The organism is Nonomuraea gerenzanensis (assembly GCF_020215645.1).
Taxonomy (GTDB): domain Bacteria; phylum Actinomycetota; class Actinomycetes; order Streptosporangiales; family Streptosporangiaceae; genus Nonomuraea; species Nonomuraea gerenzanensis.
Window position 1 is genome coordinate 9340735 of record NZ_CP084058.1, and the last position, 113503, is coordinate 9454237.

The following is a 113503-nucleotide window of genomic DNA, read 5'->3' on the forward strand; positions in this document are numbered from 1 at the left end:
GGGCGACGGAGGTGCGCTCCCGCATCCGGCGCTGTGGATCGGCGTGGCACTGATCGCCTGCTTCGTGCTGCGGTCGCTGCGCGGCACCTCGCTGGTGGACCTGCGGCTGTTCCGCGACCGCGCGTTCACCGCGGCGGTGCTCGCGCTCGCGTGCTACTCGGCCGCGATGTCCGGCTTCACCGTGCTGGTGCCGCTCTACAGCCAGCTCGCCGAGGGCGGCACCGTGCTGGACGCGGGGCTGCTGCTGGCGCCGCTGGGGGTCGGCGCCGCCCTGACGATGCCGCTGGCCGGCAAGCTCGCCGACAGCAGGGGGCCGCGCGGCGTCGCGGCGGCGGGGGTGGTGCTGGTGGTGGCGGGCATCGCGGCGTTCCCGCTGTTCGGCGGGGGGTTCGTGGCGATGTTCGGGCTCGGGCTCGGCCACGGGCTGGTGGCTACGCCGGTGATGGCGGCCGCGTACCGGACGCTGGAGCGGGCCGCGATCCCGGCGGCGACGACGCTGAGCACGATCGCGCTGCGGCTGGCCGCGCCGTTCGGGGTGGCGCTGCTGACCGTGCTGCTGCAGGTGTTCGCCGGGGCGGGCGCGGCGCGGCCGTTCGAGCCCGCGTTCTGGGTGGCCGCCGGGCTGGCGGCCGTCTCGCTGCTGCCGATCGTAGGATCGAAGGTGTGGAGAGGATCCTCGTCAGCGCCTGCCTGATGGGCCGCAAGGTGCGCTACGACGGCGGCGCGAAGACCAGCTCCGACGCCTGGCTCGCCGGGTGGCGCGAGGAGGGGCGGCTGGTGCCGTTCTGCCCCGAGGTGTCGGGCGGGCTGCCGGTGCCGAGGCCCGCCGCCGAGATCGAGGGCGGCGCGGGCGGGGCGGCCGTCCTGGCCGGAGCCGCCCGGGTGCTGGCGACCGACGGGTCCGACGTGACCGCCGAGTTCCTGGCGGGGGCGCGCGGGGCGCTGGCCGTGGCACGCGCCCACGGCATCCGGATGGCGGTGCTGAAGGAGGGCAGCCCCTCGTGCGGGGCCCTGGCCGTCTACGACGGCACCTTCCAGGGGCGCAAGCTGCCGGGGCAGGGCGTCACGACGGCCCTGCTGGAGCAGCACGGGATCCGCGTGTTCAGCGAGGAGCAGGTGCCCGAGGCCGCCGGCTACCTGCGCACCCTGGAGACGTAGAAGGCGCCGCTCAGCCCGGCGGCCAGCGCGGTCGCCATGACGCTGTGGTACCAGGTGAGCAGCGCGTTCCCGCCGTCCGCCCCCTCCTCCGGCCCGAAGGCCAGCGCCAGGATCCCGAGCAGCACGCCGCCGAGCGCCGCCGCGTGCGTGTAGATGAGGCCGTCCCAGGCCCACGCCCGGCGGGCCAGCGCGCCGCAGCCGCCGCCGATCAGCACCACGCAGCACAACGTCTCCACGATCGCGGCCGGCACGATCACCGGCTGCCCCACGGGCCCGAGCTCGACTCCGGTGTGCAGCACCGCGAACGCGGCGAAGACCAGCGCGTAGAGCAGCGACAGCCCGCCCAGCAACCTCCGGAGTGCGTCCATGCCTCCACGCTGCCACGGCGCGAGGCGAGCGGAATCGTCTTCAGGGAGTCGGCCGCGCTACGCCTTCGGATGTAGGCAGCAGCCGCCTCACCAGCCGGATGGTCTCGTCGATCGTCACCTTGGCGTCGTGGTCGGACTCGCACGCGGCCACCTCGCGGCCCGCCTCGCCCATCATGGTGGTCAGCAGCACCACCAGCACCTGGCTCTCCCGCGAGTCGTCCAGGCCGAGCAGGCGCTTGTTGCCGCCGATCCAGTCCCAGCCGCGCTGCCTGCGCAGCGTGGTGAACTCCGCCGGCCCGTCGTTCTCCAGGAACAACCGGGCGACCTCGCGCTGCTCCCACGAGCCCTCCAGGTACGCTCGCGCTCCTGCCAGGAACTTCTCGGCCCCCGCAGCCCCCTTGACCGATTTGGCCGCCCGGGAGGTGCGCTCCTCCTGCCCGCGCATGAACTGCTCCCACAGCGCCAGGAACAGGCCGGGCTTGCCGCCGAAGTGGTGGTACAGGCTGCCGACGCTGATCCCCGAGGTCTCCACGAGGTCGGCCACCGTGGCGTCGGCGTACCCCTTGGCCAGGAAGACGTCACGGGCCGCGCTCAGCAGCGTGTCGCGGGTGCCGCTCGACCGGGTCCAGCGTCGGCTCCTCATCAGTACTCCCAGGTGTCGGTGCGCTGCTCGTGCCCGATGCAGAACACGCCGGTGCCGTGCTCGCCCTTCACCAGGTCCACCCGGATCCAGCCGTCGGCCCGGGCGATCTTGGCGGTGTAGCCGCTGACCGGGGTGGCCGAGACCAGGCGGCAGCCCGCGGGGCCGAGCGTGAACGCCACCTCGCCGCCCTTCACCTTCACCACCTTCAGCGCCGGGGTGGGCGAGGGGGTCACCGGCCGCTTCGTGGCGGGGGCCGGGGTGCGGCCGCGTTCGGGCACGCGGCTCCTCTTCGGGGTGGGGGTCGGTGCCGGGCTGGTGGCGGGCCGCTCGTCCGCCGCGATCGTCTGCGCGAGGAACGGCTCCACGTCCACGTCGTCCACGAACTCGGAGCGCAGCACACCGCGTACGCCGAACCACGAGACCGACACCGCGATCACGGTGGCGCCGCACCAGATCGCCGCATATCTCAGGGCTCGCCGCATGAGACGCATTATGTACGGTGGGGCCCCATGGCGACGGTTCTCGTAGTCGAAGACGACGAATTCGTCAGATCGGCGATCATCCACGAGCTGGGCCGGCGCGAGCACGCCGTCCGCAGTGCCGGCTGCGCCCTGGACGCGCTCAGGGAGATCTCGCAGTCCCCTCCCGACGCCGTCATCCTCGATCTCGGCCTGCCCGACCTCGACGGCTCCGAGGCGCTGCGCATGGTGCGCGGCATCTCCGACGTGCCGGTCATCGTGGCCACCGCCCGCGACGACGAGGCCGAGATCGTCAGGCTGCTGCGCGCGGGCGCCGACGACTACCTGGTCAAGCCGTTCTCCGGCGACCATCTCAGCGCCCGCCTGGACGCGGTGCTGCGCCGCGCCAGGTCGGCCCCCGCGCCGCGGACGATCACGGTCGGCGGCCTGGTCGTGGAGGTGGACCGGCGCGAGGCCGCGCTCGACGGCGGGCCGCTCGCGCTGACCAGGCGCGAGTTCGACCTGCTCGCCTATCTCGCCGCCCGCGCCGACCGGGTGGTGACGCGCAAGGAGCTGCTGGCCGAGGTCTGGCGGCTGGCCTACGGCGACGACCAGACGATCGACGTGCACCTGTCGTGGCTGCGCCGCAAGCTCGGCGAGAGCGCCTCCCGGCCCCGCTACCTGCACACCGTGCGCGGCGTCGGGTTCATGTTGTCAGCGCCCCGATGAGGAGGACCCTCGCGGTGCTGATGGCCGCCGTCACCTCGATGGTCGCGCTGGCCTTCCTGGTGCCGCTGGCGCTGATCGTCAGGGAGACCGCGCAGAGCAGGGCCGTCGCGGGCGCCGAGCGGCAGGCGGCGGCGCTGGTCCCGGTGCTGGCGCTGACGACCAGGAGCGACGACCTCGGGCACGCGATGGCGCGTACCGAGGCGGGGCGGCGCGGCCTGCTGGCCGTGCACGTCAAGGACGGCGCGACGGTCGGCACCACGCGCGCGCCCGCCGCGCAGGTGGCGGGCGCCGCCGCGCAGACCAGGGCGAGCACGGTCGAGCTGGACGGCGGGTACGTGCTGCTGCGCCCCGTGGCGCTGGACGGCGACAGGGGCGCGGTGATCGAGGTGTTCGTGCCCGCCGACGACCTCAACAGGGGCGTGCCCACGTCGTGGGCGGTGCTCACGGGCGTGGCCGTGGTGCTGGTGCTCGGCTCGGTGCTGGTCGGCGACCGGCTCGGCGCCCGGGTCGTACGGGCGGCGCGCCGCCTCGGCACGGCCGCCACGGCGCTCGGCTCCGGCGACCTGAGCGAGCGCATCCACCCCGACGGGCCGCCCGAGCTGAAGGCGGCGGCCAACGCCTTCAACACGATGGCCAACCGCGTCACCCACCTCCTCGCGGCCGAGCGGGAGCTGGCAGCCGACCTCTCCCACCGGCTGCGCACGCCGCTGACCGCGCTCAGGCTGAGCCTCGACCAGCTCGGCCCGCAGGCGGAGCCCAGCAGGCAGGCGCTGGCCCGGCTGGAGGGCGAGGTGACCACGATCATCTCGGCGGCCCGGCGGCCGGCGCGCGCGGCCCGCACGTGCGACGCGGCCGAGGTGCTGCGCGAGCGGCTGACGTTCTGGTCGGCGCTGGCCGAGGACCAGGGGCGGCCGTGGCAGCTCGTCGGGGCCACGCTGCCGGTGCGGGCGCCCGTACCGGCAGGGGAGCTGACGGCGGTGGTGGACGCGCTGCTCGGCAACGTCTTCCGGCACACGCCGGAGGGGACGGCGTTCAACGTCACGCTGCACGAGGGCCGGGACGTGGTCGGCATCCTGGTCGCCGACGCGGGGCCCGGCATCCCCGACCCGGAGGCGGCGCTGGAGCGGGGTGCCAGCGGGAGCGGGTCCACCGGGCTCGGGCTGGACATCGCGCGGCGGCTGGCGGAGTCGACCGGTGGATCGGTGCGGCTGGATCGTTCGTCGCTGGGCGGGGCTCAGGTGCAGGTGTGGTTGCGGCTTGAAAAGCTGTCTAAGCCAGCCTTAAAGGAGACTTAAGCGCCATATTTCGGCATTTGCGGTGCTCCAAGGTGGTGCGCATGCAGATCAACCGCAAGGCGTTCATCGCCACCACCCTGGCCGCCCCCACGCTGCTGGTGCTCGCCGTCGCCCCCGGCACCGCCTCCGCCCACGGCACCATGAGCAACCCGCCCAGCCGCACGATGGTCTGCTACAGCGAGGGCCCGGAGAGCCCGAAGTCGGCCGCGTGCAAGCAGGCCGTGACGACCGGCGGCACCCAGCCCCTGTACGACTGGAACGAGGTCAACCTCGCCGACGCCGCCGGGCGGCACCGCGAGATCATCCCCGACGGGAAGCTGTGCAGCGCGGGCCGCGACAAGTACCGCGGCTTCGACCAGGCCCGCGCCGACTGGCCGGCGACGACCATGACGAGCGGCGCCACGCACACCTTCAAGTACCGGGCGACCGCCCCGCACAAGGGCGCCTTCGAGCTGTACCTCACCAAGGAGAGCTACGACCCGGCCAAGCCGCTGAAGTGGGCGGACCTGGAGTCCACGCCCTTCCACACCGTGACGAACCCGACGGTGGCCGACGGCTACTACACGATGACCGCCAAGCTGCCGTCCCGCCAGGGCCGCCACCTGATCTACGCGATCTGGCAGCGCAGCGACAGCCCCGAGGCGTTCTACTCCTGCTCGGACGTGGTCTTCGGGCAGAGCAACCCGTCCCCGGCGCCGACCCCGACCGGCACCCCGACGGCGACCCCGAAGCCCACCCCGACGACGAGCACCCCCAGGCCCACCACCACCGCGACGGGCACCCCCAGGCCCACGTCCACGGCGACGCAGCCGCCCACCGGCGGGAACGCGCTGGCGGCGATCAACGCGGGCGTCGGCGTCTCCCCCGCCACCGCCGCCACGGGCGCGCAGGTGAAGGTGACGGCCGTCTGCAGCGGCTCCCAGGTGCGCGACGTCACCTCCGCCGCCTTCAGCCCGGCCCGCAGCCGGCCCGCCGCCCCCACCGTCGCCTGGTCACCGACCATGAAGGCGGCCAAGGCCGGCACCTACGCCGTGACCGTGCGCTGCGCGAACGGCAACCTGGCGCGGACCGCGCTCACCATCGACTGATCGGGAAATACCGCCTGTCCCTTTCCCGGAAACTTTCCCGGGCGCTCGCGAGTCCTACCGATGGGGCGCGTTGAAAGACGGGGGATCGCTGGGAAGCGATTCTGCGAGGGCGCGTCCAGGGGGCCCGATTTCATCGGAAACGGGGAAGGGACACGGCAATGCCTGTCGACCTGAACAACGCACTACCCCTGGCCTGGGACTCGGCCACGCTCGACGCGGACACCAAGGCGATGCTCGACAACCTGCAGCCGAACATCCTGCGGGCGCACGTACGCGAGCATCTGTCCCTGCTGTTCGTCCGGTTCAACGACGTGGCCGAGGGCAGGGCGTTCCTGCGCTGGGTCGCGACCACGAAGATGAAGTCCGCGCGCAAGCACTTGCAGGAGCTACGGGACTTCGCCGCCGGCCGCCGCCGCGGGACCCCGTACGTGGGCCTCGGCATCAGCAAGGCCGGCTACCGCGACCTCGGCCACTCGGTGGAGGACGTGCGCAAGTTCGGCGACCCGGTCTTCCGCGACGGCATGAAGCGGCGGATCGCCGAGGTGAACGACCCCGCGGTGGAGGAGTGGGAGCGCGTCTACCAGCGCGAGATCCACGCCGTCATCCTCATCGGCGACGCCGACCCGGAGCCGGTGGAGCGCCTGCGCGAGGAGATCCTCGGCGAGCTGCCGGAGAGCGCCCGGCTGCTCGGCGAGGAGCGGGGGCAGGGCATGCGCAACCCGGCCGGCGACGGCATCGAGCACTTCGGCTACGTGGACGGCCGCAGCCAGCCGCTGTTCCTGAAGGACGAGGTCGACAGGGAGCCGAGGGAGCGCTGGGACCCGGCGTTCCCGCTGGCCAACGTGCTGGTGCCCGACCCGTTCGCGCCGAACCCCGTCCGCCACCACGGCAGCTACCTGGTGTTCAGGAAGCTGGAGCAGAACGTGCGGGCCTTCAAGGAGATCGAGCGGGACCTGGCCGACAGCCTGGGCCTGAGCGGGGTGGACCGCGAGCGGGCGGGCGCCATGCTCGTGGGCCGGTTCAAGGACGGCACGCCGCTGACGATCAAGGCCAAGGCGGGCGGCGGGCCGGTGGACAACGACTTCACCTTCGACGGCGACGACGGCTCCAAGTGCCCGTTCGCCGGGCACGTCAGGAAGACCAACCCGCGCTCGTTCGGCCGCAACGTGCTCATGGCCAGGCGCGGCCAGACCTACGGCGAGCGCACCGACGAGCCGTGGGACGACTCGCCGCCGGAGAACCGGCCGAGCGGGGAGGTCGGGCTGCTGTTCATGGCGTTCAACAGCAGCCTGCTGGACCAGTTCGAGTTCACCCAGCAGAGCTGGGCGAACAACGCGGACTTCGAGGTGGCGGCGACCGGGCACGACCCGGTCATCGGGCAGGGCGATCGCGACATCAAGGTGACGTTCCCCAAGGTGTGGGGCCAGCCGGAGATGTCCGTCCCGCAGGCCCAGGTGGCCCAGACGGTCACCATGAAGGGCGGCGAGTACTTCTTCGCGCCGTCCCTGGCGTATCTGCGTAACCTGTAGCGCGTCCTGACGCCCGTGAGGCCCGGAGTCCCCGGGCCTCACGGGCGGCCGGGTGAGCAGAAGGATGTACATCCGGTTCGATCCGCCGCAGGAGGTGGCCGCCCGCCCGGCCCACCAGGATGGGCTCATGACCATCGCGCTGCTGCTCACCCTCGCGGGGCTGGCGGTGCTCGACAGCACGAGCTTCGGCACCCTCGGCATCCCCGTCTACCTGATGCTCAGCCTGGACCGGTCCCGGACCGCCAGGCTGTTCGTCTACCTCGCCACCGTGACGGTCTTCTACTTCCTGGTCGGCGTGGCGCTCATGCTCGGGCTGTCCACGGCGATGGACGCCTTCGGCGACGTGCTCAACAGCCGCGCCGCCTTCGTCGTGCAGCTCGTCCTCGGCGTGGGGCTGTTCGCGCTGAGCTGGCGCTTCGACCCCAAGTGGCGCGCCAAGCGGGGCCTGCCGGAGCGCACCTTCGAGCCCCGGGTGGGCGGGCCGCGCACGATGGTGCTGGTGGGGCTGACCGCCGGGGTGCTGGAGGTGGCCACCATGGTGCCGTACCTGGCCGCGGTCGGCATGATGACGACCTCGGCGCTGCCGGTGGGCCAGTGGGCGCCGCTGCTGGCGGCGTACGTGCTGATCATGATCCTGCCCGCGCTGCTGCTCATGGCCCTGCGCGCGGCGACCGGCAGGCGGCTGGAGCCGCGCCTGGAGCGGCTGCGCGCCTGGCTGGTCAAGCACTCCTCCTCGATGCTCAGCTGGGGGCTGGCGATCGTCGGCTTCCTGCTGGCCAGGGACGCGGCCGCGCGGCTGTTCCTCTCCTGACCGGGTGCGGCCGACGCGCATCAGGGCGGCGCATCTAGGATCAGATCTCCGGGGGGAGATCTACGATGTTGCGCGCGTTCCTGCGGACCGAGGCGGGCGGCACCAGCGTGCTGCTCGCCGCCACCGCGCTGGCCCTGCTCTGGGCGAACTCGCCGTGGGGCGAGACCTACGAGGCGTTCTGGCACACCTCGATGGGCATCTCCTTCGGCGACGCGCAGTTCTCGCTCGACCTGCGCCACTGGGTCAACGACGGGCTGATGACCGTCTTCTTCTTCCTCATCGGCCTGGAGGTCTCCTACGAGGTGCGGCTCGGGCAGCTCAGAGACCGCCGCCTGATCGCCGTGCCCGCCGTGGCCGCGTTCGGCGGCATGCTCGTGCCGGCCGGCGTCTACCTGCTGCTCAACTACGGCGGGCCCGGCGCCGGCGGCTGGGGCGTGCCGATCGCCACCGACACCGCCTTCGTGCTGGGCCTGCTCGCCGTGGTGGGCGCGCGCTGCCCTGACCCGCTGCGCGCGTTCCTGCTGACGCTGGCGATCGTGGACGACGTGCTCGCGATCATCATCATCGCGCTCTTCTACACCGCCGAGCTGTCCGTGGTCGCCCTCGTCACCGCCGCGCTGCTGCTGGCGGCCATCATGACGCTGCGGTGGCTGAAGATCTGGCGGGCGCCGGCGTACATCGTGCTGGGGTTCGCGCTGTGGGTGGCCACGCTGGAGAGCGGCATCCACCCGACGCTGGTCGGCATCGCGCTGGGGATCCTCGTCTTCGTGTACGCGCCCACCGACCACAAGCTGCTCCTGGCCGGGGAGGCCGTGCAGGAGTTCACCAGCGAGCCCAGCGCCCGCGCCGCCCGGCAGGCCGCGCTGCGCGTCCAGCGGGCCGTCTCGGTGAACGAGCGCCTACAGCTCCGGCTGCACCCGTGGAGCAGCTACGTCATCGTGCCGGTCTTCGCCCTGGCCAACGCCGGGGTCCGGCTCGACGGCGAGACGCTGCGCGCAGCCGCCACCTCGCCGGTCGCCATCGGCGTGGCGCTGGGGCTGGTGCTGGGCAAGTTCGTCGGGATCTCGCTGGGCACGTGGCTGCCGCTGCGCCTCGGCTGGGGTGTCCTGCCGGGGAACCTGGTGTGGGGGCAGTTGCTGGGCGGGGCCGCCGTGTCGGGGATCGGCTTCACCGTGGCGCTGTTCATCGTGGACCTGGCCTTCCCCGATCCCGCCCTGCACGACCAGGCCAAGATCGGCATCCTGGCGGGCTCGCTGCTCTCGGCCGCGCTGGGCTGGCTGATCTTCCGCCTGGCGTGGGACCGGGGCGGGGTGTGCGCGCCGCCCGAGGCCGAGCCCGCCGAGGACCTGCCCACCACGCTGGCCGTCCCCGTCGGGCCTGACGACCACGTGCGCGGACCCGCCGACGCCCGCGTCACGATCGTCGAGTACGGCGACTTCGAGTGCCCCTACTGCGGGCGGCTGCACCCGATCCTGGAGGAGATCCTCAGGAAGAACCCCGACGTGCGGCTGGTCTTCCGCCACTTCCCGCTGCGCACCCTGCACCCACGCGCCGCCTCGGCCGCGATCGTCTCCGAGGCCGCCGCCGACCGGGGCAGGTTCTGGGAGATGCACGACATCCTCTACGACAACCAGCGCTTCCTCACCGATGCCGACCTGGAGCACTACGCCGCCGAGCTGGACGTCGACCCCTGGTCCGACGTGGCCCGCCACGTCTCCAGGATCGGCGTGGACGAGGCGTCCGGCCGTGACAGCGGCGTGCGCGGCACGCCGAGCCTGTTCCTGAACGGGGTGCGGTACGAGGGGGGCCACGATCTCGATTCGATCACGCGCGCGGTGGAAGAAATCCGTGAGTCCGCGTAGCGTCGTCGGATCGCCCGCCGATCACTCTGGAGCCGCTTGATGTTGGCCTACATCCTCAACATCCTCAATCTGATCGTGATGTTCATCCTGCTCGTCGGTGGTGCCGCGCTGATGGCCTCACGCAGGAAGGATCACGGCCGGGCCGCCGTGGTGGGGATCGCGGGGTGCGTCGTCCTCCTGGTGGCGGTGATCATCGGCTCCGTCTGGGTGTTCCTGGCCGACACCTTGATCGAGTCGTTGGGCATCGGCGGGTACGAGCCGGTCTTCCTGCTGTTCAACGCGGTGTCCATGCTGCTGACGGCGGTGGGGACCGGGTTGCTGGTCTGGGCGGTGGTCGCGCGCAGGAACCCGGCGCAGCCGGCCCCGCAGGGGGCGTGGCAGCCGCAGCCGGAGTGGCAGCCCAGCCAGCCCGACTGGCAGGGCGGATCCCAGCCGGGCCAGCCGGGCTGGCAGCCGGGCCCGCAGCCGGGACAGCCTGCGCAGCCCGGATGGCAGCCCGGTCAGCCGGGGCAGCCGGGGCAGCCGGGGTGGCAGCCTGGGCCGCAGCAGCCGCCCTTCGGTCAGGGTCAGGGCTGAGCCCGGCGCAGGTACGCCTCCCAGGTGATCTCACCGGCGGGCCGCGCCTTCGTGGTGAGCTGCCCGGCGCGGGCGGCGCGCCCGAACCGACCGGGCAGCCGCAGCCGCAGCACCGGCCTGCGCAGCCCTCGGGCCCGCAGCCAGCTCAGCGCGGCCTGCGCCATCGTCAGCGACTCAGGCCCGCCGTACTCCTCCACCTCGCCGCCGGGCCCCCGCCCGACCACCGTCACCAGGTGCCCGGCCAGGTCCCGCACGTCCACCGGCTGCACCAGGACGCGCGGATCGACGACCATCAGGCCGAGTCTCGCCATGCCGCGGAACGCCTGCTCCACGAACTCGTGGAACTGCGTGGCCCGGACGATCGTCCACGGCACCCCGCCGTCCCGGACGAGACGCTCACCTTGCACCTTCGTCCGGAAATATCCCCACGGCACCCGGTCCACGCCCACGATCGAGACGTAGAGGAGATGCCGCACCCCGGCCTTCCTGGCGGCGGCGAGCAGCGCCGACGTGCCGTCGAGCTCCACCCGGCGCGTGTAGCGGCCCCGGTAGGGCGCCGAGGCCAGGTGCACGACCACCGCCACGTCCGCCACGGCCTCCGCCACGCCCTGCCCGGTGGTCAGGTCCGCGACCGCCCAGCGCACGCCCCCGCTCGCGGGCCGTGCCCTGCGGCTGGTGGCGCGCACGTCGTGCCCCGCCTCGATCAGGCTCTTCAGGACGGCACGGCCGAGGCGCCCGCTGCCGCCTGTCACGAGTACAGCTGTCATGAGAGCTGGACGGGGCAGCCCCGGTAAGTGTGACAATGTTGGCGTAATCACTACCCCGCAGCGTTGCCCGAGGGGACCATGACGCGAGAGCAGCCCGGCCCGCAGGATCCCGACCCCGACCAGACCATCCGGCACCGTTACCCCGACCCCGCCATGCCCGGCGACCAGGGGCCTCCGGACGCGCCGAGCACGCGGCGGCTGCCGTACACGCCCGACATGCTGCCCGACGTGCAGCTCTACGAGGCCAAGCCGCAGCGGTCGGGCTGGTGGTGGGTGATCGTGGCCGGTGGCCTGGTGCTGCTCATCGCGGCCGTCGCCGTGGCGGCGATCCTGTGGGTACGCTCCAGCGCGGACGGCGGCACGGCCCCGGCGACCACCCGGGCACTGCCTGTCGCGGCGGTCACACCCGGCTGGAGTTCATGAAGCCGGTCGCCGCAGGGGTCACGCCCGGCTGAAGTCCATCGTCCAGTTCGTCTCCCAGGTGCGCCCGTCGTCGTCCGAGAAAGCCTGCTCCCAGCGCGCGGTGTCGGCGCCGGCCGTCCAGACGAACCGGCAGCGCACCGGCCGCCCCTCGTGGCTCTCCTCGCCGTAGAACACACCCCTGTCCCCGTCGAAGCCGCCCACCATGGGCCGGGTGTCCAGCACTCCCCTGGTGCTGCTGGCCCAGTAGATCGACCACTGCCGGCTCGCCGGGTCGTACACGCGCAGCGTCAGCCCGTGGAACCCCTTGGTGGGGAACTCGATCTCGTCGAAGCTGGCCGCGCCCTGGAAGTGCCGGGTGGCGACGGTCCGGCCGGGGAACTCGTCCCACTCGTCGCTGCCGGACAGGGGCTTGACGAGGCGGCGGTTGACCACGTTCCAGTGGCCGGCGAAGAAGTCGAAGTCGTTCATGCGGAGAACGTACGGCAGGGTCACTGACAGGTAGTGTCAGTGATATGCGCGCCTCCCGCCTGGTCTCCATCCTCCTGCTGCTGCAGACGCGCGGCCGGATGACCGCGCAGGAGCTCGCCGAGCGGCTGGAGGTCTCGGTCCGCACGATCTACCGCGACGTCGAGTCCCTGCACGCCGCCGGCATCCCGCTCTACGGCGACGCCGGCCCCAGGGGCGGCTACCAGCTCCTCGACGGCTACCGCACCCGGCTCACCGGGCTGACGGCGGACGAGGCGGAGTCGCTGTTCCTGGCGGGCCTGCCCGGCCCGGCGGCCGAGCTGGGGCTGGGCACGGTGGTGGCGGCGGCGCAGCTCAAGCTGATGGCGGCGCTCCCGGTCGAGCTGCGCGACCGCGCGGGCCGCATCCAGGAACGGTTCCTGCTCGACGCCCCCACCTGGTACCGCGACGCCGAGCCCACGACCTACCTGCCGGCCGTGGCCGACGCCGTGTGGAACCAGCGGCGCATCCAGATCCGCTACCGGCGGTGGAAGGAGCCGCAGGAGGTGGAGCGGCGGCTGGAGCCGTACGGGCTGGTCGTCAAGGCGGGGCGGTGGTACCTGGTGGCCGGGGCCGAGCGGGACGTGCGGACGTACCGCGTCTCGCAGATCCTCGACCTGCAGCCGCTGGCGGAGAGCTTCGACCGGCCGGAGGGGTTCGAGCTGGCGGCCTACTGGGCGGGGCATCTGGCGGAGTTCGAGGCCAGGCTGCGGTGGGGGGAGGCCGTGGTGCGGCTGTCGCCGCGCGGCGTGGAGCGCCTGCCCGATCTCATGACGCCCGGGGTGGTGGCGGCGGCCAGGCAGAGCGCGCTGCCGCCTGACGAGGAGGGCTGGACGCGGGTCACGGTGCCGATCGAGTCGATCGAGCACGCGGTGGGAGAGTTCCTCAGGCTGGGCACGGACGTGGAGGTGCTGGCGCCCGCCGCGTTGCGCGAACGGGTGGCGGCGACGGTGGACGAGCTGGCCCAGCGCTACCGGCAGGCGGGAATCCCACCGATTTATGGGGATATTTCAGGTTAAGACACCCCTCGGTCCCAGGAAGCGCGCGCCATGGACCTCCACGAGCGCCTGCTGGTCCAGGTCAGCGTCAGGGACGTCTACGACGCGGCGACGCTGGCCGGCCACCCCGGCTCCGGCCTGGTCTTCACCGGACAGGCCGGCCACGACGCGGTGCGCATGGTGCGGCGGGCCGGCTACGACGGGCCGCTGCTCGCCGACCGGCGCCGGTACGCCGGCTCAGCCCGGGTACGCGGCACTGCGCGGCTCTCGGCCGACTGGATCGCGGACCAGGTGGAGGCGGGCGCCACAACCCCACTCACCGATTCCGGATATATCGGTGAAGGGGACCACGAATCCCTGCACGCCATCCTCGAACAGGCCCTCCAGTGGGACGATGCCGTCGCCGTGCTGCCCGTGCACGCGCGCTGGGTGACCGGCGATCGCGGCACGCTGCTGCACACGGTCGCCGACTACGGGTCCCCGGTGGCGCTGGTGGTCGAGGACGGGCCACCGTACCGGCCGATCCCGCTGCCGCTGCTCTCGGCGGGGGTCGCGGCGCTCGGGGCGCTGGCGCACGGGGCGCGCTGGGCGGCGATCGGCGTCCGCGAGGTGCTGCGGCACCTCTACCCTGAGCCGCACGAGGCGCGGGGCGGCTGGCGGCGGGGCGGGGCACGCAGCGCGTTCGTGGTGGAGGGGCTGGAGTTCGTGCCCGTGGAACGGCTCGGGGAGGGCACGTGCGGCTGCGCCGCCTGCCGGGGGCGACCGCTGCGCCACCTGGTGGAGGCGGAGGAACTGCACGTGAACACGCACAACGCCCGGGTCCTGCACGGTTTGCACAACCGGCTGCTGCGCGCGACGCACCGGGAACGGTGGTGGCAGGCCCTGACGGAGGCGGCGGCCGGGGCCGGGAGCCCTACCAAGCGGTGAGCCGCCGGCAACCTCACAGAGCGGCGAGCCAGCAGCAGCCTCCCAGGGAGGCGGGCCGACAGCAGCAGCTGGCCGTCGGCAGCCGCACGGCAGGCGGGCCGTCAGAAGCCGCACGGCAGGCGGGCCGTCAGAAGCCGCGCAGAGAGATGAGCCGCACACGCATCGCGATGGGGTAGTCCTGCTCGAACTTCTCCACCCCCCACCCCGCGATCTGATCCCGATATTTCCCGATATATCCAGGCACTCCCCCAGCCAGCAGATGCCCTTCCAGAATCCGGGCCTCCCCCTTGAAGACCACCACGTCACCCCCCGCCCCATCGGTGTCGAAGTGCAACGACACCTGAGGCCCCCGACGCAGATGAGCAAGCCGTCGAGCGTTCGCCCGGTTGTAGATCAGCAAGCTGTCCCCGCCCTCCCACAGGAACCACACGGGATTGGGCTGCGGAGTGCCGTCGGCGCCGACCGTGGTCAGCCAGATCACCCGCTCCCGCGCCAGCCGCCCGCGCACCCGCGCGCCGAACGCACTGTCGGGAATCACTGCGGTCATCACCCCTCCGATCGCCGATCCCACCCCCCGTACCCGCTTCCCCGGGCGCCGGAGGTCAACCCGGCTCCGGCGATTAGCTTGATCACGTCCCGGATATAAGCCCTCTCGGAACAATTGGGAGCGCTCCCGAAACGAGCGGCTCTCCTGACCGAAAGGGTCTCTGGTGTCCCCATTACCTTCGCGGCTGGCCACGGCCTTATCCGGCGTCACGCTCGTGCTCGCGGCCACCGCCGTGACCTCGCCACCGACCCAAGCAGCCACCTCACCACCCACCCTGGCGGCACCCACCACCACGTCACCGCCGATCCAGGCAGCGAACACCGGCCCGGCGAAGCCCCCGCCGGCCACCACCCTCACCCTCATCACCGGTGACGTCATCGACTACCGCCCCGGCGAGGACGGCGGCATCCCCTCCATCGCCGTCAAGCCGGCCCCCAGGCCGGACGGGGCCGACATCACGTTCGCCACGCTGCCCAGCAAGGACGGCGGCTACCTGGTCATGCCGTCCGACGCCGCCGCCCTGGTCGCGGCGGGCACGCTCGACGAGGAGCTGTTCGACGTCGAGACGCTGGCCCGTGACGGGCGCACCACCGCGATCCCCCTCCTGGTCATCGGCACGGGCACGGCCAGGTCCGCCACCGCCCTGCCCGCCGCCGAGAATGTGCGCCCACTCGCCAGCGTCAACGGCGCCGCGATGACCGTACGGGCCGGGCAGGCCGGGACGTTCTGGGCGGAGCTGCGTACCGGGAAGAGCCCTGACGGCCGGTCGGCGAGCAGCTTCGGCAAGATCTGGCTGGACCGCAAGACGCGCGTGTCCCTCGACCGGAGCGTGCCGCTCATCGGCGCGCCGACGGGCTGGGAGCGCGGCTACGACGGCAAGGGCGTCAAGGTCGCCGTCCTCGACACCGGCATCGACGTGAACCACCCCGACTTCACCGGCCGCATCCTGGACACCCGGAACTTCACCACCGCAGCCGGCATCGCCGACAAGAAGGGGCACGGCACGCACGTCGCCTCCACGATCGCGGGCGCGGGCGCCACCTACAAGGGCGTGGCCCCGGCGGCGTCGCTGCTGGTCGGCAAGGTTCTGGACGACAGCGGCAACGGCGACTGGTCGTGGGCCATCGCGGGCATGGAGTGGGCCGCCGAGCAGGGCGCCGACGTGGTGAACATGAGCCTCGGCAGCTGCTGCGGCAACGGCACCGACCCGATGAGCCAGGCACTGAACGAGCTGACCAGGAAACACGGCACCCTGTTCGTGACCGCGGCGGGCAACGAGTACGACCCGCTCACCGTGAGCGTCCCGGCGGCGGCGGACGAGGCGCTGGCTGTGGGCGCCGTGGACAAGCTCACGGGCACCGAGCTGGCCGGGTTCTCCAGCCGGGGGCCGCGCCTGGACGACGCCGCCGTCAAGCCGAACCTGGTCGCCCCCGGCGTGGACATCGTGGCCGCCCGCTCGGCCGACTCCACGCTGCCCGGCATCCCCGGCGACGACCGGTACACGACGTTCAGCGGCACCTCGATGGCCACCCCGCACGTCGCGGGGGCCGCCGCGATCCTGGCGCAGCAACATCCGCGGTGGCGGGCGGGCGAGCTGCGCGACGCGCTCACCTCGACGGCCGCGCGCAACGACGAGCACACCTGGTTCGAGCAGGGCAGCGGCCGGGTGGACGTGGCCCGCGCCGTCACCCAGACGCTCTTCGCCACGTCCTGCCTGGACTTCCGCCTGCTGGCAGGGGAACCGGCGACCCGCCAGGTCACCTACCGTAACACCGGCTCCGCCCCGGTGACCCTCGACGTCTCCCTCACCACCCGTGGCTGGAGCGGCCGCCCGGCCCCCGACGGCGCGATCGCGCTCGGCGCGCGCAGCGTCACCGTCCCGGCGAACGGCACCGCGACCGTGGACCTCACGGTGGACCCGAGGGTGGGCTCGGTGGGCGCGTACGGCGGCTGGGTGACGGCCGCCGCGGGCGAGGCGCGCGTGGTGACGCCGTTCAGCTACTACACCGGGCCTGCCACGCACAGCCTCAAGGTGCAGCTCGTCAACTCGTACGGGACCAAGGAGTTCTTCCCCGGCTACCAGGCCGAGCCCCTCGTGTACGCGATCCCGCTCAAGCGCGGCAACAGCCCCGAGGACCCGTTCAACCCCTACGGCTACTACTACCTGCGGACCGACTGGGCGGGCACCGGCGAGTTCCTCCTGCCCGCCGGCGACTACGAGCTGATCGGCATCCTCCCGGAGAACCGGCTGACGAACCGCAGCAACTGGGTCATCGAGACCGTCACCCTGGACGGCGACGAGACGGCCACCCTCGACGCCCGCGCCACGGTCAAGCTCCGGCCCGCCCTCCCGGTGCCGGCGGACGGCAGCGGCAACGCCTACTACGTGCGCACGTTCACCGATCGCACCCAGCCGGTCTCGATCTACGGGGGCGCGGTGGGCGGCGGGCACGAGGTGTACGTCACGCCGGTCTCGTCCGTGACGGCGGGCACGGTCCGCCTGTCCCAGCAGTGGAACCTGGAGCCCCCCGTCCTGTCCGCTGTCACGGCCGGCGAGCTGCGGCTGCGTCCTGCGTACGACATGGAGTCCATGCGCAGGCTCACCGCGCCCGCGACGCTCCCCCTCGTCCCTGCGGGCCGCGGCCGCCCTGAGGACTTCCAGGGACTGGACGTGCGCGGCAAGCTCGTCCTGGTCGGGGTGCCGGTCGAGGGCACCGACCGGCCGTACGTGACGGCGGCCGACGCCATGGACGACGCGGCCCTGCGCGCGGCCCAGGCCGGGGCGGCCGGCGTCGTCGCCTATCTCGACGTGGACGGCGGCCAGGCGCGAGTGCCCCCCGGCGGCTCGCTGCACCGCCTGGGCCTGACCGCCGCCGAGGGCCGCGCCGTGCGCGCCGCGCTCTCCCGGGGGCCGCTCTCCGTCCGCCTGGAGCCGTACGCGGGGCCCGAGGTGGTCTACCACCTGCGCTTCGACTCGCGCGGACGGGTCCCGTCCCGCCCCGCCAACGTGGACATGAAGGATCTCGTCCGGGTGGACGCCGCCTACCACGCGGACACGCCGGACCTCGGCGGCTGGGAGTTCGGCGAGTCCACCACCGGGGAGGAGCCGGGCCGCCTGACGTACGGCGGGCCGGTGACGATGCCGGTGGCCCGCACCGAGTACTACGGCCCCGCCTCCGACGACGTGCTGTGGTCCCGGACGATCTCGAACAACGGCCTGGACCTGCGCTCCGCCGACCGCTTCACGCGCCGCGACAAGCGGATGTCGGAGCAGTGGTTCAAGGCGCCGCTGGTGCCGGGGGCCGCCGACGTGCCGCCGGGGTATCCGGTGACGCTGCCGTGCACGATGTGCCGGGACGGCGATCGGTTCGTACCGGCCGAAAGGTGGCGCGACTCGGATCCGCGCCACTACAGCGACCTGGGTGTGGGCACCTCGGCGCCCCGGCTGTTCGTGGGGGAGCGGGAGGTGGCCGCGCAGGGCCGGTATCCCCGGTCGTTCGTGGTGCCGGAGGGGGCGGGGGCGTACCGGCTGGAGGCGGTCGACACCCCGGGCCGCCCCCTGGCGGGCAAGGTCACCACCAGCACCTCCTTCACCTCCTCACCTCCGTCGCGGGCACCGCGCGGATACACCTGCACGTTCGGCACGACGTGCGCGTTCCAGCCGGCCGTCCAGATCACCTACGACCTACCGCTCGACCTCCTGAACCGGGCCCCGGCCGGCCGCCCGTTCACCTTCGACCTCCTGGCGGCGCCGCACTCGGGCGTGCGACGGGGGGCTGACGTGAAGCGGGTGCAGGTCGAGTACTCGGTGGACGACGGGGTCACCTGGCACCCGTCCCGCCGGGTCACCAAGCGCGGCGACGGCCGCTTCCGAGCCGAGGTCGATCACCCGCCGCTGGCCCAGACCAGCGGCTACGTCACACTCCGCGTCACCGCTGGGAACGGCGCCGGCAACTCCACCACCCAAACCATCCACCGGGCCTACGCCCTGCGCTGACCACCCATCCAAGGGGGCCGAGGGACACCCACTCCCTCGGCCCCCACCTCTTCTGCCCTCACCTCTCCCGCACCACCGGTTTCCCACGCAGCCCGTCACCCCGACCCACCCCACCCCACCCCACCCGTCCACAGGACAACCCAGACAGCCCACGCCTCCTCCACAGAACCGCATTCGGCGCCCCACCACCCCACCCCCGCAGAGCATCCTCAGAGCCACCTCGAACAGCCACCCAACCAAGGAGCCAGAGGATGCCTGGAGGCCCGCCCACACTCGGTTTCAGCCTGATCGTCTACGCCACGGTCGGCCTGGTCACCCTGATCGCACTCAAGCTGAGGAGGCGACGCAGGTGACCCCGCTGCCCACCCCCACCCCGATCCCCACCCCCGCCTCAACAGCCACCACCGCCCTCACCTCAGCCCTCACCACCGCCATCACCCCACCTCCCACCACCGCCATCACGCCAGCCGTCACCACGGCCATCACCCCGGCCCTCACCGCCGCCATCACGCCCGCCGTCACCACGGCCATCACGCCAGCCGTCACCACCGCCACGACCCCAGCCCTCACCACCGACATGGCTCCGGCCCTCACCACCGCCGCCGTTACCCCAACTCCCATCCATGACGCCGCCCGAAACCCCGCCCGCGCATCCCCCTCCCCCTCCTCCTCCCTCTCCTCCTCTCGCTCTCCCTCGCCCCTCACCGTCACGGTCATCATCCCCGCCCACAACGAGGAGCTCGGCCTCCCCGCCACCCTCCGCTCGATCAAGTCCCAGACCATCCCCCCAGACAAGATCATCGTCATCGACGACGCCTCGACCGACCACACCGGCGCCATCGCCGCCTCCTACGGCGTCACAGTCCTCCGCCCGCCCCACAACCTGGGCAGCAAGGCCAAAGCCCAGAACCACGCCCTCCCCCACTGCGACACCGACCTGATCCTCGCGGTGGACGCCGACACAGTCCTCTCCCCCGACTACATCGAGCACCTCAAACCGGCCTTCCACGACCCGGCCGTCCAGATAGCCGCCGGCAACGTACAGACGCGCTTCACCCGCACCCCATGGGAACGCGGCAGATCCACCGAATACCTCTTCGGCTTCCACTGGCACCGCCCGATCCAGCAACTGGCGAACAGCCCCATGGTCTGCTCCGGCTGCTGCTCGATGTTCAGACGCACGGCCCTCACCGAGTCCGGCGGCTTCCCCGAACGCACCATCGTCGAGGACATGGACTTCACCTGGAGCCAGCAACTGGCGGGCCGCCGAGCGGTCTACGTCTCCGACGCCGTGGCCTGGGCAGCCGACCCGGAATCGCTCACCTACCTCCGCAAGCAGGTGTGGCGCTGGATGGCCGGCTTCATGCAGAACGTCCGCCTCCACCTCCCCCGCCTGCTCACCCGCAAGCCCATGCTCGCCACCTGGATCATCGTGGCCCTGCTGGAGATCCTGATCGCCCCACTCTGGTGGGCAACCCCGCTGCTCCTCACCACGGCCTTCCACGAGCCGATCACCCACACACTGGCCTGGTGGACGGGCGGAGAGCTCATCCTGACCGTCCCCGCCCTCCTCTACGCAGCCAGACGCCGCCATCTCCCCATCACCCAGGTCCTCCTGAACCTCCCCTTCGTCTACCTGAACAAGGCAGTCAACCTCTACTACGCCTGGAAGGCCCTCCTGGTAGAGCTGATCCTGGTCCCCCTCCACCTGTCACAGGGCCTGGTCATCTACGAAAAAGGTCGCTGACGACTCTCTGCATCTATTCAGTTACTCTCAGTAGTCATAGAATCTGATGCTGATTGAAAAGTTCACCCCAACCCCGCCCCGAAGGGACGTGCACCACCATGACCGCTCGCCGAACCGCAACCACCACCATCTCCTCCCTCGCCCTCGCACTCGCCCTCGCCACCACCCCGTCCACCCCAGCCCACGCAGCCACCGGAACCTTCGCCTACACCTACCCGACCCCCAACGGCACGGGCATCGCCGACCTGACCGACCCCAGCAGCGGAACCTGCATCAACCTCCCCGAGGTCTACGCCACCGAAGACAGCGCCCACACCCCCATCAACCACACCGACTCCACCGTCACCATGTTCACCGGCCTCGACTGCACCGGCGACTACTACTCCCTGCGCCCCGGCGGCCGCGCCAGCAACCGCCTCCTCCTCAAGTCAGTAGTCTTCTCCTAACCCCACCACCCTCCCCAGAGCGGGACACCCGCCCGGCCGACCAAGCCTCGCGCTGTCCCACCTCACCCCCAACACCCTCCCCAAGAACGGGACACCAGCCCGGCTGACCAAGCCCCGCGCTCTCCCGCCTCACCCCCAACCCCTCCACCCCAACGGCCCATAGCATCAATTCGCCAGACCAACCCCGATCGAGCAGCACAACGCTCGACCACGCTGCAGATGGGCGAAAGCAATGGCCGCCACCCCCGAACTGACAAGCACCCGACTCCTCCTCGTCCCCCTCGCGGTAACCGACGCCGACGACATGGTCCACGTCCTCAACGCCCCGACCCTCTACACCTACACCGGCGGCTCCGCCCCGACCCTGGACGAGCTACGCGCCCGCTACACCCGCCAGACCATCGGCCACTCCCCCGACGGCACCCAGGAATGGCACAACTGGATCCTCCGCAAGAAACCCGACAACCAAGCCATCGGCTTCGTCCAAGCAACAATCATGAACAACGGCCACCAAGCGGAGGTCGCCTGGGTCATCGGCGAGCCCTGGCAAGGTCACGGCTACGCCTCCGAAGCCGCCCAAACCCTGATCAACCACCTCCGCACCACCGGCGTCACCACCATCCAGGCCCACATCCACCCCTCCCACACCGCCTCCGCCACCGTCGCCCGCAACGCCGGCCTCCTCCCTACTGACACATTCGAAGACGGCGAACAACTCTGGCAACACCCCCTCGACAACACCCCCCAACCTCCCACCCGCCCGCACTGACCTCCCCACCCAGGCCCCGCCAGCCAGACCCCAACCCACCGAGCCGACAGCCAACCGCCCAGCACAACCTCAGTGAGCCCGTCCAGCCCGACCCCACACTGATCCCGGCCCCTCCACTCGCTGCACATGCCTAGATCGAAGCCCCACACCCGACCCGGCAACGACCACTGACACTCCGACGATCTCCGTCTTCCCTCAGGACCTCCACCGCCCTACGATCACCCGTGTGTCTGGCACCTGGACCCGATCAGCGAACCGCGCCCGGCGCACCCGAGCCGCCCGCTCAGCCGGCGCCTTCCTGCTCCTCATCGCCTGCGGCACCGTCTACGCCATGTGGCCGAAGACCCTCACGACCGACCCCATCCTGTACGGCTTCCCGGTCCCCGAAGAGAGTTGGACACTCCACCTACGATCCGGACAGACACTGCCCCTCGACGACATCCACGCAGAAGACCCCCTCGTCATCAGCGGCGACGGCCACACGATCGTCTACAGGCAACAGGGCCGCGTCCGAGCACGCGACCTACGCGACGAAACAGTCCACGACCTCGCCGACGCCACCCGGCTGACCAGCCTGCACACCTCCCACGACGGCCGAAACGTGGCAATCTCCTACCGCGATCGAACACTGATCGCGGACCTCCAAACCGGCGAGCGTCGCACGATCACCGACATCTGCAAGGTGTACGGCCTTTCCGCCACCGTCGTATGGGGCGTCCCCGGCTGCGACCGCCGTGGAGAGGACGCCCGGCTCGTGACAGTCCAGCGTGACGGCACGGGAGCGTTCGTCGGCACCCTGACCAGCGGCATCGTCTCACCCGACCTCCGCCTCGTAGCCTCGTACGACTCCGACGGCCTCCGGATCAGCGACGCCAGGTCAGGCAAGAAGCTCACCTTGATCAGGAAAGAGACCTCCGGCCTGATCGCCTGGCTCAACGATCACGAAGTCATCATCGAGGGAACCCCGTACCAACTCGTTGACGCCAGAACGGGCAACACACGCTACGACCCGGCGTTACCGGACGAATGGACTTCATACATCGCGTGGGCTGGAGCGGGCAATGACTGGCTGGGCTGAACGTCAGGCACGAGCCGCTTCCCTCCTCACCGGCCGATCGGCGCCCAGACTCGCCGACGGCAAGCGCACCACCGCAGCCACCAGCCACGCGGCTGCCCCCACAAACAGCAAGCACGCCTCCACGACCGCCAGCCAAGCAGAAGTCCGAGCGCTCGCCGTACCGGAGCAGGAAAGACCGGCTCTCACCGCCCGGCTTCACGAGGCGGCCGTGATACCGGGACCGACGCCAGCACGCTTCCCGAAACTGATCGCCACCCTCTGCCTGCTCGCCACAGCCGGCTCGGCCGCCATCATCCCGCCCTCGGCGCCGCAGCCGCCGCTGCTACCAGTGCTGCCTGCTGCGGTGGCGGAGCCCGTCCGGTACGGCATGCGCGTCCAGGACGAGCGGTTCCCCGAACGCATCAAGCCGTTCCGCGCGACCGAACCGTCAGAAGGCTGGCTGGTCGTCGGCGCGTCGGGACAGCGCTGGCGGCTACCGGACGCACTTCCGGCAGCCGATGTGCAGGTGAGCCCGGACGGTCGCAAGCTCGCCTACTACAGCCTCACCCGCATGCAGGTAGTGATCCACGACATCACGACGGGCGCACTCCAACCCGTCCCGACCCCCTTCTACGAGGTCCGCCTGTCCTTCTCACCGGACAGCCGGTTGCTGGCCATGGAACAGCCCGAAGAAGTGATCGTCACCGACACACGGTCAGGCGCCGTCAGGCGCGTCCCCGGTGACGAGCTTCTCGTGGGGTGGGCGGGCGACCGTCTGGTGCTGAGCCACTCCTTCGACGGAATCAAGATCGTCGCGCTGGACGCCTCCCTGATCGCCAAGATCCAGGCCCCGGAACTGGACGACCAAGGGAACGCGACCGTATCTCCCGACGGCAAGGAGATCGCCGTACCGTCCGGCCAGCGTGTCCTGATCCTCGGCCAGGACGGCAAGGTCCTCCGCAAGATCCACCCGCACTTACCACCGACCGCGGAGCTGAGGCGCGTCTACCGGTGGGCGGGGCCCACCGAGGTGGTGCTGTACGCCCCCGGCTACAGGTCGGCCACCATCTACGTCATGAACGTGCACACCGGCGCGACCCGGCCCGTGCCGTACGCGCCGGAGGTAGCCGGGCGCGACATCACGATCGGAGCGATATGAAGGCCCGACGCCAGCCGATGCGACCGTCACCATCACCCAACCGGGCCCCGTCACAGGATCAGCCACCTCCACGCGGCCAGGCACCCTCACACGATCCAGCGCCCCCGCACGGCCAGGCACCCTCACACAGGCAAGCACCCCCACACAACCACGCACCGTCACACGCGCCGACACGCAAAAGCCTCTCGCTAGCCGTAGCAGCCCTCCTACTAACCTCCTGCTCCTCCCCCACACCCCCCACCACCCCTCCACCTCCCTTCACCCCCACCCCCTCCCCCATCCACTGGATCACCGAATCAGGCACAGCCCACCTAACCTCCGGCCAAACCACCACAATCCAAAACGTCAACTGGATAGCAGCCGTAAGCCGCGACGGTCACCGCATCGCCTACGTAGACGCCACCTCCGACCACTACATGGCCCTCGACCTACGCACAGGAGAAACCCGCCGACTAACCACCCACCCCGCAGGCAGAGTCCGCAACGACGAGCCCCACCTGGCCATCTCAGCCGACGGCACCCTCTTCGCCACCTCCCCGGAGAACATCGCGAAAACCACGATCACCGACTTCGACACCGGAGAGACAAAAACGATCGACAACCTCTGCCGCCTCTATGGCCTGACCCCCGCAGGCGTACTCGGCTCCCGCCACTGCACAGGCGACAGCGACCTACGCTGGGTCGCACCAGGCAGGAAACCACGCATCTTCGAGGCCCTGAACCGCAACGACCGCCCATCGCTATCGCCGGACGGCAGGAACATCGCAGTGAAAAACTGCACACTCCTCGACGCCACCACAGGCAAGCCGATCCGCAGTTTCCCGATCCCGGCAACCAGCTACTGGCTGGACCCCGACCACCTACTGGCCATGACAGGCGACGACTACTACGCCGCCAACATCAGAACCGGCTCGATCACCGAGCTGAACATCACCACTCCCCCACACCAGGCAATCCTGCTGGGCCGGTGGCGATAGCCGTACGAAAAGGGTGGAGCTATGGGGATTCGAACCCCAGACCTCCTCCATGCCATGGAGGCGCGCTACCAACTGCGCTATAGCCCCTGGTCACCGCTCCGAGTCCACCCGTTGCGGCGCTCCGAGAGCATATAGCCATCCGGCCGCATTCGCCTAATCGCGCCGCCCGTCCCGGGCCCTGGCCACCAGAACGGCGAGCCCGTCGAGCTGCCGCCGCAGGCCGAACTCGAAGACCGAGTCGAGGTCCAGGTCCAGCCCCGGCTGCGCCACCACCCTGGCCAGCGTCGGATAGGCGCCGGACGCGAACAGCCGCTCCAGCTCGGCCTCCCGGGCCCGCATCCAGTCGTCGTCGGTGATCCCCGTCTCCGTCCGGGCCTGCTCCTCCGCCTCCAGGCTGACCGCCGCCCCACGCACGTAGCCGAGCAGGGAGAGCACGGCGTGCATCATGGTGTTCGCGTCGAGCCCGAGCCCGTCCAGCGCCCGCAGCAGCCGATCCGTGTGCGCCATGCCGTTGGGCACGAACTCCGGCCGCATCAGCGAGATGGCCCGCGCCAGCCACGGATGACGCCGGTAGATGCGCCACTGCTGCCGCGCCGCCAGCTCCAGCCGCTCCCGCCAGCCGCGCGGCACCTGCTCGGGCGGCGGATCGTCCCCGTACACCGCGTCGGCCATCAGGTGCACCAGCTCGTCCTTGCCGGCCACGTGCCGGTACAGGGACATGGCCGAGGCGCCCAGCTCGGTCGCCACCCGCCGCATCGACACGGCCGCGAGCCCCTCCCCGTCGGCGACCGCGATGGCCGCCCGCACGATGCGCCGCGTGGTCAGATCCTGTACGGGCGTCCGCGCGACCACCTCACGCCCCGCCACCACGGTCCCCACACCCGGCACCACCCGCGCCAGCCCCTCCTCCTGCAACCGGCTCAGCACCTTGGTGGCGGTGGCCATCGCGACCCCCCACTCCCGGATGATCTGCCGGGTCGAGGGCAGCCGCTCCCCCGCCCCCAGCTCGCCGACGGCGATCCGGCGCCGCAGCTCCTCCACGATCACAAGGTACGGCGCCCGCCCACGACCCACCACAGCCCCTCTCACCCGACCAGCGCACTAGTGCACCACGCCGGTTTCTACCAGACAAGCCGGCCATGCGCACTAGTGCGAACCACGCAGCTCTTGCCCAGCGAAGAGCACGTACCTACGGTGCGCGTACGGCGTAAACCAAGGAAGGGCTCACCCGATGCGCGACCGCACCGTCCTCATCTCGGGCGCCGGCCTAGCCGGCCCCGCCCTGGCCCACTGGCTGACCCGCCACGGCAACCACCCCACCGTCGTCGAACGCGCCCCCACCCTCCGCCCGGGCGGCCAGGCCGTCGACTTCCGGGGAGCACCCCAACTGGAGGTGCTGGCCCGCATGGGCATCCTCGACGCGGTACGGCGGGCCCAGACCCACATGGGCGACATCACCATCGTCGACGAGCGGGGCAGACGCCTGTCGAGGCTGCCCTCGGAGGTGTTCAGCGGCGAGGTGGAGATCCTCCGCGGCACCCTGAGCCGCATCCTGCACGACGCCGCCCCCGCCGAGTACCTCTTCGACGACTCCGTCACCGGCCTGACCGAGACCGGGGAAGGTGTCCACGTCACCTTCGAGCGCGCCGCCCCGCGCATGTTCGACCTGGTCGTGGGGGCGGACGGGATCCGCTCGAAGGTCCACGAGCTGACCTTCGGCGACACCCCTCGCCAGCTCCGCCACCTGGGCATGTACGGGGCGACGTTCTCCGTCCCCGGCGTCTACGACCTCGACCACCAGGGCGTCATGTACAGCGCGCCCGGCCGCTGCGCCACGCTCGCGAGCACCGGCGGCCGGACGAGAGCCGCGCTGGACTTCGCCGCGCCCCCGCTCGCCTACGACCACCGTGACAGAAACCAGCAGCAGGCCCTGGTCGAGGCGGCGTTCGAGGGGCTGAGGTGGGAGATCCCGCGCCTGCTGGGTCAGTTGCGGGCCGCGGACGACTTCTACTTCGCCCCCGCCGCCCAGATCGTCCTGCCGGCGTACTCCTCCGGCAGGGTGGTCCTCCTGGGCGACGCGGGGTACGCCCCCGGCCCCGGCGGCATGGGCACGGGGCTGGCGCTGATCGGCGCGTACGTGCTGGCGGCCGAGCTGGCCGAGGCCGACGACCACGCGACCGCCTTCAGCCGCTACGAAAGCCGCATGAGGCCCTATGTCGTGACCTGTCAGCGGCAGGCCCAGGGAGCCGACAGATACCTGGTTCCCGGGAAGAAGTCCCAGATCTGGCGGCGCAACCAGGTGATGCGCCTGCTGCCGTACCTGCCGGGCAAAAGCCTCATCAAGCGGATGACCGAGCGCGCCGCCTCCGCCATCGACCTGCGCCCCTACGCGACCCCCGTGAACGCCACCCTCAGTCGACCGCATCCCCATCGACGAACCTGCCCCGACGTCAGCGGCCCGCCGTCCCAGGCCGCCGCGGTATCTGTCGTCGGGTGATTCGTCCGAGATCGCGTCCTGCATGTCAGCCGTACGGCCCCCGAGCCGTACGAGCTACGCTTCGGCCTCGGGCTTGTCGTCGCTGTGCACCGGCTCGGGCAAGGTGCCGGCGTTGTGCTCCAGGAGCCGCCACCCCTTGCGCCCTTCCTGCAGCACGGACCAGGAGCAGTTGCCCAGCCCGCCCAGCGCGGGCCACAACTGCTCGGGCAGCCCGAGCAGCTCGCAGATGCCCAGCCGCAGCGCCGCGCCGTGGGAGACCACGACCAGCAGCCCGTCGTCGTCGACGCGGGCCGCCCACCGGCGCATCGCGGTCGCCACCCTGGCGGCCACGTCGGTGACAGGCTCGCCGTCGGGGGCCTCCCAGGCGGCATACTCCTCGGGCCAGCGCGCGGCGATCTCCTCGCGGGTGAGGCCCTCCCACTGGCCGCCACCGCGCTCGCGGAAGTCCTTGTCGATCGCCACGTCGAGCCCGACGAGCCGTCCGAGGGCCAGGGCGGTGTCGTTGGCCCGCATGAGGTCGGACGAGACGATCATGGTGGGCCGCAGCGAGGCCAGCAGCGAAGCCGCCCTCGCGGCCTGCGCGACGCCGGTCTCGTCGAGGGGGATGTCGGAGTGGCCCTGGAAGCGCTGCTCGACGTTCCACAGAGTCTGCCCGTGGCGCAGACACACGATCCGCCTGCTCATACGGCGGCCTCACGCACTCGCGGGTTGCCCTGGCTCACGCGCGCGCCCGCTGGAGGTTGGCCTGCATGACGCTCTCCGGCAGCGAGATGGCCGGGCAGTCCTTCCAGAGGCGTTCGAGCGCGTAGAACGTGCGGTCTTCCTCGTGCTGGACGTGGACGACGATGTCGATGTAGTCGAGCAGCACCCAGCGGCCCTCGCGCTCGCCTTCACGGCGCACGGGCTTGGCGTCGGCCTCGGTGCGCAGCCGCTCCTCGATCTCGTCGACGATGGCGCGTACCTGGCGGTCGTTGGTGGCGGAGCAGAGCAGGAAGGCGTCGGTGATGACGAGCTGTTCGCTCACGTCGTAGGCGAGGATGTCATCGGCCAGCTTGTCGGCCGCGGCTTCCGCGGCGATGCGCACGAGCTGGACGGATCTGTCAGATGCGGTCACGATGCGGGTCTGTCCTCCTGTGTCGGCAGCATGCCCTTATGTTGAGGGTACCCTTCCAGCCCGAAACCCCTCACCTGTGTATCTGCGAGCTGCCTCAACCGGCCGCGTGGTACAAGCCGCGCTTGTTGATGTACTGGACGATTCCATCGGGCACCAGATACCAAATCGGCTCGCCCTTTGCCACCCGCTGACGGCACTCGGACGAGGAAATGGCCAGCGCGGGAATCTCCAGCAACGTCACGCGGCCCTCCGGCAGGCCGGGGTCGTGCAGGGTGTGCCCGGGGCGCGTACAGCCGACGAAATGCGCAAGCTCGAAGAGCTCGTCGGCCTGCTGCCAGTCGAGGATGGCGCCGAGCGCGTCGGCGCCGGTGATGAAGAACAGCTCCGCCTGCGGCCCGTAAACGCCGGCGATATCACGCAAAGTGTCGATCGTGAACGTCGGCCCGGGACGGTCCACGTCCACCCTGCTGACGGAGAAACGGGGGTTGGACGCCGTCGCGATGACCGTCATCAGATAGCGGTCCTCGGGCGCCGACACCTCCCGCTCGGACTTCTGGTACGGCCGCCCCGTCGGCACGAAGACGACCTCGTCGAGCTGGAAGTGGTGAGCCACTTCACTGGCCGCCACCAGGTGACCGTGGTGGATCGGGTCGAACGTCCCACCCATCACGCCCACTCGCCGCATCCCCTGCACACCCGGCGCATTCATCATGAAACGGACCTTACGCGGACGCTTTCCCCCAACATGAATGGACCCCCCTTCGTGATGACCGCGCATCACTTCAGTTGCGGACGTAGCATGCCGGGCATGACGACCACCCCGGACCGCAACCGCGTCCAACTGCCCGGCATCTCGTCCCGAGCCTACGAACACCCCGCAGACCGGTCCGCCCTGGTCGCTCTGCGTAAGCTCAGTGGGTTCGACACGGTTCTCAAGCAGATGTCCGGCCTCATCAGTGAGCGGCGGCTGCGCCTGATGTACCTGGCGTCGGCCGTACGCGTGAGCGAGACCCAGTTCCGCTCCCTGTACGACATGGGCCGCGACGCCGCCTACATCCTCGACCTGCACCGGATCCCCGAGATCTACGTCCAGCAGGACCCGCAGGTCCAGGCCAAGGCCATCGGCTTCGACGACCCGTTCATCGTCGTGACCACCGGTCTGCTCAACCTCATGAACGAGGAGGAGCAGCGCTTCGTCATCGGCCACGAGACCTCGCACATCCTGTCGGGGCACGCGGTCTACCGGACGATGCTCGACATCCTCACCCGCCTCGCCACCCGCGTCGCCTGGATCCCGCTCGGCTACATCGGCCTGCGGGCGATCGTCGCGGGCCTGGAGGAGTGGTACCGCAAGTCCGAGCTGTCGTCCGACCGCGGCGGCCTGCTCGTCGGGCAGAACCCCGAGGCGGGCAAGCGCGCGCTGATGAAGCTCGCCGGCGGCGACTACACCCACGAGATGAACATCGAGGCGTTCCTGGAGCAGTTCCAGGAGTACGACACCGCGGGCGACCTTCGCGACGGCTTCCTCAAGGTCCTCAACCTCCTCGGCACCACGCACCCGTTCGCGGTGGTGCGCGTGGCGGAGCTGGACAGGTGGCAGCGCAGCGGCGAGTACGAGCGCATCCTCGGCGGCGACTACCCCCGCCGGGAGGACGACCCCAACGCGAGAGTGACCGACGAGATCAAGGCGGCGGCCGAGTCCTACCGCGCGTCCTGGCAGCAGTCGCAGGACCCGTTCATCGGCGTGCTGCGCGACGTGGCCGAGGGCGCGGTCAACGCGGGCGAGCGCATCTTCAACCGCTTCTCCCGCCGCGACGGCGGCCAGGGCTGAGCACAGCACTGGGCAACAGCACTGCGCACAGCACTGGGCACAGCACTGGGCACAGCACTGGGCACAGAGCTGGGCTTCAGGGCCGAGCCAGGGTTGACCACAGCGCGACAGATCGACGTGATCCGCCGCGTGCGGCCCGCCGTGAGAGGACGGCGGGCCGTCGTCGAAACCCTCGTCACAGCAGCAGGGCGATCGCGCGCACGGCAGCGGCGCACAGGGCGACGAACCCGCCCAGCACGGCCAGTGCGCGCAGCCCTTCCCTGCGCAGGTCGGGCAGCCGATGCCCGATCCGCTCGATCTCGCGCCCGGTGATCCCCCCGCACAACATCCCGAACACCACACCGGCCACCGTCACGGGCGCGGCCTGCTGCCACCAGTCGGAGTCGATCTGACCACCGCCGGTGGCCCACAACGCCCCGCCCGAGGCCACCGCGACGGGCACCCCGGGCCACACGAGGGCGGTGACCGCCGCCCCGGTGAGCGCCACGGGGAAGAACAACACCCGCAGCGTCACCCGCGTACGCCGTGCGCTGCGCTTCCTGACCATCCAGTGGCTCATCCACAACGTCCTGGTCAGCACCACGAACACGGCAGTGATCGCGATCGAGGCGATCGGCCAGATCACCGAGGCCACCACGCACGGCACGGCCAGCACGGCGAGCATCAGCAGCGCGCCGTTGCCCGCGGGCAGGGTGGTGGCCGACTCGGCCTTCGGCCTGGCCGCCGTCCTGCTCCTGACGGCCGCCGCCGTGCGCTGCCGCGGCGCGGTCAGCTTGGGCCGCGGGCCGGTGCTCTTGCCGTCCAGGCTGGTACGGCCGCGCGGCGCGGGCACCTTCCCCTCGGCCCGGCTGCGCGCCACCGCCGCCGCGCCCTTGCCGTCGGGCACGGACCTGGCGCCCTTCCCGTCAGTCACGGGCCTGGCGCCCTTGCCGTCGGAAACCGGCCTGGCTCCCTTCCCGTCGGCGACCGGCCTGCTCCCGGTACGCCCGCGCGGCGGCGGCACCTTGCCTTCCGCGGGCACCGCGTTCGGCCTGCTGCGGGCCTTGGCCTCGCCGCGCGCCGCGGCGTCCTCCGCCGCCGTACGGCTGCGCACGGCCGTGCCCTTGCCCGCCTCCTCGGCCACGTCACCGCCGCGCCCGCCGGCGCCGGCCGGCTCGCTCTCGGCCGTGCTGGTGGCCTTGGCCAGCCGGGAGAGCCGGTCGGCCAGCAGCGCCGCCGTGGGCCGCTTGCCGGGCTCGCGGTTGAGCGCCGCGCGCACCAGCGGCAGCAGCTCCACGGGCACGCCCTTGAGATCGGCCTGCCCGTTCAGCACCGCGTACATCTGCGCCTCGGCCGTGCCCCGCCCGAACGTGGGCCGCCCCGTCGCCGCGAACGCCACCGTGGCGGCCCAGGCGTGCACGTCGGCCGGAGAGTCCACCTGCTCGTCGGCGAAGATCTCGGGCGCCGTGTAGCCCGGGGTGCCGAGGAACGTGCCGGTCATGGTCAGCCGGGTGGCGTCGAGCACCTGCGCGATGCCGAAGTCGATCAGCACCGGGCCCCGGTCGGCCATGATGATGTTGCCGGGCTTGACGTCGCGGTGCACGACCCCGGCCGCGTGGATGATCGCGAGCGCGGCGGCGATGCCCTGCGCCATGTCGACCAGCTGCGACACGTCCAGCGCGCCGTCCTGGCGCACCCGGTCGAGCAGCGTGGCGCCCTCGATGTGTTCCATGACGAGGTACGGCCTGGCACAGCTCAGGTCGGCGTCGAGCACCTTGGCGACGTACGGGCTCTCGACCCTGCGCAGCGCCCGGACCTCGCGCTCCAGCCGGATGCGCGCGGTCTCGTTCTCGGTCAGGTCGCGCAGGACCTTGAGCGCGACCTGCTCGCCGCGGCGGGTGGTGGCCAGGTAGACCTCACCCATGCCGCCCCGGCCGAGCCGCTCGACCAGGGTGTACGGCCCGACCTTGCCGAGCTTGCTCACCGTCCCTCCCCGCCCGGCGCGCCCATAAGGGACACAACCCTAGCGCCGGTACGCGAGTCGCCGTGTGAGGCACGCCGAAGGATTATCGGCGTGTGTGATCGGAGAGCATGCTGTCGAGCCCGGCCGTGGGCGCGTCCGACAGCCGCTTGCGGCCTTTCCTGCGCCAGTTGACGTGGCCGCGGCTCTCCAGCCAGAGCAGGAGCCGGTCGGCACCGAACAGCACCACGGCCGAGAAGACCAGGGCGACGACGATTTCCATGCACCCCAGTCAATCGACGCACCCCGCGCCGGTCAGGCCGACACGCCGGTCAACCGCACACCACCGTGCCCTCTGACGTGCGCAAATGCCCCTCACCCGTATAGACCCACTTGGTCGAGGTGAGCTCGGGAAGCCCCATCGGGCCGCGCGCGTGCAGCTTCTGCGTGGAGATGCCGATCTCCGCCCCGAAGCCGAACTCCCCGCCGTCGGTGAACCGCGTCGAGGCGTTGACCGCCACGGCCGCCGAGTCGACGAGTGACACGAACCTGCGGGCGGCCCGCTGCGAGCGGGTGACAATGGCGTCGGTGTGGCCGGAGCCGTACCGCCTGATGTGCGCCACCGCGTCCTCCAGCGAGCCGACGACGGCGGCGGCGATGTCGAGCGAGAGATACTCGGTGAAGAAGTCGTCGTCGGTGACGGGCACGACGCCGGAGCCGTAGCCGGCGATGCGCTCGTCGCCGTGGACGGTCACGCCGGCCTCACCGAGCGCCTGCAGCGCCCTGGGCACGAACGTGTCGGCGATGTCGGCGTGCACCAGGAACGTCTCGGCGGCGTTGCACACCGACGGCCGCTGCGCCTTGGCGTTGAGCAGGATCTGCACGGCCAGGTCCACGTCCGCCTCGGCGTCGACGTAGACGTGGCAGTTGCCCACGCCCGTCTCGATCACCGGCACCGTGGACTCCTCCACCACCGAGTTGATCAGGGACGCGCCGCCGCGCGGGATCAGCACGTCGACCAGGCCGCGGGCCCGCATGAGCTCCTTGACCGAGTCGCGGGTCTGGCCGGGCACGAGCTGGACGGCGTCGGCCGGCACCTCGGTGCCCGCCAGCGCGCCCTGCATGACCCGCACCAGCGCGGTGTTGGAGGAGTAGGCACTGGACGAGCCGCGCAGCAGCACCGCGTTGCCGCTCTTGAGGCAGAGCGCGGCGGCGTCGACCGTGACGTTGGGGCGGCCCTCGTAGATGATGCCGATCACGCCCAGCGGCACCCGGAGCTGGCGCAGCTCGAGGCCGTTGGGCAGGGTGGAGCCGCGCACGACCTCGCCGACCGGGTCGGGCAGGTCGGCCACCTGGCGCACGGCCTCGGCGATCGCGCCGATCCTGGCCTCGTCGAGCCGCAACCGGTCGATCATCGACTCGGAGGTGCCCTGGGCCCTGGCCCGCTCGACGTCCTCGGCGTTGGCCGCGACCAGCTCGGCGGCGTGCGCGACCAGGGCGTCGGCGATCGTGCGCAGCGCCCGGTCCTTCGGCGCCCGCGGCAGCGGGGCCAGCTCGGCGGCGGCCTCACGTGCCGCGCGGGCGACCTTCAGGAACTCTTCGGACATCATGCGCTCCTTGCCAGGGCGTGGTCTCAGTTGTGGGCTTCCAGTATGACGATGTCGTCGCGGTGAATCAGCTCGCGTTCATATTCCGGACCGAGCGTGCTCGCCAGCTCCCTGGTCGAGCGCCCGAGCAGCCCGGGGATCTCGGTGGCGTCGAAGTTGACCAGGCCGCGGGCCACCACCAGCCCCTGAGGGCCGCACAGGTCCACCGGGTCGCCCGCCGCGAACTCGCCCTCGACCCCCGTCACCCCGGCCGGCAGCAGCGACTTGCGGCGGCCCACGATGGCCTCCACGGCGCCCTGGTCGAGGTGGAGTCGGCCGCGCCCGGTGGTGGCGTGCGCGAGCCACAGCAGGCGTGTGCCGGGATGGCGGCCCCCGGGGTGGAAGTAGGTGCCGACGTCGGCTCCGGCGAGCGCCTGGGCGGCGTGAGCGGCCGCGGTGAGCACCACGGGCACGCCCGCCCCAGTAGCGATCCTGGCCGCCTGCACCTTGGTGATCATGCCGCCGGTGCCGACGGCCGCGCCGTTCTTGCCCAGCTCGACCCCGACCAGGTCCTCAGGACCGCGGATCTCGGCCAGCCGCTGCGAGCCCGCGCGGCTGGGCGGGCCGTCGTAGAGCGCGTCCACGTCCGACAGCAGCACCAGCGCGTCGGCGTGGATCAGGTGCGCGACCAGCGCCGCCAGGCGGTCGTTGTCGCCGAAGCGGATCTCGTCGGTGGCCACGGTGTCGTTCTCGTTGACGATGGGCACGATGCCCAGCTCCAGCAGCCTGGCCAGGGTGCGCTGGGCGTTGGCGTGGTGGGCGCGCCGCATCATGTCGTCGGCCGTCAGCAGCACCTGGCCGACGCGCAGCGCGTAACGGGCGAAGGAGGAGGTGTAGCGGGCCACCAGCACGCCCTGGCCGACGGAGGCGGCGGCCTGCTGGGTGGCCAGGTCGCGCGGTCGCGCGCTCAGCCCGAGCGGGCCGAGGCCCGCCGCGATCGCTCCCGAGGACACCAGGACGATCTGCGTCCCGGTGCGGCGCCTGGCCGCCAGCACGTCCACCAGGGCGTCGACCCGGTCGACGTCGATCATGCCCTGGGGGGTGGTGAGCGAGGAGGAGCCGACCTTGACGACGACCTTCGACGCAGCGCTGATCTGTTCCCGCACGTAAGGCAGCCTATCGGCTCCCCGAAGGGCCGCCGCTACCGAATAACCACCTTCGTTGCATTGACTGCATTACTTCAATGAATGTAATTTTTCGCTCATGGAAGCTCGCATCTACGCCGTCACCGGCGCCGCCTCCGGCATCGGCGCGGCCACCGCCGACCACCTCGCCGCCTCGGGCGCCGAGGTGATCCGCTGCGACGTCCGCGACGCCGACGTCCTGGCCGACCTGACCACTCCCCAGGGCCGCGACAGCCTGGTCTCGGGGGTCACCGCGGCCTCGGGCGGCAGGCTCGACGGCGTGGTCGCCGTCGCCGGGATCGCGCTCCCGTCCGAGCTCACCGTCCGGCTCAACTTCTTCGGCACCGTCGCCACCCTGGAGGGCCTGCGCCCCCTGCTGTCCGCCTCCCCGCAGCCCAGAGCGGTCGCCGTCTCGTCCCTCAGCGCCATCGTGGCGGCCGACGAGGGCCTGGCCGCGTCCTGTCTCACCATGGACGAAGCCGCCGCCACGGCGGCGGCCCGCGCGCTCGTCGAGTCGGGGCAGGGACGGGCCGTCTACCCCTCCAGCAAGCTCGCGCTCAACCGGTGGGTGCGCCGCGCGGCCCTGTCGTGGGCCGCGTCCGGCATCCCGCTCAACGCGGTGGCGCCCGGGGTGGTGGACACGCTGACGGCCCGCACCACCTTCCTGGACGATCCGCGCACCCGCGCCCTGGTGGCCGCCGCCATGCCGCAGCCTCTCGGGTTCCCCGGGCCGGTGGAGGGGGTGGCGTCGTTGCTCGCCTGGACGGTCGGTGTGGGCAACTCGTTCATGACAGGCCAGATCCTGTACGCGGACGGCGGCGCGGAGGCCACCCTCCGGGGGTGACCTCCTGAGCCCTCACCCAGCCGGCGCGAAGGCCACCCTCCGGGAGTGACCTCCTGAGCGCTCACCCGGGCGCTACCCGAGCCGCATGTCGGTGCCTCGCGGCCCCTGCCGCGACGACTCCGCGTTCAGCGTCGGCTGCCAGTCGAAGACATAGCCGCCCTCCATGGGCCCGATGACCACCTCGGCGCCGGCCTTGGCGCCCGCCTTGGCCAGCTCGGCCTCCACGCCCAGCCGCTCCAGCCGATCCGCCAGGTAACCCACGGCCTCGTCGTTGCTGAAGTCGGTCTGCCGGATCCACCGCTCGGGCTTCTCGCCGGTGATCTGGAACAGGTTGTCGTTCACCCGCCGCACCTTGAACCCGGCCTCCCCGAGCTGCTTGGGCCGGATCACCAGCCGCGTGGGCTCCTCGATCGGCTTGTTGGCCCTGGCCGCCGCGACCCACTCGCCCATCGCGTACGTCAGCTCGCGCAACCCGTCATGCGTGGCGGCGGAGATCGTGAACACCTGCAGCCCCTTGGCCTCGAACTCGGGCCTGACCATCTCGGCCAGCTCCCGCGCGTCGGGCACGTCGGCCTTGTTCAGCACGACCATCCGCGGCCGGTCCTCGAGCTTGCCGTACTCCCGCAGCTCCGCCTCGATCACTTCGTAGTCGGTGATCGGGTCGCGCCCGGGCTCCATGGTGGCGCAGTCGATGACGTGCACGAGCATGTCGCACCGCTCGACGTGCCGCAGGAACTCGTGCCCGAGCCCCTTGCCCTGCGACGCCCCCGGGATCAGGCCGGGCACGTCGGCGACGGTGAACACGTTCTCCCCCGCGGTCACCACGCCCAGGTTGGGGATCAGGGTGGTGAACGGGTAGTCGGCGATCTTCGGCTTGGCCGCGCTCAGCGCCGCGATCAGCGAGCTCTTGCCCGCGCTCGGGAACCCGACCAGCGCCACGTCGGCGACGCTCTTCAGCTCCAGGACCACGTCGAGGCCGTCACCGGGCTCGCCGAGCAGCGCGAAGCCGGGCGCCTTGCGCTTGGTGGAGGCCAGCGCGGCGTTGCCGAGCCCGCCGTGCCCGCCCTCGGCGATCACGTACCGCGTGCCGGCGCCCACGAGGTCCACCAGCACCTCGCCGGTGGTGGCGTCCTTCACCACGGTGCCGTTCGGCACGGGCAGGATCACGTCCTCGCCGTTGGCGCCGTCACGGTTGGAGCCCTGGCCCTGCTTGCCGTTCTCGGCCTTGCGGTGCGGGCGGCGGTGGTAGTCGAGCAGGGTGGCGGTGTTGGGGTCGACCTCGAGGATCACGTCGCCGCCCCGCCCGCCGTCGCCGCCGTCGGGGCCACCCAGTGGCTTGAACTTCTCCCGGTGGATGGAGGCACACCCGTTCCCTCCGTCACCGGCCCTGATGTGAAGGACCACCTGGTCCACGAAGTCCGGCATCCCCGCATCCTCCATCACCCCGCCAGGGGGCATCTCATTCCAACGTCAAGGCCGCCGGGCGGGCGCCCGTACGAACGCCCCTACCCACCGGCCACCTCATCCCGCCGCCCGCCTCGGCACTCCCCGCCGCGGGCACCGGGGCACGCCACCGCACCAACAGCCGAACCCGCCCGCACGGCCGCATCATGCAACCCCGCTCATCCCCCCGGAAAACGCCAAGGGGTGGATCGACATCCGATCGAGTCGATCCACCCCTGAAGCAACAAACCCGAAGGCCGGGAAGCAGGAAGCCCTACTCCGCGACGGGAACGATGCTCACGGCCCGACGGCCGCGCTTGACACCGAACTGCACGTGACCGGCGGCCAGCGCGAACAGCGTGTCATCGCCACCACGGCCGACGTTGTCGCCGGGGTGGAAGTGGGTGCCGCGCTGACGGACGATGATCTCGCCCGCGTTGACCAGCTGGCCACCGAAGCGCTTGACGCCCAGCCGCTGGGCGTTGGAGTCACGACCGTTCCGGGTGGACGACGCGCCCTTCTTGTGTGCCATCTCTCAAACTCCCGTTCAGGCCTGCTCGATACCGGTGATCTTCACCTGGGTGTACCGCTGGCGGTGACCCTGGCGCTTCTTGTAACCGGTCTTGTTCTTGTACTTGAGGATGCGGATCTTCGGGCCCTTGGTCTCGCCCAGAATCTCGGCGTTGACCGTGAACTTGCCCGCCTCGGTGGTCACATCGCCGTCGTTGACGACGAGCACCGTCGGCAGCGAAACCGAAGAGCCGACCTCGCCGGCGACCTTGTCCACCTCGAGGACGTCACCGACGGAGACCTTCTGCTGCCTGCCGCCGCAACGAACGATCGCGTACACCGCGGAACCCTTCTACTGACTCACTGTTGTCTTCGAACATCGGCCGCCTCACGGAGAGGCGACCGCCGAATGCTGCGCCGTCATTCGGCCGGTCTCAAAACCCGACGAACCGAGTAAGCGCGCCAACAGGGCACGTCACCTGACGCACCGATTCACCAGGGTACCGGATTAACGGGCCCCTAGGCGAACCGGACGGATCGTCGGAAGTCCGCCGAGCAGCTACTCGGCCGACTTGGCTCGGCGAGAGCGTCGCCGCCCCCTGCCGGAAGTCTGGTTTGCCTGGTCGTCCTCGGCCGGGACGTCTTCAAGCGCACCGGTCACGGTATCACGGCTGGAGGAGTCCTTGGCCGCGGAAACCTTGTCCGTGACCGCCTTCTCGATCGCCATCTTCCCCTGCGTGCCGCGCGGCTCCGGCTTGCTCTCCACCGGCTCCGTGGAGACCAGCAGGCCACGCCCGTTGCAGCAGTCGCACGGCGTCGAGAATGCCTCCAGCAGCCCCTGGCCGACCCGCTTACGCGTCATCTGGACCAGCCCCAGCGAGGTGACCTCGGCCACCTGGTGCTTGGTCCTGTCGCGCGCCAGGCACTCGAGCAGCCGCCGCAGCACCAGGTCGCGGTTGGACTCCAGCACCATGTCGATGAAGTCGATGACGATGATGCCGCCGATGTCACGCAGCCTGAGCTGGCGGACGATCTCCTCGGCCGCCTCCAGGTTGTTCCTGGTGACGGTCTCCTCCAGGTTGCCGCCCTGGCCGGTGAACTTGCCGGTGTTGACGTCGACGACGGTCATCGCCTCGGTGCGGTCGATCACCAGCGAGCCACCGCTGGGCAGCCACACCTTGCGCTCCATCGCCTTGCCGAGCTGCTCGTCGATCCGGTACGACTCGAACACGTCGCCGTGCTCGCCCTGGTCCCACTTCGACAGGCGCTCACCCAGGTGCGGGGCGACGTACTTGACGTACTCGTCCACCGTGTCCCAGGCGTCGTCGCCCTGGACGACCAGGTTCGTGAAGTCCTCGTTGAAGACGTCACGCACGACCCGGATGGTCAGGTCGGGCTCGGCCGACAGCAGCTCGGGCGGGCTGGCCGACTTGGCCTTCTTCTGGATGTTCTCCCACTGCGCCGACAGCCTGGCCACGTCGCGGGCCAGCTCGTCCTCGGATGCGCCCTCGGCCGCCGTGCGCACGATCACGCCGGCGTTCTCCGGCATGACCTTCTTCAGGATGCTCTTGAGCCGCGTCCGCTCCTTGTCGGGCAGCTTGCGGCTGATGCCGGTCATCGACCCGTCCGGCACGTACACGAGGTAACGCCCGGGAAGGCTGATCTGCGAGGTGAGCCGGGCGCCCTTGTGGCCGATCGGGTCCTTCGTGACCTGCACGAGCACCGACTGGCCGGACTTCAGCGCCGACTCGATCCGCTTCGGCTGGCCCTCCAGCCCGGCGGTGTCGAAGTTCACCTCACCGGCGTACAGGACGGCGTTCCTGCCCTTGCCGATGTCCACGAACGCCGCCTCCATCGAGGGCAGCACGTTCTGCACCTTGCCGAGGTAGACGTTGCCGACGTACGACTGGCTGGCCTCACGGTTGACGTAGTGCTCCACGAGCACGCCGTCCTCCAGCACCGCGATCTGCGTGCGGTCGCCCTGCCTGCGCACCACCATCATGCGGTCCACGGACTCGCGGCGGGCCAGGAACTCCGACTCGGTGATGATCGGCGGACGCCGCCGGCCGAGCTCGCGCCCCTCGCGGCGGCGCTGCTTCTTGGCCTCCAGCCGCGTCGAGCCGCGCACGCTCTGCACGCCGTCGGTGGCGGTGTCGAGCGCCGCCGAACGGCCGGAGCGCGGTGCGCGGATGCGCACCACGGTGTTCGGCGGGTCGTCGCTGGCCGGCTCGGCGCCCTCCTCGGTGCCCCGGCGACGGCGGCGACGGCGGCGCCGCGAGGAGGAGGCCTCCTCGTCCTGGCCCTCCTCGGCCTGCTCCTCGTCGCCCTCCTCCTCGGAGTCCTCGCCGTCCTCGGCCTCGTCACGCTCGCGCGCCTTGCCGCGGCCCCTGCCGCCCCTGCGGCGGCGCCGGCGGCGGCTGCCGCCCTCCTCTTCCTCCTGGTCGTCGGAGGTGTCGAGGTCGGTCTCGTCCTCGGTCACGGTCTCGTCGACCGGCTCCTCGGCCTCCTCGGGCTCGGGAGCGGGCTCCGGCTCGGCCTTGCGCTGCACGACCGGCTTGGCACGGCTGGGGTCGGGCGCCTGGAACAGCGGCGCGAAGATGGCCGCCGGCCGCTGGAAGGCGGCGCTGCCCGGCTCGACCTCCCTGCGCGCGGACAGCCCGAAGGGGTCGGCGAGCAGGCTCGGCCGCACGGTGTCCTCGTCGAGGTCCTCACCGGCGGGCTCGTCGTCGAGCGGCTCGTCCTCGGGCAGGATCTCCAGAATGTCCTCGTCGCCCTCGTCGTCGGCAGCGGCCTCGCCCGTCTGAACGGCACCGCCCGCAGAAGCAGCCTCGCCGCCCCGAACGGCCCCGGCACCGGCCTCGCCGCCACGGACGGCTCCTGTACCGGCCGCGCCGCTCACACCGGCTCCTGCATCGGCCCCTGTACCGGCCTCACCACTCGCACCGGCCCCGGCAGCCTCCGCGCCGTCGGCCGCAACGGCCCCGGCCGGCTCACCAGCCGCCGCCCCGGCCTTGCCGGCCTTCGCGGTCGTCGTCTTACGCGTACGGCGCCGCGCCGTCGGAGCAGCCTCTTCCTCCACACCGGCGACACCGGCGGTCACGTCCCCGACCGGCGCCTCAGCCGCACCACCGGCGGGCGCCACCACTTCGGCCCCCTCGACGGACCGCGCCTCGGCACCAGCCCCCTCGGCAGCACCCACCTCGGCACCGGCTCCCTCGGCGGCAGGCACCCCGGTCTCTTCCGCCTCGGCCTTCTTGCGCGTCCTGCGCCGCTTCACCGGCGCCTCCGCGACCTCCTCGGCAGCCTCACCGGCCACTCCCTCAACGGGAGCGGCGGCCTCCGCCTCGGCCTCCGCGGCCTTCTTCGTCGTACGCCGCCGCGTCGTCGCGGTCGAACGCGTCCTCGTAGCTCTCTTCGGCTTCTCCTCCGCGGCCTCGGCCACGGCATCGGCGACAGCCGCCTCGACCGGGCTCACGACCGGGCTCACGCCCTCGGTCGTGGCGGCGCCGGTCTCAGCACCGCTCTCCGCGGCCTCGATCACCTCAGGCGCGGGCTCACCGGCGGCACGCTGCGCGGCAGTGCGCTGCACCGCCTGCACGTCGGCCACGGACGGCGCGGCCTGCGCGGCGACGACCGTGACCGGCACGGAGGCCGGCTCCTCGGGCAACTCCGGCGGAGGACCCGCAGGACGGCTGGCGGAGCGGCGACGCTTGGTCACCTCGGGCTGTTCAATTGTCTCCCCGTCAGGGCCAGTGGCCCCGGCGTTGGGCTCGTTGTCGAGCATGCGGGCGCTCTCCCGTCAGCTCCCGGGCGCGTCGCCGCGCCGCGCAGGAGCCCTCGTGTCTCGTTGTCCGCCGGCGCTCCCACAAGGAGCGCGCCGGCGCCAAGTCCTGTCAGCGGTCGTGCCCGGCTCATGCCGGTCACGTCCTTAACCGGCGACGTGCTCACTCGCCGGCCCCGCCTCGCCGCCGCGCGTGGTGTCGCGGTCCAGGTCGAGCGGATCGGCAAGTGCACCGGTGCTCGCGTCGAGCGGCCCCTGCGCCAGCCTGGTCACCTCGGGGGGAACCGGCGGCGCGAAGTCGGCCACAAGGCGCAGCCCTGTGAGCACATCGTCGGGTCGAACGGCAGGCGTCATGTGCCGAACAACCATGCGCAGTATGACACACGGCTCTCGATGCACCTGAGCTGCGGTTCTGTCTGCTCCCTCGGACACCACGAGCCCCAGGACCGCCTGCCGCGCGTCGAAGCGGCGGGGACCCTTCTTGGTCAGGCGCTCGACTTCCACCGTGCCTGCCGCGAGGAACTTCTGCACCGCCACCTCGGCGAGCTCGCGATCGGCACCGGGCAGCCGCACCTCCCAGTCGGAGACCTCCAAGCGGTCGGCCAGCCCACCCTGCCCCGCCTCCACTACGTCGAGCACATCGAGCCCGGACGGCAACGACTCGTCCAGGTCCTGTCTGACCTGGGCGGGGTCGCACGGCGTGGTAACACCGATCTCGAGGTACTCGGCTTCGCTGGCGACGCCGGTCGGCGCCGCGCCCGCGTAGGAGATCTTCGGGTGGGGCGAGAAGCCCGCGCTGTAGGCCACCGGAATGCCGGCACGGCGGACCGCTCTCTCAACGGCCCGCGAGATGTCGCGGTGGCTGGTGAAGCGCAGGCGGCCGCGCTTGGCGTAACGCACACGCAGGCGTTGCACCGTGGGCGCGGGCGGAGGCCCTTCGGGAACAGGTTTCAGAGCTTGTCGTCCTTCCCTTGTAAGAGTTCCTTCGTCTCAGGATAAGCCGCTGCGGCGGATGAACGTGTACGCCGTGACACGGCTCGCCCACTGAGCGCGCTAGACCACCGTAAGAGGAAGGAGTTTCCGCCCCGTGGGGCCGATCTGGATCTCGGTGCCCATGGTCGGGCAGACCCCGCAGTCGTAGCACGGAGTCCAGCGGCAGTCTTCGACCTCACCGCCGGTGACGGCCTCCTGCCAGTCCTGCCACAACCATTCGCGGTCGAGCCCGGCGTCGAGGTGGTCCCACGGCAGGACCTCGTTCTCCTCCCGCTCGCGCGTGGTGTACCAGTCGACGTCGACGCCCGCCTTCTCGGCGGCCGTCATCCAGCGCTCGTAGGAGAAGTGCTCGCTCCAGCCGTCGAACCGGCCGCCGTCCTCCCAGACGGCCCTGATCACGGCGCCGACCCTGCGGTCGCCCCGCGACAGCAGGCCCTCCACGATGGACGGCTTGCCGTCGTGGTAGCGGAAGCCGATGGCCCGGCCGTAGTTCTTGTCGCCTCTGAGCGAGTCGCGCAGTGCCTTGAGCCGCCGGTCGACGGTCTCGTGGTCGGCCTGGCCCGCCCACTGGAACGGGGTGTGCGGCTTGGGCACGAAGCCGCCGATGGAGACCGTGCAGCGGATGTCGCGGCTGCCGGTCGCCTCCCGGCCCGCCTGGATGACCTTCTTGGCCAGGTCGGCGATGCCGAGCACGTCTTCGTCCTGCTCGGTGGGGAGCCCGCACATGAAGTAGAGCTTGACCTGGCGCCACCCCTGCGAATATGCCGTGGTGACGGTGCGGATCAGGTCTTCCTCGGTGACCATCTTGTTGATCACCTTGCGCATGCGCTCCGAGCCGCCCTCGGGCGCGAACGTCAGGCCCGAGCGCCTGCCGTTCCTGGAGAACTCGTTGGCCAGGTCGATGTTGAACGCGTCGACCCGGGTCGAGGGCAGCGACAGCGAGGTGTTGGTGCCCTCGTAGCGGTCGGCCAGGCCCTTGGCGACCTCGCCGATCTCGGAGTGGTCGGCGGACGACAGGGACAGCAGGCCGACCTCGTTGAAGCCGGACTCCTTGATGCCGTTGTCGACCATCGCGCCGATCGTGGTGATGGACCGCTCGCGCACCGGCCGCGTGATCATGCCGGCCTGGCAGAACCGGCAGCCGCGCGTGCAGCCGCGGAAGATCTCCACGCTGAACCGCTCGTGCACCGTCTCGGCCAGCGGCACCAGCGGTTTCTTCGGATAGGGCCACTCGTCGAGATCCATCACGGTGTGCTTGTGCACCCGCCAGGGCACGTCGGCCCTGTTGGGCGCGACCCGCTTGATGCGGCCGTCAGGGTGATACTCGACGTCGTAGAACTTGGGCACGTAGACGCCGCCGGACTCGGCGAGCCGCATCAGCAGCTCGTCACGCCCGCCGGGCCTGCCCTCGGCCTTCCACTCGCGGATGACCTCGGAGATGGCGATGGAGATCTGCTCCCCGTCGCCGAGCACGGCCGCGTCGAGGAAGTCGGCGATGGGCTCGGGGTTGAAGGCCGCGTGGCCGCCCGCGAGCACGATCGGGTCGTCTTCGCCCCGGTCGACCGCCAGCATCGGGATGCCGGCCAGGTCGAGCGCGGTCAGCAGGTTGGTGTAGCCGAGCTCGGTCGAGAACGACACGCCGAGCACGTCGAAGGCGCGCACCGGGCGGTGCGCGTCCACGGTGAACTGCGGGAGCCCTTCGGCCCGCATGAGCTCCTCGAGATCGGGCCAGACCGCGTAGGTGCGCTCGGCCAGCGTGCCGGGAAGCTCGTTGAGAATCTCGTAGAGGATGGCCACGCCCTGGTTGGGCAGCCCGACCTCGTAGGCGTCCGGGTACATCAGCGCCCACCGCACGTCCGCCGAGTCCCAGTCCTTGACGGTCGAGTTGAGCTCACCCCCGACATACTGGATGGGCTTCTGCACCTTGGGCAGCAGCGCTTCCAGGCGGTGGAAAATCGACTCGACAGGCATACCGTCAAGGGTAGCGGCGCTCAGACGGTGGCAGGGCCGGTGACGTCTATGTCGTTTCCGCTGAGCACCACGAGGTGGTGTCCTTCGTAGCAGGTCAGCTCGACGGCGATGATCCCGCTCTCCAGGTTGTGCAAGGCGACGACGTGATTCGCGGGCAGCAGAAAGCGATCGCCGCACTCATCGCAAAAGGCCAGGAACATACTTCTAATTAAACGACTGTCTTCGCACTCTGATGGCCTGCAGCAGCCCGATCGCAATGAGATTGGCAAAAGTAGCGGTGCCGCCATACGACACGAAGGGCAGCGGCAGCCCGGTGATCGGCATGATCCCGATCGTCATGCCCACATTGATGAACGTCTGGAAGGCGAACCAGCACACGATCGTGCCCGCGACCAGTGTCCCGAACCGGTCCTCGCACTGCCTGGCGATCTTCAGCCCGCGCAGCAGCACCACGCCGAGCAGCAGCACCACCGTGACCGATCCGAGGAACCCGAACTCCTCCCCCGCCACGGTGAAGATGAAGTCGGTGTGCTGCTCCGGCACGAACCGCCCGGTCGTCTGCCCGCCGCCGAGCAGCCCCTTGCCCAGGAGCTGCCCGGAGCCGATCGCGATCATCGACTGCGTGCTGTTGTAGCCGACCCCGCGCGGGTCCACGCTCGGATCGACGAACGCGGTGAACCGCGCCACCTGGTACGGCTCCAGCATCTGGAAGTAGAACACCGAGAACACCCCGAGGCCGGCCACCAGCGTCAGCGCCCCGATCCACCGCTTGCGCATGCCCGCGATGATCAGCCCGGAGGCCGTGATCACCGCCAGCACCATCGCGGTGCCCAGGTCGGGCTGGAGCATGACCAGCCCCACCGTGACGCCCGCGGCGAGGAGCGCCAGCGTCACGTCGAGCCCGCGCGGCCGATCGCTGCCCTCGGCCGGCTGGGCCAGCAACATCGCGATGATGAGCAGCAACCCGACCTTGGCGAACTCCGACGGCTGCACCGCGAAGCCGCCACCGAGCAGGATCCAGGAGTGCGATCCGTTGATCGTCGCCCCCAGAGGCGTGATCACCAGCCCCAGCCCGACCAGCGACAGCAGGAACACCAGCGGCGCGTACGCCCGCATCGCCCGATGGTCGACCATGGCCACGATGCCGCACAGCACCACGCCGATCGTCTCGTTGAGCAGGTGTTTCTTCACCAGCCCCGTCGAGCCCGGCGCCCACGTGCGAGTGGACGACCACACCAGCAGCGTGCCGATCACGCACAGCCCGGCCACCGCGACCAGCATCAGCCCGTCGAGCCGGCGCACGGTCGAATTCTCGGCGGTGATCCGCCGCAGCAGTGAGGGCCTCCGGACGGCCGCCGTCCGCGCCATCACCCCCGGCCTCCCCTACGCGCGCTCATCCCCGGATCACCATTCCGTCAGGGGCGAAGCGCGGCAGTCTGGTGGTCAGCCGCCCGCCGTTGGACACCGCGGGCTTGCGCTTGATGCCGTAGATCCCCTCATAGATCTCCCGTACGGCCGGCGCCGCCGTCTGCGCGCCCATCCCGCCCTGGGACACCATCGCGACCACCACGTACTGCGGGTTCTTCGTCGGTGCGAACGACGCGAACCACGAGGTGTCCTGCTTGCCCCAGACCTCGGCGGTGCCGGTCTTGCCGCCGACGCGCACCTTGTTCATCGGGAACCCGGCGAAGGCCCCGGCCGCCGTACCGTCGGCGGCCACCTGGCTGAGCGCGTGCTTGATGTAGAGGCGCTCCTTATCGCTGATCGGCAGCTTGCCCACCACCGGCACGGGGATGGTCCTGACCACCTTGCCGTCGGGCCGCACCTGCGCCCACCCGATGCGCGGGCTGCGCACCTTGCCGTCGCTCACCAGCGCCATGTAAGCCCTGGCCAGTTGCATCGGCGTGACCAGCACGTCGCCCTGCCCGATGGAGAAGTTGGCCGAGTCGCCCGGCCGCAGCAGGAACCCCTCGGTGCAGTTCTCCAGCGCCAGCCGCTTCAGGAACTCGGCCCGCGCCCTGTCCTTCACCTCCGGATACCCCTTGCGCGACCGCTCGCAGTTGACCGCGCTGGTCTGGTTCCACAGGTCCTTCTTCCAGGCCCGGTCGGGGATGCGCCCTCCTGACTCGCCCGGCAGGTCCACGCCGGTCGGGCTGCCGAAGCCGAACGCCCGCGCCGTGTTGGCGAACACCTCCCGAGGCTTGCGCTTCGGTGTGCGCCCGCCGTCCTTCAGATACTGCTCGTACGCCGCCCGATAGAAGATCGTGTCGCACGACTTGACCAGCGCCGTGTGCAGGCTGAGCGTGCCCAGCGCGATGCCGCGGAAGTTGTTGAACGCCCGGCCGCCCACCGCGTACGAGCCGGGGCAGGAGTAGTGACCGTTGAGCGGATATCCGGCACGCAGCATGGCCGCCACCGACGAGACCTTGAACGTCGAACCGGGCGCGAACTGCCCGTTGATCGCCCGCGACACGAGCGGCTTGCCGGACTTCTCCGACAACAGCCACTGGTAGCCCCGCGCCGAGATCCCGCCCGCCCAGATCTCCGGGTCGTACCCGGGGGCGCTGGCCAGCGCCACCACCCGCCCGCTGCGCGCGTCGAGCACGACCGCGGCCCCGCCGTCGGCCGACGGCGCCGACTTCATCGCCTTGTCGAGCGCCTTCTCGGTCACCGCCTGCACGCGGGAGTCGATGCTGGTCACAAGGTGGTCGCCGGGGACGGGAGTGATCTGCTCCTCCACCCCGAGCGCCTTGCCCATGCGATCGACCTGCACCCTGCGCAGCCCGGACTTGCCCCGCAGCGCCTCGTCGTAGACGTATTCGAGCCCGTCGCGGCCCGCCAGGTCCACGCCGGAGAAGCTGGCCTTCAGCCCTTCGCGCTTCTCCAGCTCGGCCTCGGTGACGGGCTGCAGGTAACCGAGCATCTGCGCGCCGGCCCTGCCGCCGGGATACTGCCGCACGGAGTGGATCTCCGCCGTCACGCCGGGGAACTCCTCCTGCCGCTCCAGGATCTGCAGCGCCTCGCGCGTGTCGACCTTCTCGTCGAGCGGCACCGGCTGGTACGGCGAGCCGGTCCAGCACGGCTTGCCCACGCCGGGGCCGCAGGGCGTGATGCGCTGCTGCAGGTCCGACACCGGCCGCCCGAGCACCTCCGACAGCTTGCGCAGCACCTTGACGCCGCCGTCCTTCATCCTCGACAGCCTGGTCCTGTCGACGGAGACGACCAGCGCGGTCTTGTTGCGCACCAGCGGCCGGCCCGACGAGTCGAGGATCTGCCCGCGCACGGCCGGCACGATCACGGCCCGCGTCCGGGTCTCCGTGGCCCGCGTCACGAACTCCTGCCCGCGCACCACCTGCACCTGCCACAGCCGCACCGCCAGCACGACGAGCAGCGTCAGCACCAGCACGTGCAGCGCCAGCAGCCGGGCCCGCATCCTGCTCATGGCGCGAATCTCTTTCTGGTGGTCAGCCAGATCACGGCCGGCGAGACCAGCAGCGTGTAGACGATCGTCACCGGCGCCTGCTCGGTCAGCGTGGCCATCGTCACGCGGGGATCGGAGATCAACCCGCCCACGACCGCCGCCAGCAGCGGCGCCATCAGCACGCACAGCACGACGGTCGTCACGGGACCTCCCGCACCGCGCCCGGCCACATAACCCACCAGCGCCAGCACGAACGCGTACTGGCCCATGAGATGCGCGGTCGGCGGCATGACGTCGACCAGCAGCCCCGCGCAGAACCCGAGCACCGCCCCCGGCGCCGGCCCCCTGACCATGGCCGCCCCGATGACGACCAGCAGCACCAGGTCGGGCGCCCCACCCGCGGGCAGCGGCACCCGGTTGACGAGCATCACCTGCGCCAGCAACGCCAGCACGACGGAAACACCCCCGATCACCGCGCACCCTCCTTGGGGGGCAGCACCGCGTCACGCGGGTCCCGCTTCGGCGCCTGCACCACCACGCCCACCACGTCGAGCGCCGTCAGATCCGCGTACGGCCGCGCGTACGCGATGCGGGTCAGCTCCCCCGGCGTGGACTCCACCCGCTCGATCACCCCGATCGGCACCCCCGGCACATACGGCCTGCTGTGCTGCGAGCCGAAGCTCACGATCCGCCCGCCCCTGCTCATCGCCGCCGTGGAGTCGAGCAACCGGAACTGCACCAGCCGCCCGTGCTCGCCCACCCCGTGCACGACGCCGATCTCCTTGCCGCCCTCCAGCCGCGCCCCGGCGGCCGAGGCGGGATCGCTGATCAGCAACACCGTGGAGGTGCGGGACGAGGCGTGCAGCACCCGCCCGACCAGCCCGTCGCCGTTGAGCACGGTCATCTCCGGCCGCACCCCGTCGCTCGTGCCGACGTCGAGCTGCACCGCGTCCTCGAAGCCCGGCTGCCCGCGCCTGGCGATGACGTTGCCCGGGACCACCTTGTATCCTCCGGCCCCGGCCAGCCCGACCAGCTTGTCGAGCTCCTTGGAGCGGTCGGCGTCGAGCTTGCCCGCCAGCAGCCCCGAGCGCAGCTTGGCGTTCTCGGCCTTCAGCGCCTCGATGCGCTCCCTGGCGGCGGGCGCGGTCAGGATCGCGTGCACGAACGTGCTCACGGGACGCAGCACCCCGCCCCCGAACTGCTCCGCCGTGCCGAACAGGTAGGATCCGGCCGCGCGCAGCGGGCGCAGCGGCGAGCTGTCACCGGTGCGGTGGTCGACGGTCAGGATGACCAGCGCCGCCGTCAGCAGCGCTCCCAGGATCAGCCGGGCACGGCGTGAATCTCTCATCAGTGTCGCGACTCCGGCACCAGGACCTGCTGCAGGGCCTCGAACTCCTCGGCGCACTTGCCGGAACCGATCGCCACCGAGTCGAGGGCGTTGTCGACCAGGTGGACGGGCATGCCCGTCTCGACCTTGACCCGCTCGTCGAGCCCCTTGAGCAGGGCCCCGCCACCGGTGAGCGCGATGCCGCGGTCCATGATGTCGCCGGACAGCTCGGGCGGGCACTTGTCGAGTGTGGTCTTGACCGCGTCGACGATGGCGTTGACCGGCTCCTCGGTGGCCCTTCTGATCTCCTCGCTGGACACGATGATCGTCTTGGGCAGCCCGCTGACCAGGTCGCGCCCGCGAACCTCCGCGTGCGCCTCCTCACCGAGCGGGCAGGCGGAGCCGATGGCGATCTTGATCTCCTCGGCGGTGCGCTCGCCGAGCATCAGCGAGAACTCCTTCTTGGCGAACGCGATCACCGCCTGGTCGAGCTCGTCGCCGCCGATCCTGATCGACTGGCTGGTCACCACGCCGCCCATCGAGATGATCGCCACCTCGGTGGTGCCGCCGCCGATGTCGACCACCATGTTGCCGGTCGGCTCGTGCACCGGCAGCCCGGCCCCGATGGCGGCGGCCATCGGCTCCTCGACGATGTAGACCTTTCTGGCCCCCGCCTGATAGCCGGCCTCTTTCACCGCCCGCTGCTCAACGCTGGTGATGCCGCTCGGCACGGCGATGATGATGCGCGGTTTGGCGAAATGTCGCCGCCGATGCACCCGTTGAATGAAATATCGCAACATCCGCTCTGTGACGTCGAAATCCGCGATCACACCGTCCTTGAGCGGACGGACCGCGATGATGTTGCCAGGTGTTCGGCCGATCATCCGTTTGGCCTCGATGCCGACCGCCACGATTTTGCCGGTCGCCGTGTTGATCGCGACGACTGATGGCTCGTTGAGCACGATGCCACGGCCACGCACATACACCAGCGTGTTGGCGGTGCCCAGGTCGACCGCCATGTCACGGCCGAGGAACGCGAGCTTGCTGCCCATGGGGAACGGAGCCCTCCGTAACGTCGTTCGCGAATGACTACGGATCGAATTCGAATCGTAACGTGACGTACCCACCGATGCGCGCAATGAGCCATCGCGCCCATCAAAAATCTCCAGCCCCAAGCTCAACCTCAATTTTGCCCGGATTGCACCACAACATCCGCTCAGAGCCTGGAACGATCCAACAACCAATTGCGGGAAACCATACGGTAAGCGTCCGACAAAATCTCGCCCGCCACTTGCCTCCCGCCGGCTTCCGGCCCGAGAAACAGGATCCACCACGCGGATCCGGCAGTACGCAAACGCCACCCGGCACACGGCACGGCCGCCGGCCCGCGCACGCGACGAACGCCGCACAGCACCGACGCGAGGACTCCGCACCACACAAAAACGCGCGCCCCCACGGCCGAAGCCGCGAAGGCGCGCGAAGGAACCGCTGAGGACCTAGAACCGGTCCGGGAAGAAGATCTTGATCTCGCGAGCCGCCGACTCGGGCGAGTCGGAGCCGTGCACCACGTTCTCGCCGATCTCGAGGGCGTGGTCACCGCGGATCGTCCCCGGAGCCGACTTGACCGGGTCGGTGGCGCCGGCCAGCGCACGGAAGGCCTCGACGGCGCGCGGCCCCTCCAGCACCAGGGCGACGAGCGGCCCCGAGGTGATGAACTCGACGAGCTCACCGAAGAACGGCCGCTCGGAGTGCTCGGCGTAGTGCGCCTTGGCGGTGTCGGCGTCGAGGGTGCGCAGGTCCATCGCCACGACCTTGAGGCCCTTGCGCTCCACACGGGCGATCACGTCACCGATGAGGCCGCGCTTAACCCCGTCGGGCTTGATCAGGACAAGAGTGCGCTCGGACACTTGGAGTTCTCCTTCGAACAGAGTGGGGTCGCGACTACAGGCATCGGCCCGGTCGCGAAGACGCGTCGCGGGGCACGCGCCCACGCGTCGCCGTGGCAGGGCCCTCAGCTTACCGTCCCGGCCCCTGCCCTCGTTGACACGACGGAACCCAGCCTAGGAGGACCCGCCGTCCTCCGGCGACGGCCCCTGCGCCGGCACGGCCGCCCCCTTGACCCGGAAAGCGGCCCCACCCTGGTCGAACGCCCCTCGCGCCGACACGGGCAGCACCACGCGCGGGATCGCCCCGGTGGGCCCCTCCTCCTCGCCGACGCCCGGATCAGGCGCCGGCACCAGCAGCACGTCCGCGGGCGCGGACGGCGGGACGCCCGCCGGACCGCCCACGGAAAGATCCGCAGAGGCGGTCGCGGGAGGATCCGCGGGAGCGGTCGGCGGAAGGCCCGCACAGGGCGGCTCCGTGGCCGGCACCGGCTCCTCCAGCGCGGCCCCGGATCCGGACCGCCGCGCCATCACGGCGGCCAGCACGATGATCGCCACCACGAGGAACCCCCCGATCAACGACCACCAGTGCAACGCCCCCACGAAGCTGTCGACCAGCTCCTGAGCCGACCGCACCCCGTCCAGCATCGCCATCTGCACCCCCGTGCCGAGCAGGAACCCCGCCAGCACGCCCGTACAGCCCAGCGACAGCCCGAACACCGCGGCCCCGGCACCCACCCCCTGCAGCGCCGCCGTCAACGCCACCGCCGCGCCCACCGCGAGCAGGCTGAACGGCACGGCCAGCACCATCCCGTCGGCCGACGGCACCACGAGCCGCACCGAGCAGAGCCCGACCACCATGGCCAGCAGCCCCATGGGTGCCAGCCAGCGCCCGGCGGCCCGGGTGAACAACCGCACCGCGACGGAGGCGACGATCGCGAGCAGCCCGGCCGCCACGTACGGCACCCAGAGGCCGCGCAGCCCCGGACCGCCGAGCCCGCCCATCTCCACCAGCGTGACCTGCGCGGCGCTGGGCAGCAGCACGACGCCGACCGCCACCATCGTGTACGCCGGCGTCCGGTCCCGCGCAGCCCCGGTCGAGGCCAGCGCCAGCAGCCCCACGACCGCCACCGCCGCCAGCAGGATCACCGGCAGGGCACGCCAGCCCTCGCTGGCCGTGCTGATCGCCACGGCCGCGATCGCCGCGGCGGGCACCGCCGCCAGCAGCAGCCGCCCGCGCTCGCGCAGGTCGGGGACGGGCGTCTCGGGCCGCCCGAGCAGCATCCAGGCGACCAGGTGAACCGCGGCCAGGCCGAGCGCGACACCCGTCACGAGCGGATACGGCTGCAGCGTGACCCGCCAGCTGCTCACCTCGTCGAGCGGCCACAGCGCGAGCGCCTGCGCCGCGAGCAGGCTCAGCCCGAACACGCCCACCCACAGGGCCCGCAGGACCGGCACCCGGTCCCACACGGCCGCCAGCGTGGTGGTGAGGACGAGCCCGGCGCCGAGGCCGCGCAGCACGCGCACCGCGCCGACGACGAGCTCTGAGCCCGCGTACCCGCCCGCGGCCTCGGACAGCGCCACCAGCGCCAGCCCGGCGACCAGCAGGTGCGCGGCGGGCACCCGGCGCAGCGCCACGCCCGTCAGAGGGACGGCCAGCATCAGCGCGGGCAGCGCGAGCCCGTGCGTGCGCATGAGCCCGGCCTGGTCGAGGCCCGGCGGCAGCAGCCTGGCGACGACGGACAGGGTGTTGGGGATCGCGACGACCGCCAGAGGCAGCGACGCCACGACCAGGAGCCCGAGCAACGTGTCGAGCAACCAGGAATGTCTGAGGCGCGCCTGATGCGGCGGCCGTGTGACTGGGGGGACGGCCATGTAGGCCGACTTTAGCGGGAAGTAGCGCCCTCGACACGGCGAGCGACGATAATCGCCGTGATCCACAGTGCGGTGAAGATCGCGCCGAGGAAGAACATGCTCGTCACCAGGAAGCCCGTGCAGATCGCGAGCACCTGCACGACGCTGCCCAGCACGTACCCGAAAGGCCGCTTGAGCAGGCCGGCCGCGACCACGCACAACACGGCCAGGCCGATCCCGACCGTCACGGCCAGCGCCGGCTCGACCCCGCCCACACTGATCGCCACGGGCGTGACCAGCGCGGCCACGATCGCCTCCATGCCGAGCACGCTGGCGCCGAGCCTGCGCATGCCGGGGGTGACCTCGAAGTTCATCATGTGCCGTCCGCCTTGAGCAGCAACCGGGCGTCGCCCGCCGTCACGACGGACCCGGTGATGAGCACGCCCGTGCCGCTGAACTCGCCCTCGGCATCGGCCATGCCGATCGCCCTGTCGATGGCGTCGTCGAGCCGCTCGACGACGTGCACGCGGTCCTCGCCGAACAACGGGACGGCGAGCGCCGCCAGCTCGTCGGCCGTCAGGGACCTGGGTGAGGAGTTACGGGTCACGACGATCTCGTCGAGGATCGGCTCCAGCAGCTCCAGCAGCGCATCGACGTCCTTGTCACGCATGACTGCGATCACGCCGATCACCTTGGCGAAGTCGAACGCCTCGTGCAGCCCCTCCAGGGTCGCCTGCATGCCGCCAGGGTTGTGGGCGGCGTCGATCACGACCGTCGGCGTGCGCCGCACGACCTCCATCCGCCCCGGCGACGACGCCTGGGCGAACGCGGCGCGGACCAGCTCCACGTCGAGCGGGTCGTCGCCACCCGTCAGCGCCTCGACGGCAGCCAGCGCGCAGACGGCGTTGCTCGCCTGGTGAGCGCCGTACAGCGGCAGGTAGACCTCCTCGTAGACGCCCTTGAGGCCGCGCAGCGTGAGCAGCTGCCCGCCGATCGCCACCTCCCGGCTCAGCACGCCGAACTCCAGCCCCTCACGGGCCACGACGGCGCCCACGTCGGCGACGCGCCGCATCAGCACCTCGGCGGCGGCCAGCTCCTGCTGCGCGAGGATGGCGGTCGCGCCGGCCTTGATGATGCCCGCCTTCTCACCGGCGATGCTGGGGATGTCGGGCCCGAGCCGGTCGGTGTGGTCGAGCGAGATGGGCGTGATCACCGACACGGTGCCGTCGGCGACGTTCGTCGCGTCCCACGACCCGCCCATGCCGGTCTCGATGACGGCGACGTCGACCGGGGTGTCGGCGAAGGCCGCGAACGCCATGGCCGTCAGCAGCTCGAAGAACTGGATGCGCCGCCCCTGCGTGTCGGCCAGCTCGACGTACGGGATGACCTCCTCGTAGACCTGGGAGAAGCGCTCCTCGCTCAGCGGCTCCCCGTCGACGGTGATCCGCTCGCGCATCGACACCAGGTGCGGGCTGGTGAACCGCCCCACCCGCAGGTTGCGCTCCCTGAGCAGCGCCTCGGTCAGCCGGGCCGTGCTCGTCTTGCCGTTGGTGCCGGCGATGTGTATGACAGGGTACGCCCGCTGCGGCGAGCCCAGCAGGTCAAGAAGGGCCGCGACCCGGTCGAGCGTCGGCTCGAAATCCCACTCGACGCCACGATCCATGATCGCGCGTTCAACCGCACGAAAATCCACCCTTCAACCCTACTGACCGCCGGCAGCAGTCCGTACGCGGGGCGAACATATTGCCGAGCATATAGAAAAGTGGAGGGTACCGGCCCCGACAGCCCGGGTGCCACCTTGGGAAACAGCCTGCCCCACCCCCCGGCGGGCCGCTCTTGAGGAGGCAATCGTGGACGGCGAGCACACTCGCGCGGAAAAGCAGACCGGCATCAGCAGAAAGACGCTGTTCAAAGCGGCACTCATAGCGACACCTGTCCCCTTACTCGCCGGACAGGTGCCGGCCCTCGCCCGGCAGACAGCACAGAGCGGCGGCCCGCTCACCCCCACCCCCTACTGCGATGACGGCGACGACCCGACCATCCCGCAGACGGAGGGCCCCTACTTCAAGCCGAACTCCCCGCAGCGCGCGGTCCTGCCCGGCGCCGGCGTCTCGCTCACGGTCAGCGGGTACGTCTTCGGTCTCGCCTGCCAGCCCCTGGCCAACGTGCTGCTGGACTTCTGGCAGGCCGACAACAACGGCGCGTACGACAACGTCACCTACAACTTCCGCGGTCACCAGTACACCAACGCCCAGGGCGCCTTCAAGCTCACCACGATCGTCCCCGGCCTCTACCCCGGCCGCACCCGGCACATCCACGTCAAGGCGCAGGCTCCGGGCCGGCCGGTCCTGACGACGCAGCTCTACTTCCCCGGCGAGCCACGCAACAACACCGACACCATCTTCGACCCCCGCCTCCTCATGAACGTCAGGACGGTGGGGACACGCAGGGAGGCCACGTTCGACTTCGTGCTCAACGTCCCGGGCGTACCGCCCACGGACCCACCGACAAGTCCGCCTCCGGGCGGCGGCACCTGGCAGGTTGGGGTGACCTACCAGGCGGGTGACCGGGTCACCTATGGCGGCGCGGCTTATCGGTGCCTGCAGGGGCATCAGTCACAGGCGGGCTGGGAACCACCCAACGTGCCCGCCCTGTGGCAACGCGCCTGACCCACACGGTCCCCGAACGCAAGAGAGGGCCACTCCGGCTGCTGGGGGTGGCCCTCGTTGCGTACAAAAAAGGGCCCAACGCGCCGGCGTCGGGGCCCTCTCTCCTGGAAAAGCGAAGAGGCCCCGACGCTCAGCATCGGGGCCTCTCCAAACGATTGTCCGGCGGTGACCTACTCTCCCACACCCTCCCGAGTGCAGTACCATCGGCGCAGAGAAGCTTAACTTCCGGGTTCGGAATGTAACCGGGTGTTTCCTTCCCGCCATAACCGCCGTAACCCTGCGAAACAGCACTGGTTGCTGTCTCAGAATTGCCTAGTGGACGCGAGCAAGATGCTTTGTGGTCAAGTCCTCGGCCTATTAGTACCGGTCAGCTCCACACGTTACCGTGCTTCCACCTCCGGCCTATCAACCCGGTCGTCTACCGGGAGCCTTACCCACTCTCGTGGTGGGAGACCTCATCTCAAGGCGAGCTTCCCGCTTAGATGCTTTCAGCGGTTATCCCTTCCGAACGTAGCCAACCAGCCGTGCACCTGGCGGTACAACTGGCACACCAGAGGTTCGTCCGTCCCGGTCCTCTCGTACTAGGGACAGCCCCTTTCAAGTCTCCTGCGCGCGCAGCGGATAGGGACCGAACTGTCTCGCGACGTTCTAAACCCAGCTCGCGTACCGCTTTAATGGGCGAACAGCCCAACCCTTGGGACCTACTCCAGCCCCAGGATGCGACGAGCCGACATCGAGGTGCCAAACCATCCCGTCGATATGGACTCTTGGGGAAGATCAGCCTGTTATCCCCGGGGTACCTTTTAGCCGTTGAGCGACACCGCTTCCACACGCCGATGCCGGATCACTAGTCCCAGCTTTCGCTCCTGCTCGACCCGTCAGTCTCACAGTCAAGCTCCCTTGTGCACTTACACTCGACACCTGATTGCCAACCAGGCTGAGGGAACCTTTGGGCGCCTCCGTTACCCTTTAGGAGGCAACCGCCCCAGTTAAACTACCCACCAGACACTGTCCCCGATCCGGATCACGGACCAGAGTTAGACGTTCAAAACGACCAGAGTGGTATTTCACCAATGACTCCACCCGAACTAGCGTCCGAGCTTCCCAGTCTCCCACCTATCCTACACAAGACGCTCCAAACGCCAATGTCAAGCTGTAGTGAAGGTCCCGGGGTCTTTCCGTCCTGCTGCGCGTAACGAGCATCTTTACTCGTAGTGCAATTTCGCCGGGTCTGCGGTTGAGACAGCGGGGAAGTCGTTACGCCATTCGTGCAGGTCGGAACTTACCCGACAAGGAATTTCGCTACCTTAGGATGGTTATAGTTACCACCGCCGTTTACCGGCGCTTAAGTTCTCACCTTCGCCCAGCAAGCTGAGCTAAGCGGTCCCCTTAACGTTCCGGCACCGGGCAGGCGTCAGTCCGTATACATCGTCTTACGACTTCGCACGGACCTGTGTTTTTAGTAAACAGTCGCTTCCCCCTGGCCACTGCGACCCCCACCAGCTCCGAGTGCAAGACTCATCACCAGCAGAGGTCCCCCTTCTCCCGAAGTTACGGGGGCAATTTGCCGAGTTCCTTAACCACAGTTCACCCGATCGCCTTAGTATTCTCTACCTGACCACCTGAGTCGGTTTAGGGTACGGGCCGCCACAACACTCACTAGAGGCTTTTCTCGGCAGCATAGGATCATCCACTTCACCACAATCGGCTCGGCATCACATCTCAGGCATAAGGAACGCGGATTTGCCTACGTTCCGCCCTACATGCTTACCCCAGGACAACCATCGCCTGGGCTGGACTACCTTCCTGCGTCACCCCATCGCTTACCTACTACCCAATCAGGCCGAGCGTTCACTCTGACCCCAAGCCCGAAGGCTTTAGGCGAGTTAAGGACTCTTAGTATCAAGGGGTTCAGTATGGGCGCATTGAAGCGGGTACGGGAATATCAACCCGTTGTCCATCGACTACGCCTGTCGGCCTCGCCTTAGGTCCCGACTTACCCTGGGCGGATTAGCCTGGCCCAGGAACCCTTGGTCATCCGGCGCGAGGGTTTCTCACCCTCGATTCGCTACTCATGCCTGCATTCTCACTCGCACAGCCTCCACAACTAGATCACTCTGCTGCTTCACCGGCTGCACGACGCTCCCCTACCCATCAACTCCACATGGGAGTCAATGCCACGACTTCGGCGGTGTACTTGAGCCCCGCTACATTGTCGGCGCAGAATCACTTGACCAGTGAGCTATTACGCACTCTTTCAAGGGTGGCTGCTTCTAAGCCAACCTCCTGGTTGTCTCTGCGACTCCACATCCTTTCCCACTTAGCACACGCTTAGGGGCCTTAGTCGGTGATCTGGGCTGTTTCCCTCTCGACTACGAACCTTATCGCCCGCAGTCTCACTGCCACGCTCTCACTTACCGGCATTCGGAGTTTGGCTGACGTCAGTAACCTTGTCGGGCCCATCGGCCATCCAGTGCTCTACCTCCGGCAAGAAACACGCGACGCTGCACCTAAATGCATTTCGGGGAGAACCAGCTATCACGGAGTTTGATTGGCCTTTCACCCCTACACACAGATCATCCCCCAGGTTTTCAACCCTGGTGGGTTCGGTCCTCCACCCAGTCTTACCTGAGCTTCAACCTGCCCATGCGTAGATCACTCCGCTTCGGGTCTACAGCATGCGACTCAAACGCCCTCTTCAGACTCGCTTTCGCTACGGCTCCCCCACACGGGTTAACCTCGCCACACACCATAACTCGCAGGCTCATTCTTCAAAAGGCACGCAGTCACATCACACAGAAGCAAGCTCCTGTACGCTCCTACGGCTTGTAGGCACACGGTTTCAGGTACTATTTCACGACCCCTCACCGGGGCACTTTTCACCTTTCCCTCACGGTACTCGTGCACTATCGGTCATCAGGGAGTATTTAGGCTTACCAGGTGGTCCTGGCAGATTCACACAGGATTCCTCGAGCCCCGTGCTACTTGGGATCCCCTCCAGCAGTCGACAAGGTTTCGCCTACCCGGCTCTCACGGTCTACGGCAGCCCTTCCCAGAGCTTTCAACTACCCCATCGATTTATCACTGCTCGAAGCAGCGGCAGCCACTTCAAGAAGGTCCCACGACCCCGGACATGCAACGCCTGCCGGCTATCACACACGCCCGGTTTAGCCTCATCCGCTTTCGCTCACCACTACTCACGGAATCACTGTTGTTTTCTCTTCCTACGGGTACTGAGATGTTTCACTTCCCCGCGTTACCACCAACCGCCCTATACATTCAGGCGGAGGCAACACCACATGACTGGTGCTAGGTTTCCCCATTCGGACATCCCCGGATCAACGTCTGGTTGGCGACTCCCCGAGGCTTAACGCAGCCTCCCACGTCCTTCATCGGCTCCTGATGCCAAGGCATCCACCGTGTGCCCTAAAAAACTTGGCCACAAAGATGCTCGCGTCCACTATGCAAATCTCAAACAACAAACAGCAAACCACCGCCACAGACATATGCATGCCTGCTTGAGTGGTCCTGTCCCAGAAGAACCGGTCGCCCGTTTCCTCAGGACCCAACAGTGTGTCCAACCAGCCGGCACCCCCAGACGACCCCGTTCCCACTCCCCTTACGAGGCGGTACTAGCGGCCCGGCGATGCCTGCCGGTTGAGTAGCCAGTGCTCCACTAGTGAGCTGTCACCCCACCACACATTCGGCGGTGATAGGTGAGAGTGCTCCTTAGAAAGGAGGTGATCCAGCCGCACCTTCCGGTACGGCTACCTTGTTACGACTTCGTCCCAATCGCCAGCCCCACCTTCGACCGCTCCCCCCCTTACGGGTTGGGCCACGGGCTTCGGGTGTTGCCGACTTTCGTGACGTGACGGGCGGTGTGTACAAGGCCCGGGAACGTATTCACCGCAGCATTGCTGATCTGCGATTACTAGCGACTCCGACTTCATGGGGTCGAGTTGCAGACCCCAATCCGAACTGAGACCGGCTTTTAGGGATTCGCTCCACCTCACGGTATCGCAACCCTCTGTACCGGCCATTGTAGCATGTTTGCAGCCCAAGACATAAGGGGCATGATGACTTGACGTCATCCCCACCTTCCTCCGAGTTGACCCCGGCAGTCCCCCATGAGTCCCCAGCACGCCGAAGCGCCTGCTGGCAACATGGAGCAAGGGTTGCGCTCGTTGCGGGACTTAACCCAACATCTCACGACACGAGCTGACGACAGCCATGCACCACCTGTCACCCAGTCCGAAGAGGGCTCTGTCTCCAGAGCTTTCCGGGTGATGTCAAACCTTGGTAAGGTTCTTCGCGTTGCGTCGAATTAAGCAACATGCTCCGCCGCTTGTGCGGGCCCCCGTCAATTCCTTTGAGTTTTAGCCTTGCGGCCGTACTCCCCAGGCGGGGCGCTTAATGCGTTAGCTCCGGCACGGAGATCGTGGAAGATCCCCACACCTAGCGCCCAACGTTTACAGCGTGGACTACCAGGGTATCTAATCCTGTTCGCTCCCCACGCTTTCGCTCCTCAGCGTCAGGTAAGGCCCAGCAAGCCGCCTTCGCCACCGGTGTTCCTCCTGATATCTGCGCATTTCACCGCTACACCAGGAATTCCACTTGCCCCTACCTACCTCTAGCCGGCCCGTATCCACCGCAGACCCGCAGTTAAGCTGCGGGCTTTCACGGCAGACGCGACCAGCCACCTACGAGCTCTTTACGCCCAATAATTCCGGACAACGCTTGCGCCCTACGTATTACCGCGGCTGCTGGCACGTAGTTAGCCGGCGCTTCTTCTGCAGGTACACGTCAACTTCGTCCCTGCTGAAAGAGGTTTACAACCCGAAGGCCGTCATCCCCCACGCGGCGTCGCTGCGTCAGGCTTCCGCCCATTGCGCAATATTCCCCACTGCTGCCTCCCGTAGGAGTCTGGGCCGTGTCTCAGTCCCAGTGTGGCCGGTCGCCCTCTCAGGCCGGCTACCCGTCGTCGCCTTGGTAGGCCACTACCCCACCAACAAGCTGATAGGCCGCGAGCCCATCCCCGACCGAAAAACTTTCCACCACCACCCGATGCCGGAGGCGGTCGTATCCGGTATTAGACCCAGTTTCCCGGGCTTATCCCAGAGTCAGGGGCAGGTTGCTCACGTGTTACTCACCCGTTCGCCGCTCGAGTACCCCGAAGGGCCTTTCCGCTCGACTTGCATGTGTTAAGCACGCCGCCAGCGTTCGTCCTGAGCCAGGATCAAACTCTCCAAACAATGTCTGGATTATTCATCCGAGCAAAATCCATCAAGAATCATGTCTTGACGAGGTGTTGCATGAAAATCATGCACTGGCTTTTAACACACTGTTGAGTTCTCAAGAAACGGACGCGTTCATCCGCACCCAAGTCCTTCCGGACCTCGGTGCGCGAGGCGCACATTTCATTTCCTTCAGTTTACCAGATCCGGACGATCCTTGTCAAACCGCCCGATCCGGGAGCTTCCGGACTCGCCTCTCTTCGAGGCAACCCTGCTAACTTACTCTAACTTTCGGCTCTTGTCCAACCGCGCGGCTGGAGCCACCCGAAAGTCGGGGTTCGTTCAGCGGGATGTCAGGGCCGATTGGCCCCGCGTTGAAAACTGTAGCAGCCTCTGGGCCGTGGAAGGTCCATCTTCGGTAACGAATGGACCTTCCCCTCGTGCGGACGGTTCAAACACCCAGGGCCGCGAGCTGGGCTTCCAGCCGTTCGATGTCGGCCGACGCCTGGCCGGCCCTGCTCCTGACCTTGTCCACCACATCCTGCGGCGCCTTGGCCATGAACTGCTCGTTGCCCAGCTTGGCCGCCACCTGCGCGGCCTCCTTGCGCGCGGCGGCCAGGTCCTTCTCCAGCCGCTTGCGCTCGGCGGCGACGTCGATGGCGCCGGCCGTGTCGATCTCCACGGTCACCGCACCCACCGTGAAGCGCGCCGTGGCATTGAACGACTCCGGCGGCTCCGTCAGCCGCAGCAGCGACCTGATCGCCGACTCCTGCCCGGACAGCGGCGTGCCTCTCAGCCCGAGCCGCGCCGCGACCTTCTGGCCGGGCTTGAGCCCTTGGTCCGAGCGGAACCTGCGGACCTCCGTCACCAGCTCCTGCAGCGCCGCGATCTCCGCCTCCGCGGCGGGATCCACGTAACGCTCCTCGCGCAGCGGCCACGGGGCCACCACGACCGACTCCCCGCCGGTGACGGCCCGCCACAGCTCCTCGGTCACGAACGGCACCAGCGGGTGCAGCAACCTCAGCAGCGCGTCGAGCACGTGGCCGAGCACCTGCCTGGTGTGCTCCTGCCCCTCACCGAGCTGGATCTTGGCCAGCTCCAGGTACCAGTCGCAGACCTCGTCCCAGGCGAAGTGGTAGAGCAGATCAGACGCCTTGGCGAACTCGAACTCCTCCAGGGCGGCATCGGCCGCCGCGATCACCGACTGCAGGCGCGAGAGGATCCACCGATCGGCCGCCGTCAGCTCGGCGCCGTCGAGCGAGCCCACAGCCGCGCCGTTCATCAGGGCGAACCGAGTCGCGTTCCAGATCTTGTTGCAGAAGTTGCGCGAGCCGGCCGCCCACTCCTCGCTCACCGCCACGTCCGCGCCGGGATTGGCGCCGCGCAGCAGGGTGAACCGGGTGGCGTCGGCGCCGAAGCGGTCGACCCAGTCGAGCGGGTCGACCACGTTGCCGAACGACTTCGACATCTTCTTGCCGTACTGGTCGCGGACCATGCCGTGCAGCGCGACGACCCGGAAGGGCGGCTCGCCGTCCATGGCGTACAGGCCGAACATCATCATCCTGGCGACCCAGAAGAACAGGATGTCGTAGCCGGTGACCAGCACGGAGGTCGGGTAGAAGCGCTCCAGCTCGGCCGTGCGGTCGGGCCAGCCGAGAGTGGAGAACGGCCACAGCCCGGAGGAGAACCAGGTGTCGAGGACGTCGGAGTCCTGGGTGTAGCCGGCCGGCGGCTCCTCGTCCGGGCCGACGCAGACGACCTCGCCGCCTGGGCCGTACCAGACCGGGATGCGGTGACCCCACCAGAGCTGACGGGAGATGCACCAGTCGTGCATGTCGTCGACCCAGTCGAAGTAGCGCTTGGCCAGCTCCGGCGGGTGGATGCGGGTGCGGCCGTCGCGGACGGCGTCGCCGGCGGCCTTGGCCAGCGGCGCGACGTTGACGAACCACTGCAGGGACAGCCTCGGCTCGACCACCGTCTTGCAGCGCGAGCAGTGGCCGACGGAGTGCAGGTAGGGGCGCTTCTCCGCGACGATCAGGCCTTCGGCGCGCAGCGCGGCGACCACGGCGGGGCGCGCCTCGAAACGGTCGAGCCCCTGGAACGGCCCGTGCGCGGTGATGACGCCGCGCTCGTCCATGACGGTCAGCGACGGCAGCGAATGACGCCGCCCGATCTCGAAGTCGTTGGGGTCGTGGGCGGGGGTCACCTTGACCGCGCCGGTGCCGAACGCCGGATCGACGTGCTCGTCGGCGACGACCGGGATCGTGCGGCCGGTGAGCGGCACCTCCACCATCGTGCCGATCAGATGGGCGTACCGCTCGTCGGAGGGGTGGACGGCCACGGCGGTGTCACCGAGCATGGTCTCGGCGCGCGTGGTGGCCACCACGATCTCGTCGGAGTAGCGAATCGAGACGAGCTCGCCCTCGTCCTCGCTGTGCTCGACCTCGATGTCGGACAGCGCGGTCAGGCAGCGTGGGCACCAGTTGATGATGCGCTCGGCGCGGTAGATCAGGCCGTCGTCGAACAGCTTCTTGAAGATGGTCTGCACAGCCCGCGAGAGCCCCGGGTCCATGGTGAAGCGCTCGCGCGACCAGTCGACGCCGTCGCCGAGCTTGCGCATCTGGCCGAGGATCCGGCCGCCGGACTCCTCCTTCCACTCCCAGACCCGCTCGACGAACGCCTCGCGCCCCAGGTCGTGGCGCGACTTGCCCTGCTTGGCCAGCTCGCGCTCGACGACGTTCTGGGTGGCGATGCCGGCGTGGTCCATGCCGGGCAGCCACAGCGTCTCGCGGCCCTGCATGCGGGCGCGGCGCGTGAGCGCGTCCTGGATGGAGTGGTCGAGCGCGTGCCCGATGTGCAGGACACCCGTCACGTTGGGCGGCGGGAGGACGATGCTGTACGGCTCGCGCGAGCTGCCCGGGTCGGCGCGGAAGTAGCCTTCGGATACCCAGCGCTCGTAGCTACGGGTCTCGACGTCGGCCGGTGTGTATTGAGTAGGCAGCTCTGGCGTTGTCACAGGAACCAATTCTAGGGAGGCGGGCAAGCGGAACGCCCCATGGTTTCCACCACGGGGCGTTCGGGTGCTGCCAAGGCCCGGCGACAGCCGGGCTGCTCAGGCCGACTTCTCCTGCGGCGTGTGCTGCTGCTTGACCGCGAGCTGATCGCGCGGGACGAGCGTCGGGATGGCGTGCTCCAGCACCGACTCGCGGGTGATGACCACCCGGGCGACATCCTGCCTGGAGGGCACCTCGTACATGACGGACTGGAGCACCTCCTCCAGGATGGCGCGCAGCCCGCGGGCGCCGGTGCCGCGCAGGATCGCCTGGTCGGCGATGGCCTCCAGGGCGCCGTCGGTGAACTCCAGCTCCACGCCGTCGAGCTCGAGCAGCTTGCGATACTGCTTGACCAGCGCGTTGCGCGGCTCGGTGAGGATCTGGATGAGGGCCTCGCGGTCGAGGTTGTGCACCGAGGTGATGACCGGCAGGCGGCCGACGAACTCGGGGATCATGCCGAACTTCAGCAGGTCCTCGGGCATCACGTCGGCGAAGATGTCGGCCGTGTCGATCTCTTCCTTCGACCGGATGATGGCGTTGAAGCCGATGCCCTTCTTGCCGATCCGCGACTCGATGATCTTTTCGAGGCCGGCGAACGCGCCACCGCAGATGAACAGCACGTTGGTGGTGTCGATCTGGATGAACTCCTGGTGCGGGTGCTTGCGGCCGCCCTGCGGAGGAACCGACGCGGTGGTGCCCTCCAGGATCTTCAGCAGCGCCTGCTGCACGCCCTCACCGGAGACGTCGCGCGTGATCGACGGGTTTTCGCTCTTGCGGGCGATCTTGTCGACCTCGTCGATGTAGATGATGCCGGTCTCGGCCTTCTTGACGTCGTAGTCGGCGGCCTGAATGAGCTTGAGCAGGATGTTCTCGACATCCTCGCCGACGTATCCCGCCTCTGTCAGCGCCGTGGCGTCGGCGATGGCGAAGGGTACGTTGAGCATCTTCGCCAGGGTCTGCGCCAGCAGCGTCTTGCCCGAGCCGGTGGGCCCGAGCAGCAGGATGTTGCTCTTGGCCAGCTCAAGAACGTCGTCTCTGCCCCGGTCGCCCGACTGCACCCGCTTGTAGTGGTTGTAGACCGCCACCGAGAGGGCCTTCTTCGCCTTGTCCTGACCGATGACGTAGGCGTCGAGGAACTCGTAGATCTCTCTCGGCTTGGGCAGGTTGTCCCACTTGAGCTCGGAGGACTCGGTGAGCTCCTCCTCGATGATCTCGTTGCAGAGATCGATGCACTCATCGCAGATGTAGACGCCTGGACCGGCAATGAGCTTTTTGACTTGCTTCTGACTCTTTCCGCAGAAAGAGCACTTCAGCAGGTCTCCCCCGTCGCCGATGCGTGCCACCCCAGATACTCCTTTGCGTGGGACCGCCCTGCTCCCGCGAGCAGTGTCTCCGGACATCCTCCGGACTAGGCCGAACCGCTCAGGTTTCGACGTTACCGTCTTCTGGGCCCTCAGTGAGCCCCCTAGCGGCGAGTCGCACCGGAACGTGCCCTATTGGGCAGCGCTCCGGTGCGTCACGTCTCGTCTAGGAAGCCACGGCCTGAGCTCGTTTCTTCCTGGACGGGATGATGTCGTCGATCAGACCATACGCCTTTGCCTCGTCCGCGTTGAGAATTTTGTCGCGTTCGATGTCCTTGCGGACGTCAGCGGAGGTCTTACCGGTGTGCCGGGCCACGATGTCCTCCAGCAGCGTGCGCATGCGGAGGATCTCGCGGGCCTGGATCTCGATGTCGCTGCCCTGGCCGCCACCCTCGGTGGACGGCTGGTGGATCAGCACCCGGGCGTTGGGCAGCGCGAACCGCTTGCCCGGGGTGCCGCCGGCCAGCAGCACGGCGGCCGCGGAGGCGGCCTGGCCGAGGCAGACGGTCTGGATCTCCGGCCGGACGAACTGCATCGTGTCGTAGATCGCCGTCATGGCCGTGAAGGAGCCACCGGGCGAGTTGATGTAGATGCTGATGTCACGGTCGGGGTCGAGCGACTCCAGCGTGAGCAGCTGGGCCATCACGTCGTTGGCCGACGCGTCGTCGATCTGCACCCCGAGGAAGATGATGCGGTCCTCGAAGAGCTTGTTGTACGGGTTCATCTCCTTCACGCCGTAGGACGTGCGCTCGACGAAGGAGGGGAGAACGTAACGGCTCTGGATGTTCATGTCAGCTCCCCCTAGGAAACCGGGCCCGCGGAGGGCACCTGACGCGCGCTGCGCACCACGTGGTCGATGAAGCCGTAGTCCTTGGCCTCCTCGGCCGTGAACCAGCGGTCACGGTCGGAGTCCGACTCGATCTGGTCCAGCGGCTGCCCCGTGTGGAAGGCGATCCGCTCGGCCAGCGTCTTCTTCACGTAGAGCATCTGCTCAGCCTGGATGGCGATGTCAGCGGCGGTACCGCCGATGCCGCCCGACGGCTGGTGCATCATCACCCGGGCGTGCGGCAGCGCGTAACGCTTGCCCCGCGCCCCCGCGGTGAGCAGGAACTGCCCCATCGAGGCGGCCATGCCCATCACCACGGTGGAGACGTCGTTCGGCACGTATTCCATCATGTCGTAAATCGCCATGCCCGCACTCACCGAGCCCCCGGGCGAGTTGATGTAGAGCGTGATGTCGCGCTCGGGGTCATCGGCGGCGAGCAGCAGCAGCTCGGCGCAGATGCGGTTGGCGATCTCGTCGTTGACCTCCTGCCCGAGCACAATGATGCGCTCGCGGAGCAGGCGCTGGTAAAGCTGGTCCTCAAGCCGGAAGGCGGAGCCGTTCTCACGGCCTCGAGACTCAGGCTGATAGAAGGTCGGCGGGCTGGTCACAGCGTCACCTTCCGATGCGTCGTAATCGATTGGCTTTGCTTGTGACCTTAACGCGCGCCGCCCACAGGTCATGCCCGGTCCCCCGGACTGTTCGCTGACGGCGCAGGTTCGCATGGATCGGCCGCTGTGGCCCTTCGCCGTGTCATGCGGCATTCGTCCTGGTTCTCGCCCGGCCAACCGGCGCGGCCCGCGCAGCCGCCACCTGCCGTACTCCCCTAGAGGCTCTCAGACGGCGCCCATGGTGTCGCGCGCGGGCGCGGTCTGGATGGGGAGCGTCCCCCGGCTGCCGTCCCCGCAGCGTCCATCTGAGCGCCCCGGCAGGGGGCGCACGCCCCGCGAAACCTCGCGGGCGGGCCACACCTTCCTGGTGCGAACGGCACAGTTCCGTGGTCGGGGAGGCCCTGGAGAAAAGTGAGAGCCCCCGGACCCGCAGGTCCGGGGGCTCCCGTCACGATCGAGCGTCAGGCCTCGGCCTTGTCCTCGGCCGGCTTGTCCGCGGACTCCTCGGCGTCCTCCTCGACGGGGGGCTCACCGTTGATCTCGGTGTAGATGGCCTTGAGGTCCACCTCGTTGCCGTCGGTGTCGACGACCTTGGCGGCGTCGCCCAGCACGGCCTTGGCCTTGTCGCGCACGATCTCGACCATGGCCAGCGTGAGCTGGTCGTTGTCGGCGAGGTGCTTGGCCAGCTCGTTGGGCTGCACGCCCATCTCCATGGCGCGGCGGACCACGAAGTTGGTCAGCTCCTGCTCGGAGACGCCCAGCTCCTCAGCCTTGACGATCTTGTCGAGCACGAAGCCGACCTTGATGGCGCGCGCGGAGTTCTTCTCGAACTCCTCGAAGCGCTCGTCCTCCGTCGTCTGGTACAGGCGGAAGAAGGCGTCACGGCTGAGGCCGCTCTCGGCCACCTGGTGGTCCAGGTTGTGCTTGCGCGCGTCGACCTCGGCCTTGAGCGCGCTGTCCGGCAGCGGGATCTCGATCTTCTCGAGCAGCGCGTCGAGCGCCTTCTCGCGGGCCTGGACGACCTGGTCGATGAGCTTGTTGCGGCGCGACTGCTCGCGGATGCTGTTCTTCAGCTCCTCGAGCGTGTCGAACTCGCTGGCCAGCTGGGCGAACTCGTCGTCCAGCTCGGGCAGCACCTTCTCCTTGACCGACTTGACGGTGATGATGACGTCGGCCTCCTCGCCGGCGTTCTCGCCGCCGACGAGCTCGGTCTTGAAGCTCTTCTCCTCGCCCGCGGACATGCCCTCGAGCGCGGCGTCGAGGCCCTGCAGCACGGAGCCGGCGCCGACCTCGTAGGAGACCTCGCTGGCCTGCTGCTCCTCGATGTTCTCGCCGTTGATCTCGGCGCGCAGGTCCATGACGACGAAGTCGCCGTTGGCCGCGGCGCGCTCCACGCCGGTCAGCGTGGCGAAGCGCTGGCGCAGCGCGTCGAGCTGCGTGTTCACGTCCTCGTCGGAGACCTCGGCGGAGTCGACCGTGACCTCGATGCCCTGGTAGTCGGGCACCTCGAAGTTGGGCCGGATGTCGACCTCGGCGGTGAACTCGATCTGCTCACCGTCGTCGATCTTCGTCACCTCGATGTCAGGCTGGCTGACGGGGAACACGTCGGCCTCGTCGACGGCCTGGCCATACAGCTTGGGCACCGCGTCGTTGAGGGTCTCCTCCAGCACTACCGCCCGGCCGAAGCGCTGTTCGATGATGCGGGCCGGAACCTTGCCAGGCCGGAACCCGGGGACGCGCACCTGCTGCGCGACCTTCTTGTACGCCGCATCCATGCTCGGGCGCAGCTCCTCGAACGGCACCTCGACAGTGAGCTTGACCCGGGTCGGGCTGAGCTCCTCGACAGCGGTCTTCACGGAATGGTCTCCTTGATCAAGCTACGAGTGATCGCGGGCGCGTCCAATCGGTACGGCTCGCGCGCCGCGCCCACATGAGCGGTGTTGGGCATGCTCCGCAACGGCGGCATCCAACGCCGATGGCCAGTCTAGGGCAGATGCACACCCAACCACGACGCCGCCGCCGTCAGAACTCCTCCGCGATCGCCCTCAGGAGCTCGATCGTCTCATCCGGAGTGGTGCTCACGGCGCACAGCCGCTCCATCACCTCGGTGTAGCGGTCCACGTCCTCACGCTTGTCCAGGTAGAGCGCGCTGGCGAGCTGCTCCACGTACACGACGTCGGGCAGGTCGGTGTCCGGGAAGCGCAGGATGCTGAACGCCCCGCCCTCCGCGCTGTGCCCGCCGAAGCTGAACGGCATGACCTGGATGGTGATGTTCGGCTGGCGCATCAGGTCGACGAGGTGCTCGATCTGCGCCCTCATCACCTCGGCCCCGCCGATGGGCCGCCTGAGCGCGGCCTCGTCGATCACGGCCCAGAAGACCGGCCCGTCCGGCCTGTCGAACATCCGCTGGCGCTCCAGCCGGAGATCCACCCTGCGGGCGATCTCCTCCGCCCCGATGCCCGCCGCACCGGCGGTCACCACGGCCCTTGCGTACTCCTTGGTCTGCAACAGTCCTGGCACGAACTGGACCTCGTAGGTCCTGATCCTGGCGGCGGCCTCCTCAAGGCCGACGTACGCCTGGAACCACGTGGGCAGGACGTCGTTGAACCGGTGCCACCAGCCAGGCTCGTTGGCGGTGGCGACCAGATCGAGGACGGCGGAGCGAGCCTGCTGATCCACGACCCCGTACAGGGTCAGCAGGTCCGCCACGTCGCGTTCCTTGAACCCCACCCGGCCGAGTTCCATTCGGCTGATCTTGGATTCCGACCCCCTGATGAGGTGGCCGGCCTCCTCGCGAGTGACGTTCTTCGCTTCCCTGAGCTTGCGCAGCTGGGAGCCCAGGAGGATGCGCAGCGCCGTCGGCCCGGAACCCGGCTGGTTCTGCGTCACTTTGCCTCCTATCAAGGTCCGCACACACAGTGACACCACATTGCCGGGTATGACAAGGTCTCAACCTCGTGTCCGGATTCGGAGATTTATCCCCAAAACGTCGCTTGCTCCTGCACATTGCAACTGCACGTGCATTTGGGTCTTGCAGGTGCCGCGTTCGTGACCCATGATGGCTTAGTGCATATTGGGCCAAACATGCACTAACCAAGGCTGAACGGGGAGGTATCGGCGGCATGGTGGAGGACCCTCTGGCCACTGCCGATTGCCTGCAGATAACCCGGGAGGTGGGCTTCGACCGCCTCCTCACGGGTGGCAAGCCGTACACGACCTCGTGCCCGTTGCCCTTCCAGGCCGACTCGGTGAAGACCGCCAGGGACGTCACCCGCAGGACACTGCGCGGCTGGGGCCTGCACGACCTGAGCGACGACGCCGCGCTGGTGGTCTCCGAGCTGGTGACGAACGCGGTCAGATACGCGATGTACGCGGCCGGCCGCAGGGAGATCGAGCTGCTGCTGATGCGGGTGGCGCCTCACGTGCTGCTCGCCGTGGCCGACCCCAGCGACGAGGTGCCCCGGCCCAAGGAGCCCGACTTCATCTCCGAGAACGGGCGGGGCCTGTACATCGTCGAGACCTACAGCCAGTGCTGGGGCTGGGACCCGCTGGCCCGCGGCGGCAAGGCCGTCTGGGCGCTCTTCCGCGCCGACGCCTGACGGTCGCTCCCTCTTCGCTACTCGCCGGTCACGCCGTCGATGCGCTCGCGCAACAGGTCCGCGTGGCCGTTGTGGCGGGCGTACTCCTCGATCATGTGTACGAGGATCCACCGGTGCGTGCACTCCTGCCCGTTACGGTCACCCACCGCGTCCAGCGGCTTGGCGTCCGAGATGGCCCGGGCGAGCCTGATCTCCTCCTGCCACGTGTCGAACGCCTCCTTCGCCGAGGCGGTGTCGACCTCCTTGAAGTCGGCGTCGTTGTCGCGGTCCTTGTCCCACAGCTTGGGCAGGTCCTCGCCGTTGAGCACCCGGCGGAACCACGAGCGCTCGACGTGCGCCATGTGCCTGACCAGGCCCAGCAGGGAGAGCGTCGAGGGCGGCGCGGAACGCTCGCGCAGCTGCTCCTCCGACAGGCCGTCGCACTTGACGGCCAGCGTGCCGCGGTGCCATTCGAGCCAGTTGTTCAGCATGGTCCGCTCGTCGCCGGCGTAGGGGGGAGGGGTTCTGTCGTCTGTCACGAGCCCCGACCCTATCCCCCGCCTCCCCGGTGCCTGACCCGGCTCTCCCGCTGGAGCAGCAGGTACGCCGCCTCCCGTACGGTGTCGTCCCTGACGTTGGCCACGAACTCCTCCGGCGTGCTCCCGCACAGGTGACGCAGGGCCGCGGAGCCGTCCAGCAGCGACTGGATCAGCGCCGGCTGCGCGGTCAGGCGGCGGGGGCGGCCGTCCTCTCTGGCGGCGACGCAGCCGTGCCTGCCCTCGTACACGAAGGGCGGCGGCAGCCGCGTGCCGTCCTCCAGGGTGACGGGGCGGGCGAGCGGGGTCCTGCGGTAGTTCGGCTCGGTGAGGTCGAGCGCGGCGAGCTGGTGCTCGTCCAGCCAGAGCACGAACAGCCTGGACGCCTCCCCCGGCGTCTCGATGGGCGCGGCCGGCACGTAACCCCACCTGCTCACGTGCGCGGACACGCCGGGCGCGATCCCCGGCACCTCGGCCACCGTCATCGGGACCACCGGCCGTACCCCGTGGTCGCGGAACTTCCTGCGCAGCTGGCTCGGCGCGGCGTTCGAGCCGACCGCCACGACGCGGTGGCGCGCGTCCAGCGGCGCCTGTCCCAGCGACGCCAGCAGCGCGGCGATCGCCGCGCCGCCCTGCCGCCACTCGTGCGGTACGTACGCGTCGTCCGCCAGCACCCCGGAGCCGGGCGGGATCCGGCCGGGGTAGGTGAGCGGGAAGGCCATCGGGTCGTCGGCGAAGAGCTCCACGCCCCCAGCATGCCCACCCGAGGACCACCTCTCAGAAGGCTCGCCCGATCTCTCAGGACGCTCGCCCGATCTCTCAGAAGGCTCGCCCGGAAACCGCCTCTCAGGACGCCCGCCCGGAAACCGCCGACAGCAGCCGCTCCGCGCTCTCCTTACGCCCCCACGCGACGAGCAGACAGAGCACCAGCAGAACCAGCGGCAACGCCACCCCGCCCTTGGACACGAACGCCTCGGTCAGCACGGCGCCCGCCATCAGCCCGGCCAGCGCCAGCCCCGCCGCCCCGGCCAGCCGCGGCACCAGCAGCGCCACCGCCCCCACCACCTCCAGCACCCCGACGAGGATCCGGAACCAGTCACCGAACCCGATCGCCTCGAACGTGGAGACCGACGGCTCGGCCCCCGCGAACTTCCCCAGAGCCGCCATCACGAAGAAGCCGGCCACCGCGATCTGCAGCACCCACAGGACGACACGCATGCGCGTTCCCTCCTCGTCGTTGTCGATGCCACCGACGCTAGGCACCGCGGCGAGCCGGCGGAATCGGCCTACCTGCCCACCAGGGGTGTACCTGGCTGCACCCCGCCGCGTGGACAGCACCGCCGTTCGCAGGGCAGGCTGTAGGGCATGGCCTCCCAACCTGACCAGCGCCTACGCGAGCTCACCCTGCTGCGCCGCGTGCGTGACAGGATCGACCGCGACTACGCGCAGCCGCTGGATGTGGAGGCGCTGGCGCGCGGCGTACACCTCTCGTCCGGGCATCTGAGCCGGCTCTTCCGCGCCGCCTACGGGGAGTCGCCCTACAGCTATCTGATGACCCGGCGCATCGAGCGCGCCATGACCCTGCTGCGGCGCGGCGACATGTCGGTCACCGAGGTCTGCTTCGCGGTCGGCTGCTCGTCCCTGGGCACCTTCAGCACCCGCTTCTCCGAGCTGGTCGGCATGTCGCCGAGCACCTACCGCCGCCTGGCGGCCGGCGACGCGGCCGGTCTGCCCAGCTGCGTCGCCAAGCAGGTCATGCGGCCGATCAGGAACCAGGAGGCGTCGCCCGACGGCGTCCGGCTGACGTGAGCGGCGGTGGGTTCTGCCCGGGTGCCTGCCGGGGTCAGTGGCAGCGCCGGTCGAACCCCGCTTCATGGGGTCCGTCGAAGAACCGTACGATGACGCCCTTGTACCCGTCCCGCCAGGAGCCGCTCGGATTGACGTAGACGGTGCCGGAGAGCTCGGCACCTTCGACACCCTCGAGCGCCACCAAGGCGTAGTGGCGGGCGATCTCAGCGTCGGGCAGGTTCGTGAGCAGGGGCAGGTGGACCAGATAGTCGCAATGATTGCTGTTGCCCTACTGGACCGTGTGGGTGGCGATGAGGGCCAGGAGCGCCAGGCACACGAAGAACGGCAGCCTGCTCCATTGCTTCGGTAACTCCTTCTGGGCCGCCTCGGTCAACACCATGCCGGTCTCCGGACTCTTCGATGATCAGTACGGGAGCGGCACTGCAACGGAATCCAGCGCCGCCTTCCTCCGCGTCCCTGTCGATCGCTCACCGCTGGGACACCCTGTGCATCATCCCCCGCCGACGGGTGTCCAGCACAGTGCTGCAAGCCGCCTACGCCGGAGGCGAGCGCGGTCACGTATGGACAAGCGAAAGGCCCCTCCCGCATCGGGAGGGGCCATCGAGCTGGTCGGGGCGACAGGATTTGAACCTGCGACTTCTTGCTCCCAAAGCAAGCGCGCTGCCAAGCTGCGCCACGCCCCGTCTCGCCGAGTGCGCATGCGCTCCGGGACTCCGGTACGCTTACGCCCTGACGACCGGATGAAGTCTAGACCAGAGTTCGACCGGTTCGCGCGGACGTAGCTCAATGGTAGAGCCCTAGTCTTCCAAACTAGCTACGCGGGTTCGATTCCCGTCGTCCGCTCCAGCACGGCGAAGGGCCAGGTCAACCCCGGGAGGGGGAGCCTGGCCCGAGGCTTTTCCAGGCCTCCTCGGTCGCCTCGGCGAGGGAGCGCATCCGCTCGCCGTACGTGTCGTGTCCGTCGAGGATGAAGCCGCCGTCGCCGTACGGGAGCTCGCAGAAGCTGGTGCGGAAGCGGGCGGGAGGGCCGCCGGCGGGCAGCGGGGCGTACGGGTTCAGGGGCGTCATGTCGTAGCTTGCCCTGGCTCGGTGGTTGTTGCGGGCCACCTGGTGGGCCCGGAGCCGCTGGACGGCGTCGAGGCCCTGGTCCAGGTAGAACTGGAGCCAGCGGAACTGGCTGTCGAGATACTTCTCGTGCCCGCGTGCGGGGTGCTGGAGGAGGTAGACGCAGACCACGACCGCGTGCCACCGGTACATCTCCGGGTCGAGCTGCTCCTCTGCCAGGATCGTGTTGTAGTAGTCGGCGCACAGGCCGAGCGGGCCCGCTGTCGCGCCGCAGTCGCATTCCGCCATGGCGGGCACCCTAGCGAGGCCGTCACGGGTGCGTCGACGGCATTTCGGGCGCTCGTAAGCTGTGCTCGATGCGTGTGCGACCGATCTCCCGTGAGGCTCTCGTCGAGGAGCTGGCCGAGCTGATCTCAGCCCGGCCGCAGGGCTCGTGGGTGCGCGTGGCCGTGGACGGGGCTCCGCCCGCGCGGCCGGGGGCGCTGGCCGACGAGCTCGTGGCCCCGCTGCGGCTGCGCGGGCGGCCCGTGTTGCGGGTGTCGGCGGGTGACTTCCTGCGGCCCGCGTCGTTGCGGCTGGAGTACGGCAGGACGGATCCCGACGCCTACTACGACGACTGGCTCGACGCCAAGGCGCTGCGCAGGGAGGTGCTGGATCCGCTCGAACCGGGAGGGTCGGGGCGGGTGCTGCCCGCACTGTGGGACAGCGGGATCGACCGGGCCTACCGGGTGCCGTACACCGAGCTGCCATCGGGCGGGGTGGTGCTGGTGGACGGGGCGTTGCTGCTGGGGCGGGGGCTGGCGTTCGAGGTGAGCGTGCACGTGTGGCTGTCGCCGAAAGCGCTGGAGCGGGGGACGGGCGAGGGCGAGCGCTGGACGTTGCCCGCCTACGAGCGCTACGAGCGGGAGGCCCGGCCCCAGGAGGTGGCGGACGTCGTCGTACGGGCCGATCATCCCGAAAGGCCCGCTGTGCTGGTCCGGTGAGCGTCCCCCGATCGCTCGGCATCTCTGGCGAGTCGCACGCGGGCGGCGCAGACTGAAGCGATGATCCCTGGCGACTGGTACAACATCGTTCCTGATCTGCCCGCCCCGCCCCCTCCGCCGCTGCACCCCGCCACCCGGCAGCCTGTGGGCCCCGCCGACCTGGCGCCGCTGTTCCCGATGGAGCTGATCGGTCAGGAGGTCAGCGGCGAGCGGTTCATCCCGATCCCTCAGGAGGTGCTGGACGTCTACCGGCTCTGGCGGCCGACGCCGCTGATCCGGGCGCGCCGGCTGGAGCGGTCGCTGGGCACTCCGGCCAGGATCTACTACAAGTACGAGGGCGGCTCCCCCGCCGGCTCACACAAGCCCAACACGGCCGTGCCACAGGCGTACTACAACGCCCGTGAGGGCGTGCGGCTGCTGACCACGGAGACGGGCGCGGGTCAGTGGGGCTCGGCGCTGGCGTTCGCGTGCTCGCAGTTCGGGCTGGAGTGCCAGATCTGGATGGTGCGGGCGTCCTACGACCAGAAGCCGTACCGCCGCTCGCTCATGCAGGTGTACGGCGCCACCGTGCACGCCAGCCCGTCCCCCGTGACGGGCGCGGGCAGCAAGATCCTCGCGGACGATCCGGCCTCCCCCGGCAGCCTGGGCATCGCGATCAGCGAGGCGGTCGAGGTGGCCGGCGCGACGCCCGACGCCCGGTACGCGCTCGGCTCCGTGCTCAACCACGTCCTGCTGCACCAGACGGTGATCGGCGAGGAGGCGCTGGCGCAGCTTCCCGAGCTGCCGGACCTGGTCATCGGCTGCACCGGCGGCGGCTCGAACTTCGCCGGCCTGGCCTTCCCCTTCCTGCGCGAGAAGCTGGCCGGGCGGATCGGCACGGTGTTCAGGGCGGTCGAGCCGGAGGCGTGCCCGTCGTTCACGCGTGGCTCCTACGCCTACGACTTCGGTGACACGGCCGGCTTCACGCCGCTGCTCAAGATGCACACGCTGGGGCATTCTTTCGTGCCCGATCCGATCCACGCCGGTGGGCTGCGCTATCACGGCATGTCGCCGCTGCTGTCGCACATGTACGACCTGGGCCTGTTCGAGGCGGTCACCCGCGCCCAGAACGAGTGCTTCGAGGCTGGTGTGCGCTTCGCCAGGACGGAGGGCATCCTGCCCGCGCCCGAGCCCACGCATGCGCTGGCCGAGACGATCGCCGAGGCGCTGCGTTGCAAGGAGAGCGGTGAGGAGAAGGTCATCCTGACCGCGCTGTGCGGTCACGGTCACTTCGATCTGGGCGCCTACGATCGGTATCTGGCGGGCGAGCTGGAGGACTACACGCTGCCCCAGGAGCGCATCGACCAGGCCCTGACCGAGCTGCCAGGCTGAACAAGGGGCGATCGGCCGAGCGCGAGTGACCCGCTGAAGGTGGATGGCCGCCCTCTCCCGCAAGGGCGGCCGCCCGTCATCGGGCCGTGGGCCGCTTGCCGTGGTTCGCCTTCTTCTTCTTGCGTGCCCTGCCCTTGCGTGCGCGCCTGGCCATAAGCTCGCCTCCGGTGAATCTCCGGTGATCGGTGAGCCCCCACCGTCCCCCGTCGCGCTGACCAGCGCAAGCGTTCCAGCGCTAACTAACATTCCCCAACAATTCCGTGTCATAATTTGGTGGAATCTGTTGGAAGGAGCGGGGCGTGCTCGCACAGCAGCGTCAGCAGGCGATTCTCGAACGCGTGCGCAGCAACGGCGGCGTCCGGGTGGCCGACCTCGTCCGCGAGCTCGGCGTCTCCGACATGACCATCCGTCGCGACCTCGAGGTGCTGGCCGAACGCGGGCTGCTGGAGAAGGTGCACGGCGGCGCGACCGCGCTCGGCCCCGGCTCGACCGAGGAGCCCGGGTTCACCGCCAAGTCCGCCCGGCAGCAGCAGGAGAAAGAGGCGATCGCGCGGCACGCCGCCACGCTGGTCCGTCCCGGCACGGCCGTGGCGCTGTCGGCGGGCACCACCACGTGGGCGCTGGCGCACCACCTGATCGGCGTGCCCGAGCTGACCGTGATCACCAACTCGATCCCGGTCGCCGACGTCTTCCACCGCAACCCGCGCGCCGACCGCACGGTCGTGCTGACCGGGGGCGTACGCACGCCGTCCGACGCCCTGGTGGGCCCCGTCGCCGTGGCCGCGATCCGCCGCCTGCACGTGGACACGCTCTTCCTGGGCGTGCACGGGATGAGCGTGCGCGCCGGGTTCACCACTCCGAACCTGCTGGAGTCCGAGACCGACAGGGAGCTGGTGACGGCCGCGACCCGGCTGGTCGTCCCCGCCGACCACACGAAGTGGAACACGGTCGGCATCAGCACCATCGCCGAGCTGAGCGAGGCCGACGTGGTCATCAGCGACGCGGGGTTGCCGGAGGACGCACGCACCGAGCTGGCCGAACGGGCCGGAGAACTGATCATCGCGGAGGGCACCCCTTGAAGCGCACCATCACCCATCTGGCCGACGGCCGGGAGCTGATCTACTTCGACCGGCGTGACGACGCCGACAGGAGCGCGATCGACCGGCGGACGCTCGGCCCCCGGCCGGTGGCGTCGGAGATGCGGTACGACCCGCTGACGGAGGAGTGGATCGCGATCGCCGGGCACCGGCAGACGCGCACGTTCCTGCCGACCGGCGGCACGGCCGAGTGCCCGCTGTGCCCCTCGTCCGACACCCGGTCGACGGAGATCCCCGCCCACGACTACGACGTGGTCGTGTTCGAGAACCGTTTTCCCTCCTTCTCCACAAATTTCGGGACTTATGAGGAGCCGGGCGGGCTGAGCGAGGTCCGTCCTGGCGTGGGGCGGTGCGAGGTGGTGTGCTTCACCTCCGATCACGACTCCTCCTTCTCCAAGCTCCCCGACTCCCAGGTGGAGCTGGTCATGGAGGCGTGGGCCGACCGTACGGCCGAGCTGTCCCAGATCGAGGGCGTGGAGCAGGTGTTCTGCTTCGAGAACCGGGGCGCCGAGATCGGCATCACGCTGGCCCATCCGCACGGCCAGATCTACGCCTACCCCTACGTCACCCCCAGGACCAAGCTGCAGCTCGCCGCCGCCGGCCGCTACACCAAGGGCAACCTGTTCGCCGACGTGCTGGCCGCCGAGCGGGAGGCGGGCACGCGGGTGGTGGCGAGCAACGAGCTGTGGACCGCGTTCGTGCCGGCCGCCGCGCGCTGGCCGTTCGAGGTGCACGTGTATCCGCACCGGCAGGTGCCCGACCTTGCGGCGCTGACGGAGGAGGAGCGGGCGGCGTTCGCACCCCTCTACACCTCCGTGCTGCGCGCGTTCGACGGATTGTTCGACATGGTGATGCCGTACATCTCCGCCTGGCACCAGGCGCCGGTGCGGGCGGGCAGGGAGCTGGGATACCTGCACCTGGAGCTGTTCAGCATCAGGCGGGCGGCGAACAAGCTCAAGTTCCTGGCCGGCTCGGAGTCCGCGATGGGCGCCTTCGTGAACGACGTTCTGCCGGAAGAGGCGGCCCGGCTGATTCGATCACAGATTGATCACTAATAGATTTCTACTTAAGGTCGCATGACCCGTGATCTACCACTAATATCCCCATATGCATCGGCCGTAACGGTCGTAGTACGCCTAATCCCGGGCGCCTCGCCCGGGAGCCGGGGACCCAAACCGCACCTGGGGTGAATCCGCTACGGCGGTAGGGAATCGCACCTCCCATGCCCGAACCCGTCAGCTAACCCGGCCGGCAGAGGGAGAGGAACATCTACGTGGCGGCTTCGTCCCCCGCGATTCTTGCCATCGGCCTCATCACCGCCACCGCCGTCACCCTGTCGGCGTCCCCCGCCACCGCCATGCCGGCGACATCCGCCACCGCCGCCGCCCTGTCGGCGGCATCCGCCACCGCCGCCGCCACCGCCGCAGCAGCGCCCAAGCCGACGGAGTCCGAGCTCCGCGCCCAGCTCAAGCAGCTCAACAGCAAGGTCGACAAGCTCATCGAGCAGTACAACCTCAAGCGCGTCGAGCTGGCCAAGGCCCAGGACGCCGCCAAGGCCGCCGCGGCCAGGGCGGCAGCGGCGGAGCAGACGCTGGCCGCCGCCGAGCAGCGAGTCGCCGACATCGCCCGCCTGCGTTACCAGAACGGCGACCCCTCCGCGCTGCCGGGCTTCATGCTCCCGACGGACGCCGGCACCGCGGCCCTGCTCGAACAGCTCACCGCCGAGCAGCAAGCACTCGTCGCGACCGTGGCCAAGGCCCGCGACGACAAGAAGAAGGCCAGCGAGGAGGCCGCCGCGCTGACCGAGCGGATCAAGTCGGACGCCGCCAAGGTGGACGAGCAGCGCGACGAGGCCGAGGACGTCATCGACGACATCAAGGACAAGCTCCAAGACCTCGTCCCGTTCGGGACGGGCCGCAACGCCAACGGCACCTGGGCCCCCGAGCTGCCCACCGGCTCCGACAACATCACCGCCCGGACCCGGCTGATGAAGGCCCAGGTGGAGAAGAACTTCTCGCTGCCGTTCACGGTCGGCTGCTTCCGCTCGGGCTCCAGCGGCGAGCATCCGCTCGGCCGGGCCTGCGACTTCATGATGAGCACGGGCGGCTCGATGCCCTCGGCCGCCAACAGCGCGCTCGGCGACCGGATCGCGGCCTGGGCGATCGCCAACAAGGACAAGCTCGGCGTGAAGTACGTGATCTGGAAGCAGCGCATCAACCAGGGCTCCGGGTGGCGGGCGATGTCGGACCGCGGCAGCGTCACCGAGAACCACTTCGACCACGTGCACATCTCGATGAACTAGGACGCCCCGCACGCCGAGGGACAGAACCTGGCCTCCGGGTGACGCGACGACGGCTCGTCCAGGATCGGCTGCCGCTGCCCCTTCAGGTGCCGGTCGAGGAAGGCGGCCACGTACGTGCGGGTCAGCTCGGCGGCGCGCTGCGCGGGCAGGGTGCCGTAGGCGGGCGTGACCCCGAGCGAGCCCTGCAGCAGCGGCCCGTCGGTGAACGACTGGTGCTCCGCCCCCGTCAGCACGATCCACCGCTTCCACCCGCTCAGCAGCTTCCAGTCACGCTCCCAGGACGGGTCCCGGCCGCCGGGCACGTGCTGCGGCGTGCCCAGGAACAGGAACGGCCGGGAGAACCCGCTCTTCGGGATGCGGGCGTAGGTGGTGCCGTCCATGTCGATCCCCGCGCGGATGCGCGGGTCCCGCAGCATGGACGCGACGGCGCCGGCCCCGCCGATCGACTGGCCGACCATGGCGGTCCTGGAGCGGTCGAGCACCCCGGCGCCGTCCCACTCCGACGGCAGCCGGTCCAGCACGAACGACACGTCCGCCGCCCGGCCCAGGACCACGCCCGTGCCGAAGCCGGGGTCGGCGTCGCTGTCGCACGCCAGGCACTCCGCGACCGTCCCGTCGGCCAGGGTGGTGGCGTAGCTCTCGTAGGGGTGGTCGACGCCGGCCACGACGTAGCCGCGGCTGGCCAGGTCCTCGGCCAGGGACGTGAGCGTGCTCACCGGCTTGGTGAAGCCGGGCGAGAGCACCACCAGCGGCAGCCCGCGGCCGGTGGGCGCGGCGTCCGCGACGGCGTTCGTGCCTGTCCTGCTGAGTGTGTCGGGCGGGACGGCAGCGCTGCCCAGCTTCTTCAGCATCAGCTCCGACTCCTTGGGCGACATGTACGGCGCCCGCCGCCCCTCCCGCTGCTCCGTCGGGTACCAGAGCGTGACCTTCAGCTCCCTGGCCTCGGCGTCCAGGTTCCACGGGTCGGGCCGGGAGGTGTCCTTCAGGTGCAGGACGGTCGTGCCGACCGGCCGGTCGCCGGTGGGCGCGGGCAGGGTCGCCGGGCCGGAGGGCGGCGGCGACACGGCGGCGGGCCTGGGCGGGGTGGGCGCTGTGCAGGCGGAGGCCGCGAGGACGGCCAGCCCGGCGAGCGCCACCGCGATCGGTCTCATGTGGCGATCCGTTCTGTTCACTTGCGCAGCAGGGTCAGGGCCTGGGCCAGGGCGGGGTCGCGGCCGGCGGCCGCGTCGCGCGGGGTCTGGACCACGTGGTGGTCGGGCGGCACGCCGATCCGGTCGATCACCTCGCGGTTCGGGCCGAGGTGGTGCTTGGTGGGGAAGCTCAGCACGGTGTTGTCGGCGAGCAGGAACGGCTCCGCCGGCCCGGAGATCACCCCGGCTGTCCTGGTGCCGACCAGCCGGCCGATCCGCAGGTCCTTGACGGCGGAGGCGACGTGCTCGCACGCCGAGGCGCAGCTGCGGTCGGTCAGCACGGCCAGCGGTAGCCCGACCAGCTCGACGGTGTCGTCGGTGCGGAAGACCTCGCAGGCGCCGTCGGCGGCGCACTGATGGCCGGTGACCTTCCCGTGGGCGAACCCGCTGACCAGCCGCATCGCCTCCTTCGGCTGGCCGCCGTTGTTGCCGCGCAGGTCGAGCACGACTCCGGTGAGCGTCCTGCCGGTACGCAGCCTGGCGATCGCGTTCAGTGCCCGCTTCGCCGAGTCGGGGGCGAAGCCGGACACCCGTACGTAGGCGACGCCGCCGTCCAGCAGCCTGGACCGGACCACTTGCAGGGAGGCGAGGTCGCGCGGGTAGAGGCCGGGTTCGAGGGTCACGGTCCAGCGGCGGCCGGTGCTCTCCCGCAGCAGCCGGAGCCGTACCGGGCGCGCCTCCGGGTAGCGCGGGTAGAGTGCGGCGATCGCGGGGGTGGGCTCGCCGTCGATGAAGGGCGCCGAGCCGTTGATCGACTCGATGACGTCGCCGGGGCGCACCCCGGCGGCCCGCGCCGCGCCGCCCTCCACGGCGGTGACGAACAGCGGGGGCAGGCCGGCGCCCGGGTTGATGTCCACCTGGGGACCGTTGACGTTCGCCGTCAGGCCCAGGCCGTAGCCGTCGCCGTCGTAGTAGTCGGGGTGCCGCCCGGAGGCGTGCGCCCAGCGGGCGTGGTTGTCGCCGAGGGCGGCCACCATCGCGTCGAGGGCACCGGTGACGAGCTTGCCGCGCAGGTCGGGGACCTGGTCGGTGACCTGCTTGACCACGGTCTCGAAGGCCGCCCAGTCGGCCTTCCTGTCACCGGTCAGCGCGGGCATGGTGGCGTCGGGCACGTCGCGCCCGCCGCGGTTGAGCTCCTGCGTCAGGGCGACGAAGGCGGCGGTCAGCAGCGAGCGGGCGTCGAGCGTGGCCGCGCCGTAGTAGCGGTCGAGGATGCAGAAGTAGGCCTGCTCGACGATGTCGATCGTGGTGGGCCGCTGCGCTCCGACGGGTCCCTGGGGGCGGGCGCAGGCCGTGCCTGTCGCGGTGCCGGCCTGGCTGCGCGGCGGCGCCGGCGCGGTGCAGGCCGCCGCCAGGAGCAGGGCGAGCCCGGCCGCCACCGTCCTGACGGTCATGACAGCCGCCTTCTGACCCACCAGAAGGACAGCCCCGTCAGGCCGAGGGTGAGCAGGGCGTACAGGCCGGTCTCGATCCACTGCAGCGGCCAGAACCGCTCCAGCGGCTGGTAGGTGGCCTGCTGCCGGTAGCCGAGCCGGTTGACCTCGACCATGCACGCCTCCCCGCCCTGCGGCCCGGCGCCCGACTGGGAGCAGGGGCCCGAGGTGGTGGAGACGGGGATGGGTGCGGGCTCGCCGCTGGGGGCGATCACGCGTCCCGACGGGTCGACGAGATCGCTGGACAGGGTCCAGGAGCCCGTGTGCCCGGGGATGGCCGATTCGATGGCCAGGGAGAAGGAGCCGTCGCGGCCCATGTTCAGCCCGTCGACGTTCTGCCTGCCGAGCTCGAAGGTGGCCGTGACGGGAGGGATCAGGTAGGGCCTGACCAGGAGCGGCACGGCGATCTGGACGGTGGCGAAGACGAGCAGGGTGAGTGCCATGGCGGCCAGGGTGCGGCGGACGAACATGCCCACGGTCACGCCGAGGGCGAAGGCGAAGGCCGCGTACCCCAGCGGGGCGATGCCGCGAGCGCTGAACACCAGCGGGTCCATGAGCGCGAACCCCTCGGGCGCCGACTGGTCCAGCGGCCCCGACCACCAGGTCACCGCCAGTCCGCTCACCCCGGCGGCGGCCATCGCGACCAGGCCGGTGAAGCCGAGCTTGACCGCCAGCCACCTGGTCCTGGTGATGCTCTGGTTCCACACCAGCTGGTACGTGCCCGCCTCCAGCTCGCGGGTGATCAGCGGAGCCCCCCAGAAGAGCCCGACCAGGGCGGGCAGGATCAGCACGACCAGGGTGCTCGCCAGGAACGGGATCTCGTAGTCCTGGAAGAACCGGTCGTAGAACAGCTCGCAGTCCTCGCCGCGGACGCAGGAGCCGACACCGCTCGCGTGGTCGGCGGCCAGCTGCGAGCCGGTCAGCAGCAGGATGGCGGCGAGCAGCACGAGCAGGGCCGCCGTCATGGTGGCCGCGCCGCGCAGCTGCCGCCAGGTGAGCCAGATCATCGTGCGGCCTCCAGGGCGAAGCGCCGTTCGGCGGTGGCGTTGTCCATGTAGGCCAGGACGAGGTCCTCCAGACTGAGCCGACCGGCCGTCCAGGCGGGGCCGGGGGGCGCGGCGTCGCCGTACACGACGAAGGTGCTCTGCCGGTCGGTGTGCCGGGCGGAGACGACGCGCCTGCCGTCGGGCAGGGCGCCGTCGCGGGGGCCGGTGAGCCGGTGGTGGCCTGCCAGCAGGTCCTCGGTCCGGCCCGCGACCTGCACGCGCGAGTCGACGAGCACGATCAGGTAGTCGCAGGTCCGCTCCAGGTCGGAGACCAGGTGGGAGGAGAGCACCACGCTGAGCCGGTGCTCGGCGGTGGCCTCCATCAGGCTCTGCAGGAACTCGCGGCGGGCCAGCGGATCGAGGGAGGCGACCGGCTCGTCCAGGATCAGCAGCTCGGGCCGCTTGGCCAGGCCGAGGGTGAGGGCGAGCTGGGCGCGCTGGCCGCCGGACAGTCTGCCCGCGCGGTGGGCGGGGTCCAGGCCGAGCCGTGCCAGCCGCCCCTGCGCCAGCGGGGCGTCCCAGCGCGGGTTGAGCCGGGCGCCCAGCCGCAGGTGCTCGGCGACGGTCAGGGCCGGGTAGACGGGGGTGTCCTGGGCGACGAAGCCGACCCTGGCCAGTTGTGCGGGGCCGGCTGCGGGCCGGCCGCCCAGCACGCCGATGCCGCCGGTCGTGGGCTCCAGCAGGCCGGTGGCCAGCTTGAGCAGCGTGGTCTTGCCTGCGCCGTTGGGGCCCACCAGGCCGACGACGTGGCCTCGGGGGATGTCGATGGTGCAGTCGCGCAACGCCCAGCGCCTGCCGTACCGCTTGCCCAGTCCGTGTGCTTCTAAGACAGCACTCACGTCGTTCCTCCATTTATCTAGTGTCCTAGCACTTTAGGAAGACAGATGTAGGGAGACGGTAAAGAGCGAGGGGCAGCCGTCAGCGCGGCGGCGCGGGATCGCCGTCGCGTCACGTGAGCGATGGGAAGATCAGGGCATGCGGGCGATGAGGGACTTGGGCGCGATACGGCGGTAGGCGTCGGACACGATCTCCGCCACCTCGTCCCAGTCGACATCCGGCACGTCGAGGTAGACGCCGAGCCAGCCGCGGTGCCCGACGTACGGCGGCCGGAAGAACCGCTCGGGGTCCTCCGAGACCAGCTCCTCCTGCGCGCCGGGAGGAGCGGCGCACCAGAACGCGAGCCGGTCGTCATGGTGATGGTCGGCGAACATCACGAAGGTCTTCTTGCCCCTGACGAACCACGTCGGCTCCCCGTGCGAGAGCCGCTCGGTGGTCTCGGGCAACGCCAGGCACAGGGCCCGCAGCCGCTCCAGCGCGTCCACGGGCGGCACTCAGTTCGTCAGCGTGAGCGGGTTGACGAGGTCGGCGTAGACCAGCAGGCCCGCCATGATCATCATGACGATCGCGATCGCGTACGTCAGCGGCAGCACCTTCGCGATGTCCACGTAGGCGGGCTCCGGCCGCTTCATGAGCCGGGCGTAGCCCCGCTTGACGCCCTCCCACAGGCCGCCCGCGACGTGGCCGCCGTCCAGCGGCAGCAGCGGGATGAGGTTGAACATGCCGATCGCCAGGTTGAAGCCGGCCAGCAGGTTGACGAAGATGGCGATCTTCTTCTCGGTGGTCAGGGCGTCGGAGGCGAGGATCTCGCCGCCCATGCGGCCCGCGCCGACCACGCCGACCGGGCCCTCGGGGTCGCGCTCCTCGCCGGAGAAGGCGGCGTGCCAGACGCCGACCATCTTCTCCGGCAGGTTCAGCAGCGAGCTCGCCACCCTGCCCGTCAGCTCGCCCATGTAGCCGATGACCTGGCCGATGCTCTGCTGCTGCATCACCTCGGTGGGCAGCACACCGAGGAAGCCGACGTTCTTGTCGATCTTGTCAGGGTCCTGCAGGTTGGGGCGGTCCTGGGCGATGAGCGTGACGCTCAGCGTCTGCGGCTTGCCGTCGCGGACGATGCCGACCTGCACCGGGCCGGGACCGTGGGAGCGGATCAGCCGGGTGGCGTCCTCCCAGGAGCCGATCTTCTGGCCGTTGAAGCTGACGATGTGGTCGCCGGGCTTCATGCCCGCCTGCGCGGCCGGGGTGGGCTTGTCGGCCGCCGTGCACTGGGTGCGCTGCTCGGAGATCGGGATCACGCACGTGTTGGTGTCGGGCGAGACGATCGGCGCCCAGGTGGGCAGGCCGATGCCGACCAGCAGGATGGTGAAGAAGATGAAGGCGAGCACGAAGTTCATGGCCGGGCCGCCGGACATGATGATGACCTTCTGCCACCACTTCTTGCGGTAGAAGACGCGGTCCTCGTCGCCGGGGCGCACCTCTTCCTGGGCGGCGTCGCGGGCCGACTCGATCAGCCCCTGCCACGGGCCCGTCGCCGTGCTCCTGAGCCTGCCCGGCTCGTCGCCGGGGCGCGGCGGCAGCATGCCGATCATGCGGATGTAGCCGCCGAACGGGATCCACTTGATGCCGTACTCGGTCTCGCCCCTGCGCCGGGACCACGCCGTGGAGCCGAAGCCCACCATGTACTGGGTCACCTTCACGCCGAAGAGCTTGGCCGGCACGAGGTGGCCCACCTCGTGCAGCGCGATGGAGACCATCAGGCCGAGAAGGAACAGGATGATCCCCACGACGTAGAGCCAGTTCATCTAGGCGCGCTCCCCGGCAGACGACAACAGACGAAAGGACCGACAGCCCCAGAGTAGTCGAACTCCCCACGGCTCATGGCGTACTGCTTTTCCTCGGCATTGACAGCTTGCGATCGCACGATCACTCTGGGAGACGACGGAGGGGGACGTCTTGATCCGCATACTGATCGCCGAACATGTGCCGTTGGTTCGCCGTGGTCTGCTGGCCACCCTTGGGGCCGAGCCCGACCTGCGGGTGGTGGCAGAGACCGGGCACGGGGAGGAGGTGGTGCGCGCCGCGTTGTCGTCCGAGGCCGACGTGGCCGTGCTGGACCTCGACCTGCCGGGGCCGCCGGTGACCGGCGAGCTGGCCGAGCGGGTGCCGCGGTGCCGGGTGCTGATCCTGTCGGCCGCACCCAATCCCGGGCAGGTGCGCGAGGCGCTGGCCGGGCCCGCGCTGGGGTTCATGAGCCTGTGCGTGCCGCCCGAGCGGCTGGCCGAGGGGGTGCGCCAGGTCGCGGCGGGGCGGCAGGCCATCGAGGCGGAGCTGGCCGTGGCCGCGCTGCAGTGCGCGTCCAACCCGCTGACCAGGCGGGAGCTGGACGTGCTGCGGATCGCGGCGGGCGGGGCCCGGTCGACGGAGATCGCCGACGAGCTGTTCCTGTCGGTGGGCACGGTGCGCAACCACCTGTCGCGCATCATGTGCAAGACCGGCGCGCGCAACCGGCTGGACGCCGTGCGCATCGCCAGCGACTGCGGCTGGTTGTGAGGGGACGCGGCGGCTACGGCTTGCGAGGGGGACCAGGCACGTACAGCTTGTGAGGGGACGAGGCGCGTACGGTGACGGGACCCGGAGGAGCCGCGCCGCTCCGCCGGGGCCCGAACACCTAGAGGATCCCAGCCGGGCAGAGCCCGCTGCCAGTGACCGCCATCACGACCGGCCCGTGTGAAACGTCACGGGTGCGCGGGCGTGCGGCCTCACGGACGCCAGATGAGCACCAGCGCGCAGTCGTCGTTGTGACCGGAGGACATGGCGTTGACCAGCGCCCTGGCGCCGTCACGGAAGCCGGAGGGCAGCAGCCGCTCCGCCTCGCCGAGCAGCCGGTCGAGGCCGGCGTCGATGTCGCGCCCCGGCTGCTCGATCAGCCCGTCGGTGAACAGCAGCAGCGCGTCGCCCTTGCGCAGGGTGCCGCTGTCGGGCTCGCAGTGCAGGTCGGGCACCACGCCGAGGACCACGCCCTTGGCCGAGGCGACCTGCCAGTTGCCGGTGCCCGCGTCGAACTTGACCACCGGCGGATGCCCGGCCGAGGTGATCGTGTAGTCGCCCGTCGCCAGGTCCAGGCGTACGTGCACCGCGGTCACGAACCCCTCGTCGCCCCGCTGCCTGTGCAGGTAGGCGTTGCACGCGGGCAGGAAGTCCTCGACCGAGCCGAGCAGCCCGCCGAACGTGCCCGACAGCAGCAGCGCCCTGGTGCCCGCGTCGACGCCCTTGCCCGACACGTCGACCAGGGCGATCTCGACGGAGTCGCCGTCGCGCATGGACACCAGGAAGTCGCCGCCGAACGAGGAGCCGCCCGCCTGCTTGAGCACCACCTTGCCGCCCCAGTCCTTGGGCAGCGGGGGCAGCTCGCCCTGGCTCCTGAGCCGGTCGCGCAGCTCCAGCAGCATGGCGTCGCCGCGCAGCCCCTGCACGCCCAGCTTGCCCCTGGTGCGGGCCATGAGCACGGCCAGCACGGCGGTGAACGCGATGGTCACGGTCAGCCCCAGCCCGACCCGGCCCGCGCCGAGGTTGGCGGCCACGTACGCGAGCGCGGCCCCCACCCCGACGAGCAGCTTGACCAGGCTGGCCAGCCTGAGCTGGAGCCCGCCGACGAGGGTGACCAGGATGAGCAGGGACGGCGAGAACCACTCGTTGGAGACCTCGGCGGCCAGGAATCCGATGACGAGCGCCACCACGACCAGCGCGGCGAGCAGGTTGCGGTCGCGGGACAGCACCCGCCGGACCAGGCGCACGACAGGCACCAGACCCGGCACCCGTACCAGGGCCGCACGGACCCGTGGCGGAATGAGCGGCGCCGGACGGGAACTCATGATGCGCCTGACTGTATCGGTCTGACCCGTGTTTGGGCAGCCCACTTGACCAACGCCTTGATCATTAAGGGCGTATATTAGGTGGCCGTCCCCCTTTGCCCGCTCCTACCTTGGACGGATGACGTATCCCATCCGCCCGATTGACGAGCCCGAGTGGCCGGCCTTCTCCAGGGTGAACGAAGAGGCGTTCGGCTGGACCCCGCACCCCAAGCAGGTCGAGAGGTTCAAGGCCCAGACCGAGTTCGACCGGACCCTCGCCGCCTTCGACGGCGAGCAGATCGTGGGAGTCACCGGCGTCTTCAGCCTCACCATGACGGTGCCCGGCGGGCAGCTCCCCGTCGCCGGCGTGACCGCCGTGAGCGTGCTGGCCTCCCACCGGCGCCGCGGCGTGCTGTCCTCGCTGATGCGCAGGCAACTCGCCGACATCCGCGAGCGCGGCGAGTCCGTGGCCGCGCTCTACGCCTCCGAGGCGCTCATCTACGGCCGGTACGGGTACGGCAGGGCGGCCGGTGAGCTGTCGTTCACCATCGACAGCCACCGTTCCGCGTTCGTCCCGGGCGCGCCGCAGGACCCCGCGCTCCGGCTCAGGGTCGCCAAGCCCGCCGACGTCCGCGGCGAGCTGGAGAAGGTGTTCGCCACCGTCGTCACGCGTCGGCCCGGCCAGTACGAGCGCGTCGAGCAGACCTGGACCGCCGTGCTGGCCGACGAGGAGTACGACCAGCACGGCGCGGGCTCGCTGCGCTCGGTCCTGGCCGAGGACGACGGCGGGGTGCGCGGTTACGCCCTGTTCCGCATCAAGTCGTCCTGGGACGAGGCCGGCGTGCCGAACGGGACGCTGAAGCTGCACGAGCTGGAGGCCACCGACCCGGCCGCCTACGCCCTGCTGTGGCGCAGCGTGCTGGACCGCGACCTCGTCACCAAGGTCGAGGCGGGCGGCCGGCCGATGGACGACCCGCTGCTCGCGCTGATCGCCGACCAGCGCCAGCTGCGCCCGCGGTGGTCAGACGAGCTGTGGGTACGCCTGGTCGAGGTGGACCGGGCGCTGACCGGACGCTCGTACGCGGCGCCCGTCGACACGGTGATCGAGGTCGAGGACGACGTGTGCCCGTGGAACGCCCGCCGCTGGCGGCTCACCGCCGACCTGACGGGTGCCGAGTGCAAGCCGGTGGAGGAGGAGCCGGACGTGACGCTGCCGGTGGCCGCGCTCGGCTCGGCCTACCTCGGTGACGGGACGCTGGGCGAGCGGCTCGACGCGGGGCTGCTGCGCGAGCACTCAGCCGGTGCCGTGCGCAAGCTGGCCACCGCCATGTCGTGGAGCCCGAAGCCGTGGGCCGGCCTGACGTTCTGACGTAGGGTCGACGGTATGGCGCTGCAGAGCTTGCAGATCACGGCGGTCGTCGCCATGCGCGCCCGCGACGTGTCGCGACCGTCGAAGGAGCAGCAGGAGGCCGCCGACCGGCGGCCCCTGCGCGATGAGATGCCCAGGCGCGACCCCAAGCGCAAGGGCTGAACCGGCACGTCGCCGCCCGCCCCTGCCAAGGGGAGGGCGGGCGTGGCGGTCACGGCAGCGAGGGCAGCTGGCCGATCGTCTCGTAGGTGGTCAGCTGGGCGATCCGCCTGCTGTGCCGCTCGCTCCCGGAGAACGACGTGCCGAGGAACACCTCCACGAACCGGGTGGCCTCGTCGAGGGAGTGCATGCGGGCGCCGACGCTGACGACGTTGGCGTTGTTGTGCTCGCGGGCCAGGCTGGCGGTCTCCTCGCTCCACGCCAGGGCGGAGCGGATGCCGCGCACCTTGTTGGCGGCGATCTGCTCGCCGTTGCCCGAACCGCCGATGACCACCCCCAGGCTGCCGGGGTCGCCGGCGACGCCTTCGGCCGCTCTCAGGACGAACGCGGGATAGTCGTCCTCGGCGTCGTAGACGAAGGGACCGCAGTCGGTCACCTCGTGCCCGTGGTCCTTCAGCCAGGACACCAGGTGGTTCTTGAGCTCATAGCCGGCATGGTCGGCACCGATGTAGACACGCACCCGTCCAGTCTTCCACAGCCCCGCCGATCGGGCTCGCCCGCTAGAGTAAGGACCGCACCGCAGCCCAGTCCTTACACCGCGAAAGCAGAGAGCCATGCGAGAGATCCGCGTCATCGGCGATCCCGTCCTGCGCACGCCCGCCGAGCCCGTGACGGACTTCGACAGGGAGCTGCGCCGCCTGATCGAGGAGATGTTCCAGGCCATGTACGCGGTCAACGGCGTCGGTCTCGCGGGCCCGCAGATCGGCGTGTCGCGCAGGCTGTTCGTCTACGACATCGCCGGGCGCAAGGGCCACGTGATCAACCCGGTGCTCACCGTGGACGACCTCGAGGACGTGCTCGACGAGGAGGGCTGCCTGTCCGTGCCCGACCGCCGCACCCGCCAGCCGATCTACGCCACGGTCGCCCGCGCCGCCGGTGTCACCGTCGAGGGCCTGGACCGGCTGCAGCGGCCCGTGCGCGTCAAGGCCCGCGGCTCGCTGGCGCGCTGCTTCCAGCACGAGACCGAGCACCTCGACGGCAAGCTGTACGTCGATCGCCTGCCGCGAAACGAGGCCCGGGAGATCATGCTCAAGGCGTAGCTTGACGGCATGAGCGTACTTTCCGGAAAGGGCGCAGTGGTTACCGGAGGCTCCCGGGGCATCGGCAAGGCCATCGTGGAGCGACTGACCAGCGACGGAGCGGAAGTCGTCTTCTGTTACCAGAGCTCGGCGGAGGCCGCCGAGCAGGTGGCCAAGGAGACCGGCGCGCACGCCGTACGCGCGGATCTCGGCAGCAGGGAAGATCTGCGGCGGCTGTTCGCGGAGGCGGAGGCGCGGCTGCCCGGGGTGGACATCCTGGTCAACAACGCCGCCACCAACGAGTCCAAGAAGCTCATGACCGACATCACCGACGAGGAGTACGAGCGGGTGTTCGCGGTGAACACCCGGGCCGTCTTCCTGGCCATCCAGTGGGCCGGGCGGGTGATGCGCGACGGCGGGCGCATCGTCAACCTCTCCTCGCTCAACACGCAGGTGCCCGCGCCGACGCTGGCGCTCTACTGCGGCAGCAAGGGCGCGATGGAGCAGTTCACCAAGGTGGCGGCGCGGGAGCTGGGGCCGCGCGGGATCACGGTCAACACCGTGTCGTCGGGGGCCACCGAGACCGACATGCTGCGGGAGGCCAACTCGCCCGAGACGCTGGCGCAGCTGCCCACCCTGACCGCGTTGCAGCGGCTGGGCAGGCCCGACGACCTCGCGGCGGTGGTCGCGTTCCTCGCCGGGCCCGACGGGCGGTGGGTCACCGGGCAGAACGTGCTGGCGACCGGCGGCCTGTTCCTCTGAAGCGATGCCCCGGGGAGCCGCCCGGCTCCCCGGAGCATCGGCCTACAGCTGCAGCGACTTGACCTCGAGGTACTCCTCCATGCCGTGCTCGCCCAGCTCGCGGCCCACGCCCGACTGCTTGTAGCCGCCGAAGGGCGCCAGCGGGTTGAACCGGCCGCCGTTGATCGACACCTGGCCCGTGCGCAGCCGCCTGGCGACCGCGACCGCGTGCTCCTCGGTGCCCGCCCAGACCGCGCCGGCCAGGCCGTACTTGGTGTCGTTGGCGATCTCGACGGCCTTGTCCTCGTTGGTGTACGGGATCAGCGAGAGCACCGGGCCGAAGATCTCCTCCTGCTCGATCGTCATCCCCGGCTCCACGGCCGCGAACACGGTGGGCTCGACGTAGTAGCCGCGCTCGTGCGGCCGCTCGGTGCCGCCCGCCACCAGCCGCGCGCCCTCCTCCTGGCCCCTGTTGACGTAGCGGATCACGCGGTCGCGCTGGGTCGCCGACACCAGCGGGCCGATCTTGGTCGAGCCGTCGAAGGGGTCGCCGACCCGGTAGCCGCGCGCGGCCTCGACGGCCAGGTGCACGGCCTCGTCGTACTGGTCGCGCTGGACGATCATGCGGCTCCACGCCGAGCAGGTCTGACCGGCGTTGACGAAGCAGTTGGCCACGCCGACCTTGACGGCCAGCGGCAGGTCGGCGTCGGGCAGGATGATGTTGGCGGACTTGCCGCCCAGCTCCAGCGCGACCCGCTTGACGGTCTCGGCGGCCAGCGCGGCCACCCTGCGGCCCGCGGCGGTGGACCCGGTGAAGGAGACCATGTCCACGCCGGGGTGGGCGGCCATCGCCTCGCCCACGACCGGGCCCCGCCCGCTGACCAGGTTGAACACCCCCGGGGGCAGCCCGACCTCGTCGAAGATCTCGGCCAGCGCGTACGCGGCCAGCGGCGCCACCTCGCTCGGCTTGAGCACCACGGTGCACCCGGCGGCCAGCGCGGGCGCGACCTTGCACACGATCTGGTGCAGCGGGTAGTTCCACGGCGTGATCGCGGCGACCACGCCGATGGGCTCCTTGACCACCAGGGAGTTGCCGACGCGCGACTCGCGCGGGTGACTCTCGGCCAGGTCGGCGTAGGAGGCCAGGACGGCCGCCGGCATGAGCGTCTGCACCTTGAGCGCGAAGCCGAGCGGTGCCCCCATGTCGGTGGCGATCGTCTTGGCTATCTCGTCGGCGCGCTGTTTCAGCAGGTCGGCTGCCTGGGCGAGGAGCTTGCCGCGTTCGCCGGGGGCCGTGCGCGACCATGCGGGGAAGGCTTTCCCGGCTGCGGCCACCGCCGCCTCGACATCGTCGGGAGAGCCCGCGGGCACCCGGTCGATGATCTCCTCGGTGGCCGGGTTGACGACCTCGATGGGGTCGTCCGATGCCGAAGCGGTCCAGGAGCCGCCGATATACAGCTGACGCATAGGCCCATCCTTACAGTGACCCAGGCCACATGGCGAGGGCTCATCCTGACCGGAGGATGAGCCCTTTCCCCCGCCACCTGCTTTATTACTCCGGCGTATCAGTCGAACCCGCGAGCCGGTCGAACCGGCGGGCCTGCCGGACTGCCCGGTCAGTCGAACTGCGGGCGCTTGGTGCGCGTGCGCTTCAGCTCGAAGAAGTCGTCGTACTGGGTGACCATGAGCACGCCGTCCCAGAGCCTGCCGGCGTCCTCGCCGCGCAGAATCCTGGTGATGACGGGGCCGAAGAAGGCGTTCTCGCCGACGCGGATGATCGGGGTGCCGACCTCCTGGCCGACCAGGCCGATGCCCTCGTCGTGGGAGGCGCGGATGACGTCGTCGTACTCGTCGGAGTGCATGGCGTCGGCCAGGCCGCGCTCCAGCCCGGCGTCGTCCAGGGCGCCCTCGACGACCTCGCGCAAGCGCTCGGGGTCCTTGATGCCCTGGTTGTGCAGGCGGGTGCCGAGCCCGGTGTAGAGGGGGCCGATGACCTGCTCGCCGTGCTTGGCGGCGGCCGCGGCGACCGTCCTGATCGACCCCATGGCCCTGGAGGCCCGCTCGAGGTAGTCCGCGGGGACGTCCTTCTCCTCGTTGAGGAAGTACAGCGACATCATGCGCCAGCGAGGCTCGATGGGGCGGACCTTCTCCACCTCCAGCAGCCAGCGCGAGGTCACCCACGCGAACGGACACGAGGGGTCGAACCACAGGTCCACGGGAATCTTCTCTGTCATGTCTGCCCGTAACCTGAGGTGGTTCGGGTCCTATTCCCGGCATGGCAGGATACGGACAACCCCGACGAAGTGGTGAAAAGGAGCGCAACTTGGCAGGCAACCTGACCCGGGACGAGGCTCGTGAGCGCGCCCGGCTGTTGAAGGTCGAGTCGTACGACGTCGCACTCGACCTGACCGAGGGAGAGGAGCGCTTCGAGAGCGTCACCAAGGTCCGCTTCACCAGCACCACGCCGGGGGCGTCCACCTTCATCGACCTGCACGGCGCGAACGTCCGCAGGGTCACGCTCAACGGCACCGACCTCGACGCGTCCGCCTACGACGCCGACAAGGGCCGCTTCCCGCTCCCCTCGCTCGCCGCGTCGAACGAGCTGCTCGTGGACGCCGACTGCACCTACATGCGCACCGGCGAGGGCCTGCACCGCTTCGTCGACCCCGTGGACCAGAAGGTCTACCTGCACAGCCAGTTCGAGACGGCCGACGCGCACCGCATGTACGCCTGCTTCGACCAGCCCGACCTCAAGGCCACCTTCCAGCTCACGGTGCTGGCCCCGGCCGACTGGGAGGTCGTCTCCAACTCCGCCGCCGCCACCGTCGAGGAGCTGCCGGAGCAGGCAGGTAAGCACGGCACCGTCCAGGCGGCCAGGCGGTGGGAGTTCGCCCCCACGCCCGTCCTGTCGACGTACATCACCGCGCTGGTAGCCGGTCATTACCACAAGGTGACCGCCGAGCACGACGGCATCCCTCTCGGCGTCTACTGCCGCTCCTCGCTGGCCGAGCACCTCGACGCCGACAACATCCTCGAGGTCACCCGCCAGGGCTTCGACTTCTTCCACCGCGTGTTCGGCGTGCGCTACCCGTTCGGCAAGTACGACCAGCTCTTCGTGCCCGAGTTCAACGCCGGCGCGATGGAGAACGCGGGCTGTGTGACGTTCCTGGAGGACTACGTCTTCCGCTCCCGCGTCACCGACGCCCTCGTCGAGCGGCGCGCGGAGACGATCCTGCACGAGATGGCGCACATGTGGTTCGGCGACCTCGTCACCATGCGCTGGTGGGACGACCTGTGGCTGAACGAGTCGTTCGCCACCTACATGTCCGTGCTCGCCCAGGCCGAGTCCACCCGGTGGACCAGGGCGTGGACCACGTTCGCGAACGTGGAGAAGACCTGGGCCTACCGCCAGGACCAGCTCCCCTCCACCCACCCCATCGCCGCCGACATCCCCGACATGCAGGCGGTCGAGGTCAACTTCGACGGCATCACGTACGCCAAGGGCGCCGCGGTGCTCAAGCAGCTCGTGGCCTACGTCGGCCTCGACAACTTCCTGGCCGGCGTGCGTGACTACTTCGCCGCGCACGCCTGGGGCAACACCGAGCTGGAAGACCTGCTCAGCGCCCTGGAGCGGACCTCGGGGCGTGACCTGTCCTCCTGGTCGAAGGAGTGGCTGGAGACCTCCTGGGTCAACACGCTGCGCCCCGAGTTCGAGGTGTCAGGTGGCCGCTTCACCTCCTTCGAGGTGGTGCAGGAGGCGCCGGTCGAGCACCCCACGCTGCGCTCCCACCGGATCGCCGTCGGCCTCTACTCGCTGGACGGCGGGAAGCTGACCCGTACCAAGCGGGTGGAGCTGGACGTCGTCGGCGCCCGGACGAGCGTCAGCCAGCTCATCGGCGAGGAGCAGCCCGACCTGGTGCTGCTCAACGACGACGACCTGACCTACGCCAAGATCCGCCTCGACGCCGACTCGCTGCGGACGCTGGTGAACGGTGGCATCAACGCGTTCACCGAGTCCCTGCCGCGCGCCCTGTGCTGGACGGCGGCCTGGGACATGACCCGCGACGGCGAGCTGTCCGCCCGCGACTACGTCAAGCTGGTCGTCTCCGGCGTGGCCACGGTCAGCGATATCACCGTCCTGCAGGCCGTGCTGCGGCAGGCGCGCCTGGCCGTGCAGCAGTACGCCGACCCCGCCTGGCGGGCCGAGGGCCTGTCCGTGCTGGCCACCGAGCTGCGCACGCTGCTCGACGAGGCCGAGCCGGGCTCCGACCAGCAGCTGTCGTATCTGCAGGCGTTCGCGGCCGTGGCGAACTCCGAGGAGGAGCTGAGCCTGGTGCAGGCCGTGCTCGACGGCACGTCGGTGCCCGAGGGCGTGACCGTGGACGCCGACCTACGCTGGACCCTCGTGCAGGCCCTCGTCTCCGGTGGCCGCCTGGGCGAGGCCGACATCGAGGCCGAGCTGGAGCGGGACCCTACGGCGACGGGTGAGCGCTCGGCCGCCCAGTGCCGGGCGGCCATCCCGACCGCCGAGGCCAAGGAGGCGGCCTGGGCCCGGATCGTGGGCGGCCGGCTGGCCAACCACATCGCCCGCGCCACGATCGGCGGCTTCCAGGACCCGCGCCACCCCGAGCTGATGGCGCCCTACCGCGAGAAGTACTTCGCCGAGGTGGGGCGGATCTACCAGGAGTGGACGTTCGACCAGGCCTCGACGTTCGCCGTCGGGTGCTTCCCCGCGCTGCTCATCGAGCCCACCACGGTGCGGGCGGCGCACGACTTCCTGTCCGCCGCGCAGCCGCCGCAGGCGCTGCGCCGGCTCATCCTGGAGGGCGCCGACGGTGTCCGCCGCGCCCTGCGCAACAGGGAGAAGGACGCCGCCTCCGCCTGACGTCCCAGCCCGGCCGCCGGCCCGCGCCACGACGGCGGGGGCCGGCTGCGCCGTCTTGACGCTGGCATCCAGGGCGCGGTGTTAGCCTCGAAACGTGCTAGGCCCGGGGTCCGCCCTCAACGACCGCTACGTGCTCGGCACCCGCATCGGTGGCGGGGGCATGGGCGAGGTGTGGCGTGCCGACGACACGGTCCTCGGGCGCACGGTGGCGGTCAAGGTGCTGATGCCCGCGCTCAGCGAGGACCCGACCTTCGCCCAGCGCTTCCAGAACGAAGCCAGGGCCATGGCCACGCTCACCCACCCCGGCGTGGTCGACGTCTACGACTACGGCATCTGCGACGTCGAGGGCCGCCGGGTCAGCTTCCTGGTCATGGAGCACATCCAGGGCGAGTCGCTCGACCGCGTCCTGCGGCGGCGCGGGCCGCTCGGCGTCACGGCCACCATGCGCCTGGTCGCCGAGGTCGCCGACGCGCTGGCCGACGCGCACGCCCAGGGCATCGTGCACCGCGACGTCAAGCCGGCCAACCTCATGGTCAGGCCGGGCGGCAGCGTGGTGCTCACCGACTTCGGCATCGCCCACTCCGCCTCCGCCGGCCAGCTCACGGCCACCGGCACGATGCTCTGCTCGGCCGGCTACTGCGCGCCCGAGATGGCCACCTCCAACGAGGTGACGCCCGCCGTCGACGTGTACGCGCTGGGCGTGGTGGCCTACGAGTGCCTGAGCGGCCACCTGCCGTTCCAGGGCGACACCCCCATCCAGATCATCTTCAAACACCTCAACGCGCCCACCCCGCGGCTGCCCGAGGACGTGCCGATCGGGGCGCGGCAGGTGGTGGAGCGGGCGCTGGAGAAGGCGCCCGGGGCGCGGTGGCTGTCGGCGCCGCAGATGGCCGAGGCCGCCCGCTCGGCGCTCGCCTCCCCCGCGACGCCGGTGATCTCCGACGCGTCCGGTACGGTGCCGGCCTCCCCCGTCCCCACCACGACGGCGGGAAGCGCGGTGCCCGGCATGACCACCACCCACGGCGCCGTCGAGGATCCCGGTAAGACGACCACGCCCGACAGGACGGCGGCGTCGCGGCGGCGGCGCCGGACACTGCGGGCGGTGATCACCGTCTCGGCGGCGGTGCTCGTGTCGGCGGCCGTGGCCGGGTTCGTCTGGCTGCGGCCGACCGAGCAGGCCGCCAGGTACGAGGTGCCCACCCCGGCCGTCAGTGAGAGCAGCCCCGAGGACCTCCTGCCCACGGCTCCCTCGTCCTCCAGCGGCAGAAGGCACACGGCGGAGCCCACCAAGCGCGATCCCACCCCGCGGGCGACGCGCGCCACCCGCTTGCCCTCCCCCAGCCCGACGGTCACCACGTCCAGCCCGCCGACGGAGAGCCCGTCCGCCACGCCGACGACGTCCGAGCCTGAGGAGCCGACGGAGGAGCCCACCACGCCTGGGCCTGAGGAGCCGACGGCCGAGCCGACGATCACCAGCCAGCCCGGCGAGATCCAGTGCATCCGGGCCCCCTGCCCGTGACCGGCACCACGTCGCCGTCGGCGATCGCAGGCGTCCACGCGTGATCGGTGGCGAGTCGTGCCCGCCCGTGACGACGCCGCTCGGCCGTGGCGGGCACCGTCCCTCGCCCTGACGCGCCGGCCCTGTCCCCTTCCCCTGGCCGGAGCGGTGGCCGGGAAGATCAGCCGGGGGCGACACCCATGGGCCTCATGTCCGTAATCCCTCTCTGATCGTGAGAAAGTCATCGCGTGGACTCGACTCGTGACCTGTTCGTCGCCCTTGCCCGCCGTTACGCCTTCGCCGACCTCGGCGCGCTCGCGCCCGTCGCGGAGATCGCGGAAGTGTGCGAGTTCGGGCAGCGGCTGCTCTCGCTCGACGCCGAGGACTTCGCGGCCGAAGCCCGGGTGGTGCCCGCCGACCTGCGCCGGCGCGCCAGGGCCTGCCACATGCCGCAGACTCCGCGCGAGCAGCCACGGGGAGCGTTGGAGTCGCTGCGTCCCGCGTACGGGCTGCTGCTTGAGGTCATCGCCGTACGGTGGCACCGGCGCGAGCTGAGCCCCATGATCGCCGCGGTGCACATCGCCAGCGAGTACCTGCCGCTGCTGGCCTTCGAGCCCCAGCTCGGCCATGCCGGCGACCCGGCCAGGTGGCCGGTGGGGCTGAGCGCGGCGGGGAGCAGGTTCGGCGTGATCGGCGATCGGGAGTGCGACCACACCAAGTCCGAGCAGTCCGCCACCAACCGGACGCTCCGGGTCTCAGGCGAGCCCGCGGAGGGCTGGCGCGCGTACTTCGACCGCCAGCACAGCCAGGTGGCCGGGGCGCTCGGCGTGTGCGTGGCCACCTGCCGCAACCCCTGCACGGCGATGGACTGGATCGATCCGGAGCCGCGCGCTGATTTGCAGTCGCGGGCCCGTACAGCGCTGGCCTTCGCCGAGACCCCGCTCGTCCGCCTCCGGCACGCGGCTCCGGTCGGGCACGGGTTCGGGGTGCCGTCGCCGGAGGAGGTGCTCGACGCGTGGGAGCGCAGCCGGGCGGTGCTCGACAAGAATCCCATCGGCACGGCGGCGCTGAAGGAGGACGGCTTTCCGCTGCCGGGGCTGCCGTCGCTCTTCTCGGCCATCGCCGACGCGGCCATCGAGCCGTCCACGCTGCTGCACGGGGTCAGCGAGCACATCGTGACGCTGCTCGAACGCCAACCCTGAGGCACCTGGCCGGCGGCTCGCCGCCCGCGTCCTAAGCGGCTTAGGGCGCGGGGAGCGCAGGGCGGCCCTGCGCTCCCCGCGCCCCACGCCTGCCCGTACGTGCGCTGCCTGCTCGTGCGTGCGCTGCCCGTGCCTGAGCCGGCCACGCACGTGCTGCCTGCGCACGCCGTAGCAGCGCACGCCGTAGCAGCGCACGCCGCGCATGCGCTTGCGCTTACGGGGCTTGAGGCCATGCGCGCCCTGCACCGCCCTGACCGGTCCAGGGCGGCACGGGCAGGACGCGCACGACGCCGGGCGCGTACGTGGCGAACGGGCGGTGGGTCAGCGGCGGGCGGTCGCCTGCTCGCCGAGAGCCCCGATGCCGTACAGCAGCCCACCGATCAGATCCCCCACACTGAACGCCGTGGCCATCGACATCGCAGTCATCCGGCAAGCGCCGTCGCTCAGCCGCCTCCGCGCGTTCTCGCCCGTCACGATCTCCAGCCCCCGCCCCTGCGGATCCACGAACACCACCACGGCATCGTCGGCCTCCGCGCCCAGGGCGGCGTGCAGGCGTTCGGCGAAGTGCCGGCGTCCGCCCACCGGGTCGCCCAGGAACACGCCGAACCGCAGCCCGCTGCGCCGCTCCGCCGTGTGCAGGGCCTTGCGTAGGTCGTCGCCCTGGGCGGCGGTCAGTCCCTTCATGGTCACCTCACCATCCCGCCGAGGCGCCGCCGACGCGGCTGCCGGGTTCCGCCGTCTCGGCGGCGGTGACCCAGTCGTGCTCGGGCACCTCCGCCCACGCCGCAACCCTGTCGGCCAGTACGAGGCCCGACGTGCTCACCCCACGCTCGCTCCTGGAAGGCCCTCCAAGCCACACGGGGCCCGCTTCGAGCCGGCGCTGCGCCCCGCGCCCCGGCACCATGACGAGCAGGGTGATCAGCACGAACAGTCCCATGGACACGCCGATGAGAAAGAGCAGAATCTCCGCCGCGCTGTTCACAACAAGACCGTAAACCTCGTCAGCGGGCTCGGCCAGACCCGTCGTGGGTGTCGCCTGCACCGCGCGTTAAGATCTTTTACGAAGCGGGGCATCTCTAGAGAAGAACAGTAGACATACCCCGAAAACATGCGTGGAACACGATGAGCTGGGCCATAAAACTATGGACACGGCAACACTAGGAATCGATCGAATCCCCGGGCTACGGTGAGTTACGTGGACTCCGACAACCAGCGAGAAGACGGTCACAACGCGTCACCCATCTGGGTGAGCGACCGGCCAGAAAGCGAGCAGACCGCCGCCGCGAAGCCTTCGGCGCCCACCTCCACGTACGCGCCGGTCGAGCGCGCGTCCGTGCGTAGCCTGCTGCAACAGCCCCGGTTCCGCCGCCTGCGCAATCGCGCGATCCTGGCGGTGGTCGCCGGCCTGGTAGTGGGCTTCCTTGTGAGCGACTGGCGGGTGGGTGTGACCGCGGGTGTGATCGCGGCCATCCTGGAGGCGGTCTACCGCGCTCGTTCCAACTCCTCCGTGCCGGCGTGGCGGCGGGCGTCCGTGGCAGAGCGCCGTACGGAGGCGCAGTTGCGCAGGCTTGAGCGCAGCGGCTACCGCACCCTGCACGCCAGGGCGATCCCGGGCAGCGAGGCCCAGATCGACCACCTCGTGGTGGGCCCGACCGGCGTGTACGCGGTCGACTCCGAGAAGTGGGACCGCAGGCTGCCCGTACGCGTGCAGATGGGCAAGAAGCTGTTCCACGGCCCGTTCGACATGAAGCCCCGCCTCACCGAGGCCAAGTGGGAGGCGACGCAGGCCAGCGAGCTGATCAGCAAGTCGTTCGGCCGCGAGGTGTCCGTCGTGCCCTCGCTGGCGATCTACGGCCCGCCGGTGCCATGGAAGATCATGAACATCCGGGGCGTGGACGTCTACCAGGGTGACCGGGCCCGTAAGTGGATCACGAAGCGGGAGCGGGCGCTGACGACCGCCGAGATCGACCGGATCTTCGACATCGCCGCGCAGGTGCTGCCCGCCCGATACGGCGAGGGCTGATCCTGCCGAGCGATTCCGCCGCTCCCGCTCTCCCGCTGATCCCGCCGTTCCCGCGTTCCGAGGGCCGCCAGCCTCACGCCGAAGCCGTCGAGGCGGGCGGCCGGCTCCATGCTCGGCGGCAGCGCCGTCGGGCGCCCTTGCCGCCGCACAGGCCGACACGGAGCTCCCCGGCTCCCCGGCTCACCGGCTCCCCGGCTCGCGTCAGGCGCCACGCACGCGGGCAGGCGCCGTACACGGCCGCACCATCAGCCCTCGCACAGCACCGCGCAGCCGTGCGGATGCCCGGTCGGCCCGCGGGCGGGTCTATCGTGGGTAGGGAGTCGCCGACCCCGCCGGGGCCACCCCACAGGGCTGCCCCGCGCCGCATGTGATCTCCCACCCGGGTTCTCGAGTGTCGTCGGCCTCGGTCGCCATACCGTCCGAGCAGTGGACAAGCGTCTCATTCACCGGGCGGTGGCCGTAACATGTGAAGACTCGCCAACGATGGGAGATGCCCAATGCCCGCCCTCAGGTCACGTACAGTCACCCACGGCAGGAACATGGCCGGTGCCCGGGCCCTGCTCCGGGCGACCGGCGTAGCCGGGAGCGACTTCGGCAAGCCCATCATCGCCGTGGCCAACAGCTTCACCCAGTTCGTGCCGGGGCACGTGCACCTGCGCGAGGTCGGCGACGTGGTGTCCGCCGCGATCAGGCAGGCGGGGGCCATCCCCCGCGAGTTCAACACGATCGCGGTCGACGACGGCATCGCGATGGGTCACGGCGGCATGCTCTACTCGCTGCCGTCGCGGGAGCTGATCGCCGACGCCGTCGAGTACATGGTCAACGCCCACTGTGCGGACGCGCTGATCTGCGTGTCCAACTGTGACAAGATCACGCCGGGCATGCTGCTGGCCGCGTTCCGGCTGAACATCCCGACGATCTTCGTCTCCGGCGGGCCCATGGAGGCCGGCAAGACGCCGGGCAAGAAGCTCGACCTGATCGACCCGATGATCGCCTCCGCCGACGACTCCGTCTCCGACGCCGAGCTGCTGGAGATGGAGGAGAACGCCTGCCCGACGTGCGGCTCGTGCTCGGGCATGTTCACCGCCAACTCCATGAACTGCCTGGCCGAGGCCATCGGCCTGGCGCTGCCGGGCAACGGCACGATCCTGGCCACGCACAAGGCGCGCAAGCAGCTGTTCGAGGACGCAGGCCGCCAGCTCGTCGAGATCACCCGCCGCTACTACGAGGACGGCGACGAGTCGGTGCTGCCGCGCTCGATCGCCTCCCGCGAGGCGTTCGAGAACGCGATGACCCTCGACGTGGCGATGGGCGGCTCCACCAACACGATCCTGCACATCCTGGCCGCCGCCCGCGAGGCGCAGGTCGACTTCGGGCTCAAGGAGATCAACGAGATCTCGCTGCGGGTGCCGTGCCTGTGCAAGGTCGCCCCCGCCACGGCCAAGTACCACATCGAGGACGTGCACCGCGCCGGCGGCATCCCGGCCATCCTGGGCGAGCTCGACCGGGCCGGTCTGCTGCACCGCGACGTGCCGACCGTGAACGGCGGCACCCTCGGCGACCTGCTGGCCCAGTGGGACGCCATGTCCCCCGCGGTCAAGCCGGAGGCCGTGGAGCTGTGGCACGCGGCGCCCGGCAACGTGCGCACGGTCAAGGCGTACTCGCAGGACAACCGCTGGGACGACCTCGACCTCGACCGCGAGAACGGCTGCATCCGCGACCGCGAGCACGCCTACACCGCCGACGGTGGCCTGGCCGTGCTCTACGGCAACATCTCGCGCGACGGCGCGGTGGTGAAGACGGCCGGCGTGGACGAGTCGATCTGGAAGTTCAGCGGGCCCGCGGTGGTGTTCGAGTCGCAGGAGCAGGCGGTCGAGGGCATCCTCGGCGGCAAGGTCAAGGCCGGCGACGTGGTCGTCATCCGCTACGAGGGCCCCAAGGGCGGCCCCGGCATGCAGGAGATGCTCTACCCGACGTCCTTCCTGAAGGGCAAGGGCCTGGGCAAGGTGTGCGCGCTGGTCACCGACGGGCGCTTCTCCGGCGGCACCTCCGGGCTGTCGATCGGCCACGCCTCCCCCGAGGCGGCCGAGGGCGGCACGATCGCGCTGGTCGAGGACGGCGACATCATCGACATCGACATCCCCAGCCGTTCGATGGAGCTGCGGGTGCCGGAGGCGGAGCTGGCCGCGCGGCGCGAGCGGCTGCTGGCCGACCTGGGCGGCTACCGGCCGCGTGACCGTGACCGGCAGGTGAGCGTGGCGCTGCAGGCGTACGCGGCCATGACGACGTCGGCCTCGACGGGCGCTTCGCGCGATCTGTCGCAGTTGTCGCGGTAGTCACCGTTTCCTGTGCGGCGGGCGAGTGGGTTCTCGCCTGCCGCACAGGCACCTGTCTTCCCGGACAGACTTTCGAAAATTGTCGGTGCTCATCCCTATTGTTGGGGTATGACGACAGTCGTGAAGCACGATACTCGCCCGCTGACGACCGCCGAGATCGCCGCACTCGCCCTCTCCCTCGCCCACCTCGGCGCGGGGCCCCAGGCCGTCACCGCCAGGCGTGGCCTGCAGCACGCATTCGAGCACCTCGACCTCGACGACGACGTCATCGCCACCACGCTCACGACGCTGACCGAGCCGCTGCCCGTCGACGTCGCCTCCCGGGCCCGGCTGATGGCCGACGCCATCACCAGCCGGCTCATGATCCGCCTGCACTACCGCGACGCCTCGGGGCTCGTCACCTCCCGTGACGTCGAGCCGGTCACGTGCCTGGTGCACCGCGAATACTGGTATCTCGTCGGCGTGTGCAAGCTGCGCCGCGCGATCAGGGCGTTCAGGTTCGACCGGATCATCGCGGTCGAGCCCACGCTGACGCCGTCCCGGCCGCACCTGGCCGATCGGTTCCTGCCGTTCCAGCGCCGCAAGCGCCGTGCCGTCACGGCGACCGAGTCCGGCAAGCGCAGGCTGACCGCCTGACCACGCCGGTCGGCGCAAGCTGACCGCCTCGTCCACGCCGGTCGGCCTACGCTGACCGCCTGACCGTGCCGAAACTGGCCGCTGTTTGACCATCGGTCCCCCGGCCGTTGGCCGAGCGGCTGGCAGGCTCCCGCACATGCGCGTACGGGAGTCCTCGCTCTTCGCCGTCCTGCTGCTCGCCACGTCCGCCAGCGCGGCGCCCGCCACCGTGGCGCCGCGCCCGGTCACGCCGACCGGCCGGACGCCGGCGACGGTCGCCGAGAGCGCACTGCCACCCGCCGAGCGGCGCGCCCTCGACCGCGCGCTGGAGCGTTACCTGCGCGAACGTCCAGGACGAGCGGCGCTGGCCGTGCACGACCGCACCACCGGCGCCAGGTACGCCTTCCGCGAGCGCACCCCGTTCATGCTGGCCAGCGTGGCCAAGGTGGACATCCTGCTGGCGTTCCTGCTGGGCAAGGACGGCCGGCGGCTGAGCGCGTACGAGCGCAGGCTGACCTCCCGCATGATCCGCCAGAGCGACAACGACTGCGCGGGCGAGCTCTACCTGACGATCGGCGGCCGAGACGGGCTGGGCCGGGCGCTGCACCGGCTCGGCGTGCGCCACACGGTGCCGGGCACGTCGTGGGGCTACACCCACAGCAGGCCCTCCGACCAGAGAAGGTGCTGGAGCGGCTCACCGGCCCCGGAGGCCCGCTGCCCGCCAGGAGCCGGCGCTACGCCCTCGGCCTGATGTCGTCGGTGGAGCCGTCGCAGGCGTGGGGGGTCAGCGCGGCGGCCCCGAAGGGGGAGGTGGCGCTCAAGAACGGGTGGCTGCCCGCCGAGGTGCACGACGGGCTGTGGACGGTCAACAGCGTCGGGCGGCTCGTCGTACGCGGGCACGAGCTGCTCATCGCCGTGCTGTCGGAGCGCAGCCCCGCCATGGGCAACGGCGTCGCCACGGTGGAGCGGATGGCCCGGCTCGCGGTCAGGACACTGGTCCGCGCCGGTGCCGGTGTCGAGGCGCGACGGCCGGACGGGGTCGAGGCGCAGCGGCCGGACGGGGTCGAGGCGCAGCGGCCAGAAGGGGTCGGGGTGTAGCGGCCCGAAGGCGTCAGGGTGTAGCAGCTAGGAGGAGCAGCACCCGCCACCGCAGCAACCACCGCCACCCCCACCGCCGGCGGCGGCTCTGGGCGCGGCGGCGCCGCCCGTCATGGCGACCGTGGACAGCAGCTTCACCGTGTCGGCGTGACCTTCGGGGCAGGTCGCCGGGTCGTCGGAGGCCGACATGGGACGGGACACCTCGAAGGTGGAGCCGCAGGCGCGGCACCGGAAGTCGTAACGCGGCATGCGCCCATCCTAGCCGCGATCGCCGACCGCGCAGGGGGCCCGCTACCGGTAGGTGACGTGCGCGTAGTCGGAGACGGGCTCGTAGCCGATCGCCTGGTAGATGGCGTTGCTGGTCGGGTTGGCCAGGTCGGTGAACAGCACCACCTGCTCGCACCGTTCGGCCAGCGCGACCCGGCTGGCGTACGCGGTGACGGCGGCCCCGTAGCCGCGCCGTCGGCGGGACGGCGGCGTGTAGACGGGGCCGATGCGGCACACCCCGCCGGCCTCGGGGGAGAGCCCGGCGAACGAGACCGGCGCCTGGTCGGCCTCCCACACGAACAGCTCGCGGCCCTCCAGCCGCCGCACCACCCGTTCGACGATGTCGCCCTCGCCCATGCCCGTCTCGTCGCCGAACGCCTGGTACCAGCTCACCAGCAGCGGCAGGTCGGCCGCCACCGCGAGCCTGCCCCGGCCGGGGGTGCCGGGGGCGGCGAGCGTGCCGAGGCGGAAGAGCCGCTCGGAGACGATCCGCGCCGGCGTGCCGAGCAGCCGGGTGGCCTCGACGGTCACCTCCAGCGGGCCCACGAACACGGGCAGCTCCCCGTCGAGTGCCTCCAGCAGCGGCGCGACGGCCTCGACGGGCACGGCGAAGAGCCCGGCGGGGAACGGCGGGGTGTGGAAGACCGCCCCGCGGATCTCACCGTCGACGGTCCACCATCCGTAGCGGGGGTCCTTCACGGGCATGCCCGCGCGCAGGTTGGCCAGGACGGTCAGTGGCACGGTGTTGCGCACCGGGTCGCCGAGCAGGAACGGCTCGGCGACCGCGGCGTACTCCTCAACGGATGAGGTGAAGGTCCACATGCCTGCTCATGGTGTCAGGGATGCGGCCCCGCGCTCAACGCCGTTTCAGGCTGCTGCCTCCAGGTAGGGCGCCCATTGCGGGTCACCGGCGAGCGAGGCGCCGATGAGCCGCCAGTGGGCGCCCCGTGGCACCGCAGGGCTGACGCGCAGCGTCCACCCCAGCTCCTCCAGGTACTTGTCGGCCTTGCGGTGGTTGCACGTGGTGCAGGAGGCCACGCAGTTCTCCCACGTGTGCGTGCCGCCCCTGGACCGGGGGATGACATGGTCGATGGTCTCGGCCTTCTGCCCGCAGTAGGCGCAGCGGTAGTCGTCGCGCCGCATGAGGGCGGCCCTGGTCAGGGGGATGCGGGACCGGTAGGGGATGCGGACATATCTGCGGAGCCTGATCACCGAGGGAACGTCGAGCGTGCGGCTGGCGGACCGCAGCACGGCACCTCGGCCGTCACGATGGACGACATCGGCCTTCTCCCGCAGCACGAGCACGACGGCCCGGTGCAGCGAGAGGGTGGTCAGTGGCTCGTAGGTGGCATTCAGCAGCAGGACCTGGCGCATCATCGGGCCTCTTCCCGCTGCGCGCGTATCAAAGGGGACATGCCGCGGCATGTCCCTCCTGTCGGCCCCTCCTGGGGCACTCGTGCTTCCGTCACGTGGACCTCCGCCGGACGGTCCAGCGGATGGTCACCACGGCACCGTCCTGTCACCAAGTCTGGCGTTTGCACCGTGGTCCCCGCCACCCCAAAAACCTCCTGCCGGAATGACCAGAGGGACGCACGGTACGTTTTATGCCCGCTCTACCAGCGCTTTACGCATGCCCTTTGGCAGTAGGGTTCCTGACATGACGCGAGAGCCGTACCCGACAGCACGTCGCGAGGACATCGTCGACATCCTGCACGAAACCCCTGTCCCAGACCCCTACCGGTGGCTCGAGGACCCCGACAGCCCCGAGACCAAGGGGTGGCTGCTCGCGCAGGCCGAGCTGTTCGGCGCGGAGCGCGGGCCGCAGCGGTTCAAGGACCGGATCGCCGAGCTGCTCAGGTCCGGCTCCGTGGGGGTGCCCGCCTGGCGCGGCGAGCGCTACTTCTTCTCCCGGCGCACCCCCGACCAGGAGCACGCGGTCTACTACGTGGTCGAGCCCGACGGCACCGAGCGGGCGCTGGTCGACCCGATGGCGCTCGACCCGTCCGGGCTGACCACGCTCGACGCGGTGCAGCCCGACAAGGAGGGGCGCCTGCTGGCGTACCAGATCTCCGTGGGCGGCAACGAGGAGTCGGTGCTCTACGTCATCGACGTGGCCACGGGTGAGCGGGTCGAGGGGCCGATCGACCGCTGCCGCTACTCGCCGATCGCGTGGCTGCCCGGCGGTGAGGCGTTCTACTACGTACGCAGGCTGCCGAGCACCGAGGTGCCGGAGAACGAGACGCAGTTCCACCGCCGCGTCTACCTGCACCGCGTCGGCACCTCCACCGAGGACGACGTGATGATCTTCGGCCAGGGCCTGAAGATGACCAACTACTACGGCGTGTCGGTCTCGCGTGACGGCCGCTGGCTGCAGGTGTCGGCGCACGAGGGCACGGCGCCGCGCAACGACGTCTGGGTGGCCGACCTGACCGCCTCGCCGCTCGACCGGCCGGCGCTGAAGGTCGTACAGGAGGGCGTGGACGCGCAGGTCGGGCTCTCGTTCGGGCGCGACGGCAAGCTGTACGTGCACACCGACCGCGACGCGCCCAGGGGCCGGGTGTGCGTCACCGACCCGGCGGAGCCGGGCTACGACACCTGGCGCGAGCTGATCCCCGAGCACCCCGAGGCGGTGCTGAGCGACTTCGCGATCCTCGACGACCTGGAGCGCCCGGTCATGCTGGTGGGCTGGACCCGCCACGCGATCAGCGAGATCAGCGTGCACGACCTGGCGACCGGCGAGCACGTCGGCGAGGTGCCGGTGCCGGGGCTCGGCTCGATCGGCGGCATCGCCGAGCGCCCCGAGGGCGGCTACGAGGCGTGGTTCGGCTACACCGACAACACCACGCCGCCCACCATCCAGCGCTACGACGCCCGCACGGGCGAGACCACGCTCTGGGCGGCCTCCCCCGGCACGGTCGAGGTGCCTCCGGTGCGCACCGAGCAGGTGGTCTACCGCTCCAAGGACGGCACCGACGTCCGCATGCTGATCATCTCCCCCGCCGGCGAGTCGTCCGGCCCGCGCCCGACCATCCTGTACGGCTACGGCGGCTTCGGCCTGTCCATGACGCCCGGCTACTCCGCCTCGATCCTGGCCTGGGTGGAGGCCGGCGGCGTGTACGCCATCGCCAACCTGCGCGGCGGCGGCGAGGAGGGCGAGGAGTGGCACCGCGCGGGCATGCTGGCCAACAAGCAGAACGTCTTCGACGACTTCCACGCCGCGGCCGAGCACCTCATCGCGACCGGCGTGACCACGCCCGAGCAGCTCGGCATCTCCGGCGGCTCCAACGGCGGCCTGCTGGTGGGGGCCGCGCTGACGCAGCGCCCCGAGCTGTACGCGGCGGTGGTCTGCTCCGCGCCGCTGCTCGACATGATCAGGTACGAGAAGTTCGGGCTCGGCGCCACCTGGAACGTCGAGTACGGCTCGGCCGACGACCCCGAGCAGTTCGGCTGGCTGTGGGGCTACTCGCCCTACCACCACGTCAGGGAGTCGGTGGCCTATCCGGCGACGCTGTTCACCGTCTTCCAGTCCGACACGCGCGTGCACCCGCTGCACGCGTGGAAGATGTGCGCGGCGCTGCAGCACGCCTCGACCGCCGACCGGCCGGTGCTGCTGCGCAACGAGACGGAGGTCGGCCACGGCGCCCGCTCGGTGAGCAGGTCGGTGGACCTGTCGGCCGACACGCTGACCTTCCTGGCCAGGCACACCGGCCTGTAGGTCACCGGGGGAAGACGATGGTCTTGTGGCCGTCGAGCAGCACCCGCTGCTCGGCGTGCCACTTGACCGCCCTGGCCAGCGCCAGGCACTCCACGTCGCGCCCGATGGCCACCAGGTCCTCGGGAGAGTGGCTGTGGTTGACCCTGGCCACCTCCTGCTCGATGATCGGGCCCTCGTCGAGGTCGGCGGTCACGTAGTGCGCCGTGGCGCCGATGAGCTTGACCCCGCGGTTGTGGGCCTGGTGGTAGGGCTTGGCGCCCTTGAACGACGGCAGGAACGAGTGGTGGATGTTGATCGCCCGCCCCGCCAGCTTCCCGCACAGGTCCTGTGAGAGCACCTGCATGTAGCGGGCCAGCACCACCAGATCGACCTGGTAGTGCTCCACCAGCGCGAGCACCTCGGCCTCCTGCTTCGGCTTGGTCTCGGGGGTGACCGGCAGGTGGTGGTAGTCGATGCCGTTGGACTGCGTGAGCGGCCGCAGGTCGGGGTGGTTGGAGACGACGGCGGCGATCTCGATGTCGAGCGCCTTGGACCGTACGCGGTAGAGCAGGTCGTTCAGGCAGTGGTCGAACTTGCTCACCATGATCAGCACGCGCGGCTTCCTGGCCACGTCGCGCAGCTTGAACTCCATGGCGAAGTCGGGCGCGAGCGCGGCGAAGGCGGCGTTGAGGGAGTCCTCCCCCAGCTCTCCCGCGAACTGCACGCGCATGAAGAAGCGCTGGCCCACCCTGTCGCCGAACTGCTGGCTCTCGATGATGTTGCATCCGTGCCCGGCGAGCAGGCCGGAGACGGCGGCCACGACCCCGGGCCGGTCGGGACAGGACAGCGTCAGGATGTATTCGGCGGGGCTGGTCATGCCTTCACTCTCGCGAACGTCTAAGTGCTCGAACGTGGTGGTGCTCGTAGCCTGAGACGAGGGTACCGGCGACGAGACGTTGCAGACGCGTGACCGAGATCGCAGCAACGTTTCGTCCCCTTTGGGTAGTTGATCGGTCTCCTGGAACGTGTGTGTCCCGCTGAGCCGGGACGGGTTGGAGTGCGTGCCCTTGGACGCCGTCGTGCTGATCGTGGTGGCCGGCCTGTTCGCCGTCGTGTCCGGGGTCAACGACGGAGGCGCGCTCCTCGCGACCGGGCTGAAGCTGCCCGCGGTGCGCCCGGTGACCGGGATCGTGGTGCTGACGGTGTTCGTCGCGGCCGTACCGCTGGTCACGAGCCAGGTGGCGGTGACGTTCGTGACCCGGCTGGGCTCCTTCCGCGACCCGGGCGGCCAGTTCGCGATGGTCGTGGCGGTGGTCTCGGCGCTCGCCGTGGTGAGCGTGCTCAGCGCCAAGGGCCGCCCCACCAGCCTGACCCTGGCCGTGGTCGGCGGGCTCACCGGCGCGGGGCTGGGCTGGGGGCTGCGGGTCTCGCCCGACTGGGTGGCGCTGGTGCTGGCGTTCGGGCTCGCCGCGCCTTTCGTGGGCGGGCTGCTGGCGTGGGTGTTCATCCGGTTGCTGGTGGCCACGACGACGGCGCGCGGGCTGTGGCGCTGGCACTGGGCGGGTTTCCTGCTGGAGACGATCGCGTACGCGGCCAACGACGCGCAGAAGATGCTGGCCGTGTTCATGATCGCGGCAGGGTTCACCGGGGCGCCGGTCGAGTACACGGTGGCGGCGGCCGTGCTGTTCGCGGCCGGCACCCTGTACGGGCTGCCCAAGGCGGGCCGCACGCTGAGCCGCGAGATCATCGTCTCCCGGCCCCCGCACGGCGTGGCGGCGGAGCTGGCCGCCGGCACGGCGGTCATCGGCTGCGCGGCGGTCGGCATGCCGGTGAGCATGACGCAGGCCATCGCGGGCGGCCTCATCGGCGCCGGCGTCGCGCAGGGCGGCGGCCGGGTCCGCTGGCACGCGGCCGGCAAGATCGTCGCCGCCTGGCTGCTGACGCTGCCGGCGAGCGGGCTGCTGGGCTGGGGGCTGGCCCTGCTGGTCAAGGGGTTCGCGAGCGTGGAGCTGTCATGAGGGGGAGTACCGGTGTGAAACGGCTGCGGCGAATCAGGGACCTGATGACCGGGCGCATGGACAGCGCGCTCACCGAGGCGCTGCTCGGACAGCTGGAGGCCACCAAGGAAGGGGCGTGGCTGGCCATGGCCATGATCGGCGGCGAGGTCGGCAGGACGGGGGCGCACGAGCAGATGCGCTCGATCGAGCACCTGGGCGACGAGGAGCGGGCCCGGCTCATCGACGAGCTGAAGACCGCCCTCGTCACGCCCATCGACCGGGAGGACCTGTTCCGGCTGTCGCGCTCGATCGACGACGTGCTCGACTCGCTGCGCGACTTCGTCAGGGAGTCGCATCTGTACCGGGTGCCGGACCAGATCCGCTTCACGCCCATGCTGGACCAGGTCATCGTGGGCATCGAGGCGCTGGAGGAGGCCGTACGCAGCCTCGCCGCCCGCCCGTCGGCCGTCTCCCACGACGCGCTGGAGGCCAAGAAGGCCGGTGGGGCGATCCGGCGGATGTACCAGTACGAGATCTCCCGCATCTTCTCCGGCGAGCTGACCGCGAACGCGATGAAGGAGCGGGAGCTGGTGCGCCGGCTGGAGATCGTGGGGGTCGCCATCGGCGAGGCGGCCGACGCCATCGCCGACGGAGCGATGAAGCGGTGAAGCGGTGACAGGTCACCGCCGGAAAGGATCTCCCCTGGCTTGGTTGCCCGGCTCTCCCCGTCCGAGCTGCAATGTGAGAGTGATCACCGAACCCGGGACGGCCGGCGAGCAGGAAGCACGCCCCCGGGTGGCCGTCTCCAGCTGCCTGCTGGGCGAGGAGGTCAGGTACAACGGCGGGCACAGCCGCGACCGCTTCCTGACCGGCGACCTCGACCCGTACGTGGACTGGGTGCCCGTCTGCCCCGAGATGGAGGCGGGCCTGGGCACCCCGCGCGAGACCCTGCGGCAGGAGCGCTCCGACGACGGCCCCCGCCTGGTGACCCGGCAGACGCGGGTGGACCTGACCGACCGCATGACCGAGCTGGCCGGCCGCCGCGCCGCCGAGCTCGCGCGGCTCGACGTGGACGGGTACGTGTTCAAGGCCAAGAGCCCCACCTGCGGCATCCACGGCGTGCCCGTCTACCGGGCCGACGGCACCCCGGCCGACCGGCGCAACAGGGGCCTGTTCAGCGGGATCGTCATGGAGCGCAGCCCGCTGCTGCCGGTGGAGGACGAGGGCAGGCTGCACGACGCGCTGCTGCGGGAGAGCTTCGTGGAGCGCGTCTTCGCGCACGCCAGGCTCCGCGCCCTGCTCTCGGCGGACTGGCGGCCACGCGACCTCGTCACCTTCCACGCCCGGCACAAGATGCAACTGCTCGCCCACGACCCCCAGCTCTACCGCACGGCGGGCCGCGTGGTGGCGGCGGCGGGCGGCCATCCGCGCGCCGAGGTGGCCGCCCGCTACACCGACGCCTTCCAGCGCACGCTCTCCACCAAGGCCACCACGGGCAAGAACGTCAACGTGCTGCAGCACTGCCTGGGCATGCTCGTCCTGGACCCGGTCAGGCGGGCCGACCTGGTGGACGTCATCGACGCCTATCAGGCGGGCCTGGTGCCGCTGAGCGTGCCCACGACGCTGCTGCGCCACCACGCCCGCGGGGAGGCCGCCGCGTACGTGCGCGACCAGACCTACTTCTCCCCCTTCCCCGACGCCCTGCGGCTGCGCCACCACGTCCCCCGCTAGCCTCTGCGGGCATGAGCGACATCGACGAGCGCCCCGCCGCGCGCGTGGTCTGCCTCGACCGCGACGGGCGGGTGCTGCTGATGCACTGGTACGACCACGTGGCGGGCGCCGAGGTCTGGGAGCCGCCGGGCGGCAGGCTGGAGCCAGGCGAGACCCCGCTGGAGGCGGCCAGGCGGGAGCTGACCGAGGAGACCGGCCTGCCCGGCTCGGCGGTGCTGGACCGGCACGTCGAGGTCGACAGGGACTTCCGGTGGCTGGGGACGCGGTTCGTCAAGCGCGAGGTGTTCTACCTGGCGAGGTTCGACGGGGAGCGGCCGGCGGTGGATCCGGGCGAGCTGACGCAGGAGGAGAGCGCGGCCTTCCGCGGCCACGTGTGGGCCGAGGAGCTGCCCCCGGGCGTCGAGCCGCCGGAGCTGGCGCAGGTGGTCGAGCGGCTCACGCGAGATCTCCGGTGACTCCTGGCCCGCCCGGGGCTCAGACGCCCAGCTCCTCCAGCGTCGTCGTCATCAGCCCGCGCAGCAGCGTGCCGCACACCTTCTCGTGCTCCGCCTCCACCGGCAGCCCCTTGCCCACCCGCTCGCGGTAGGTGTCACGCTCGTGCGCGACGGTGTAGGGCAGCGCGGTCATCGCGACGATCACGCTCACCCTGGTGCCGCCGCGCGGCTGGACCGCCACGGCGTGCGTGCGCAGGCAGGTCTCGTCGGGGGCGCCGTACCAGCCGCACTTGACCGCCGACTCCGGCCAGCCCAGCGCCTCCCGCGCGCCGAACGCCTGCGGCTCCGCCACCTGCCCCATCCAGTCGAGCACGCTGCCGGCCACCGGGTCGCCGGCCAGGGCCGCCTGGGCGAGCGCCGCGTAGGCGGCGGCCACCTCCGCCGCCGTGACCTCGACGGAGCCGAACCTGGACAGGTCGCCGTTGGGCAGCGCCCAGACCACGCCCGTGCGCT

The 113503-nt window shown here is 70.3% G+C and carries 107 protein-coding genes, 3 tRNA genes, 3 rRNA genes and 1 riboswitch (2 of these 114 running past the window's edge); of the genes, 49 read left to right on the forward strand and 64 right to left on the reverse strand.

Annotation, left to right across the window (positions count from 1 at the left end; genetic code table 11):
- Positions 1–694 carry the 3' portion of a DHA2 family efflux MFS transporter permease subunit gene (locus LCN96_RS43380; protein ID WP_225268228.1) on the forward strand. 665 nt of this gene lie to the left of the window's left edge, so the window shows 694 of its 1359 coding nt (coding positions 666–1359); its start codon lies beyond the left edge, outside the window; the stop codon is at positions 692–694.
- Positions 664–1158 (forward strand): DUF523 domain-containing protein, encoded by a 495-nt coding sequence (locus LCN96_RS43385; protein ID WP_225268229.1) that lies wholly within the window; start codon positions 664–666, stop codon positions 1156–1158. The genes LCN96_RS43380 and LCN96_RS43385 overlap by 31 nt, the downstream gene beginning before the upstream one ends.
- On the opposite strand, the gene LCN96_RS43390 is transcribed toward LCN96_RS43385, so the two are convergent.
- Genes LCN96_RS43390 through LCN96_RS43400 form a run of 3 tightly spaced genes read right to left on the reverse strand, consistent with a single transcriptional unit; the run spans position 1134 to position 2651 of the window.
- A complete protein-coding gene (locus LCN96_RS43390; protein WP_225268230.1) occupies positions 1134–1526 on the reverse strand; it encodes a hypothetical protein in 393 nt (130 codons plus the stop codon). The genes LCN96_RS43385 and LCN96_RS43390 overlap by 25 nt on opposite strands.
- Positions 1527–1566: 40 nt before the next feature.
- Positions 1567–2169, reverse strand: a complete 603-nt coding sequence (locus LCN96_RS43395) for a TetR/AcrR family transcriptional regulator (protein WP_225268231.1) — start codon at positions 2167–2169, stop codon at positions 1567–1569.
- Positions 2169–2651: a hypothetical protein gene (locus LCN96_RS43400; protein WP_225268232.1), complete on the reverse strand. Its 483-nt coding sequence runs from the start codon at positions 2649–2651 to the stop codon at positions 2169–2171. The genes LCN96_RS43395 and LCN96_RS43400 overlap by 1 nt, the downstream gene beginning before the upstream one ends.
- 27 nt (positions 2652–2678) lie before the next feature.
- On the opposite strand from LCN96_RS43400, the gene LCN96_RS43405 reads away from it, so the two are divergent.
- The 7 genes from LCN96_RS43405 (at position 2679) to LCN96_RS43435 (ending at position 10517) form a co-directional block, all read left to right on the forward strand.
- A complete protein-coding gene (locus LCN96_RS43405; protein WP_225268233.1) occupies positions 2679–3356 on the forward strand; it encodes a response regulator transcription factor in 678 nt (225 codons plus the stop codon).
- Positions 3357–3376: 20 nt separating this feature from the next.
- Positions 3377–4651, forward strand: coding sequence for a sensor histidine kinase (locus LCN96_RS43410; protein ID WP_225276187.1), 1275 nt, complete (start codon positions 3377–3379; stop codon positions 4649–4651).
- Positions 4652–4692: 41 nt separating this feature from the next.
- Positions 4693–5739, forward strand: a complete 1047-nt coding sequence (locus LCN96_RS57235) for a lytic polysaccharide monooxygenase auxiliary activity family 9 protein (protein ID WP_311132078.1) — start codon at positions 4693–4695, stop codon at positions 5737–5739.
- 158 nt (positions 5740–5897) lie between these two features.
- On the forward strand, positions 5898–7268 hold the full coding sequence (locus LCN96_RS43420) for a Dyp-type peroxidase (protein ID WP_225268234.1): 1371 nt from the start codon (positions 5898–5900) through the stop codon (positions 7266–7268).
- A 64-nt stretch (positions 7269–7332) separates the two neighbouring features.
- Positions 7333–8079, forward strand: coding sequence for a GAP family protein (locus LCN96_RS43425; protein ID WP_225268235.1), 747 nt, complete (start codon positions 7333–7335; stop codon positions 8077–8079).
- Between the two features lie 65 nt (positions 8080–8144).
- On the forward strand, positions 8145–9941 hold the full coding sequence (gene nhaA, locus LCN96_RS43430) for a Na+/H+ antiporter NhaA (protein WP_225268236.1): 1797 nt from the start codon (positions 8145–8147) through the stop codon (positions 9939–9941).
- Positions 9942–9980: 39 nt separating this feature from the next.
- Positions 9981–10517, forward strand: a complete 537-nt coding sequence (locus LCN96_RS43435; RefSeq protein WP_225268237.1) for a single stranded DNA-binding domain-containing protein — start codon at positions 9981–9983, stop codon at positions 10515–10517.
- On the opposite strand, the gene LCN96_RS43440 is transcribed toward LCN96_RS43435, so the two are convergent.
- The gene (locus LCN96_RS43440) at positions 10508–11284 is read right to left on the reverse strand and encodes an SDR family oxidoreductase (RefSeq protein ID WP_225268238.1); all 777 of its coding nucleotides are present in this window, start codon (positions 11282–11284) and stop codon (positions 10508–10510) included. The genes LCN96_RS43435 and LCN96_RS43440 overlap by 10 nt on opposite strands.
- A gap of 78 nt (positions 11285–11362) precedes the next feature.
- On the opposite strand from LCN96_RS43440, the gene LCN96_RS43445 reads away from it, so the two are divergent.
- Complete coding sequence (locus tag LCN96_RS43445; RefSeq protein WP_225268239.1) at positions 11363–11707, forward strand: hypothetical protein; 345 nt, start codon at positions 11363–11365, stop codon at positions 11705–11707.
- An 18-nt stretch (positions 11708–11725) separates the two neighbouring features.
- On the opposite strand, the gene LCN96_RS43450 is transcribed toward LCN96_RS43445, so the two are convergent.
- Positions 11726–12175: a hypothetical protein gene (locus LCN96_RS43450; protein ID WP_225268240.1), complete on the reverse strand. Its 450-nt coding sequence runs from the start codon at positions 12173–12175 to the stop codon at positions 11726–11728.
- 44 nt (positions 12176–12219) lie between these two features.
- Here LCN96_RS43450 and LCN96_RS43455 point away from each other — a divergent pair, with 44 nt between their 5' ends.
- Both LCN96_RS43455 and LCN96_RS43460 read left to right on the forward strand, forming a co-directional pair.
- On the forward strand, positions 12220–13230 hold the full coding sequence (locus tag LCN96_RS43455; protein WP_225268241.1) for a helix-turn-helix transcriptional regulator: 1011 nt from the start codon (positions 12220–12222) through the stop codon (positions 13228–13230).
- Positions 13231–13260: 30 nt separating this feature from the next.
- Positions 13261–14136 (forward strand): hypothetical protein, encoded by an 876-nt coding sequence (locus LCN96_RS43460; protein WP_225268242.1) that lies wholly within the window; start codon positions 13261–13263, stop codon positions 14134–14136.
- 127 nt (positions 14137–14263) lie between these two features.
- Here the strand turns inward: LCN96_RS43460 and LCN96_RS43465 are convergent, their stop codons facing one another.
- The gene (locus tag LCN96_RS43465; RefSeq protein ID WP_225268243.1) at positions 14264–14683 is read right to left on the reverse strand and encodes a TIGR03667 family PPOX class F420-dependent oxidoreductase; all 420 of its coding nucleotides are present in this window, start codon (positions 14681–14683) and stop codon (positions 14264–14266) included.
- Positions 14684–14846: 163 nt separating this feature from the next.
- Between LCN96_RS43465 and LCN96_RS43470 the strand changes: the two genes are divergently transcribed.
- The 7 genes from LCN96_RS43470 (at position 14847) to LCN96_RS43505 (ending at position 24835) form a co-directional block, all read left to right on the forward strand.
- Positions 14847–18680 (forward strand): S8 family peptidase, encoded by a 3834-nt coding sequence (locus LCN96_RS43470; protein WP_225268244.1) that lies wholly within the window; start codon positions 14847–14849, stop codon positions 18678–18680.
- Positions 18681–19029: 349 nt separating this feature from the next.
- Positions 19030–20427 (forward strand): glycosyltransferase family 2 protein, encoded by a 1398-nt coding sequence (locus LCN96_RS43480; RefSeq protein ID WP_263657396.1) that lies wholly within the window; start codon positions 19030–19032, stop codon positions 20425–20427.
- A gap of 98 nt (positions 20428–20525) precedes the next feature.
- Positions 20526–20873, forward strand: a complete 348-nt coding sequence (locus LCN96_RS43485) for a hypothetical protein (protein ID WP_225268245.1) — start codon at positions 20526–20528, stop codon at positions 20871–20873.
- 232 nt (positions 20874–21105) lie between these two features.
- Positions 21106–21642, forward strand: a complete 537-nt coding sequence (locus LCN96_RS43490) for a GNAT family N-acetyltransferase (protein ID WP_225268246.1) — start codon at positions 21106–21108, stop codon at positions 21640–21642.
- A 226-nt stretch (positions 21643–21868) separates the two neighbouring features.
- Positions 21869–22720 carry a hypothetical protein gene (locus LCN96_RS43495; protein WP_225268247.1) on the forward strand — a complete coding sequence of 284 codons (852 nt, stop codon included), beginning with the start codon at positions 21869–21871 and terminating at the stop codon, positions 22718–22720.
- Positions 22704–23858: a TolB family protein gene (locus LCN96_RS43500; RefSeq protein WP_225268248.1), complete on the forward strand. Its 1155-nt coding sequence runs from the start codon at positions 22704–22706 to the stop codon at positions 23856–23858. Before LCN96_RS43495 ends, LCN96_RS43500 begins: the two co-directional genes overlap by 17 nt.
- Positions 23859–24274: 416 nt before the next feature.
- Positions 24275–24835, forward strand: coding sequence for a TolB-like translocation protein (locus LCN96_RS43505; protein WP_225268249.1), 561 nt, complete (start codon positions 24275–24277; stop codon positions 24833–24835).
- A gap of 14 nt (positions 24836–24849) precedes the next feature.
- Here the strand turns inward: LCN96_RS43505 and LCN96_RS43510 are convergent.
- Together LCN96_RS43510 and LCN96_RS43515 are read right to left on the reverse strand one after the other, a co-directional pair.
- Positions 24850–24922, reverse strand: a tRNA-Ala gene (locus LCN96_RS43510).
- Positions 24923–24988: 66 nt separating this feature from the next.
- Positions 24989–25876 (reverse strand): TetR/AcrR family transcriptional regulator C-terminal domain-containing protein, encoded by an 888-nt coding sequence (locus LCN96_RS43515; RefSeq protein ID WP_263657397.1) that lies wholly within the window; start codon positions 25874–25876, stop codon positions 24989–24991.
- Between the two features lie 190 nt (positions 25877–26066).
- On the opposite strand from LCN96_RS43515, the gene LCN96_RS43520 reads away from it, so the two are divergent.
- Positions 26067–27332, forward strand: coding sequence for an FAD-dependent monooxygenase (locus tag LCN96_RS43520; RefSeq protein ID WP_225268251.1), 1266 nt, complete (start codon positions 26067–26069; stop codon positions 27330–27332).
- A gap of 54 nt (positions 27333–27386) precedes the next feature.
- Here the strand turns inward: LCN96_RS43520 and LCN96_RS43525 are convergent, their stop codons facing one another.
- The 3 genes from LCN96_RS43525 to nadD form a co-directional block, all read right to left on the reverse strand.
- On the reverse strand, positions 27387–28016 hold the full coding sequence (locus LCN96_RS43525; RefSeq protein ID WP_225268252.1) for a histidine phosphatase family protein: 630 nt from the start codon (positions 28014–28016) through the stop codon (positions 27387–27389).
- Between the two features lie 34 nt (positions 28017–28050).
- Positions 28051–28446 (reverse strand): ribosome silencing factor, encoded by a 396-nt coding sequence (rsfS, locus tag LCN96_RS43530; RefSeq protein ID WP_080046168.1) that lies wholly within the window; start codon positions 28444–28446, stop codon positions 28051–28053.
- Positions 28447–28540: 94 nt separating this feature from the next.
- Positions 28541–29158, reverse strand: coding sequence for a nicotinate-nucleotide adenylyltransferase (nadD, locus tag LCN96_RS43535; RefSeq protein WP_225268253.1), 618 nt, complete (start codon positions 29156–29158; stop codon positions 28541–28543).
- Between the two features lie 96 nt (positions 29159–29254).
- On the opposite strand from nadD, the gene LCN96_RS43540 reads away from it, so the two are divergent.
- On the forward strand, positions 29255–30277 hold the full coding sequence (locus tag LCN96_RS43540; RefSeq protein ID WP_225268254.1) for a M48 family metallopeptidase: 1023 nt from the start codon (positions 29255–29257) through the stop codon (positions 30275–30277).
- Positions 30278–30452: 175 nt separating this feature from the next.
- Here LCN96_RS43540 and LCN96_RS43545 read toward each other — a convergent pair whose 3' ends face one another.
- The 4 genes from LCN96_RS43545 to proB form a co-directional block, all read right to left on the reverse strand.
- Positions 30453–32240 carry a serine/threonine-protein kinase gene (locus LCN96_RS43545; protein WP_225268255.1) on the reverse strand — a complete coding sequence of 596 codons (1788 nt, stop codon included), beginning with the start codon at positions 32238–32240 and terminating at the stop codon, positions 30453–30455.
- A gap of 82 nt (positions 32241–32322) precedes the next feature.
- The gene (locus tag LCN96_RS43550; protein WP_225268256.1) at positions 32323–32499 is read right to left on the reverse strand and encodes a hypothetical protein; all 177 of its coding nucleotides are present in this window, start codon (positions 32497–32499) and stop codon (positions 32323–32325) included.
- A 49-nt stretch (positions 32500–32548) separates the two neighbouring features.
- The gene (locus LCN96_RS43555; protein ID WP_225276189.1) at positions 32549–33823 is read right to left on the reverse strand and encodes a glutamate-5-semialdehyde dehydrogenase; all 1275 of its coding nucleotides are present in this window, start codon (positions 33821–33823) and stop codon (positions 32549–32551) included.
- Positions 33824–33849: 26 nt separating this feature from the next.
- The gene (gene proB, locus LCN96_RS43560; RefSeq protein ID WP_397351802.1) at positions 33850–34968 is read right to left on the reverse strand and encodes a glutamate 5-kinase; all 1119 of its coding nucleotides are present in this window, start codon (positions 34966–34968) and stop codon (positions 33850–33852) included.
- Positions 34969–35065: 97 nt separating this feature from the next.
- On the opposite strand from proB, the gene LCN96_RS43565 reads away from it, so the two are divergent.
- Positions 35066–35830, forward strand: a complete 765-nt coding sequence (locus tag LCN96_RS43565) for an SDR family oxidoreductase (RefSeq protein ID WP_225268257.1) — start codon at positions 35066–35068, stop codon at positions 35828–35830.
- A gap of 72 nt (positions 35831–35902) precedes the next feature.
- Here LCN96_RS43565 and obgE read toward each other — a convergent pair whose 3' ends face one another.
- The 16 genes from obgE to LCN96_RS43645 all read right to left on the reverse strand — a co-directional run bounded on the left by obgE (position 35903) and on the right by LCN96_RS43645 (position 54676).
- A complete protein-coding gene (gene obgE / locus LCN96_RS43570; RefSeq protein ID WP_225268258.1) occupies positions 35903–37255 on the reverse strand; it encodes a GTPase ObgE in 1353 nt (450 codons plus the stop codon).
- Positions 37256–37547: 292 nt separating this feature from the next.
- Positions 37548–37805: a 50S ribosomal protein L27 gene (rpmA, locus tag LCN96_RS43575; RefSeq protein ID WP_012893687.1), complete on the reverse strand. Its 258-nt coding sequence runs from the start codon at positions 37803–37805 to the stop codon at positions 37548–37550.
- 15 nt (positions 37806–37820) lie between these two features.
- Entirely contained in the window at positions 37821–38123 is a 303-nt protein-coding gene (gene rplU, locus LCN96_RS43580; RefSeq protein WP_080046162.1) for a 50S ribosomal protein L21, read from the reverse strand.
- Positions 38124–38342: 219 nt separating this feature from the next.
- Positions 38343–41429, reverse strand: coding sequence for an Rne/Rng family ribonuclease (locus LCN96_RS43585; RefSeq protein WP_225268259.1), 3087 nt, complete (start codon positions 41427–41429; stop codon positions 38343–38345).
- 282 nt (positions 41430–41711) lie between these two features.
- Entirely contained in the window at positions 41712–42464 is a 753-nt protein-coding gene (locus LCN96_RS43590) for a TIGR03936 family radical SAM-associated protein (RefSeq protein ID WP_263657398.1), read from the reverse strand.
- Between the two features lie 153 nt (positions 42465–42617).
- Positions 42618–44528, reverse strand: a complete 1911-nt coding sequence (locus LCN96_RS43595) for a TIGR03960 family B12-binding radical SAM protein (RefSeq protein WP_225268261.1) — start codon at positions 44526–44528, stop codon at positions 42618–42620.
- Between the two features lie 20 nt (positions 44529–44548).
- Positions 44549–44728, reverse strand: a complete 180-nt coding sequence (locus LCN96_RS43600; protein WP_225268262.1) for a hypothetical protein — start codon at positions 44726–44728, stop codon at positions 44549–44551.
- A 4-nt stretch (positions 44729–44732) separates the two neighbouring features.
- Positions 44733–45896 (reverse strand): rod shape-determining protein RodA, encoded by a 1164-nt coding sequence (gene rodA, locus LCN96_RS43605; protein WP_225276191.1) that lies wholly within the window; start codon positions 45894–45896, stop codon positions 44733–44735.
- Between the two features lie 25 nt (positions 45897–45921).
- Positions 45922–47970, reverse strand: a complete 2049-nt coding sequence (mrdA, locus tag LCN96_RS43610; protein WP_225268263.1) for a penicillin-binding protein 2 — start codon at positions 47968–47970, stop codon at positions 45922–45924.
- Positions 47967–48422 carry a rod shape-determining protein MreD gene (mreD, locus tag LCN96_RS43615; protein ID WP_225268264.1) on the reverse strand — a complete coding sequence of 152 codons (456 nt, stop codon included), beginning with the start codon at positions 48420–48422 and terminating at the stop codon, positions 47967–47969. Before mreD ends, mrdA begins: the two co-directional genes overlap by 4 nt.
- Complete coding sequence (mreC, locus tag LCN96_RS43620; RefSeq protein ID WP_225268265.1) at positions 48419–49297, reverse strand: rod shape-determining protein MreC; 879 nt, start codon at positions 49295–49297, stop codon at positions 48419–48421. The genes mreD and mreC overlap by 4 nt, the downstream gene beginning before the upstream one ends.
- On the reverse strand, positions 49297–50328 hold the full coding sequence (gene mreB, locus LCN96_RS43625) for a rod shape-determining protein (RefSeq protein ID WP_225276192.1): 1032 nt from the start codon (positions 50326–50328) through the stop codon (positions 49297–49299). The genes mreC and mreB overlap by 1 nt, the downstream gene beginning before the upstream one ends.
- 444 nt (positions 50329–50772) lie before the next feature.
- Entirely contained in the window at positions 50773–51183 is a 411-nt protein-coding gene (gene ndk, locus LCN96_RS43630) for a nucleoside-diphosphate kinase (protein WP_090773482.1), read from the reverse strand.
- 153 nt (positions 51184–51336) lie between these two features.
- Positions 51337–52977 carry a hypothetical protein gene (locus LCN96_RS43635; protein ID WP_225268266.1) on the reverse strand — a complete coding sequence of 547 codons (1641 nt, stop codon included), beginning with the start codon at positions 52975–52977 and terminating at the stop codon, positions 51337–51339.
- 68 nt (positions 52978–53045) lie between these two features.
- The gene (locus tag LCN96_RS43640; RefSeq protein ID WP_225268267.1) at positions 53046–53390 is read right to left on the reverse strand and encodes a DUF4233 domain-containing protein; all 345 of its coding nucleotides are present in this window, start codon (positions 53388–53390) and stop codon (positions 53046–53048) included.
- The gene (locus LCN96_RS43645; RefSeq protein ID WP_225268268.1) at positions 53387–54676 is read right to left on the reverse strand and encodes a bifunctional folylpolyglutamate synthase/dihydrofolate synthase; all 1290 of its coding nucleotides are present in this window, start codon (positions 54674–54676) and stop codon (positions 53387–53389) included. The genes LCN96_RS43640 and LCN96_RS43645 overlap by 4 nt, the downstream gene beginning before the upstream one ends.
- 187 nt (positions 54677–54863) lie before the next feature.
- Between LCN96_RS43645 and LCN96_RS43650 the strand changes: the two genes are divergently transcribed.
- Positions 54864–55682 carry a dioxygenase family protein gene (locus LCN96_RS43650; protein WP_225268269.1) on the forward strand — a complete coding sequence of 273 codons (819 nt, stop codon included), beginning with the start codon at positions 54864–54866 and terminating at the stop codon, positions 55680–55682.
- Positions 55683–55839: 157 nt separating this feature from the next.
- On the opposite strand, the gene rrf is transcribed toward LCN96_RS43650, so the two are convergent.
- The 9 genes from rrf to LCN96_RS43695 all read right to left on the reverse strand — a co-directional run bounded on the left by rrf (position 55840) and on the right by LCN96_RS43695 (position 69653).
- A 5S ribosomal RNA gene (gene rrf / locus LCN96_RS43655) occupies positions 55840–55956 on the reverse strand.
- Positions 55957–56019: 63 nt separating this feature from the next.
- Positions 56020–59123: ribosomal RNA gene (locus tag LCN96_RS43660) — 23S ribosomal RNA — on the reverse strand.
- Between the two features lie 292 nt (positions 59124–59415).
- Positions 59416–60934 (reverse strand): 16S ribosomal RNA (locus tag LCN96_RS43665).
- The 16S, 23S and 5S rRNA genes sit together here, the layout of an rRNA operon.
- Positions 60935–61367: 433 nt before the next feature.
- On the reverse strand, positions 61368–63941 hold the full coding sequence (locus tag LCN96_RS43670; RefSeq protein WP_225268270.1) for a valine--tRNA ligase: 2574 nt from the start codon (positions 63939–63941) through the stop codon (positions 61368–61370).
- 87 nt (positions 63942–64028) lie between these two features.
- The gene (gene clpX / locus LCN96_RS43675) at positions 64029–65312 is read right to left on the reverse strand and encodes an ATP-dependent Clp protease ATP-binding subunit ClpX (protein WP_225268271.1); all 1284 of its coding nucleotides are present in this window, start codon (positions 65310–65312) and stop codon (positions 64029–64031) included.
- A 184-nt stretch (positions 65313–65496) separates the two neighbouring features.
- Positions 65497–66120 carry an ATP-dependent Clp protease proteolytic subunit gene (locus tag LCN96_RS43680; protein ID WP_148439846.1) on the reverse strand — a complete coding sequence of 208 codons (624 nt, stop codon included), beginning with the start codon at positions 66118–66120 and terminating at the stop codon, positions 65497–65499.
- A gap of 11 nt (positions 66121–66131) precedes the next feature.
- Entirely contained in the window at positions 66132–66764 is a 633-nt protein-coding gene (locus LCN96_RS43685; RefSeq protein WP_225268272.1) for a ClpP family protease, read from the reverse strand.
- A 461-nt stretch (positions 66765–67225) separates the two neighbouring features.
- Entirely contained in the window at positions 67226–68620 is a 1395-nt protein-coding gene (gene tig / locus LCN96_RS43690; protein WP_225268273.1) for a trigger factor, read from the reverse strand.
- Positions 68621–68786: 166 nt separating this feature from the next.
- Positions 68787–69653, reverse strand: coding sequence for a helix-turn-helix domain-containing protein (locus tag LCN96_RS43695; RefSeq protein WP_225268274.1), 867 nt, complete (start codon positions 69651–69653; stop codon positions 68787–68789).
- A 233-nt stretch (positions 69654–69886) separates the two neighbouring features.
- Between LCN96_RS43695 and LCN96_RS43700 the strand changes: the two genes are divergently transcribed.
- Positions 69887–70363: an ATP-binding protein gene (locus tag LCN96_RS43700; protein WP_225268275.1), complete on the forward strand. Its 477-nt coding sequence runs from the start codon at positions 69887–69889 to the stop codon at positions 70361–70363.
- Between the two features lie 17 nt (positions 70364–70380).
- Here the strand turns inward: LCN96_RS43700 and LCN96_RS43705 are convergent, their stop codons facing one another.
- The 3 genes from LCN96_RS43705 to LCN96_RS43715 form a co-directional block, all read right to left on the reverse strand.
- Positions 70381–70881, reverse strand: a complete 501-nt coding sequence (locus LCN96_RS43705) for a DinB family protein (protein WP_225268276.1) — start codon at positions 70879–70881, stop codon at positions 70381–70383.
- Between the two features lie 11 nt (positions 70882–70892).
- Positions 70893–71624, reverse strand: coding sequence for a hypothetical protein (locus tag LCN96_RS43710; protein ID WP_225268277.1), 732 nt, complete (start codon positions 71622–71624; stop codon positions 70893–70895).
- A 100-nt stretch (positions 71625–71724) separates the two neighbouring features.
- Complete coding sequence (locus LCN96_RS43715; RefSeq protein ID WP_225268278.1) at positions 71725–72096, reverse strand: DoxX family protein; 372 nt, start codon at positions 72094–72096, stop codon at positions 71725–71727.
- Positions 72097–72243: 147 nt separating this feature from the next.
- Here LCN96_RS43715 and LCN96_RS43720 point away from each other — a divergent pair, with 147 nt between their 5' ends.
- On the forward strand, positions 72244–72687 hold the full coding sequence (locus LCN96_RS43720) for a helix-turn-helix transcriptional regulator (RefSeq protein ID WP_225268279.1): 444 nt from the start codon (positions 72244–72246) through the stop codon (positions 72685–72687).
- Between the two features lie 34 nt (positions 72688–72721).
- On the opposite strand, the gene LCN96_RS43725 is transcribed toward LCN96_RS43720, so the two are convergent.
- Positions 72722–72868, reverse strand: coding sequence for a hypothetical protein (locus tag LCN96_RS43725; protein WP_225268280.1), 147 nt, complete (start codon positions 72866–72868; stop codon positions 72722–72724).
- A 425-nt stretch (positions 72869–73293) separates the two neighbouring features.
- A tRNA-Pro gene (locus LCN96_RS43730) sits at positions 73294–73370 on the reverse strand.
- Positions 73371–73459: 89 nt separating this feature from the next.
- On the opposite strand from LCN96_RS43730, the gene LCN96_RS43735 reads away from it, so the two are divergent.
- Positions 73460–73533, forward strand: a tRNA-Gly gene (locus LCN96_RS43735).
- A gap of 18 nt (positions 73534–73551) precedes the next feature.
- Here LCN96_RS43735 and LCN96_RS43740 read toward each other — a convergent pair.
- The gene (locus LCN96_RS43740; RefSeq protein WP_225268281.1) at positions 73552–74040 is read right to left on the reverse strand and encodes a DUF5946 family protein; all 489 of its coding nucleotides are present in this window, start codon (positions 74038–74040) and stop codon (positions 73552–73554) included.
- A 68-nt stretch (positions 74041–74108) separates the two neighbouring features.
- On the opposite strand from LCN96_RS43740, the gene LCN96_RS43745 reads away from it, so the two are divergent.
- Positions 74109–74735, forward strand: coding sequence for a nucleoside/nucleotide kinase family protein (locus tag LCN96_RS43745; RefSeq protein WP_225268282.1), 627 nt, complete (start codon positions 74109–74111; stop codon positions 74733–74735).
- 24 nt (positions 74736–74759) lie between these two features.
- Positions 74760–76106, forward strand: coding sequence for a TrpB-like pyridoxal phosphate-dependent enzyme (locus tag LCN96_RS43750; protein ID WP_225276193.1), 1347 nt, complete (start codon positions 74760–74762; stop codon positions 76104–76106).
- Positions 76107–76182: 76 nt separating this feature from the next.
- Here the strand turns inward: LCN96_RS43750 and LCN96_RS57550 are convergent, their stop codons facing one another.
- On the reverse strand, positions 76183–76260 hold the full coding sequence (locus tag LCN96_RS57550) for a 50S ribosomal protein bL37 (protein WP_372513659.1): 78 nt from the start codon (positions 76258–76260) through the stop codon (positions 76183–76185).
- A 145-nt stretch (positions 76261–76405) separates the two neighbouring features.
- On the opposite strand from LCN96_RS57550, the gene LCN96_RS43755 reads away from it, so the two are divergent.
- From LCN96_RS43755 to LCN96_RS43765, 3 genes are all read left to right on the forward strand, one after another.
- The gene (locus LCN96_RS43755) at positions 76406–77185 is read left to right on the forward strand and encodes a DeoR/GlpR family DNA-binding transcription regulator (RefSeq protein WP_225268283.1); all 780 of its coding nucleotides are present in this window, start codon (positions 76406–76408) and stop codon (positions 77183–77185) included.
- Complete coding sequence (gene galT / locus LCN96_RS43760) at positions 77182–78258, forward strand: galactose-1-phosphate uridylyltransferase (RefSeq protein ID WP_225268284.1); 1077 nt, start codon at positions 77182–77184, stop codon at positions 78256–78258. The genes LCN96_RS43755 and galT overlap by 4 nt, the downstream gene beginning before the upstream one ends.
- Positions 78259–78326: 68 nt before the next feature.
- Positions 78327–78471, forward strand: a riboswitch (cyclic di-AMP (ydaO/yuaA leader).
- A gap of 5 nt (positions 78472–78476) precedes the next feature.
- Positions 78477–79505, forward strand: coding sequence for a coiled-coil domain-containing protein (locus LCN96_RS43765; protein WP_225268285.1), 1029 nt, complete (start codon positions 78477–78479; stop codon positions 79503–79505).
- Here LCN96_RS43765 and LCN96_RS43770 read toward each other — a convergent pair.
- The 6 genes from LCN96_RS43770 to LCN96_RS43795 form a co-directional block, all read right to left on the reverse strand.
- Positions 79502–80656, reverse strand: coding sequence for an alpha/beta hydrolase family protein (locus LCN96_RS43770; protein WP_225268286.1), 1155 nt, complete (start codon positions 80654–80656; stop codon positions 79502–79504). The genes LCN96_RS43765 and LCN96_RS43770 overlap by 4 nt on opposite strands.
- A 17-nt stretch (positions 80657–80673) precedes the next feature.
- A complete protein-coding gene (locus LCN96_RS43775; RefSeq protein ID WP_225268287.1) occupies positions 80674–82089 on the reverse strand; it encodes a S41 family peptidase in 1416 nt (471 codons plus the stop codon).
- On the reverse strand, positions 82086–83135 hold the full coding sequence (locus LCN96_RS43780) for an ABC transporter permease (RefSeq protein ID WP_225268288.1): 1050 nt from the start codon (positions 83133–83135) through the stop codon (positions 82086–82088). The genes LCN96_RS43775 and LCN96_RS43780 overlap by 4 nt, the downstream gene beginning before the upstream one ends.
- On the reverse strand, positions 83132–84013 hold the full coding sequence (locus LCN96_RS43785) for an ABC transporter ATP-binding protein (RefSeq protein ID WP_225268289.1): 882 nt from the start codon (positions 84011–84013) through the stop codon (positions 83132–83134). The genes LCN96_RS43780 and LCN96_RS43785 overlap by 4 nt, the downstream gene beginning before the upstream one ends.
- Positions 84014–84142: 129 nt before the next feature.
- Positions 84143–84505: an MmcQ/YjbR family DNA-binding protein gene (locus LCN96_RS43790; protein WP_225268290.1), complete on the reverse strand. Its 363-nt coding sequence runs from the start codon at positions 84503–84505 to the stop codon at positions 84143–84145.
- The gene (locus LCN96_RS43795; protein WP_225268291.1) at positions 84506–85813 is read right to left on the reverse strand and encodes a M50 family metallopeptidase; all 1308 of its coding nucleotides are present in this window, start codon (positions 85811–85813) and stop codon (positions 84506–84508) included. It abuts the gene before it with no gap.
- A gap of 151 nt (positions 85814–85964) precedes the next feature.
- Between LCN96_RS43795 and LCN96_RS43800 the strand changes: the two genes are divergently transcribed.
- Positions 85965–86561 carry a response regulator transcription factor gene (locus LCN96_RS43800; protein ID WP_225268292.1) on the forward strand — a complete coding sequence of 199 codons (597 nt, stop codon included), beginning with the start codon at positions 85965–85967 and terminating at the stop codon, positions 86559–86561.
- A 209-nt stretch (positions 86562–86770) separates the two neighbouring features.
- On the opposite strand, the gene LCN96_RS43805 is transcribed toward LCN96_RS43800, so the two are convergent.
- Positions 86771–87883, reverse strand: a complete 1113-nt coding sequence (locus tag LCN96_RS43805; protein ID WP_225268293.1) for a PP2C family protein-serine/threonine phosphatase — start codon at positions 87881–87883, stop codon at positions 86771–86773.
- A gap of 118 nt (positions 87884–88001) precedes the next feature.
- Between LCN96_RS43805 and LCN96_RS43810 the strand changes: the two genes are divergently transcribed.
- Together LCN96_RS43810 and LCN96_RS43815 are read left to right on the forward strand one after the other, a co-directional pair.
- Complete coding sequence (locus LCN96_RS43810; protein WP_225268294.1) at positions 88002–89231, forward strand: GNAT family N-acetyltransferase; 1230 nt, start codon at positions 88002–88004, stop codon at positions 89229–89231.
- Positions 89232–89246: 15 nt separating this feature from the next.
- Positions 89247–89393, forward strand: a complete 147-nt coding sequence (locus tag LCN96_RS43815) for a hypothetical protein (RefSeq protein ID WP_225268295.1) — start codon at positions 89247–89249, stop codon at positions 89391–89393.
- 49 nt (positions 89394–89442) lie between these two features.
- Here LCN96_RS43815 and LCN96_RS43820 read toward each other — a convergent pair whose 3' ends face one another.
- On the reverse strand, positions 89443–89910 hold the full coding sequence (locus LCN96_RS43820; RefSeq protein ID WP_225268296.1) for a ribose-5-phosphate isomerase: 468 nt from the start codon (positions 89908–89910) through the stop codon (positions 89443–89445).
- Between the two features lie 94 nt (positions 89911–90004).
- On the opposite strand from LCN96_RS43820, the gene def reads away from it, so the two are divergent.
- Together def and LCN96_RS43830 are read left to right on the forward strand one after the other, a co-directional pair.
- The gene (gene def, locus LCN96_RS43825; protein ID WP_225268297.1) at positions 90005–90490 is read left to right on the forward strand and encodes a peptide deformylase; all 486 of its coding nucleotides are present in this window, start codon (positions 90005–90007) and stop codon (positions 90488–90490) included.
- A 9-nt stretch (positions 90491–90499) separates the two neighbouring features.
- Positions 90500–91231 carry an SDR family oxidoreductase gene (locus tag LCN96_RS43830; protein ID WP_225268298.1) on the forward strand — a complete coding sequence of 244 codons (732 nt, stop codon included), beginning with the start codon at positions 90500–90502 and terminating at the stop codon, positions 91229–91231.
- A 42-nt stretch (positions 91232–91273) separates the two neighbouring features.
- Here the strand turns inward: LCN96_RS43830 and LCN96_RS43835 are convergent, their stop codons facing one another.
- Together LCN96_RS43835 and LCN96_RS43840 are read right to left on the reverse strand one after the other, a co-directional pair.
- Complete coding sequence (locus LCN96_RS43835) at positions 91274–92677, reverse strand: aldehyde dehydrogenase family protein (protein ID WP_225268299.1); 1404 nt, start codon at positions 92675–92677, stop codon at positions 91274–91276.
- Between the two features lie 149 nt (positions 92678–92826).
- Positions 92827–93444, reverse strand: coding sequence for a DsbA family protein (locus LCN96_RS43840; RefSeq protein WP_225268300.1), 618 nt, complete (start codon positions 93442–93444; stop codon positions 92827–92829).
- An 89-nt stretch (positions 93445–93533) separates the two neighbouring features.
- Here LCN96_RS43840 and pepN point away from each other — a divergent pair, with 89 nt between their 5' ends.
- The 3 genes from pepN to LCN96_RS43855 all read left to right on the forward strand — a co-directional run bounded on the left by pepN (position 93534) and on the right by LCN96_RS43855 (position 98795).
- A complete protein-coding gene (gene pepN / locus LCN96_RS43845; protein ID WP_225268301.1) occupies positions 93534–96095 on the forward strand; it encodes an aminopeptidase N in 2562 nt (853 codons plus the stop codon).
- Between the two features lie 94 nt (positions 96096–96189).
- Positions 96190–97614, forward strand: a complete 1425-nt coding sequence (locus tag LCN96_RS43850; RefSeq protein ID WP_225268302.1) for a serine/threonine-protein kinase — start codon at positions 96190–96192, stop codon at positions 97612–97614.
- 227 nt (positions 97615–97841) lie between these two features.
- The gene (locus LCN96_RS43855; protein WP_225268303.1) at positions 97842–98795 is read left to right on the forward strand and encodes a hypothetical protein; all 954 of its coding nucleotides are present in this window, start codon (positions 97842–97844) and stop codon (positions 98793–98795) included.
- A gap of 321 nt (positions 98796–99116) precedes the next feature.
- Here the strand turns inward: LCN96_RS43855 and LCN96_RS43860 are convergent, their stop codons facing one another.
- Both LCN96_RS43860 and LCN96_RS43865 read right to left on the reverse strand, forming a co-directional pair.
- The gene (locus LCN96_RS43860; protein ID WP_225268304.1) at positions 99117–99479 is read right to left on the reverse strand and encodes a DUF5130 family protein; all 363 of its coding nucleotides are present in this window, start codon (positions 99477–99479) and stop codon (positions 99117–99119) included.
- Positions 99480–99486: 7 nt separating this feature from the next.
- Positions 99487–99777, reverse strand: coding sequence for a hypothetical protein (locus LCN96_RS43865; RefSeq protein WP_225268305.1), 291 nt, complete (start codon positions 99775–99777; stop codon positions 99487–99489).
- A 213-nt stretch (positions 99778–99990) separates the two neighbouring features.
- Here LCN96_RS43865 and LCN96_RS43870 point away from each other — a divergent pair, with 213 nt between their 5' ends.
- The 5 genes from LCN96_RS43870 (at position 99991) to LCN96_RS43890 (ending at position 104867) form a co-directional block, all read left to right on the forward strand.
- Entirely contained in the window at positions 99991–100818 is an 828-nt protein-coding gene (locus LCN96_RS43870; RefSeq protein WP_225268306.1) for a nuclease-related domain-containing protein, read from the forward strand.
- A 497-nt stretch (positions 100819–101315) separates the two neighbouring features.
- The gene (gene ilvD, locus LCN96_RS43875) at positions 101316–103154 is read left to right on the forward strand and encodes a dihydroxy-acid dehydratase (protein ID WP_225268307.1); all 1839 of its coding nucleotides are present in this window, start codon (positions 101316–101318) and stop codon (positions 103152–103154) included.
- Positions 103155–103262: 108 nt separating this feature from the next.
- Positions 103263–103790 (forward strand): WYL domain-containing protein, encoded by a 528-nt coding sequence (locus tag LCN96_RS43880; RefSeq protein ID WP_225268308.1) that lies wholly within the window; start codon positions 103263–103265, stop codon positions 103788–103790.
- Positions 103791–103926: 136 nt separating this feature from the next.
- The gene (locus LCN96_RS43885; RefSeq protein WP_225268309.1) at positions 103927–104520 is read left to right on the forward strand and encodes a serine hydrolase; all 594 of its coding nucleotides are present in this window, start codon (positions 103927–103929) and stop codon (positions 104518–104520) included.
- A complete protein-coding gene (locus tag LCN96_RS43890) occupies positions 104520–104867 on the forward strand; it encodes a hypothetical protein (protein WP_225268310.1) in 348 nt (115 codons plus the stop codon). Before LCN96_RS43885 ends, LCN96_RS43890 begins: the two co-directional genes overlap by 1 nt.
- 27 nt (positions 104868–104894) lie before the next feature.
- Here the strand turns inward: LCN96_RS43890 and LCN96_RS43895 are convergent, their stop codons facing one another.
- From LCN96_RS43895 to LCN96_RS43905, 3 genes are read right to left on the reverse strand one after another with little or no spacing between them, the layout of a single operon-like run.
- A complete protein-coding gene (locus tag LCN96_RS43895) occupies positions 104895–105116 on the reverse strand; it encodes an FmdB family zinc ribbon protein (protein WP_225268311.1) in 222 nt (73 codons plus the stop codon).
- 42 nt (positions 105117–105158) lie between these two features.
- Complete coding sequence (locus LCN96_RS43900; RefSeq protein WP_225268312.1) at positions 105159–105956, reverse strand: GNAT family N-acetyltransferase; 798 nt, start codon at positions 105954–105956, stop codon at positions 105159–105161.
- Positions 105957–106001: 45 nt separating this feature from the next.
- The gene (locus LCN96_RS43905; RefSeq protein ID WP_225276194.1) at positions 106002–106508 is read right to left on the reverse strand and encodes an HNH endonuclease; all 507 of its coding nucleotides are present in this window, start codon (positions 106506–106508) and stop codon (positions 106002–106004) included.
- Between the two features lie 283 nt (positions 106509–106791).
- On the opposite strand from LCN96_RS43905, the gene LCN96_RS43910 reads away from it, so the two are divergent.
- Positions 106792–108849: a prolyl oligopeptidase family serine peptidase gene (locus LCN96_RS43910; protein ID WP_225268313.1), complete on the forward strand. Its 2058-nt coding sequence runs from the start codon at positions 106792–106794 to the stop codon at positions 108847–108849.
- A gap of 1 nt (position 108850) precedes the next feature.
- On the opposite strand, the gene purU is transcribed toward LCN96_RS43910, so the two are convergent.
- The gene (purU, locus tag LCN96_RS43915; RefSeq protein WP_225268314.1) at positions 108851–109705 is read right to left on the reverse strand and encodes a formyltetrahydrofolate deformylase; all 855 of its coding nucleotides are present in this window, start codon (positions 109703–109705) and stop codon (positions 108851–108853) included.
- Between the two features lie 184 nt (positions 109706–109889).
- Here purU and LCN96_RS43920 point away from each other — a divergent pair, with 184 nt between their 5' ends.
- The 4 genes from LCN96_RS43920 to LCN96_RS43935 all read left to right on the forward strand — a co-directional run bounded on the left by LCN96_RS43920 (position 109890) and on the right by LCN96_RS43935 (position 113011).
- Positions 109890–110846, forward strand: a complete 957-nt coding sequence (locus LCN96_RS43920) for an inorganic phosphate transporter (RefSeq protein WP_225268315.1) — start codon at positions 109890–109892, stop codon at positions 110844–110846.
- Positions 110843–111493, forward strand: a complete 651-nt coding sequence (locus LCN96_RS43925) for a DUF47 domain-containing protein (protein ID WP_225268316.1) — start codon at positions 110843–110845, stop codon at positions 111491–111493. Before LCN96_RS43920 ends, LCN96_RS43925 begins: the two co-directional genes overlap by 4 nt.
- Before the next feature lie 79 nt (positions 111494–111572).
- Complete coding sequence (locus tag LCN96_RS43930; protein ID WP_225268317.1) at positions 111573–112556, forward strand: YbgA family protein; 984 nt, start codon at positions 111573–111575, stop codon at positions 112554–112556.
- Between the two features lie 11 nt (positions 112557–112567).
- Positions 112568–113011, forward strand: a complete 444-nt coding sequence (locus LCN96_RS43935) for an NUDIX domain-containing protein (protein WP_225268318.1) — start codon at positions 112568–112570, stop codon at positions 113009–113011.
- 19 nt (positions 113012–113030) lie between these two features.
- On the opposite strand, the gene LCN96_RS43940 is transcribed toward LCN96_RS43935, so the two are convergent.
- A protein-coding gene (locus tag LCN96_RS43940) for a hypothetical protein (RefSeq protein ID WP_225268319.1) crosses the window boundary here: on the reverse strand, positions 113031–113503 show its 3' portion. Its footprint extends 298 nt past the window's final position; the window shows 473 of its 771 coding nt (coding positions 299–771); the start codon falls outside the window, past its right edge — the gene reads right to left on this strand; its stop codon occupies positions 113031–113033.

Coding starts and splice junctions, on each gene's coding strand:
- LCN96_RS43390 (WP_225268230.1), bottom strand. CDS start 1,526: ATGGACGCACTCCGGAGGTTGCTGGGCGGGCTGTCGCTGCTCTACGCG.
- LCN96_RS43395 (WP_225268231.1), bottom strand. CDS start 2,169: ATGAGGAGCCGACGCTGGACCCGGTCGAGCGGCACCCGCGACACGCTG.
- LCN96_RS43400 (WP_225268232.1), bottom strand. CDS start 2,651: ATGCGGCGAGCCCTGAGATATGCGGCGATCTGGTGCGGCGCCACCGTG.
- LCN96_RS43405 (WP_225268233.1), top strand. CDS start 2,679: ATGGCGACGGTTCTCGTAGTCGAAGACGACGAATTCGTCAGATCGGCG.
- LCN96_RS43410 (WP_225276187.1), top strand. CDS start 3,377: ATGGCCGCCGTCACCTCGATGGTCGCGCTGGCCTTCCTGGTGCCGCTG.
- LCN96_RS57235 (WP_311132078.1), top strand. CDS start 4,693: ATGCAGATCAACCGCAAGGCGTTCATCGCCACCACCCTGGCCGCCCCC.
- LCN96_RS43420 (WP_225268234.1), top strand. CDS start 5,898: ATGCCTGTCGACCTGAACAACGCACTACCCCTGGCCTGGGACTCGGCC.
- LCN96_RS43425 (WP_225268235.1), top strand. CDS start 7,333: ATGTACATCCGGTTCGATCCGCCGCAGGAGGTGGCCGCCCGCCCGGCC.
- nhaA (WP_225268236.1), top strand. CDS start 8,145: ATGTTGCGCGCGTTCCTGCGGACCGAGGCGGGCGGCACCAGCGTGCTG.
- LCN96_RS43435 (WP_225268237.1), top strand. CDS start 9,981: ATGTTGGCCTACATCCTCAACATCCTCAATCTGATCGTGATGTTCATC.
- LCN96_RS43440 (WP_225268238.1), bottom strand. CDS start 11,284: ATGACAGCTGTACTCGTGACAGGCGGCAGCGGGCGCCTCGGCCGTGCC.
- LCN96_RS43445 (WP_225268239.1), top strand. CDS start 11,363: ATGACGCGAGAGCAGCCCGGCCCGCAGGATCCCGACCCCGACCAGACC.
- LCN96_RS43450 (WP_225268240.1), bottom strand. CDS start 12,175: ATGAACGACTTCGACTTCTTCGCCGGCCACTGGAACGTGGTCAACCGC.
- LCN96_RS43455 (WP_225268241.1), top strand. CDS start 12,220: ATGCGCGCCTCCCGCCTGGTCTCCATCCTCCTGCTGCTGCAGACGCGC.
- LCN96_RS43460 (WP_225268242.1), top strand. CDS start 13,261: ATGGACCTCCACGAGCGCCTGCTGGTCCAGGTCAGCGTCAGGGACGTC.
- LCN96_RS43465 (WP_225268243.1), bottom strand. CDS start 14,683: ATGACCGCAGTGATTCCCGACAGTGCGTTCGGCGCGCGGGTGCGCGGG.
- LCN96_RS43485 (WP_225268245.1), top strand. CDS start 20,526: ATGACCGCTCGCCGAACCGCAACCACCACCATCTCCTCCCTCGCCCTC.
- LCN96_RS43490 (WP_225268246.1), top strand. CDS start 21,106: ATGGCCGCCACCCCCGAACTGACAAGCACCCGACTCCTCCTCGTCCCC.
- LCN96_RS43500 (WP_225268248.1), top strand. CDS start 22,704: ATGACTGGCTGGGCTGAACGTCAGGCACGAGCCGCTTCCCTCCTCACC.
- LCN96_RS43505 (WP_225268249.1), top strand. CDS start 24,275: ATGGCCCTCGACCTACGCACAGGAGAAACCCGCCGACTAACCACCCAC.
- LCN96_RS43520 (WP_225268251.1), top strand. CDS start 26,067: ATGCGCGACCGCACCGTCCTCATCTCGGGCGCCGGCCTAGCCGGCCCC.
- LCN96_RS43525 (WP_225268252.1), bottom strand. CDS start 28,016: ATGAGCAGGCGGATCGTGTGTCTGCGCCACGGGCAGACTCTGTGGAAC.
- nadD (WP_225268253.1), bottom strand. CDS start 29,158: ATGATGAATGCGCCGGGTGTGCAGGGGATGCGGCGAGTGGGCGTGATG.
- LCN96_RS43540 (WP_225268254.1), top strand. CDS start 29,255: ATGACGACCACCCCGGACCGCAACCGCGTCCAACTGCCCGGCATCTCG.
- LCN96_RS43550 (WP_225268256.1), bottom strand. CDS start 32,499: ATGGAAATCGTCGTCGCCCTGGTCTTCTCGGCCGTGGTGCTGTTCGGT.
- LCN96_RS43555 (WP_225276189.1), bottom strand. CDS start 33,823: ATGTCCGAAGAGTTCCTGAAGGTCGCCCGCGCGGCACGTGAGGCCGCC.
- LCN96_RS43565 (WP_225268257.1), top strand. CDS start 35,066: ATGGAAGCTCGCATCTACGCCGTCACCGGCGCCGCCTCCGGCATCGGC.
- obgE (WP_225268258.1), bottom strand. CDS start 37,255: ATGCCGGACTTCGTGGACCAGGTGGTCCTTCACATCAGGGCCGGTGAC.
- rpmA (WP_012893687.1), bottom strand. CDS start 37,805: ATGGCACACAAGAAGGGCGCGTCGTCCACCCGGAACGGTCGTGACTCC.
- LCN96_RS43595 (WP_225268261.1), bottom strand. CDS start 44,528: ATGCCTGTCGAGTCGATTTTCCACCGCCTGGAAGCGCTGCTGCCCAAG.
- LCN96_RS43600 (WP_225268262.1), bottom strand. CDS start 44,728: ATGTTCCTGGCCTTTTGCGATGAGTGCGGCGATCGCTTTCTGCTGCCC.
- rodA (WP_225276191.1), bottom strand. CDS start 45,896: ATGGCGCGGACGGCGGCCGTCCGGAGGCCCTCACTGCTGCGGCGGATC.
- mrdA (WP_225268263.1), bottom strand. CDS start 47,970: ATGAGCAGGATGCGGGCCCGGCTGCTGGCGCTGCACGTGCTGGTGCTG.
- mreC (WP_225268265.1), bottom strand. CDS start 49,297: ATGAGAGATTCACGCCGTGCCCGGCTGATCCTGGGAGCGCTGCTGACG.
- mreB (WP_225276192.1), bottom strand. CDS start 50,328: ATGGGCAGCAAGCTCGCGTTCCTCGGCCGTGACATGGCGGTCGACCTG.
- LCN96_RS43640 (WP_225268267.1), bottom strand. CDS start 53,390: ATGATGAACTTCGAGGTCACCCCCGGCATGCGCAGGCTCGGCGCCAGC.
- LCN96_RS43645 (WP_225268268.1), bottom strand. CDS start 54,676: ATGGATCGTGGCGTCGAGTGGGATTTCGAGCCGACGCTCGACCGGGTC.
- LCN96_RS43680 (WP_148439846.1), bottom strand. CDS start 66,120: ATGAACATCCAGAGCCGTTACGTTCTCCCCTCCTTCGTCGAGCGCACG.
- LCN96_RS43700 (WP_225268275.1), top strand. CDS start 69,887: ATGGTGGAGGACCCTCTGGCCACTGCCGATTGCCTGCAGATAACCCGG.
- LCN96_RS43715 (WP_225268278.1), bottom strand. CDS start 72,096: ATGCGTGTCGTCCTGTGGGTGCTGCAGATCGCGGTGGCCGGCTTCTTC.
- LCN96_RS43720 (WP_225268279.1), top strand. CDS start 72,244: ATGGCCTCCCAACCTGACCAGCGCCTACGCGAGCTCACCCTGCTGCGC.
- LCN96_RS43740 (WP_225268281.1), bottom strand. CDS start 74,040: ATGGCGGAATGCGACTGCGGCGCGACAGCGGGCCCGCTCGGCCTGTGC.
- LCN96_RS43745 (WP_225268282.1), top strand. CDS start 74,109: ATGCGTGTGCGACCGATCTCCCGTGAGGCTCTCGTCGAGGAGCTGGCC.
- LCN96_RS57550 (WP_372513659.1), bottom strand. CDS start 76,260: ATGGCCAGGCGCGCACGCAAGGGCAGGGCACGCAAGAAGAAGAAGGCG.
- LCN96_RS43770 (WP_225268286.1), bottom strand. CDS start 80,656: ATGAGACCGATCGCGGTGGCGCTCGCCGGGCTGGCCGTCCTCGCGGCC.
- LCN96_RS43775 (WP_225268287.1), bottom strand. CDS start 82,089: ATGACCGTCAGGACGGTGGCGGCCGGGCTCGCCCTGCTCCTGGCGGCG.
- LCN96_RS43780 (WP_225268288.1), bottom strand. CDS start 83,135: ATGATCTGGCTCACCTGGCGGCAGCTGCGCGGCGCGGCCACCATGACG.
- LCN96_RS43795 (WP_225268291.1), bottom strand. CDS start 85,813: ATGAACTGGCTCTACGTCGTGGGGATCATCCTGTTCCTTCTCGGCCTG.
- LCN96_RS43805 (WP_225268293.1), bottom strand. CDS start 87,883: ATGAGTTCCCGTCCGGCGCCGCTCATTCCGCCACGGGTCCGTGCGGCC.
- LCN96_RS43810 (WP_225268294.1), top strand. CDS start 88,002: ATGACGTATCCCATCCGCCCGATTGACGAGCCCGAGTGGCCGGCCTTC.
- LCN96_RS43815 (WP_225268295.1), top strand. CDS start 89,247: ATGGCGCTGCAGAGCTTGCAGATCACGGCGGTCGTCGCCATGCGCGCC.
- def (WP_225268297.1), top strand. CDS start 90,005: ATGCGAGAGATCCGCGTCATCGGCGATCCCGTCCTGCGCACGCCCGCC.
- LCN96_RS43830 (WP_225268298.1), top strand. CDS start 90,500: ATGAGCGTACTTTCCGGAAAGGGCGCAGTGGTTACCGGAGGCTCCCGG.
- LCN96_RS43835 (WP_225268299.1), bottom strand. CDS start 92,677: ATGCGTCAGCTGTATATCGGCGGCTCCTGGACCGCTTCGGCATCGGAC.
- LCN96_RS43840 (WP_225268300.1), bottom strand. CDS start 93,444: ATGACAGAGAAGATTCCCGTGGACCTGTGGTTCGACCCCTCGTGTCCG.
- LCN96_RS43860 (WP_225268304.1), bottom strand. CDS start 99,479: ATGAAGGGACTGACCGCCGCCCAGGGCGACGACCTACGCAAGGCCCTG.
- ilvD (WP_225268307.1), top strand. CDS start 101,316: ATGCCCGCCCTCAGGTCACGTACAGTCACCCACGGCAGGAACATGGCC.
- LCN96_RS43880 (WP_225268308.1), top strand. CDS start 103,263: ATGACGACAGTCGTGAAGCACGATACTCGCCCGCTGACGACCGCCGAG.
- LCN96_RS43885 (WP_225268309.1), top strand. CDS start 103,927: ATGCGCGTACGGGAGTCCTCGCTCTTCGCCGTCCTGCTGCTCGCCACG.
- LCN96_RS43890 (WP_225268310.1), top strand. CDS start 104,520: ATGTCGTCGGTGGAGCCGTCGCAGGCGTGGGGGGTCAGCGCGGCGGCC.
- LCN96_RS43895 (WP_225268311.1), bottom strand. CDS start 105,116: ATGCCGCGTTACGACTTCCGGTGCCGCGCCTGCGGCTCCACCTTCGAG.
- LCN96_RS43900 (WP_225268312.1), bottom strand. CDS start 105,956: ATGTGGACCTTCACCTCATCCGTTGAGGAGTACGCCGCGGTCGCCGAG.
- LCN96_RS43905 (WP_225276194.1), bottom strand. CDS start 106,508: ATGCGCCAGGTCCTGCTGCTGAATGCCACCTACGAGCCACTGACCACC.
- LCN96_RS43910 (WP_225268313.1), top strand. CDS start 106,792: ATGACGCGAGAGCCGTACCCGACAGCACGTCGCGAGGACATCGTCGAC.
- purU (WP_225268314.1), bottom strand. CDS start 109,705: ATGACCAGCCCCGCCGAATACATCCTGACGCTGTCCTGTCCCGACCGG.
- LCN96_RS43925 (WP_225268316.1), top strand. CDS start 110,843: ATGAGGGGGAGTACCGGTGTGAAACGGCTGCGGCGAATCAGGGACCTG.
- LCN96_RS43935 (WP_225268318.1), top strand. CDS start 112,568: ATGAGCGACATCGACGAGCGCCCCGCCGCGCGCGTGGTCTGCCTCGAC.